This window comes from Paenibacillus sp. Y859, from assembly GCF_056786405.1.
Map to the genome: position 1 here is coordinate 1 of NZ_JBXCIZ010000001.1, position 115,343 is coordinate 115,343.

The 115,343-nt window shown below is 40.8% G+C and carries 112 protein-coding genes, 10 pseudogenes and 3 riboswitches (1 of these 125 running past the window's edge); of the genes and pseudogenes, 23 read left to right on the forward strand and 99 right to left on the reverse strand.

Annotated features, from left to right (window positions below):
* Positions 1 to 412: 412 nt before the first annotated feature.
* Both AC1TO8_RS00005 and AC1TO8_RS00010 read right to left on the reverse strand, forming a co-directional pair.
* A complete protein-coding gene (locus AC1TO8_RS00005) occupies positions 413 to 1,969 on the reverse strand; it encodes an ABC-F family ATP-binding cassette domain-containing protein (protein WP_482053589.1) in 1,557 nt (518 codons plus the stop codon).
* A 93-nt stretch (positions 1,970 to 2,062) separates the two neighbouring features.
* On the reverse strand, positions 2,063 to 3,136 hold the full coding sequence (locus AC1TO8_RS00010; RefSeq protein WP_482053590.1) for an LLM class flavin-dependent oxidoreductase: 1,074 nt from the start codon (positions 3,134 to 3,136) through the stop codon (positions 2,063 to 2,065).
* Between the two features lie 163 nt (positions 3,137 to 3,299).
* On the opposite strand from AC1TO8_RS00010, the gene AC1TO8_RS00015 reads away from it, so the two are divergent.
* Positions 3,300 to 3,941: a transmembrane-type terpene cyclase gene (locus tag AC1TO8_RS00015; RefSeq protein ID WP_482053591.1), complete on the forward strand. Its 642-nt coding sequence runs from the start codon at positions 3,300 to 3,302 to the stop codon at positions 3,939 to 3,941.
* A gap of 51 nt (positions 3,942 to 3,992) precedes the next feature.
* Here AC1TO8_RS00015 and AC1TO8_RS00020 read toward each other — a convergent pair whose 3' ends face one another.
* From AC1TO8_RS00020 to AC1TO8_RS00035, 4 genes are all read right to left on the reverse strand, one after another.
* Positions 3,993 to 5,588 (reverse strand): alkaline phosphatase family protein, encoded by a 1,596-nt coding sequence (locus AC1TO8_RS00020; RefSeq protein ID WP_482053592.1) that lies wholly within the window; start codon positions 5,586 to 5,588, stop codon positions 3,993 to 3,995.
* Positions 5,589 to 5,750: 162 nt separating this feature from the next.
* Positions 5,751 to 5,951: a CHRD domain-containing protein gene (locus AC1TO8_RS00025; protein ID WP_482053593.1), complete on the reverse strand. Its 201-nt coding sequence runs from the start codon at positions 5,949 to 5,951 to the stop codon at positions 5,751 to 5,753.
* Positions 5,952 to 6,177: 226 nt separating this feature from the next.
* Positions 6,178 to 6,918 carry a type I methionyl aminopeptidase gene (gene map / locus AC1TO8_RS00030; RefSeq protein WP_482053594.1) on the reverse strand — a complete coding sequence of 247 codons (741 nt, stop codon included), beginning with the start codon at positions 6,916 to 6,918 and terminating at the stop codon, positions 6,178 to 6,180.
* Between the two features lie 105 nt (positions 6,919 to 7,023).
* Complete coding sequence (locus AC1TO8_RS00035) at positions 7,024 to 7,320, reverse strand: ArsR/SmtB family transcription factor (protein ID WP_482053595.1); 297 nt, start codon at positions 7,318 to 7,320, stop codon at positions 7,024 to 7,026.
* A gap of 467 nt (positions 7,321 to 7,787) precedes the next feature.
* Here AC1TO8_RS00035 and AC1TO8_RS00040 point away from each other — a divergent pair, with 467 nt between their 5' ends.
* Complete coding sequence (locus tag AC1TO8_RS00040; RefSeq protein ID WP_482053596.1) at positions 7,788 to 8,060, forward strand: transposase; 273 nt, start codon at positions 7,788 to 7,790, stop codon at positions 8,058 to 8,060.
* Positions 8,061 to 8,090: 30 nt separating this feature from the next.
* Here AC1TO8_RS00040 and AC1TO8_RS00045 read toward each other — a convergent pair whose 3' ends face one another.
* From AC1TO8_RS00045 to AC1TO8_RS00060, 4 genes are all read right to left on the reverse strand, one after another.
* Positions 8,091 to 9,134 carry a phosphotransferase gene (locus tag AC1TO8_RS00045; RefSeq protein ID WP_482053597.1) on the reverse strand — a complete coding sequence of 348 codons (1,044 nt, stop codon included), beginning with the start codon at positions 9,132 to 9,134 and terminating at the stop codon, positions 8,091 to 8,093.
* Between the two features lie 388 nt (positions 9,135 to 9,522).
* Complete coding sequence (locus AC1TO8_RS00050) at positions 9,523 to 10,278, reverse strand: class I SAM-dependent methyltransferase (RefSeq protein ID WP_482053598.1); 756 nt, start codon at positions 10,276 to 10,278, stop codon at positions 9,523 to 9,525.
* A gap of 327 nt (positions 10,279 to 10,605) precedes the next feature.
* Positions 10,606 to 10,959 carry a GNAT family N-acetyltransferase gene (locus AC1TO8_RS00055; RefSeq protein ID WP_482053599.1) on the reverse strand — a complete coding sequence of 118 codons (354 nt, stop codon included), beginning with the start codon at positions 10,957 to 10,959 and terminating at the stop codon, positions 10,606 to 10,608.
* 18 nt (positions 10,960 to 10,977) lie between these two features.
* Positions 10,978 to 11,286: a hypothetical protein gene (locus tag AC1TO8_RS00060; RefSeq protein WP_482053600.1), complete on the reverse strand. Its 309-nt coding sequence runs from the start codon at positions 11,284 to 11,286 to the stop codon at positions 10,978 to 10,980.
* Positions 11,287 to 11,408: 122 nt separating this feature from the next.
* On the opposite strand from AC1TO8_RS00060, the pseudogene AC1TO8_RS00065 reads away from it, so the two are divergent.
* A pseudogene (locus tag AC1TO8_RS00065) lies at positions 11,409 to 11,546 on the forward strand (aminoglycoside phosphotransferase family protein); the annotation flags it as partial.
* Positions 11,547 to 11,618: 72 nt separating this feature from the next.
* Here AC1TO8_RS00065 and AC1TO8_RS00070 read toward each other — a convergent pair.
* Complete coding sequence (locus AC1TO8_RS00070) at positions 11,619 to 12,158, reverse strand: GNAT family N-acetyltransferase (protein WP_482053601.1); 540 nt, start codon at positions 12,156 to 12,158, stop codon at positions 11,619 to 11,621.
* 162 nt (positions 12,159 to 12,320) lie between these two features.
* Here AC1TO8_RS00070 and AC1TO8_RS00075 point away from each other — a divergent pair, with 162 nt between their 5' ends.
* Entirely contained in the window at positions 12,321 to 12,821 is a 501-nt protein-coding gene (locus AC1TO8_RS00075) for a LysR family transcriptional regulator substrate-binding protein (protein WP_482053602.1), read from the forward strand.
* Positions 12,822 to 12,992: 171 nt separating this feature from the next.
* Here the strand turns inward: AC1TO8_RS00075 and AC1TO8_RS00080 are convergent, their stop codons facing one another.
* Complete coding sequence (locus tag AC1TO8_RS00080) at positions 12,993 to 13,460, reverse strand: hypothetical protein (RefSeq protein WP_482053603.1); 468 nt, start codon at positions 13,458 to 13,460, stop codon at positions 12,993 to 12,995.
* A 685-nt stretch (positions 13,461 to 14,145) separates the two neighbouring features.
* On the opposite strand from AC1TO8_RS00080, the gene AC1TO8_RS00085 reads away from it, so the two are divergent.
* Positions 14,146 to 14,853, forward strand: a complete 708-nt coding sequence (locus AC1TO8_RS00085) for a MerR family transcriptional regulator (RefSeq protein WP_482053604.1) — start codon at positions 14,146 to 14,148, stop codon at positions 14,851 to 14,853.
* A 6-nt stretch (positions 14,854 to 14,859) separates the two neighbouring features.
* Here the strand turns inward: AC1TO8_RS00085 and maa are convergent, their stop codons facing one another.
* Together maa and AC1TO8_RS00095 are read right to left on the reverse strand one after the other, a co-directional pair.
* The gene (gene maa, locus AC1TO8_RS00090) at positions 14,860 to 15,417 is read right to left on the reverse strand and encodes a maltose O-acetyltransferase (RefSeq protein ID WP_482053605.1); all 558 of its coding nucleotides are present in this window, start codon (positions 15,415 to 15,417) and stop codon (positions 14,860 to 14,862) included.
* Between the two features lie 42 nt (positions 15,418 to 15,459).
* Positions 15,460 to 15,863, reverse strand: a pseudogene (locus tag AC1TO8_RS00095) (hypothetical protein); the annotation flags it as partial.
* Here AC1TO8_RS00095 and AC1TO8_RS00100 point away from each other — a divergent pair.
* A pseudogene (locus AC1TO8_RS00100) lies at positions 15,850 to 16,023 on the forward strand (IS1595 family transposase); the annotation flags it as partial. The pseudogenes AC1TO8_RS00095 and AC1TO8_RS00100 sit on opposite strands and share 14 nt — an antisense overlap.
* Before the next feature lie 25 nt (positions 16,024 to 16,048).
* Here AC1TO8_RS00100 and AC1TO8_RS00105 read toward each other — a convergent pair.
* Both AC1TO8_RS00105 and AC1TO8_RS00110 read right to left on the reverse strand, forming a co-directional pair.
* Positions 16,049 to 16,264, reverse strand: coding sequence for a hypothetical protein (locus tag AC1TO8_RS00105; RefSeq protein WP_482053606.1), 216 nt, complete (start codon positions 16,262 to 16,264; stop codon positions 16,049 to 16,051).
* 61 nt (positions 16,265 to 16,325) lie between these two features.
* Positions 16,326 to 17,219 carry a hypothetical protein gene (locus AC1TO8_RS00110; protein ID WP_482053607.1) on the reverse strand — a complete coding sequence of 298 codons (894 nt, stop codon included), beginning with the start codon at positions 17,217 to 17,219 and terminating at the stop codon, positions 16,326 to 16,328.
* Between the two features lie 157 nt (positions 17,220 to 17,376).
* Between AC1TO8_RS00110 and AC1TO8_RS00115 the strand changes: the two genes are divergently transcribed.
* Positions 17,377 to 18,243 (forward strand): pentapeptide repeat-containing protein, encoded by an 867-nt coding sequence (locus AC1TO8_RS00115; protein WP_482053608.1) that lies wholly within the window; start codon positions 17,377 to 17,379, stop codon positions 18,241 to 18,243.
* Positions 18,244 to 18,383: 140 nt separating this feature from the next.
* On the opposite strand, the gene AC1TO8_RS00120 is transcribed toward AC1TO8_RS00115, so the two are convergent.
* The 4 genes from AC1TO8_RS00120 to AC1TO8_RS00135 form a co-directional block, all read right to left on the reverse strand.
* Positions 18,384 to 18,623, reverse strand: a complete 240-nt coding sequence (locus tag AC1TO8_RS00120; RefSeq protein WP_482053609.1) for a DUF896 domain-containing protein — start codon at positions 18,621 to 18,623, stop codon at positions 18,384 to 18,386.
* A 52-nt stretch (positions 18,624 to 18,675) separates the two neighbouring features.
* Complete coding sequence (locus AC1TO8_RS00125; protein ID WP_482053610.1) at positions 18,676 to 19,668, reverse strand: LLM class flavin-dependent oxidoreductase; 993 nt, start codon at positions 19,666 to 19,668, stop codon at positions 18,676 to 18,678.
* A 51-nt stretch (positions 19,669 to 19,719) separates the two neighbouring features.
* Positions 19,720 to 20,202, reverse strand: a complete 483-nt coding sequence (locus AC1TO8_RS00130; protein ID WP_482053611.1) for an RrF2 family transcriptional regulator — start codon at positions 20,200 to 20,202, stop codon at positions 19,720 to 19,722.
* A gap of 542 nt (positions 20,203 to 20,744) precedes the next feature.
* Positions 20,745 to 22,154 carry a protoporphyrinogen oxidase gene (locus AC1TO8_RS00135; protein ID WP_482054452.1) on the reverse strand — a complete coding sequence of 470 codons (1,410 nt, stop codon included), beginning with the start codon at positions 22,152 to 22,154 and terminating at the stop codon, positions 20,745 to 20,747.
* 344 nt (positions 22,155 to 22,498) lie between these two features.
* On the opposite strand from AC1TO8_RS00135, the gene AC1TO8_RS00140 reads away from it, so the two are divergent.
* Positions 22,499 to 23,260, forward strand: coding sequence for a glucose 1-dehydrogenase (locus tag AC1TO8_RS00140; protein ID WP_482053612.1), 762 nt, complete (start codon positions 22,499 to 22,501; stop codon positions 23,258 to 23,260).
* Positions 23,261 to 23,402: 142 nt separating this feature from the next.
* On the opposite strand, the gene AC1TO8_RS00145 is transcribed toward AC1TO8_RS00140, so the two are convergent.
* The 21 genes from AC1TO8_RS00145 to AC1TO8_RS00245 form a co-directional block, all read right to left on the reverse strand.
* Entirely contained in the window at positions 23,403 to 24,314 is a 912-nt protein-coding gene (locus AC1TO8_RS00145; RefSeq protein WP_482053613.1) for an ROK family protein, read from the reverse strand.
* 12 nt (positions 24,315 to 24,326) lie between these two features.
* On the reverse strand, positions 24,327 to 25,001 hold the full coding sequence (locus AC1TO8_RS00150) for an N-acetylmannosamine-6-phosphate 2-epimerase (RefSeq protein WP_482053614.1): 675 nt from the start codon (positions 24,999 to 25,001) through the stop codon (positions 24,327 to 24,329).
* A gap of 61 nt (positions 25,002 to 25,062) precedes the next feature.
* A complete protein-coding gene (locus tag AC1TO8_RS00155; protein WP_482053615.1) occupies positions 25,063 to 26,637 on the reverse strand; it encodes an FAD-dependent oxidoreductase in 1,575 nt (524 codons plus the stop codon).
* Positions 26,638 to 26,652: 15 nt separating this feature from the next.
* Positions 26,653 to 28,500, reverse strand: coding sequence for a hypothetical protein (locus tag AC1TO8_RS00160; RefSeq protein ID WP_482053616.1), 1,848 nt, complete (start codon positions 28,498 to 28,500; stop codon positions 26,653 to 26,655).
* A gap of 13 nt (positions 28,501 to 28,513) precedes the next feature.
* Positions 28,514 to 29,509, reverse strand: coding sequence for a zinc-dependent alcohol dehydrogenase (locus tag AC1TO8_RS00165; protein WP_482053617.1), 996 nt, complete (start codon positions 29,507 to 29,509; stop codon positions 28,514 to 28,516).
* Between the two features lie 25 nt (positions 29,510 to 29,534).
* Entirely contained in the window at positions 29,535 to 31,787 is a 2,253-nt protein-coding gene (locus AC1TO8_RS00170) for a helix-turn-helix domain-containing protein (RefSeq protein ID WP_482053618.1), read from the reverse strand.
* A gap of 64 nt (positions 31,788 to 31,851) precedes the next feature.
* Complete coding sequence (locus tag AC1TO8_RS00175) at positions 31,852 to 32,715, reverse strand: carbohydrate ABC transporter permease (RefSeq protein ID WP_482053619.1); 864 nt, start codon at positions 32,713 to 32,715, stop codon at positions 31,852 to 31,854.
* Positions 32,709 to 33,653, reverse strand: a complete 945-nt coding sequence (locus AC1TO8_RS00180) for an ABC transporter permease (RefSeq protein ID WP_482054453.1) — start codon at positions 33,651 to 33,653, stop codon at positions 32,709 to 32,711. The genes AC1TO8_RS00175 and AC1TO8_RS00180 overlap by 7 nt, the downstream gene beginning before the upstream one ends.
* 106 nt (positions 33,654 to 33,759) lie before the next feature.
* Complete coding sequence (locus AC1TO8_RS00185; RefSeq protein WP_482053620.1) at positions 33,760 to 35,376, reverse strand: extracellular solute-binding protein; 1,617 nt, start codon at positions 35,374 to 35,376, stop codon at positions 33,760 to 33,762.
* 213 nt (positions 35,377 to 35,589) lie between these two features.
* Entirely contained in the window at positions 35,590 to 37,269 is a 1,680-nt protein-coding gene (locus AC1TO8_RS00190) for a hypothetical protein (protein WP_482053621.1), read from the reverse strand.
* Between the two features lie 42 nt (positions 37,270 to 37,311).
* Complete coding sequence (locus AC1TO8_RS00195) at positions 37,312 to 38,241, reverse strand: Gfo/Idh/MocA family protein (RefSeq protein ID WP_482053622.1); 930 nt, start codon at positions 38,239 to 38,241, stop codon at positions 37,312 to 37,314.
* A complete protein-coding gene (gene sdaAA, locus AC1TO8_RS00200) occupies positions 38,234 to 39,124 on the reverse strand; it encodes an L-serine ammonia-lyase, iron-sulfur-dependent, subunit alpha (RefSeq protein WP_482053623.1) in 891 nt (296 codons plus the stop codon). The genes AC1TO8_RS00195 and sdaAA overlap by 8 nt, the downstream gene beginning before the upstream one ends.
* A complete protein-coding gene (gene sdaAB / locus AC1TO8_RS00205; protein WP_482053624.1) occupies positions 39,121 to 39,810 on the reverse strand; it encodes an L-serine ammonia-lyase, iron-sulfur-dependent subunit beta in 690 nt (229 codons plus the stop codon). The genes sdaAA and sdaAB overlap by 4 nt, the downstream gene beginning before the upstream one ends.
* 25 nt (positions 39,811 to 39,835) lie before the next feature.
* A complete protein-coding gene (locus tag AC1TO8_RS00210; protein ID WP_482053625.1) occupies positions 39,836 to 40,903 on the reverse strand; it encodes a dihydrodipicolinate synthase family protein in 1,068 nt (355 codons plus the stop codon).
* Positions 40,903 to 41,919, reverse strand: a complete 1,017-nt coding sequence (locus tag AC1TO8_RS00215) for an NAD-dependent epimerase/dehydratase family protein (protein ID WP_482053626.1) — start codon at positions 41,917 to 41,919, stop codon at positions 40,903 to 40,905. Before AC1TO8_RS00215 ends, AC1TO8_RS00210 begins: the two co-directional genes overlap by 1 nt.
* Positions 41,920 to 42,035: 116 nt before the next feature.
* Complete coding sequence (locus tag AC1TO8_RS00220) at positions 42,036 to 43,352, reverse strand: hypothetical protein (RefSeq protein ID WP_482053627.1); 1,317 nt, start codon at positions 43,350 to 43,352, stop codon at positions 42,036 to 42,038.
* Positions 43,353 to 43,383: 31 nt separating this feature from the next.
* Entirely contained in the window at positions 43,384 to 43,593 is a 210-nt protein-coding gene (locus AC1TO8_RS00225; protein ID WP_482053628.1) for a hypothetical protein, read from the reverse strand.
* A 169-nt stretch (positions 43,594 to 43,762) separates the two neighbouring features.
* On the reverse strand, positions 43,763 to 45,241 hold the full coding sequence (locus AC1TO8_RS00230) for a DHA2 family efflux MFS transporter permease subunit (protein ID WP_482053629.1): 1,479 nt from the start codon (positions 45,239 to 45,241) through the stop codon (positions 43,763 to 43,765).
* Between the two features lie 87 nt (positions 45,242 to 45,328).
* On the reverse strand, positions 45,329 to 45,748 hold the full coding sequence (locus AC1TO8_RS00235) for a MarR family winged helix-turn-helix transcriptional regulator (protein WP_482053630.1): 420 nt from the start codon (positions 45,746 to 45,748) through the stop codon (positions 45,329 to 45,331).
* 104 nt (positions 45,749 to 45,852) lie between these two features.
* Entirely contained in the window at positions 45,853 to 46,536 is a 684-nt protein-coding gene (locus AC1TO8_RS00240) for a DNA alkylation repair protein (RefSeq protein ID WP_482053631.1), read from the reverse strand.
* A 36-nt stretch (positions 46,537 to 46,572) separates the two neighbouring features.
* Positions 46,573 to 47,115 carry a methylated-DNA--[protein]-cysteine S-methyltransferase gene (locus AC1TO8_RS00245; RefSeq protein WP_482053632.1) on the reverse strand — a complete coding sequence of 181 codons (543 nt, stop codon included), beginning with the start codon at positions 47,113 to 47,115 and terminating at the stop codon, positions 46,573 to 46,575.
* Positions 47,116 to 47,198: 83 nt separating this feature from the next.
* Between AC1TO8_RS00245 and AC1TO8_RS00250 the strand changes: the two genes are divergently transcribed.
* The gene (locus AC1TO8_RS00250) at positions 47,199 to 47,984 is read left to right on the forward strand and encodes a spermidine synthase (RefSeq protein ID WP_482053633.1); all 786 of its coding nucleotides are present in this window, start codon (positions 47,199 to 47,201) and stop codon (positions 47,982 to 47,984) included.
* Between the two features lie 99 nt (positions 47,985 to 48,083).
* Here AC1TO8_RS00250 and AC1TO8_RS00255 read toward each other — a convergent pair whose 3' ends face one another.
* Complete coding sequence (locus AC1TO8_RS00255) at positions 48,084 to 48,632, reverse strand: superoxide dismutase family protein (protein WP_482053634.1); 549 nt, start codon at positions 48,630 to 48,632, stop codon at positions 48,084 to 48,086.
* A 284-nt stretch (positions 48,633 to 48,916) separates the two neighbouring features.
* On the opposite strand from AC1TO8_RS00255, the gene AC1TO8_RS00260 reads away from it, so the two are divergent.
* The gene (locus AC1TO8_RS00260; protein WP_482053635.1) at positions 48,917 to 49,084 is read left to right on the forward strand and encodes a hypothetical protein; all 168 of its coding nucleotides are present in this window, start codon (positions 48,917 to 48,919) and stop codon (positions 49,082 to 49,084) included.
* Positions 49,085 to 49,172: 88 nt separating this feature from the next.
* On the opposite strand, the gene AC1TO8_RS00265 is transcribed toward AC1TO8_RS00260, so the two are convergent.
* From AC1TO8_RS00265 to AC1TO8_RS00290, 6 genes are all read right to left on the reverse strand, one after another.
* The gene (locus AC1TO8_RS00265; protein ID WP_482053636.1) at positions 49,173 to 49,349 is read right to left on the reverse strand and encodes a hypothetical protein; all 177 of its coding nucleotides are present in this window, start codon (positions 49,347 to 49,349) and stop codon (positions 49,173 to 49,175) included.
* Between the two features lie 9 nt (positions 49,350 to 49,358).
* Positions 49,359 to 50,150, reverse strand: coding sequence for a DUF4097 family beta strand repeat-containing protein (locus tag AC1TO8_RS00270; RefSeq protein ID WP_482053637.1), 792 nt, complete (start codon positions 50,148 to 50,150; stop codon positions 49,359 to 49,361).
* 12 nt (positions 50,151 to 50,162) lie between these two features.
* Positions 50,163 to 50,834 carry a TetR/AcrR family transcriptional regulator gene (locus AC1TO8_RS00275; protein ID WP_482053638.1) on the reverse strand — a complete coding sequence of 224 codons (672 nt, stop codon included), beginning with the start codon at positions 50,832 to 50,834 and terminating at the stop codon, positions 50,163 to 50,165.
* Between the two features lie 145 nt (positions 50,835 to 50,979).
* On the reverse strand, positions 50,980 to 51,501 hold the full coding sequence (locus tag AC1TO8_RS00280) for a nitroreductase family protein (protein ID WP_482053639.1): 522 nt from the start codon (positions 51,499 to 51,501) through the stop codon (positions 50,980 to 50,982).
* Between the two features lie 5 nt (positions 51,502 to 51,506).
* On the reverse strand, positions 51,507 to 52,589 hold the full coding sequence (locus AC1TO8_RS00285; protein ID WP_482053640.1) for an AI-2E family transporter: 1,083 nt from the start codon (positions 52,587 to 52,589) through the stop codon (positions 51,507 to 51,509).
* A 23-nt stretch (positions 52,590 to 52,612) separates the two neighbouring features.
* Positions 52,613 to 53,452, reverse strand: a complete 840-nt coding sequence (locus tag AC1TO8_RS00290) for a DegV family protein (RefSeq protein WP_482053641.1) — start codon at positions 53,450 to 53,452, stop codon at positions 52,613 to 52,615.
* Positions 53,453 to 53,622: 170 nt separating this feature from the next.
* Here AC1TO8_RS00290 and AC1TO8_RS00295 point away from each other — a divergent pair, with 170 nt between their 5' ends.
* Positions 53,623 to 53,985, forward strand: coding sequence for a DUF423 domain-containing protein (locus AC1TO8_RS00295; RefSeq protein WP_482053642.1), 363 nt, complete (start codon positions 53,623 to 53,625; stop codon positions 53,983 to 53,985).
* A 29-nt stretch (positions 53,986 to 54,014) separates the two neighbouring features.
* Here AC1TO8_RS00295 and AC1TO8_RS00300 read toward each other — a convergent pair.
* The 14 genes and pseudogenes from AC1TO8_RS00300 to AC1TO8_RS00365 form a co-directional block, all read right to left on the reverse strand.
* Positions 54,015 to 54,104: pseudogene (locus tag AC1TO8_RS00300) on the reverse strand (hypothetical protein); the annotation flags it as partial.
* A gap of 276 nt (positions 54,105 to 54,380) precedes the next feature.
* Entirely contained in the window at positions 54,381 to 54,635 is a 255-nt protein-coding gene (locus AC1TO8_RS00305; protein ID WP_482053643.1) for a hypothetical protein, read from the reverse strand.
* Between the two features lie 48 nt (positions 54,636 to 54,683).
* A pseudogene (locus AC1TO8_RS00310) lies at positions 54,684 to 55,008 on the reverse strand (CAP domain-containing protein).
* Positions 54,986 to 55,375 (reverse strand): annotated as a pseudogene (locus AC1TO8_RS00315) (phosphomethylpyrimidine synthase ThiC); the annotation flags it as partial. The pseudogenes AC1TO8_RS00315 and AC1TO8_RS00310, both read right to left, overlap by 23 nt.
* A gap of 175 nt (positions 55,376 to 55,550) precedes the next feature.
* A riboswitch (TPP riboswitch) is annotated at positions 55,551 to 55,660 on the reverse strand.
* Between the two features lie 82 nt (positions 55,661 to 55,742).
* Positions 55,743 to 58,529: an O-antigen ligase family protein gene (locus AC1TO8_RS00320; protein WP_482053644.1), complete on the reverse strand. Its 2,787-nt coding sequence runs from the start codon at positions 58,527 to 58,529 to the stop codon at positions 55,743 to 55,745.
* A gap of 212 nt (positions 58,530 to 58,741) precedes the next feature.
* A complete protein-coding gene (locus AC1TO8_RS00325) occupies positions 58,742 to 59,245 on the reverse strand; it encodes a ferritin (RefSeq protein WP_482053645.1) in 504 nt (167 codons plus the stop codon).
* A 111-nt stretch (positions 59,246 to 59,356) separates the two neighbouring features.
* Positions 59,357 to 59,836, reverse strand: a complete 480-nt coding sequence (locus tag AC1TO8_RS00330) for a heme-degrading domain-containing protein (protein ID WP_482053646.1) — start codon at positions 59,834 to 59,836, stop codon at positions 59,357 to 59,359.
* Positions 59,837 to 59,841: 5 nt separating this feature from the next.
* A complete protein-coding gene (locus AC1TO8_RS00335) occupies positions 59,842 to 60,681 on the reverse strand; it encodes a GNAT family N-acetyltransferase (RefSeq protein ID WP_482053647.1) in 840 nt (279 codons plus the stop codon).
* Between the two features lie 358 nt (positions 60,682 to 61,039).
* Positions 61,040 to 61,717 carry an ABC transporter ATP-binding protein gene (locus tag AC1TO8_RS00340; RefSeq protein ID WP_482053648.1) on the reverse strand — a complete coding sequence of 226 codons (678 nt, stop codon included), beginning with the start codon at positions 61,715 to 61,717 and terminating at the stop codon, positions 61,040 to 61,042.
* Positions 61,714 to 62,838: an ABC transporter permease gene (locus tag AC1TO8_RS00345; RefSeq protein WP_482053649.1), complete on the reverse strand. Its 1,125-nt coding sequence runs from the start codon at positions 62,836 to 62,838 to the stop codon at positions 61,714 to 61,716. Before AC1TO8_RS00345 ends, AC1TO8_RS00340 begins: the two co-directional genes overlap by 4 nt.
* A 69-nt stretch (positions 62,839 to 62,907) precedes the next feature.
* A complete protein-coding gene (locus AC1TO8_RS00350; RefSeq protein WP_482053650.1) occupies positions 62,908 to 64,284 on the reverse strand; it encodes a sensor histidine kinase in 1,377 nt (458 codons plus the stop codon).
* Positions 64,281 to 64,958 carry a response regulator transcription factor gene (locus AC1TO8_RS00355; RefSeq protein WP_482054454.1) on the reverse strand — a complete coding sequence of 226 codons (678 nt, stop codon included), beginning with the start codon at positions 64,956 to 64,958 and terminating at the stop codon, positions 64,281 to 64,283. Before AC1TO8_RS00355 ends, AC1TO8_RS00350 begins: the two co-directional genes overlap by 4 nt.
* 17 nt (positions 64,959 to 64,975) lie before the next feature.
* Complete coding sequence (locus tag AC1TO8_RS00360) at positions 64,976 to 65,725, reverse strand: M15 family metallopeptidase (protein WP_482053651.1); 750 nt, start codon at positions 65,723 to 65,725, stop codon at positions 64,976 to 64,978.
* A 203-nt stretch (positions 65,726 to 65,928) separates the two neighbouring features.
* The gene (locus tag AC1TO8_RS00365; protein WP_482054455.1) at positions 65,929 to 69,219 is read right to left on the reverse strand and encodes an endonuclease; all 3,291 of its coding nucleotides are present in this window, start codon (positions 69,217 to 69,219) and stop codon (positions 65,929 to 65,931) included.
* Positions 69,220 to 69,449: 230 nt separating this feature from the next.
* On the opposite strand from AC1TO8_RS00365, the gene AC1TO8_RS00370 reads away from it, so the two are divergent.
* Entirely contained in the window at positions 69,450 to 69,665 is a 216-nt protein-coding gene (locus AC1TO8_RS00370) for a hypothetical protein (RefSeq protein WP_482053652.1), read from the forward strand.
* Positions 69,666 to 69,764: 99 nt separating this feature from the next.
* On the opposite strand, the gene fsa is transcribed toward AC1TO8_RS00370, so the two are convergent.
* From fsa to AC1TO8_RS00385, 3 genes are all read right to left on the reverse strand, one after another.
* Positions 69,765 to 70,433: a fructose-6-phosphate aldolase gene (gene fsa / locus AC1TO8_RS00375; RefSeq protein WP_482053653.1), complete on the reverse strand. Its 669-nt coding sequence runs from the start codon at positions 70,431 to 70,433 to the stop codon at positions 69,765 to 69,767.
* A gap of 27 nt (positions 70,434 to 70,460) precedes the next feature.
* Complete coding sequence (locus AC1TO8_RS00380) at positions 70,461 to 71,894, reverse strand: DHA2 family efflux MFS transporter permease subunit (RefSeq protein WP_482054456.1); 1,434 nt, start codon at positions 71,892 to 71,894, stop codon at positions 70,461 to 70,463.
* A 418-nt stretch (positions 71,895 to 72,312) separates the two neighbouring features.
* Positions 72,313 to 74,466, reverse strand: a complete 2,154-nt coding sequence (locus AC1TO8_RS00385; RefSeq protein ID WP_482053654.1) for an alpha-galactosidase — start codon at positions 74,464 to 74,466, stop codon at positions 72,313 to 72,315.
* Positions 74,467 to 74,645: 179 nt separating this feature from the next.
* Between AC1TO8_RS00385 and AC1TO8_RS00390 the strand changes: the two genes are divergently transcribed.
* A complete protein-coding gene (locus AC1TO8_RS00390; protein ID WP_482053655.1) occupies positions 74,646 to 75,464 on the forward strand; it encodes an AraC family transcriptional regulator in 819 nt (272 codons plus the stop codon).
* Here AC1TO8_RS00390 and AC1TO8_RS00395 read toward each other — a convergent pair.
* The 4 genes and pseudogenes from AC1TO8_RS00395 to AC1TO8_RS00410 all read right to left on the reverse strand — a co-directional run.
* Positions 75,432 to 75,542, reverse strand: a pseudogene (locus AC1TO8_RS00395) (aldo/keto reductase); the annotation flags it as partial. The gene AC1TO8_RS00390 and the pseudogene AC1TO8_RS00395 overlap by 33 nt on opposite strands.
* 6 nt (positions 75,543 to 75,548) lie before the next feature.
* Positions 75,549 to 76,289, reverse strand: coding sequence for a metallophosphoesterase family protein (locus tag AC1TO8_RS00400; RefSeq protein ID WP_482053656.1), 741 nt, complete (start codon positions 76,287 to 76,289; stop codon positions 75,549 to 75,551).
* Positions 76,290 to 76,325: 36 nt separating this feature from the next.
* Positions 76,326 to 77,060 (reverse strand): DUF2785 domain-containing protein, encoded by a 735-nt coding sequence (locus AC1TO8_RS00405; protein WP_482053657.1) that lies wholly within the window; start codon positions 77,058 to 77,060, stop codon positions 76,326 to 76,328.
* A 100-nt stretch (positions 77,061 to 77,160) separates the two neighbouring features.
* Complete coding sequence (locus tag AC1TO8_RS00410; RefSeq protein WP_482053658.1) at positions 77,161 to 78,003, reverse strand: aldo/keto reductase; 843 nt, start codon at positions 78,001 to 78,003, stop codon at positions 77,161 to 77,163.
* Positions 78,004 to 78,217: 214 nt separating this feature from the next.
* Here AC1TO8_RS00410 and AC1TO8_RS00415 point away from each other — a divergent pair, with 214 nt between their 5' ends.
* Positions 78,218 to 79,054, forward strand: coding sequence for a sulfurtransferase (locus AC1TO8_RS00415; RefSeq protein WP_482053659.1), 837 nt, complete (start codon positions 78,218 to 78,220; stop codon positions 79,052 to 79,054).
* 111 nt (positions 79,055 to 79,165) lie between these two features.
* On the opposite strand, the gene AC1TO8_RS00420 is transcribed toward AC1TO8_RS00415, so the two are convergent.
* Complete coding sequence (locus AC1TO8_RS00420; RefSeq protein ID WP_482053660.1) at positions 79,166 to 80,053, reverse strand: alpha/beta fold hydrolase; 888 nt, start codon at positions 80,051 to 80,053, stop codon at positions 79,166 to 79,168.
* A 33-nt stretch (positions 80,054 to 80,086) separates the two neighbouring features.
* Complete coding sequence (locus tag AC1TO8_RS00425; protein WP_482053661.1) at positions 80,087 to 80,746, reverse strand: TetR/AcrR family transcriptional regulator; 660 nt, start codon at positions 80,744 to 80,746, stop codon at positions 80,087 to 80,089.
* Positions 80,747 to 80,946: 200 nt separating this feature from the next.
* Between AC1TO8_RS00425 and AC1TO8_RS00430 the strand changes: the two are divergent.
* Positions 80,947 to 81,087 (forward strand): annotated as a pseudogene (locus AC1TO8_RS00430) (sulfurtransferase); the annotation flags it as partial.
* A 26-nt stretch (positions 81,088 to 81,113) separates the two neighbouring features.
* On the opposite strand, the gene AC1TO8_RS00435 reads toward AC1TO8_RS00430, so the two are convergent.
* From AC1TO8_RS00435 to AC1TO8_RS00490, 12 genes are all read right to left on the reverse strand, one after another.
* Positions 81,114 to 83,390 carry a preprotein translocase subunit SecA gene (locus AC1TO8_RS00435; protein WP_482053662.1) on the reverse strand — a complete coding sequence of 759 codons (2,277 nt, stop codon included), beginning with the start codon at positions 83,388 to 83,390 and terminating at the stop codon, positions 81,114 to 81,116.
* A 41-nt stretch (positions 83,391 to 83,431) separates the two neighbouring features.
* Positions 83,432 to 84,142 (reverse strand): ABC transporter permease, encoded by a 711-nt coding sequence (locus AC1TO8_RS00440; protein WP_482053663.1) that lies wholly within the window; start codon positions 84,140 to 84,142, stop codon positions 83,432 to 83,434.
* On the reverse strand, positions 84,139 to 84,984 hold the full coding sequence (locus AC1TO8_RS00445) for an ABC transporter ATP-binding protein (protein ID WP_482053664.1): 846 nt from the start codon (positions 84,982 to 84,984) through the stop codon (positions 84,139 to 84,141). The genes AC1TO8_RS00440 and AC1TO8_RS00445 overlap by 4 nt, the downstream gene beginning before the upstream one ends.
* A 177-nt stretch (positions 84,985 to 85,161) precedes the next feature.
* On the reverse strand, positions 85,162 to 86,097 hold the full coding sequence (locus AC1TO8_RS00450; protein ID WP_482053665.1) for a LytTR family transcriptional regulator DNA-binding domain-containing protein: 936 nt from the start codon (positions 86,095 to 86,097) through the stop codon (positions 85,162 to 85,164).
* A 374-nt stretch (positions 86,098 to 86,471) separates the two neighbouring features.
* A complete protein-coding gene (locus AC1TO8_RS00455) occupies positions 86,472 to 86,657 on the reverse strand; it encodes a hypothetical protein (protein ID WP_482053666.1) in 186 nt (61 codons plus the stop codon).
* 126 nt (positions 86,658 to 86,783) lie between these two features.
* Positions 86,784 to 86,875: riboswitch (cyclic di-GMP riboswitch) on the reverse strand.
* A 34-nt stretch (positions 86,876 to 86,909) separates the two neighbouring features.
* Positions 86,910 to 87,311 (reverse strand): monovalent cation/H(+) antiporter subunit G, encoded by a 402-nt coding sequence (gene mnhG / locus AC1TO8_RS00460; protein ID WP_482054457.1) that lies wholly within the window; start codon positions 87,309 to 87,311, stop codon positions 86,910 to 86,912.
* Positions 87,286 to 87,579 (reverse strand): Na(+)/H(+) antiporter subunit F1, encoded by a 294-nt coding sequence (locus AC1TO8_RS00465; protein ID WP_482053667.1) that lies wholly within the window; start codon positions 87,577 to 87,579, stop codon positions 87,286 to 87,288. Before AC1TO8_RS00465 ends, mnhG begins: the two co-directional genes overlap by 26 nt.
* Positions 87,579 to 88,052, reverse strand: coding sequence for a Na+/H+ antiporter subunit E (locus AC1TO8_RS00470; protein WP_482053668.1), 474 nt, complete (start codon positions 88,050 to 88,052; stop codon positions 87,579 to 87,581). Before AC1TO8_RS00470 ends, AC1TO8_RS00465 begins: the two co-directional genes overlap by 1 nt.
* A 6-nt stretch (positions 88,053 to 88,058) precedes the next feature.
* Positions 88,059 to 89,537 (reverse strand): Na+/H+ antiporter subunit D, encoded by a 1,479-nt coding sequence (locus AC1TO8_RS00475; protein ID WP_482053669.1) that lies wholly within the window; start codon positions 89,535 to 89,537, stop codon positions 88,059 to 88,061.
* The gene (locus AC1TO8_RS00480; RefSeq protein ID WP_482053670.1) at positions 89,534 to 89,869 is read right to left on the reverse strand and encodes a Na(+)/H(+) antiporter subunit C; all 336 of its coding nucleotides are present in this window, start codon (positions 89,867 to 89,869) and stop codon (positions 89,534 to 89,536) included. Before AC1TO8_RS00480 ends, AC1TO8_RS00475 begins: the two co-directional genes overlap by 4 nt.
* Positions 89,869 to 92,739, reverse strand: a complete 2,871-nt coding sequence (locus AC1TO8_RS00485) for a Na+/H+ antiporter subunit A (protein ID WP_482054458.1) — start codon at positions 92,737 to 92,739, stop codon at positions 89,869 to 89,871. The genes AC1TO8_RS00480 and AC1TO8_RS00485 overlap by 1 nt, the downstream gene beginning before the upstream one ends.
* A gap of 129 nt (positions 92,740 to 92,868) precedes the next feature.
* A complete protein-coding gene (locus AC1TO8_RS00490; RefSeq protein ID WP_482053671.1) occupies positions 92,869 to 93,507 on the reverse strand; it encodes an adenine nucleotide alpha hydrolase family protein in 639 nt (212 codons plus the stop codon).
* 447 nt (positions 93,508 to 93,954) lie between these two features.
* Between AC1TO8_RS00490 and AC1TO8_RS00495 the strand changes: the two are divergent.
* The 4 genes and pseudogenes from AC1TO8_RS00495 to AC1TO8_RS00510 form a co-directional block, all read left to right on the forward strand.
* Positions 93,955 to 94,095 (forward strand): annotated as a pseudogene (locus AC1TO8_RS00495) (DUF6944 family repetitive protein); the annotation flags it as partial.
* A 417-nt stretch (positions 94,096 to 94,512) separates the two neighbouring features.
* Positions 94,513 to 94,695 carry a hypothetical protein gene (locus AC1TO8_RS00500; protein ID WP_482053672.1) on the forward strand — a complete coding sequence of 61 codons (183 nt, stop codon included), beginning with the start codon at positions 94,513 to 94,515 and terminating at the stop codon, positions 94,693 to 94,695.
* A 74-nt stretch (positions 94,696 to 94,769) separates the two neighbouring features.
* Positions 94,770 to 94,848: riboswitch (ZMP/ZTP riboswitch) on the forward strand.
* Positions 94,849 to 94,907: 59 nt separating this feature from the next.
* The gene (locus AC1TO8_RS00505) at positions 94,908 to 95,753 is read left to right on the forward strand and encodes a bifunctional 5,10-methylenetetrahydrofolate dehydrogenase/5,10-methenyltetrahydrofolate cyclohydrolase (RefSeq protein ID WP_482053673.1); all 846 of its coding nucleotides are present in this window, start codon (positions 94,908 to 94,910) and stop codon (positions 95,751 to 95,753) included.
* Between the two features lie 157 nt (positions 95,754 to 95,910).
* Positions 95,911 to 96,771: an AraC family transcriptional regulator gene (locus AC1TO8_RS00510; RefSeq protein ID WP_482053674.1), complete on the forward strand. Its 861-nt coding sequence runs from the start codon at positions 95,911 to 95,913 to the stop codon at positions 96,769 to 96,771.
* A 334-nt stretch (positions 96,772 to 97,105) separates the two neighbouring features.
* Here the strand turns inward: AC1TO8_RS00510 and AC1TO8_RS00515 are convergent, their stop codons facing one another.
* From AC1TO8_RS00515 to AC1TO8_RS00555, 9 genes are all read right to left on the reverse strand, one after another.
* Positions 97,106 to 97,888: a permease prefix domain 1-containing protein gene (locus AC1TO8_RS00515; protein ID WP_482053675.1), complete on the reverse strand. Its 783-nt coding sequence runs from the start codon at positions 97,886 to 97,888 to the stop codon at positions 97,106 to 97,108.
* Between the two features lie 6 nt (positions 97,889 to 97,894).
* Positions 97,895 to 98,221, reverse strand: a complete 327-nt coding sequence (locus AC1TO8_RS00520) for a PadR family transcriptional regulator (protein ID WP_482053676.1) — start codon at positions 98,219 to 98,221, stop codon at positions 97,895 to 97,897.
* 321 nt (positions 98,222 to 98,542) lie between these two features.
* Positions 98,543 to 99,526, reverse strand: a complete 984-nt coding sequence (locus tag AC1TO8_RS00525) for a hypothetical protein (RefSeq protein WP_482053677.1) — start codon at positions 99,524 to 99,526, stop codon at positions 98,543 to 98,545.
* Between the two features lie 20 nt (positions 99,527 to 99,546).
* Positions 99,547 to 100,539 carry a hypothetical protein gene (locus AC1TO8_RS00530; RefSeq protein ID WP_482053678.1) on the reverse strand — a complete coding sequence of 331 codons (993 nt, stop codon included), beginning with the start codon at positions 100,537 to 100,539 and terminating at the stop codon, positions 99,547 to 99,549.
* Positions 100,529 to 101,020, reverse strand: coding sequence for a WYL domain-containing protein (locus AC1TO8_RS00535; RefSeq protein WP_482053679.1), 492 nt, complete (start codon positions 101,018 to 101,020; stop codon positions 100,529 to 100,531). Before AC1TO8_RS00535 ends, AC1TO8_RS00530 begins: the two co-directional genes overlap by 11 nt.
* Entirely contained in the window at positions 101,017 to 101,454 is a 438-nt protein-coding gene (locus tag AC1TO8_RS00540; RefSeq protein WP_482053680.1) for a hypothetical protein, read from the reverse strand. The genes AC1TO8_RS00535 and AC1TO8_RS00540 overlap by 4 nt, the downstream gene beginning before the upstream one ends.
* 170 nt (positions 101,455 to 101,624) lie before the next feature.
* Complete coding sequence (locus AC1TO8_RS00545; RefSeq protein WP_482053681.1) at positions 101,625 to 101,819, reverse strand: hypothetical protein; 195 nt, start codon at positions 101,817 to 101,819, stop codon at positions 101,625 to 101,627.
* Positions 101,820 to 101,968: 149 nt separating this feature from the next.
* The gene (locus AC1TO8_RS00550) at positions 101,969 to 103,051 is read right to left on the reverse strand and encodes a Gfo/Idh/MocA family protein (RefSeq protein WP_482054459.1); all 1,083 of its coding nucleotides are present in this window, start codon (positions 103,049 to 103,051) and stop codon (positions 101,969 to 101,971) included.
* A 34-nt stretch (positions 103,052 to 103,085) separates the two neighbouring features.
* Positions 103,086 to 103,832 carry a sugar phosphate isomerase/epimerase family protein gene (locus AC1TO8_RS00555; protein ID WP_482053682.1) on the reverse strand — a complete coding sequence of 249 codons (747 nt, stop codon included), beginning with the start codon at positions 103,830 to 103,832 and terminating at the stop codon, positions 103,086 to 103,088.
* A gap of 108 nt (positions 103,833 to 103,940) precedes the next feature.
* Here AC1TO8_RS00555 and AC1TO8_RS00560 point away from each other — a divergent pair, with 108 nt between their 5' ends.
* The gene (locus tag AC1TO8_RS00560) at positions 103,941 to 104,840 is read left to right on the forward strand and encodes a helix-turn-helix domain-containing protein (RefSeq protein ID WP_482053683.1); all 900 of its coding nucleotides are present in this window, start codon (positions 103,941 to 103,943) and stop codon (positions 104,838 to 104,840) included.
* Between the two features lie 38 nt (positions 104,841 to 104,878).
* Here AC1TO8_RS00560 and AC1TO8_RS00565 read toward each other — a convergent pair whose 3' ends face one another.
* Complete coding sequence (locus tag AC1TO8_RS00565; RefSeq protein WP_482053684.1) at positions 104,879 to 106,735, reverse strand: patatin-like phospholipase family protein; 1,857 nt, start codon at positions 106,733 to 106,735, stop codon at positions 104,879 to 104,881.
* 238 nt (positions 106,736 to 106,973) lie between these two features.
* A complete protein-coding gene (locus tag AC1TO8_RS00570; RefSeq protein WP_482053685.1) occupies positions 106,974 to 107,417 on the reverse strand; it encodes an OsmC family protein in 444 nt (147 codons plus the stop codon).
* A gap of 292 nt (positions 107,418 to 107,709) precedes the next feature.
* Here AC1TO8_RS00570 and AC1TO8_RS00575 point away from each other — a divergent pair, with 292 nt between their 5' ends.
* On the forward strand, positions 107,710 to 108,183 hold the full coding sequence (locus AC1TO8_RS00575) for a hypothetical protein (protein ID WP_482053686.1): 474 nt from the start codon (positions 107,710 to 107,712) through the stop codon (positions 108,181 to 108,183).
* A gap of 270 nt (positions 108,184 to 108,453) precedes the next feature.
* Here AC1TO8_RS00575 and AC1TO8_RS00580 read toward each other — a convergent pair whose 3' ends face one another.
* Positions 108,454 to 110,025: an ABC-F family ATP-binding cassette domain-containing protein gene (locus tag AC1TO8_RS00580; protein WP_482053687.1), complete on the reverse strand. Its 1,572-nt coding sequence runs from the start codon at positions 110,023 to 110,025 to the stop codon at positions 108,454 to 108,456.
* Between the two features lie 169 nt (positions 110,026 to 110,194).
* On the opposite strand from AC1TO8_RS00580, the gene AC1TO8_RS00585 reads away from it, so the two are divergent.
* Positions 110,195 to 110,470, forward strand: coding sequence for a hypothetical protein (locus tag AC1TO8_RS00585; RefSeq protein ID WP_482053688.1), 276 nt, complete (start codon positions 110,195 to 110,197; stop codon positions 110,468 to 110,470).
* 214 nt (positions 110,471 to 110,684) lie between these two features.
* On the opposite strand, the gene AC1TO8_RS00590 is transcribed toward AC1TO8_RS00585, so the two are convergent.
* The 4 genes from AC1TO8_RS00590 to AC1TO8_RS00605 all read right to left on the reverse strand — a co-directional run bounded on the left by AC1TO8_RS00590 (position 110,685) and on the right by AC1TO8_RS00605 (position 114,482).
* Entirely contained in the window at positions 110,685 to 110,870 is a 186-nt protein-coding gene (locus AC1TO8_RS00590; RefSeq protein WP_482053689.1) for a hypothetical protein, read from the reverse strand.
* Between the two features lie 322 nt (positions 110,871 to 111,192).
* Positions 111,193 to 112,386: an MFS transporter gene (locus AC1TO8_RS00595; RefSeq protein ID WP_482053690.1), complete on the reverse strand. Its 1,194-nt coding sequence runs from the start codon at positions 112,384 to 112,386 to the stop codon at positions 111,193 to 111,195.
* 63 nt (positions 112,387 to 112,449) lie between these two features.
* Entirely contained in the window at positions 112,450 to 113,049 is a 600-nt protein-coding gene (locus AC1TO8_RS00600; RefSeq protein WP_482053691.1) for a TetR/AcrR family transcriptional regulator, read from the reverse strand.
* A 188-nt stretch (positions 113,050 to 113,237) separates the two neighbouring features.
* Positions 113,238 to 114,482: a peptidase gene (locus AC1TO8_RS00605; protein ID WP_482053692.1), complete on the reverse strand. Its 1,245-nt coding sequence runs from the start codon at positions 114,480 to 114,482 to the stop codon at positions 113,238 to 113,240.
* Between the two features lie 162 nt (positions 114,483 to 114,644).
* Here AC1TO8_RS00605 and AC1TO8_RS00610 point away from each other — a divergent pair.
* Positions 114,645 to 115,343 (forward strand): annotated as a pseudogene (locus tag AC1TO8_RS00610) (IS1595 family transposase) (its annotated part continues 54 nt past the right edge of the window); the annotation flags it as partial.

Here is a 115,343-nt window from a genome sequence, read left to right on the forward strand (position 1 = left end):
CTTATAAAGTTTTATGATTTTATCTTCTTTGTATTCGAAAATGTCAGCCGTCCTACCCTGTCCAATATGGTTCAAATTTATCCTCCTCGAACAAACTATTATTTATATGTGGTTTGGCAATATTGCGTATAACTACTAATCCACGAACTCGTTTATCCCTCTTATACAGCTGTATATACGAGTTCGCTTATCCACCCTCCACAGAGTGATAGACGAAGCTATTCATGATCACTCCATATTATACCATCTGACTGGCTTTGTAAGCAGTAAATATCTTACAGATGGATATAGTTGTAAATTTTGGTTGTTTGAGATCTTGTATGTGAAGTGTTACTAGCTTAGATATTCACGCAACAAATAAAAGCCCATGGATGCGTAACGTATTGCGTTAGCATTCCATAGGCTTTTACATTTAAAATACTTTCGTCGTCCACGATTCGCAATTCCATATGTCTGTTGCGACGTCTTGGTAGAATTCGGGTTCGTGAGAAATTAGTAGAATACTTCCTTTGTATGCTTTCAAAGCACGCTTGAGTTCTTCTTTCGCATCCACATCCAAGTGATTCGTCGGCTCATCTAGTACGAGTATATTCGATTCACGATTGATGAGCTTGCACAAACGTACTTTGGCTTTTTCTCCCCCGCTCAGAACAGCGATCTTACTCTCAATATGCTTCGTCGTTAGACCGCATTTCGCAAGCGCAGCACGTACTTCGTATTGTGTCAGGGATGGGAACGTCTCCCATATTTCCTCGATACATGTATTATAGTTACCTTCCTTCATCTCTTGCTCGAAATAGCCAACCTCTTGGTTATAACCAAGCTCTATTGAGCCAGCCAATGCGGGGATTTCACCTAAAATACTGCGTAACAAAGTCGTTTTCCCGATTCCATTCGCACCGACAAGTGCTATTTTCTGTCCACGTTCCATCTGCAGATCCAGTGGTCGAGATAATGGACTATCATAACCAATGACAAGTCCTTTTGCTTCAAATATAGTTTTCCCGGCCGTTTTTCCATCTTTGAAGTTAAATTGCGGCTTCGGTTTGTCCTTCGAAAGTTCGATGACATCCATCTTGTCGAGCTTCTTTTGTCTAGACATCGCCATATTGCGAGTGGCTACACTAGCCTTATTGCGAGCAACAAAGTCTTTCAGTTCTGAAATCTCTTGCTGTTGCCGAGTATAAGCGGATTCAAGTTGCTGTTTCCGCATCTCATACACTTGTTGGAATTGATCATAATCGCCAACATAACGAGTTAGTTTTTGATTTTCCATATGGTAGATTAGGTTAATAACACTGTTCAAGAAGGGCATATCATGTGAGATTAGAATAAAAGCATTCTCATACTCTTGAAGATAGCGTCTTAGCCATTCAATATGCTGCTCATCCAGATAGTTCGTAGGCTCATCGAGGAGTAGAATATCTGGCTTTTCTAGCAATAGCTTAGCAAGCAAAATTTTCGTACGTTGACCACCGCTAAGATCATTCACATCACGATCGAGTCCGATATCTGTAATTCCTAAACCTCGTGCCGTCTCCTGTACCTTCGCATCAATCATATAGAAATCTTGGCTTGTTAATGTATCTTGGATTGTACCTACTTCTTCAAGCAGCTTCTCCAGCTCTTCTGGTGTAACATCACCCATTCTACCATACATATCGTTCATCTCTTGCTCAAGATCGAATAAGTATTGGAATGCACCTCGTAATACATCTTGAATCGTAGACCCTTTGGTCAGATCAGCATGCTGATCGAGGTAACCGACTCGCACTCTTTTGGACCATTCTACCTTGCCTTCATCCGGTTGCAGCTTATCTGTAACAATGTTCATGAAAGTGGATTTACCTTCGCCATTCGCACCGATTAATCCGATGTGCTCGCCTTTTAGCAGGCGGAAAGAAACATCTTTGAAGATTGCACGATCTCCAAAGCCATGACTTAATCCTTCAACATTTAATATACTCATGAATAGACACCTTTTTCATATATTTTTCTCGTTATATTATAAGCATGATTAAGATAAAACTCAATGGATAAGTAAATATTCATCCTATTTAGATTAGTGGCTTGTTTCCCTCCGAACAACTGGTGCAACCTCCGTTGCCAATAATTCTATGCTCTTAGCAACTTTGTCGAAAGGAATACCTCCAATATCAAGTTGCATCATAAAGCGTTGATGTCCAAACAACTCATACTGGTGTAGAATTTTCTCAATAATTTGTTGTGGGCTACCCACAAATAAAGCAGTATCCGGACTAGCCATTTGCTCGAACTCAGCACGAGACATCTTTAACGCAGCTTTACCAAGTTGATCATCCACATATTTACGATAATTTGAATAATAAGGGTAGTACTCCTCTTTAGCTTGCTGAGTAGTTGTAGATATGTAGCCATGCCCTGTAATACCGACCTTTAGATTCATCATATCGTGGCCACTTTCTATTCCGGCTGAACGATAAGTATCCACAAGCGATTTAAATCGGATCGAGTCGCCTCCAAGGATGGCCAAAGCCATGCCAGTTCCCATTCTTCCTGCTCGTTCTGCACTTTCAAGTGTGCCACCCACACCAATCCAGATCGGTATTTGCTCTTGGAGTGGTCGAGGTGCGATTTCAACTTCACTTAGTGTGGATCGGAATTGACCCTGCCAAGATATTGTCTCATTATTATTTAATTGTTGAAATAACTCAAAATTCTCATTAAATAGTTCATTATAGTCATTTAAACTATACCCAAAGAGCGGAAAGGATTCCAGGAAAGCCCCACGACCGGCGATAATTTCAGCTCGTCCATTCGATAGCAAATCCAAAGTGGCATACTCCTCGAACAATCGTACAGGATCTACCGTGCTTAACACGGTTGTAGCGCTCGTGAGTCTAATTCTCTTCGTTATTTGGGCAATAGCAGCCAAGACCACTGATGTCGCTGACACCGCATAATCTAAACGATGATGTTCTCCGATTCCCAATACATCTAGCCCTGCCTCATCAGCCAGCTTGGACGCTTTCAGAATCTCTTGTAGTCGTTGTTGAGCACTAATGGTTTTGCCACTTCGTGGATCGGGCACGATATCTCCTAGCGTGTAAATCCCAATCTCAATACCCTTATGTTTCTTTTGTGTGATTGCGTCCATTTATGCCTTCCTCCATTTATAATAACTTCTCGTTTATTCTAATTGTAACATGCTCCTCATGATGGTCTAGATAGATTGTATGTTTCATATAAATAGACAAGCCAATATACATATTCTAAATGGCTGAAAACTTTTTTTTATGAAAAGGATGCGATTACCTCATATGACTCATCTATTACCGCTAAAAGTAGAATATCTTCTTATGTTTGGAATAGCTCTATTCTGGTCTATTGCCTATGTTCTCATTATTTATAAAGGGTTTAAGGATCAATCCTGCGGAATGCCACTAGCCGCTATATGCGCAAACATGACTTGGGAGTTTCTATTAACCTTTATTATACCGTTTCACCCGCTTCAGCAAATCGTAACCTTGGTGTGGTTCCTATTAGACTGTATCATTCTACTCCAATTTCTCTATTATTCTAAAAAGACTTATCCAAAACGTACACTTTACGTTTCTGTCTTCTCTTTAATGGTCATAGCTCTTCTATTGCAGTATGGCATGACCGTTGAATTTCATGATGCAATGGGACTTTATTCGGCCTTTGGCATCAATCTACTGATGTCCATCTTATTCATACGAATGCTATTGACTAAGGATCTGCAAGGTCAATCTCTATCTATCGCTTACTTCAAAATGATAGGCACCTTATGCGCTTCGATCCTCTGCTATTCGTTCTATCCGCATTCTCTTTTATTAACGATGATGTATATTCTAATATTTATACTAGACGTTGTGTACACCCTACTGATCTATAATAAATCAATCACAATTGTTCAAAAATCGGCTATCTACATAGAATGAATGAAAGGCGAGAAGTGTAAACTTTAATTCAATCTAGCGATAGATAGCCATTTATTGTTCCTTTGTTAGAAGCTTAAGCAGAAATAATTTCAAATCAATGATCCGCAAATATTGCGGCTTTTGATCAGTCCCACTCACGATAAGTGGAACCAGGGATTCCATTTGACCAAGAGCTCCATGACCTCCACCGCCTTTGTGCGTTGGTGAGCTTCTGTCTGCTAATTCATAACCAGCCTTTGCGGTAACTACCAAAAATTGTCCAGGGTGAGAATGTAAAGCTCCTGATAACCGTTGCAGTGCATCCGGATATTGACCATAGTTCAATGTATGATGCTGAGCGTTTATTTTCAAATCCAACACCTCTACATCTTGTTCAACCGTCCATTTCTGTTGATAAGGATCGATCAACTTTCCATTGGCTTTAAATCTGAGCTCTTTGGAGGTTTCACCTTGAATGGCGTAAATCCACTCCTTTTCTTTCCATGAAATGATATCGATGCGTGGATCAGCTTTTAATAAATAGGCAATGTCTCTAAGCTTGTCCGCTTTAAGATGATAGACATAAGCCATAGTTTCATTAACGGCAAGCACGATTTCTGTTTCGTCCGTTACTGATTCGCCCTGACGCAACACGTTATAGTCTTTTAAAATGGAAGACAATTCGATAACCGGGTTATCTTCGGCAGACAATATTGGGGTCATTCCACTATCTCCAACGATAACAAAAATCGCTTTGTTCAAAGCTTCTTCCGGTGAACCAAAGCTTTGCAATAAAGATTGAAGCTGTCTATCGACTTCCTTTACTCCGTCAAGCTCCGAAGGGCCATTCTTATGAATCTTTTGATCTAAATCAGGTAAATAAACATATAAAAAATCAGGTAATTTATTTTCATTTACTAAATAATTGGCAGTTTCAATGGCATATTGGTTATTTAATCCCATGCGATGGGTTAACCCATCAGGCAGTTTTTCAATCCCTTTAAGCGGATCAGACAATGCACCCAACGCTAAATAATCCGGTCCTTTTACAGGAATTGATTGTGGTAAAGATGTTGGACCTTGAATCCAGGGAGGAATGGATAACGTATGATCAACGGTGCCCCGGTAGATCAACCCGTTAATACTACCGGATTTCATCCCAAGTCTGCTTAAGTCTTCGTAAATAGTAGGTAGTTGTCGGTTTAAGTGCCTACCATTCAAGTTAACTAACGCATCAACTAATACCGGGTCAACTCCATGTTTGATAATCTCCATCGGTCCGGTTCCATAATTAATGAGTTTCTTTTCTTTCGTCGAATACCATGTCAAACCAGGTACACGATGACCATCTGGATATGTTCCTGTAACCAAAGAACTATCAATCGTCACAGACATGGTGGGAAAAGAACTGACTACATCCTTATAATATTGGCCATGACTCACCAATAATTGTAAGGTAGGAAGTTCGTTTTGTGCTATGCCTTTATCAATAGCTTGAGCCATTAAAGAATCGACCACCAATAGGATAACTTTCTTTGTATTTACACTGTCTATGGATTTTACTCGGACTAAATCTTGTTCTTTCTGTGCTAAATTCGACTTTTGACATCCAGAAGCTGCCATCAAAATAGAGATCAGCAGCAGAAACAAACTCATTTTTTTTCGCATGAATAAAGTTCACCAACCTATCTATCAATTTGCTTATTATGTATATGCTGTTCCATACGCTAACTTTTATACATGCTCATGCTCCCTGCTTGCCGATTACTTTATTCAGCATAGGCAAGGACTCGGCTCAGTTTATGTTCTTTTTTATGTCGATACTTTCAATTACTTGTTGATTTGTCCTCGAATTTCACCGTCTGGATGCTCTACGTTATGCACGTTAACATAAGTGTTCCCAGTTCTGATCTCCCGGATTAAATCAGAGAGAGTTTTACCTTGTAGAGGACCGACCAGATCACGGCTATTCAGAACGCCTCTCACAACACCACGTCTAACTGAAATGCCAAATTTGCTCGGACCGAACAAGAAAGCTCTAAAGATGCTGATAATTCTTCACTCCTCTCTTTTTACGATACTCTACAAAAAAAACTCATCTGCAATTTATTATTGCAAATGAGTTTTCTTCACTAACTGCCATCTAGCTCTGTATTAAAATATCGCTTGTTTCAATCATTCAAATTTAATTATTGTCCTCAAAGAATTGGTATATTGCCATCAATTCTTGTTTATTTAACTCACGAATATGTTTGAATTAAAGTGTGACAATAATCGGACCATCTTTAGTAAGGATAATCGTATGTTCCAATTGAGCTACATAGCTTTTTTTTGTAGCATAGGTCCAGCCGTCTTCTTTTTGGAATACTTCTTCTTCAAAGGTTGAGATAAATGGTTCGAATGCGATAACCATGCCTTCCTTTAATAATTCATCATCCGATGTATCATTATAGTTATAAATATGGTCAGGTGCTTCGTGTATTGCACGTCCAACGCCATGTCCTGTAAGGTTTTTGATAACAGTTAATCCATGCTGTCTCGCTGTTTGGAATACTACTTTTCCGATTCTACTTTTTTTGGAACCGGGTTTTGCTTTCTGAAGACCTGCTTCAAATGCCAGTTTAGCAACGTCGCATATTTTCGTTAATATTTCTTCTCCTTCGCCTACTACAAACGAGATTCCTGTATCTGCGAAATAACCGTTCTTGGAGCCAGAAACATCTATATTTACTAGATCCCCTTCATGAACAACCCGTTGACTCGGAATACCATGTGCCACTTCTTCATTAACACTAATGCAAGTATAGCCAGGAAAATCATATTCACCTTTTGGAGCTGAGACTGCCCCTGCTTTCTCTAACATCTCTCCAGCTATTTCATCAAGTTCTTTGGTAGTTATGCCAGGAGTTGTTCTTTGTACCAATTCGTCCCTAATGGAAGCGACAATTTTGCCAATTTCCTTCAAACCAATAAAATCTTCTTCTGTTTTTGCAATCATTTTATCCTACCTCATTATTATCTTTTATTATCAATTTCTAGAGCATGAAGAAATTATTATTGCAGTTATGCTAACACTTTTCCGAGCTGATCACCCATAATAGTTTTAGTTTGACCATTCTTTCCAGAATCCTTCGTAAAAAGATACCCAATCTTGAATTTCTTGTAGCGGAGTGGCATTCAATCGATACTTCGTTTCTCTACCAACAATTCGAGCAATGACGAGATCAGCATCTTTAAGAATAGCCAAATGCTTAGAAACTGCTGTACGACCTATCTGAAAATGAGCCGTTATCTCATGTAGAGGTAATTCTTCAACATCTGCCAATATTTGAAGTAATTGTCGCCTTGTTGGATCGGCAACAGCGTCATAAACATCTCTCACCTGATTCTTTTCGTTCAAAATCACCCCTCCACCTTTTCATTAATATTTCCTGAGATGTCATCGTTTATCAATCATAATTACGTAATAATACATCTTTTATTGTCTTTAAATTATAGGACACCAAAAGGTGTCATGTCAATTGACCTCTGCTCTTTTTTGAAATAATCATAAATCGTTTTGAGCATCATACTCAAAAGACTGGATATCAGTAAACCCAGCTACGTTCAATTCCTCAATATATCTATTTTTAAAAGTTCCATCCAGGTATGCTAGAGAACAACAGTATTTTGTTACTCGTATCAAAGAAAATGTCATGCTTGCATAGCCTCATTCGTTAAAACACTAATCCGTTAAAGACTCGAATGTAACGAAAGATATCACTTGCTACTTAGGATCATCGCAGTGTCAGTCAGAACTTCGTCACCGTGTGGTGATGTTCCAAGATAACAATCAAAATGAGATTCGTGTTGTCACCAATCTCATGCATGTATCCTGAACAAATCGCTGACATGTACAAGGCACATTGGGGCATCGAAGTGTTTTTTAGATGGATTAAGCAAAACTTAAATATTCCTGTTCTTTTTGGCACGACAAAGAATGCCGCATTTAATCAACTGTTCGCAGCACTCATGACATACGTGCTTTTAACGTGGTTATATGCAATAATACAGCGGCAGCCTGGACGTAACAATAAGTCCTGGACTGCCGCTGTATTATTATATAACTATCATTTCCATACAGACATATACTTCTTTTGATATTTGCTATCTTCTTCTATCTCTCACTCATCATTGACTCGCTGCTTCATCTGCATCAATTTCTGATAACCAATCTATACAAACAGGAATGAAATCAGCATAGTTATGAATAGCATGTATTGTTTTAATTACTTCACTCGTTCCAAGTTCTTGTTCCGTATCATCCGTACATTCCAGTCTAAGAGAGCGTCTGATATTATAAGCTAACCATGCTAGTTTTCCACTAAAACCATAGTTCAGCACATCATGTAATTGATCTGGAATCTCACCCCCATGATTCCTATAGGAACGAATTAGAGTACAGAAAGCATCTTTACTTACACTACCCTCTTCAAATCCTGACCAATTCAATGCCACATCAATCAGTTCTTGTGTTGGATTGGTAGTTCCTGCTGCTTCCCAGTCAATAATAATGGGGAGTTGATTCTCGTCCCATAACACATTCTTTTGGTCTAAATCCCTATGGCTAATAACACTATTGTTCATCAATGATTCCCCAGAGGAATTAGCTAGACCCTCCCAATGATAGAACTTACCCAGGTTATCTAATAGCAAGGATGACCACTCCAAGCTATCATGTTTTCCTTTGTGAGCATAATCATTCCAATCGACTGTTAATGTATCCAATTTTTCATCTTGCTTATCCAGCATAAGTTGAGAGAAATCAATTTTGTGCATCTTTGCAAGGATTTCCCCCATCATTTTACAGCAATCCATATCAATACTCCCAGAGGGTAATGTCTTCCCTTGAACCCATGGGAACAACAAATAATATTGACCATCCACTTCATGCATACAGCTTCCATTCGACACCATTGCCGGAAGTGCGTTAATGCCATTTTCGTACGCCATGTTTGCAACCTTTTCAGAAAAAATATAGTTGTTCATGGCCGTTTCACGTTGCATAATTTGTGGATTTAATGCTTTCACTGCATACTGATCCTTTTCTGTATTCAAATGATACATTCTATGAAGGAAACCGCCAAATACTTGTTCTGGTTCAGTCGTTAACTGCCCTAGATTGAATTTTGCACATAAATCTCCAAAATTTAATCTGTAATTCAAGTTTTCCATCGTTATATACTCCTTTCGCTAAGATTTCTTCTGATTTTTCTTTATAATGAAATTTTTGATAGTAACCATTAGAATTTCGGGTATCAGAACCACGCCTATGAATGCCAGTATAATAAACGGCCATGATGAAATGAAGATTGCGGCCCCCTGACCTTCCTTGGTACGCTCTATTAATAACCACCACGTCGGTACCGCTAAGATCCACATTAAAATGGTAGAGATAAATAAATAGCGTAGATTACCCCACAGTAAACAGAATAAAATCGTAACAATGATAGGGATAAGCCATGAATCTAACGTTTGACTTATGCTTAACATCCAGAAAATGATAACAGGATACAGGAGTGTAATTAAAATTTGAATTTTTTTATTGTTGAGAAAATCCAGTTTAATCTCTGCTCTTTTTTGAAATAATCATAAATCGTTTTGAATTTGTCTTAATTCCTTTTTCAGTTTGATTATCAGCTATAAATTGTTGGAGTGTTTCAAAATCATCATTATACTTCCCAAAGTTCGGAATAATCGGTGTGTGTTTCAGCAAGAAGACTAAATCTTCATATGTTTCAAAATATTCTGTTGCATCATATTCAAAAGACTGAATATCTGTAAATCCGGCTACTTTCAATTCCTCAATATATCTATTTTGTAATGTTCCATCCAAATTGGTATGCTGTCCTCTTCCGAATGCTTGTGCAATATTCAGCTTATCATTTTCACTTACTTGTTGAGTAAGGAATATTCCGTCTGTCATTAACACTTTTGCTACTTCTTTAGCATGAAATGGTGCGTGTCTACACGATACCACATTGAAAAAGTTCTGAGGAAAATCGAGGTTCTCAGCATCCATTTGTACAAATCGTACATTTGTTTTATTGGAACTTTCTAAATGTTGATTGGCAGTTTGGATCATTCCTAAAGAGAGATCAATTCCCACTATATGTGACACCGTATGGGCTATGGATAATAGCGTTTCCCCTCCACCTGTACCTATATCGAGCAATTGATCAGGCTGTTTACATCTTTGGGTTACTTCATTATAGAAATCCCACTGAACTCCTTCGGCTGCAACCTTTACTTTACTGAAATCCCAACCGTTTAATGGTCCGACTTCATCGTAGAATTTCTTATAATCAAATTTGCTCATATCTAATATCCACCTTTCAAATAGTTAAAATGAAAAAGCCAGGATCGATAGAGACTTTAGGTCCCTGTGTCCTGGCTTACAAAAAAGATGTGCCTGACACTTCATCTAAAGTAATCGTTCTCATAGGTCAAAAGGACAGACTTCCCCCTTAACAGCTGGTACGCGTTTTACCCAGCCCGAGAACTAGTTACTTCGAACACAGTGGAGAACCATCCCATTTCACCTCAATTGAAAGTTTCATTAACTATAATGGATAATGGGGTGGAAATACAAGGAAAATTCCGAGAATTCTCAGAGTTATATTTAGGATTCTCAATAGTATATTCGCTAGGCGTCTAATCTACCTTGTATCCGAACTGAATACTGATGCATTGCGCCCGGAAGCCCTTTCCCTCTGAAATCTGGATGGGTCATCACTGTTCCGATTTGAATCGCCTTTTTGTTCAACCCATGGATCACTACATCCATTTGGCTAACAGACACATTGGCAATGATTGCGTCATCTTTAAAAAACGAATAGCAAATATAACGATCATCCCAGAATCCTTTCTCATACCAATCTTCAAAATGGATACCGAAAACTAACGTTGCTAGTTGATTAAAACGATCTCTGTAAACTTTGTTATCTTTATAATCGTAAACTAACTCTATTCCAACCCCTATATTTTCATTAGAAAACATAAGTATTCTCCATCATTGTCACTCTTCCAGCACATCTGCGCCTAATTCACTCGCAACTTCACTCACCATGGGGATGACTGCTTTATTGGTGCCGGATACGTATATATCTCCATCATAATGCCTGAATGGGATCTGAGTATCGTTGTAGCTCCACATGAAGAAATCTCCATTGATGGACATGCTAGTAGCGCCTATGACAGTAAATACGGGTGAATAAGTAAAATCAGGTTTGGACGTGAAATACTGTTTGCACTCCTCCAAAGATATCGTTTGCGCCGAAGCACCATACTCCTGAAACTCTCTTGTAATTCGATAACGTTGACTCATTAAGATTCCTCCAATATATTAGCGTAATAAAAGGCTACCACTAGGGCAACCTTATTCATTTCATAGTTTACATCGAAAAGTATATCATTTCCCTATTTCAAATTACAGCCATATGGTTCTAAGATAAAGGAACTTGGAATCGGGCGCGTGGTTGGGCATTGTGGAAGGCTCTTATAACATATGATCAGAACGACAAAAATTCAAAAATGACATTAGATGCTAGACACACACCGAACATCATTTTGAAAGAGCGTGAATAAGCGAAACCCTCCTAATCAGCCTATTAAATCTAGGTTTTCACGAGATTGGAGGGTTTAATCTATTATAAGAACTTATTCAGAGAAAACGCTTGGATATTCAACAACTCCTGAAACATGAGCGAGTGTATTCTCTTGCAACTCTAATGCCATAAATGCTTCTTCTGGCACTTCAAAAGGTGCTTTTATTCCCCATAATGAAGCCTTTTTGAAGCCAAACTTCGGATAATAATCTGCATGTCCCAGTACAACAATAGAAGGATATCCAAGTTCTTTTGCTCTTCGTAATGCTTCAAGAATCAACATCTTTCCTATACCTTTATTTTGGTAGTTAGGTAAGACTGCAACTGGGGCAAGAGCAAGTGATTCTACACTTTGATCATCATCAACAATTTTTATTTTAGATACAAGAATATGTCCAACGATTTCTTTAGTATCATTACTAATGGCTACTAGAGATAATTCGGGGATAAATACGTCGTCTTTTCTAATTCGAGACACCAATTCATGTTCTGTTTGATCGCTAAGCTCCATATTTGATCTAGCATGCGTTACTTGTATTTTATCATATACAAACCTACGAGTCGTCAGGCTCAAAAGACTCAAAAATGGCAATTGGAATATTTCCTAGATATACCTGTGAATACACCAACAGACTTTGTTCGTGCTCAAATGCTATTGCTGATCTTGCAAATTTGGACTCCGGTCACTTACGTGTAGCTGTATTACCATCGGATCTGGATTATCGATTAACATTCTTACTCATCGATCGATATCATGAATAAAGTGTTGGACAACGAAGTTGATATTGGCGTTGGTTTAGCGATTCAAGCCGATCCCCGACTGAACCACATCCCCTTTTTTACTGAAACGTATAGTCTTTATGTGAATGAAGAACATGACTTAGCAGTGCAGGATATCATTTTTCCTGAAGATTTAACTAAGATTCCTCTAATTATGTATCCTAAGGGCTTTTATGGACGTGATTTAATTGATGATTGGTGCAAGGAGCAAGATATAACTATCCATACCATCATGGAGACGGGATCTGCTACTTCCTTGCTTCAATTGGTCAAAGAAGGCGTTGGAGCTACAATTCAACCAAGTCAATTGATTGAAAGTCTCAACTTCCCAGGTATCCGCGCCATTCCAATCAAGAACTCTCCGATTAGGGAATTGGACATATTTTATCGTAATGATAAATATTCGAGTCGAGCTGCAACAACGTTTATGAAAAGGTTGGAAGTTCTATTTCTAATTATTAGCTTATTAAACTAACGTGTCCCGTTAGCTCAACAAAACTCTTTTACTTGTGTTACGGTTCTCCGCGCTGTCTGTAACGGCAAGTTTTAAGGCCATCCTTTGCGGATGGCCTTTTCTTTAAAATATTAAACAAGCGTTTTCCGCAAAGTGGCAAAAGGTTAACCGTTGATTACGGGGCCCAGGTATTCATTTCGCAACAATCGGCACGAATATATCAGATTGATGATATCCCATTTTCTCTTTGAATATTTTGGGCGTAGTGACATGGGTCATAACGTAACGTTCTGCTTGATCATTCTCGCTTGTTGATAATTCGAAGCAACCGCTTGCCTCTACCCACGAGCGAATGGATGCTTTAGTTTCCTCAGTTGCCTCTTCCTCTGCGTCTTTTGAAGCCGCAATTGCATATAAACCCCCAGGAAAATCGACAACTTCGTATCCACCTGTATCTTCATGTCTTTCCGGCAGTGCAAAAAACCATTCCCAGTACCCTTTCTTGACGTTATACCACATAAAGTCGCGGGGTGTAATATAATGCTTGACATCGATGGATGACCACCATTGGTCGAACGTTTCGAAATCCTCCATAGCCGTTATGTTTCCTGAATTAACGACTTTTAGCGGTGGAATCTCGATTACACGGATTTTCTCCATTTTCATTGACCTCCAAGGATATATGTAGCTTCTTATACATAATATTACGATTTACGGTTGAATTAGGAACTGATATTTGTCACAAGTTGAAAAGGAGGGAAAGTAAATAGATTACATGTAATTTAACTATATTCAATCTCTTAACATTATAACTGATTCAAGTAATTCCTAGAAAATATATTATTTACGTGACCCAGTACCAACGCCCCTTTTGGGAGGGGATTTTCATTTTTCAGGAGGTATGTAAATTGAGAGTCATCAAAACGAAGCAGAAAGTGAAAGCCAATTTTGATTCGCGAAACTTTAAAACTATCCTGCCCGTTAGTTGAATAAGAAACAACATTTATATCGTGAATTTAGATAACCTAAGTGTATTATATGTTGCTGTGTTTTATATTAGATTTGCTTTAGGCAATCGAACAAGTATATTCCTATCGACTTCTGCATCCAAACTCACTCCTTATCCGATTCCTTGGGTATGTTCTTTATAACATTACCCTTTCTCGTGGAGGTTATTCTTTTACTGAATTAATCCTACAACATTCGTGCAAATGATAAGGTTTTTTGAGAATCCCCGCGAGTGAGAAGCAAAAAGTCTATCACAGTACTTTAATCTTTTTATTTAATGTTTGTTTAACACAAGCCTGTTTGGTATAGTGGAAATCTACTTAAGGGGGAACTGGAAATGGAATATTACAAGCCGATTGAGATTGCTAGAGAGCTTGGCATTAGCACAAGTGCTTTGCGACATTATGAATCATGGGGAGTCGTTCCAGCACCTGCTCGCGCTGCGAATGGTTATCGTCTGTATACAGATCTGCACTTAGCTTACTTTCGTTGCCTCCGAACAATGTTTCCTGGATTTGGTGTCGCGATCACTTGTGACGTACTTCGCCACATTCAGAACGGTGATTTGGATACCGCCTTCTGGCTCATCAACAAAGAACAATCCAATCTACAACAAGAAAAAGGGGTTGCCGATCAGACCCTTGAATTGCTACAGCATACTGAACTTCCACTCATTTCAAATAAAAAGATGAACAACCATATGACCATCGGTGAAGTCGCTCAGATAACGGATGTACAAGAGTCAGCCATTCGACATTGGGAAAAAGAAGGATTACTATCACCACAACGAAATCCTGAGAATGGATACCGTATCTTCACTCCACTACATATACGACAAATTTTACTCATTCGCACATTGCGTAGGACGGTCTATTTTTTAGAGAATATGAAAGATATTGTTCAGGCCGTAGAACATCAGAGCATTCAACAAGCCAAAAAAGTTACTGAAGAAGCGCTGTTAAGTATCCATCAGCGTAATCGTCAGCAACTTTATGGCGTTCATCAATTAATAGAGTTATGCAAAGTGGTCGAGTTAAATCGGTAGTAACGATTAATCAATCTGTTTGATGACCCTTGCAGGGTTCCCACCTACTACAACGTTATCTGGGACATCTTTTGTAACGACGGCACCGGAAGCAATCACGACATTATTACCTATCGTAACTCCAGGGTTGATGACAGCTCTCCCGCCAATCCAGACGTTATGACCAATCGTTACCGGTTTCCCGTACTCTGCACCCGATATTCTCTCTTGCGCATTCAATGGATGAGTTGCTGTATAAATATGTACACCTGGTGCAAGGAAACAATTATCACCAATTCGAATTTCACAAACATCCAAAAACACACAATCAAAATTAGCATAGAAGTTCTCGCCAACATAAATATTGTAGCCATAATCACAACGAACTGTGGGTTCGATGTATAGATTTTCTCCAGTCGAACCGAACAATTCTTTGAGTAGTTCAGTTCTTTGACTATCATCCGTTTCAAGTGTTTGATTGTATAATCTGACCAGTCTGCGAGCATTTAGTCTATCATTCACTAACACCTCATCGCCTGCATTATATAATTCACCATTCAGCATTTTCTCTTTTTCTGTTATCATTTCTCTGCAACTCCTACTGTTTCATATCATATTCTTGGTTTCTATTTGGTTGATCATTGTTTGGTTTACTTCATCGTTACAAAAAATAACTGTGTGTGGGTTTATGATCGCTGTAAACGAAACTACCAACCGACTAACAGCATCAACCTCTTCTTCCCTTTCTGTTCCGCTACTACTGTTTAAAGCTTGCAGGAAATTCTTATCATCATATTGAGGGACGAATGAAACTTCTCCTGAGAAGAACGTACTTCCCCTGACGACGTTTCCGTTGATCATAATGCCTGCACCAGGTACACCGATTGCTATCGAATGAATCTTGAGATATCGCTCAATCATATCTTCAATATGTTTCGTAAAGCTTTGAACATCATCCATAAGGACACTCGAGGTATTCCCTTGTTCTTTCACTTCCCCCAGCAATTGAATATCGTTTGGATGGAGCGATTTCAAGGGGGTGCAACTGTATATTTGGATAACTACCTTTACTGGTTCCGTTGGCTTGAACTTAGCAAGAACTTAGCATTTGAAAATAGAGTAGAACGGATGCTTATTTCGGCGTGTAGAAAATCGAACAAAGCAACTTTTGAAATGTTTAAAAGTGCATAAAAAGCGGATCCGATATAGAGAGTCGTTAATTAGTATTTTTTAATTTCCGAACAATATAACGCACTAAAATAAGCGTGATGATACATATAACACTTCCTGCAATACTAATACTAAATTCATTTTTTTGAATGGTCATAATTTTTAAGATATCAATATTAAATAAGTGACCTATTAAAGAATACATTAGGATAATTGCCATTGCTACTATATACTCGTTCTTTCTTGTATTTGTTGTCATCATTCGTTCCCCCAATCCTTTTCTATAAGTATTGTACTATAAATTTAAACGTACTTAAGACACTCTATAGTGACCAATCAAGATGATCATCATTTAATTCGATAGATATCAATTCAGGAGGTTTACGAACAATTCTTAATTCAGTTACTATCGTGCTGTTATCAATATTTCCCAAACTATAGCTTTGCAATTCCCACTTATTTTCTTTGAAATGATAATTGGATTCCAATACAGCAAGAGAATTCAGTTGCAAGTCTCCAAACCAGATTAATCTTTTCGTTGTAAAAGTATTGTTATGTAAATCAATAGATGATACTGGATCAACATTCACAGGATTCGACTGGTTTAATACATTTGAATTCAAATGTTTCAATTGATCTGCAACTAATTGTACAGTCCATCTTCGATTGTCCTGAATAGAGATCATCATGAAATCATTGCTAGATGAACGGAATGCTACTGTATAATCTAAATTTATCTCCTCTGATAATGGTGCCTCAATATACTGTCCGTTGTCTTCTACATATACATGCAGAGCATGAACTCCTAAACCTCCATTGACATGCTCATCCGTCTCCACAACAATATCTTGCTTCCCATCTCCCGTTATATCCTCGACATGAATTTGAACTGGATTCATAATATGATAGCCATTAACAACAAACTTTTGGACCAACTTGCCGCTAGAATCCCATATACCTACATATCCTGTATAATCTTGTTCAGGTATACGAGCTAAATTAATAAGTGCAATTGTCGTTCCCTTGGCGGAACCAAACAAATCTGCGTTCTTGCTTATTTTAATCTGAGCACCTTCTTCAATGGTTAATCCATCTACTAAATGGAATTTCTCTTGAGAAATGTTAGCATTCATACCCAGTATGATCACAATTACGCATCCAAGCAAAAGAGTATAAATTTTAAATCGATTCTTTTCCTTCACTAAGCGTTTCTCCATAGAAATCACCACCTCTTCCTTATCTAATAAGACGTTTGTTTGGTATAAAAGTTATAGTCTGATTGACAGAGAAAATATTCAGTACTAGTATATTAAAGTTATAGGTAAATCTACTCTTAGTACATATGTATATATTGAAATAAAGGAGGTTCTCCCATTGTCTGAGACTCACAAATATCCAGAATCCCCCTCCGATAGGAATCGCTCTAGTCTACGATCTGAATGCGAGAACTGCTTCGGCTTGTGCTGTGCCGCACTTCCGTTTGCAGCTTCAGTAGACTTCGCGATCGACAAAGACGCTGGACAGCCCTGCATCAATCTGAAATCAGACTTCCGCTGCGGCGTTCATCAAAACCTTAGGCAGATAGGTTTTCGAGGTTGCACTGTTTATGAATGCTTCGGAGCGGGACAAAAGGTTTCCCATAACACCTTCAGCGGACACGACTGGCAGCAAGCTCCAGAATCCGCCAAGCAAATGTTCGAAGTGTTTCCGATTATGCGGCAACTCCACGAGCTTCTCTGGTATCTGACCGAAGCGTTAACGTTGCAACCAGCTCATTCCATCCATGATGCGCTTAGCTTCGCGCTCGATGAGACGGAACGCCTCACTTACCTCAGCCCCGATGCTATCATGGAACTGGACGTCACAGCACATCGGGCAGATATCAATGCGCTGCTGTTAAGGACCAGCGAACTCGTGCGCTCCGAACAGAAGAATCTGCCTGGACGTAAGAAGTTCCAAGGACGAGGTTCCGATCTCATCGGGGCCAAACTTAAAGGTACCGATCTAAGAGGTGCCAGCTTGAGAGGTGCCTACCTTATTGCCGCTGACCTCAGAAACGCCGACCTAAGAGTTGCTGATCTTATTGGGGCTGATTTCCGAGATGCTGATCTCAGAGGTGCCGATCTTACTACAAGTATCTTTCTCACCCAATCCCAGCTCAACGCAGCGAAGGGCGATAACGCCACCAAATTACCACCTTCACTCACTCGTCCGACGCACTGGTCCACGATTGGGGCATAGGATAGCTACCGTCATTACCTACATGCGACGCAATATACTAGATTCGTCAACAGTCCTTATAAGAGTCCGTGCCATGCAAAAAAAGGGTCTCCCTATGAAGAGAGACCCTTTGTTTATCCATATCTGTGGATAGTAGTTAATTATATCAGCTTGCTATGATCCATTGCCTTTTCTTTCTCTATACGAACTTTATCCGGTGTAACATCATTTCCAAGTGGATCGACTACAGTTAGTCCTGTAATCGTATTGAGAACTTGTCCGCGAATTTCACGTAAATAGTCTTCACGTAATGTCTGTTGCTCCACTCGCTCACTAAGAGTCAGACCTTCTCCACGCTGTTTTCTTGCTAATTCATTAATTCGATCTAAACTTTTAATCATCTTAATCCCTCATTCTTATATATGATTTACTCTATTTCATTATCATCACTTATTATAATAGTTCACGCGCCAATAAACGATAAACTTCCAATCGTTTCTCTTGTGAATGTGGAATGCTACAAATCATAGCTTCACCAAATCCATACTGCTCTTGTTCTTCTTGTAACTTCGTTGCTATTTCTTTCACTGATCCGACAAGATGCAGTTTTCGACCTTCTTTCATTTGCATGCGATCCATTTCGGTCAACGGATACATCTGGGCTTCTTCTGGGGTTAACAATTGTTTGAACTGTCCCTTCATCATCATTAAGCGAAAAAGCTCCTGCGGTAGCGCTTCGAACTCAGCTTCTTCTTTCGTCTCAGCTGTTGTCACCATGTAAGTCACATTAATTTCAGGTTTATCCATAAATGCTGAAGGTTGAAAGTTATTTCTATAAGTATCTAGAATCTCTTTGGTCATAGCACCATTGAAGAACTGTGCAAATGAATACCCCACGCCCATCTCTGCTGCTTTCAGCGCACTACTACCGCTTGAACCTAATAGCCAAGCCTCTGGCAGAACAATTTGGGACGGTATCGCGATCGTTTTATTGTACAAGTTATCTTGTGGTACTTCATCATTGATTAACTTTAATGCAGTATCAAATTTAGTATACATGTCGTTCAACATGAGTTGTCGTCCTTCAGATAAAGCATACATCGCATTGGTATCTCCACCCGGAGCTCGACCCACACCGAAATCAATCCGACCAGGGGAAAAAGCGCTGAGTGTTTTGAACACTTCGGCAAGTTTCAATGGGGAATAATGCATCATCATAACGCCCCCAGTACCGATACGAATATTTCTAGTCTTGGCTGCCAAATGAGCGGCTGTCACTTCAGGAGCTGAACTTGCAAATGAATTTGTACCATGGTGCTCTGCCATCCACATCCGAGTGTATCCCAACTCATCTGCCAATATAGCCAGTTCTTCCGCTTTTTTCAAAGCGCCCTCTGCCGTATTTCCGATAGTAATAGGAGCTTGATCCAATACACTTAATCTCATATGGTTAACTTCCCTTCTCTAACTAATTCATCCTGGCGTTATTATTTCTTTTCACAAGACCATTTTATCGTTAACCCATGATTGTAAAGATTCCATCTTTGTTTTAAAACGGTCCTTGTAACTATCATCGAACATCGATGCAACCGTTTCTCTTTTCAGTACGGATTTCCAAGAAGTTTCAGCTTCTTCCATTAATTCAGTTAATAAGCAACATTGATCTTCATCTTGAAGTTCAAGCATATCGTTAAAAATACCACTTGCAGAATAAAGCGTCTGCTGTCCTTCAATAGCAACGTATATATCGTATATTCGAATTTCTTCAGGTTTCTTCTTTAATTTGAACCCACCTTTTACACCTGGAACGGAAGTAATCAAGTCCGCACTAACTAACTTTCTTAACAGTTTCTGAAAATATGTTGCAGAAGCTCCCAATTGTTGACTGATTGCTTCTCCAGGTAATACTGCTTTATCTGGTAGCATGTTTAACAGAAGAATGGCATACACGGATTGTTCAACGCCTGTTTTCATATGCATGAAGGTCACCTCACTTTTAAGACATAATGACACAATTCATTTCTAACATGGATAATCATTATCTTCTTTATATAGTACAATATGTTTTTACAAAAGTAAACGAATGCTTGAATGAGTTAAAACAAGTAGAAACAGGTGCATCGTCACACCAACTCATTAACAAAGCAACGACCATCTCCTAGTAAAGTGCTGGGAGACGGTCGTTGCTTCACCTTACCTTTATATTAAAGTCAGAATATTCTTCGTTATGGATATGGGCTAATATAAAAGAACGATTCCGAAGAGTCGCTTGTAAATTTCACTATCTTTTTCTTGCCGATTCAGTCCACTTAACAATCAATTACAACTTCAATCGATTTACCTTGTGCGTATTTCAGCCATGGTAAGACCGCTAGCTTTGTAGTCTGCGATACGCTTATTCCATTCTTGTGATGAAGGTGGAATGTATTTAACGCTTACTTGTCTGTTACAATTCAATCCATCCAAGCACGTAAAAAAGCCGGCTTCTGCCAGCTCTAATCATAGATCCTCGACTATAAAATCTAGTGATCAATCCCCGAATTCAAGTGAATCTTCTCAATGATAAGTTCTGCCGTCTTCTCTCCATTCGCAATACAATCTGGAATACCTACACCGTAGTAAGAACATCCAGCGAGGATGACATTAGGATAGCTCTCAGCCATCTTGTTCTCAAGAGACTCTACAATCTGATGATGTCGAATGTGATAATTCGGCATGGTGTTGTGCCATTTCATCACATCGTACGTAATAGGTTCTCCCGTAATACCAAGGCTAATCTGAATGTCTTGTAGAGCCACCTGCTGCAGTTCTTCCTCTGAAAGATTGATCAGCGTATCATAATAAGGCCCTGAACTCTTATAAAAGAGTCTAACGAGCAATCGTTGATGTTCTGATGTATGCTCCCACTTGCGGCTTGTCCACGTACAGGCATGGCATTTCACATCATCACTGTTAGCAGTAATAAATCCTGTTCCATCTGCTGGAAGTTGACTGTCAGGGATATCAAATCCTAGATACACACTAATAAGAGAGCTATTAAGTAACTCATCGAAATCTTCATTTAGATGCTCATCTTGAAGAAGTGCTTGCGCTGTAGAATGCATCGTTCCTAGCACGACCGTATCAGCATCGATAATACGTCCATTAGCAAGAGTTACACGGTATCGATCGTCGTTCTTTTCAACCCGTTCCGCTCCAATCCCCTTAATAATCTCTGTATCAGATAAATGCTGTTCCATTGAATCAATCAAAGTAGATACTCCATCCTTGAAAGACATAAACTTCTTATCGCCTTTTCCTTGGAATGTCGCCTTATTAGCTGATAAACCCTTAATAATACTTCCATATTCATTCTTATAATCGATTAAATAAGGAAGCGTTGATGCAATCGTAAGATCTTCCAATTTGCCAGAGTAGACTCCTGAGAGGACCGGAGATATTTGCTTCTCCACAAGTTCTTTACCTAGAAAAGCTTCTAGAAATTCACCGATAGAGTCATCCTTCGTGAACCTGTCATTCGGAGTGTACAAATCTTTCAGTGCTCTTACCTTTCCTTCGGCAGAGATTAGTTCTGTCTTGGCGAGAGACTCGATACTTAGAGGTATTCCAAAGACACAGTCACTCGGAATTTGTTTCAGTTCACCTTCGGTATAGATATAAGATGTACCTGTTGCGTTATATACGACTTTGTCCTGAAGACCTAGTTCTTCAATCAGGGGAGCGACATTCGTCTTACGAGTTACAATAGAATCAGCACCCGACTCCATTATGAATTCTCCCTCATGTAATGTTCTGATCTTGCCACCTAGTCGATCATTTGCTTCAATCAGTACGATGTTAACATCCAAGTTGTTATTCTTTATCGTTTTCTGTAAATAGTAAGCAGTGGACAATCCTGTTATTCCCCCGCCGATCACGACGACTGTTTTCAAAGCAATGACACCTGCCTTCGTAGTTAATTTCTGTTTCAATACAATTGAGTATATTATAGCATAGCGATTTAGCATGAGTAGCATTCAGATCGTGACATTAATCTGACAAAAAATAATCATTTAACACAACAATAGGTCAGCCGGTTCAGCTCGACTACTTTAGCCATCATACATTATACCCTCTCTGGATCATATCCGGTTCGCCTGTATATGAAATCAATTTGTTGCTTAGACTACATATTACGATAAACTGCACTAACAACGTGGTCTGTTCTTATAGTTATAAACGACATCATGTCGCCATACAACGGGAGAGCCATTTGAGACTAGAAAGGATGATAAATATGAAATTACAAGGAAAAACTGCCGTAATAACAGGTGCAGCATCTGGAATGGGTAAAGAGATGGCAGTCCTATTTGCCAGAGAAGGAGCCCAAGTTGTCGTCGCAGATATCAATGAAACAGCAATAAAATTAGTGGTTGAAGAAATCACTGCAGCTGGAGGGCAAGCCAAAGCTGTCGTTACGAACGTCACTAAGGAAGAAGAAGTAGCACGTATGATTGATACTGCAGTTCAGGGCTACGGAAAACTCGATATACTAGTAAATAATGCCGGCATAATGGATCAGATGTTAACAGCTGAGTCTGTTACGGATGAGATGTGGAACCGAGTGATGGACATTAATGTTACCGGTCCGATGAGAGCAATCCGTAAAGTGATTCCGTTGATGAAAGAACAAGGTCACGGCGTAATTATTAATACTGCCTCTATTGGTGGACTCTTCGGATCCCGGGCAGGCATTGCTTACACTGCATCGAAACATGCTGTCGTCGGTCTCACCAAGAACGTAGGATTCCAGTATGGTACATTTGGCATTCGCTGTAATGCCATTGCCCCGGGCGCTGTCGCTACAAATATTGGCGAGGGAATGACACAAGCCGATCCATATGGAATAGAGCAAGCAATGGTTGGCATGTCATTGCAACGTGGAGAAGCGGCAGATCCTCAAAAAATTGCGACGATTGCCTTGTTCTTAGCTTCTGAAGACGCCAGCTTCATCAACGGCACAGTAATCACTGCTGATGGCGGCTGGACGGCATATTAAACATAGATGCCTACTCTCCTCCAGAAACATAAGCGCAAGTAATCCTTGTAATATGTATGTTCAAGTGAGTTTCATCCCAACCCAGTATCAAATAAAACTAGAGATGAATCAATACATCTCATATCGATTCATCTCTAGTTTATTAATAACGCAACAATGGAAGTCTAGCTGCTCCAATGATACCTGCTTGATTACCTAGAATAGCTGGGGTGATAGCGATGGATTTGTGAGGAGACAAATCTAGCAGAGCTGTTTCCAGACGAGACCACCATATATCTTTGGACGTAATAAGTCCTCCGCCAATTACAATCTTGGCTGGATCAAACATATTCCACAAGGTAATGATTCCATTCGCCAAGTGTGTAACAAACAGATGAATTGCATCCATTGCACGGGAATCCCCTTGTTCGTATCTTTTCATGAGCATATGGCTATTCCAATGTGGATCGATTTCCTTCGCTATTCGACCTAGAGCTGTTCCCGAGACATATTGCTCCAAGCAGCCACTTTGTCCGCAATTACATGGGAGCCCACCAGGCACTAGAATGGTATGTCCGATCTCTCCGGCCCCTCCAAGAACACCGTGTAACATACGCCCTTCATTAACGATCGCTCCTCCAACACCTGTGCCAAGTGTAATTAAAGCAAATGTATCACATTGCTGCGCAGCGCCAACCCATGCTTCACCAATAGCCGCTACATTCACATCGTTCTCTGCATAGACGGGAATATTTGCAGACTCTGCAATTTCATCAGCCAACATGATTCCGGTCCAGCCTGGTAAATTATCAGTCGCATAGATCACCTTACCGGAGACAGGATCAATTCTTCCTGCGGAACCGACACCTATCCCGAGCACTGGTACATCAGTCTGATTGATGAAGGAAGAAACCAAGCCTTTTACATCACGCAAAAGGCCTACACTTCCCTCTTCAATCGGCGTTCTTATTCTTGACTCGCTAAGGAGTATACCCTCAGGGGAGACAAGCCCCCCTTTTATTTCCGTACCGCCTATATCTAACCCTATGAACACACCCGCTTGTTGATTGTTCATTAGCACCTTACCTCACTTTGCATCCTGTAGAGCTGATACATATTGCGCTGTAATGAACTGCGGACGCGTGATGGCAGATCCAACTACAACGAAATGCGCTCCAGATTGTAATGCTTCTCCAGCTTCTTCTGGTGTGCTAATCCCACCTTCTGCAACTGTCGGTACAGTAAGGACCTGTGAAAGTCGACTTACGAGCTCTAGATTCGGGAGCCTAGTTAGACTATAAGGGGTGTAGCCGGATAATGTTGTGGAGATGTAGTCCGCGCCCCATTCCGCAGCCATCAATCCTTCTTCATAGGTTGATATATCTGCCATAACCGGGATGCCTAGATTTTTGAGAGCAGTAATCGTCTGTTGCAGATCCACTCCATCTGGACGAGCACGATTTGTTGCATCGATCGCAACGATACTGGCCCCGGCATGATATACAGCGATAGCATCTTCTACTGTAGGCGTAATGTATACATCAAAACCGTCATAATCCTTTTTCCATAAACCGATAATCGGAAGATTTATCTCACTTCGAATAGCAGCGATATCTTCCGGACTATTAGCCCTAATTCCTACCGCCCCGCCTTCTTGGGCTGCTCTAGCCATGGCTACCATATGATGAGAACCATGTAACGGCTCATGAGATAGTGCTTGGCAAGATACAATAAGACCATTCTTCTCGATTAGACTATTCACAGACGACTCTCCCTACTTTCTTATATGGTGTGTTCAAAAGATGACTTTTTTGAACGACCTCTTATACCGCATGAATCTGTGGCCATTCTAATTCGATACCTTCAGCTACCAGATAATTTTGAAATTCCTTTAACTTCTCCTGATCGTTACGTACATCCCTCGGAGTAAGCTGTTGATCCACACAATAGGCGGCCAAATAACCAGCAGCTTCTCCAATATTCCATTCCACAGGATGAAGACGATAACAGCCGTTCGTGATATGAGTTGTGCCAATATTTTTGCAAGCTGCTAGTAAATTATTCATTCTAATCGGGATCAAGCTACCCATAGGAATCTGAAAAGGCATGCTAGATACGTCAACGTAGGTACGTAACGCTGTACTCGGATGAAGATCAATTCGATAACAGCCAACACCAACCGAATCCTCATAAAGCTCTGGTGTTCCATCTGGGCGGCAACTTGGGCTTATATGCTGCTCCAACACGGTGAACTCCGCCTTGATTCGGCGTGATTCTCTGATATACGGTTTCTTCGCCAATCCATCCAAAGTGCCGGTCACATCTGATCTCAATCGAATACCCGGGTATCCCACTTGACCGTCTGGACGAGGTGCTTCCGTCTGCATCCAATATAGTAAAGACAAACTCAGCTGACGGGCATTCTCAAGATGCTTAGCACGTTCCTCCGCAGATACGTCGATAATTGAGCCTAACCAATAATCATTTTGCGGCCAATTCACGACCGTGATGTCACTGTCAAAAGCACCTTCAATGAACTGCGTATGATCAATCAATCTTCTATATTTCCACAGAGAGAAGGATTTACCGTCTGGAAAAAAGCTATAGCGCACAGGTTCCAACGTGTGGGGAACGAGCCCCATCCAACTGAGCTGCTTATCCGGCCAGAAATCCGCTTGATATTCCCTCCAGAATTCATACTGATCAGGCTTCTGGATCGTGAAGTCCTCTCCTTCTATATGATCAATAGCGAAACACCAAGTAATCGCTTGCATATCTGAAGGATCAGGAGATCCTTGCAACGCATTCGGTTCTCCTGTCTGCGAGATAGATTCGGAGCCCGTCACATATTCCACCTTCGCTAGCGGTAGAAGATCGCCTTCTTCTGTCGCATCGAGGAAATAATCTCCGGTTAGAACTAGGGACTCTTCTGTATCTATATTACGAACCGTAACTGAACTTATTAGATCTCCATCCGTCTCTGCACTCACAGGTATAACCTTCTCGAGTAACGTGAGGTATCCGTTATGAACGTATGGAGCGATCATGTCACGTAGAACCGCAAGTGCCGCTCTTGGTTCATGAGCAATGTTACTAACGAGCGAGTTGCCAGGATTGAAATGGACCTTTGAACGTGCAGCTGGGAGTACAGGGAAATGCTGCTTATAATATTCCCTCACCCTATCACGGAACTCTCGATAGCTAGCTGTACAGCCAAACTGTTCTATCCAAGGATGTTCATCAGGCGGAACAGCCTGACTTGTTAATTGTCCGCCAATCCAATCTGTTTCTTCCGTCAATATGACGCGTTTACCCGCCTTGGCTGAAGCTAAGGCCGCTGCAACGCCTCCTGTACTTCCTCCAATCACGACAATATCTGCATGTAGATGTCTGATCATGAATTGATCCCCTTCCTAATCAAATATAGATTCATTTAATAAACCTAATAGCAATCCCGATGTCGTTATCGCATTCGTCCATCCACTTTCCATGCAATACGGCCCCCAACCCGTGTCTCCGTTATTCCCGAAATATTCACCGTTACGAAGATCGTATGCCCTCATCCAACCACCGTTATATCGACTTTCTTCACTGATCATTTGGATCTGACACATATAGTCCGACAGAGATTCATAAAGTTCACGGTGAACGTGATCACCATTAGATTTCCATAGCTCCCATACATTCATAAGTAGAAAATTATTCGTATATAATTGATCGGCAATGCCCTCTCCATTATGGATGAATACGCCTGCATCCTCTTTACCGAAACGTTCAGGATCTGGGTTATCCGTCTCCTCGATACCGCCAAGCGGACTTTGGCAAGCAAGTAAATATTCGACGATCACTTCAATACCGTTATCAATTTCACCTGAATCGTCATATCGGCTTAGGAAGCCTAATGGAAGTAGGAATCGACTAAGTCCTGATGTTCGACTATACATGAATTCGAGTTCGTCCCACTGCTTCAGTAAATATAACGAACCTTTCATGGCTACATCCAAAAATTCCTGCCGCTGCGTAACGAGATACGCCTGAATAAATGCCGCATGAGTAATACTCTGGAAATGCGGATTTTTATTCTCTAGAAGATTGGTAACCCCTTCACGACCTAATTCAATCAATTGTTCACGCTTCAGTACTTCCGGTCGCAAACCATGTTCATTTTGGGTTGCTAACAGAGCATCCGCTAATGGTAGTGCACGTTCTAGATAGGATTCATTATTCGTTTGTCTATACAAATACAATAGAACGAAACAAACCCAAGCATTATCATCCGTGAACACCTGATCTGGGTACTCTCCAGGATAGTCATACCACTTAAAGAAACCGTACGAAGGAGATTCCAATTCCATATCCTGATAGCCATGATCGAATAAATACTGGAGTATTATATCGGATGACTCCAAATAATGGTCATCTTGTTGCCATTTCCCGTATAGATACAGCATCAATGCAGTGTGCGCATGGCAATCCGGTCTTAGATCTTTAGAAATCTTCGTTGTGATCGAATGAATATTCTCATACACGCCTTCGCCACCATCGAGAGCAGGAAGGATACCGGAATTCAGGAACCAACCCATATTATTAATTACAGCCTGCCGAGGCGTTGTGGAACCAGAAGTCTCAACGACCTTCGGCCAAATCACAAAAGGTACGCCTGTTTTTTGACTTAAAGTCAATATGACATTTTCCCAAAGAAAGTAAGGTCTTAACGTCTCAGGCTTCTCATTAGAGAATAGGGAAAAAGCCGCGCAGGCTACCCTGCCAGCACCAATCCGATGGAAATGTAATCCCGGGTACACGATGGCTTGTTCATCCAAACTTATATGTGTATCTTGAAATAATCCGAAATCTAAAATCGCTTCCGTATTTATTGAAAATCCGTGAGCAACAGCACCAGACCATTCCAACAATGCCCCCTGGATGAGTTGTTCGCCTTCAAGGCTTACGCGTAGCTTTTCTACCGTACGCCGTGTCTTAGCGAAATCTTGCTTCCAACCCAGTAGGCGCGAGCTAGTAAAGTCGAAAGCTTCAATAAGCTCTGTATATAATACACCACCGCAATTAACAAAATCCCATAATTTTATTAGTGTATGTGAAGAAAGACCCGTTTCTTCATCAATTAGATTAGAACCTATTATAACAATGGCATCCCATTGATTCATTTCACACTGTTCAAGCTCCGTCATTGAGAATATCTTCGCATTCGTTGCAGGAGAGTATGACATCGAATGTACTGTAAATACAGCGATTTCCAACTTTGATCACTCCCTAGTATTTAATGAGTGTTGCTATCGTTGTCGTAGGGTTCTCGTAATTGGCATAGGCTTCTGCCGCTTGCTCTAGTGGATATATATCTGTAATCAGTGGTTTGACAGAAATACGTCCTTCCGCTAACAGACGAATATATTCTCCAATATTTCTACCTTCCGTCCAGCGTACATAACCAATTGGATAATCATGATTCTCTTGCTCGTACCCTTTATCATACCTGCCTGGACCACCCGCACGAGAGATAAGCATTTGAGCTTCTTTTCCAAACATAAGTCCTCTGGAATACTCCATCGTGATATCGCCCACGATAACAATTTTCCCACGCAGCCTAATCCATTCTAATGCTGGATTAATCAACTGTTCGCCTGGACCGCTCGCACAGAGGATAACGGCATCAGCGCCAACACCGCCTGTCACTTCTTCCAATCGTTCTACTAACTGTGACGTCTCATCATACATATGATTCAATCCTTGTTTTCTTAACATAGAAGTACGCTCGCTATTCAGATCTATACCCGACGTTCTATACGCTGAGGCATTCGAAATCTGAGCTATTATATTACCTAATATGCCTAAGCCTACAATGATCGCAGATTCGCCAAATCTAAGATCCGCAACCCGTAGCGCATGAATTGCAATGGCACCCAAGCCAGCGAATGCTGCTTCTTCTGGAGCGACATGATCAGGAACGATAGCAGTCAAATTGGTTGGTACAGCTAACCATTCCGCATGATGTACATATGGAACACCGTAACAAGCCATGCGTTGACCTATTAGAAGTTCGTCAACGCCCTCACCTACTTCTTCTACAATTCCAACCGCACTGTATCCAATAGTGACTTCTTTTTCAGAGGCCTGTCTAACATAAATCATTTCTGTTCCGGGACTGATTGCCGAATATTCCGTGCGAATAAGTACATGTCCAGATGGAAGTTGCGGTTTATCCTTTTCCGCTATCATGATTTCTCCTGATTGTGTTGCGATGTATCGCATCCTTAATTCCTCCCAACAATTCTAATTATCGTTCTGTATTTCTATAGACACTTGGGGATACACCCAAATACTTCTTAAAAGTGGTCGTGAAGGTGGAGGCATTCAGATACCCTATCTTCTCTCCTATTTCAGCGATCGTGAGGTTCGTATCTTTCAGTAATTCTCGAGCGTGCGACAATCTTACTTTATTGACATATTCAACGTAATTTACGCCAAATGTCTTTTTGAAATAACTAGAGAAATACTTCGGAGAAGTTTCCATCACTTCAGCTATGTAATCTAAGTACATATTCTCCATGTAATGAATTTCAATATATTGAGAAATAAACACAGGGTTTAATTTACTCATTTGTTCTTGTTTACTTTGTATCGCAAAGTGTCTCACCACTTCAACTAAAGCAGTCTCTACATTCTGATAATTTTGTGCATGATCAACTTTTTGATAGAAATCGCTTTCAAGTTCATACAACGCATGGAGTGTATTCCCAGAACCACCCACATATTTTAGTAAGTACAAAAAAATCGTTTTGGCAATATGCACGAACTGATGATGATGAATATTCCGATCCATATTTTCCTTCATGATTTCTTTAATCATTTGAATACATTCCGTTTCTTTCCCACCCAGTACGTAATTAGATATCTTCTCCATATCCTCGAAAGGTAAATGGATACTCCACACGTAACGTATTTCTTCTGCATCCATCACTTTAACTTTGTCGTTCACATTGCGGTAAATCGATCCGTTGATGACATCTCGATTAGCACGTCTGAAATTCTTAATCTCTGAGGTATACATCTTGCTCACGCAAGTCCATAACATATAACCCATAAACTCTTCCTTCTCAGCACGCATAACGAAAGCATTCAAACGCCTTATTAACTGACCTCGCTGTCTCGGATCATTTTCACCGATCACTGCAATAAACTGCGCATTAGCAACATAAAATACATGTCCATCAAGCGACTCTCGCTTCATACTGCTTTGTAGGTTCTCAGCGATTATTTCTACAGGTAAAGAAAATCCGTGATCGCGTTCCTTTTCGCTGACTTGAATCATTACCATAATAAAATGCTTATCTCGAAAGAAATCAAGATCATATTTTTGCAGTAAAATATCATGTTCCTTAGAGTGTGTATATTCATCTAAAGATTGCAAGAATACCCCTCTACGCAATTCTGCTTCCGCATACGAAAGCTGATTTCTATACGACTCATTCTCCGATTGGATCTTCACCACACCACTATAAATTTTACGAAAGTCATTCCCCTTGCTGGTTCCCCCACCGAGCAAGCGAAGAATATTTTTTACAGGTCGATTTAAATAGATACTTAGAAAAAAAGATAATATAATCGCAGAGATAATAGCGGATAGCATAATCAAAGAGTTGGCTTCTGCAACTGAATCTAAATTCTGAAATTGATATGGAACCTTATCAATATAAATATAATCGTTATATTCAGACTTATGGAAATTGTACTCATAATTCCCACGAGTTAAGGAAGTTTCTTGATTGGAATTGAAATAGACATCATTCAACACTTCAACAAGATCCCAATTCGGTTCCGTGCTAAGGATAACATTCTTATTTTGGTCTAATACGATTAGAGATGCACCGGGTATCATTGATTTTTGGTTCGCATGGCTCATTAATGTTGCTACATCGATAATGACCATCACGTTTTTTTTAGACATTTGGAACTTATTTCCGCCTATTAAAACCAATAGATTTTTGCTCCTTGGTTTCTTGGAATCTCCTGATGGAATCAAATAGTTTTCTGCAGGAAATACTTTTAAAGTATGCTTAGTAAGTGAATATGTTCTCCAATAATTGGCGTTGTATATCTCATGTTTATACTTGTTCTCAAACAATAAATCAAAATTAATAGTTCCCTTAGACGTGATAGCCAAGTCCGAACCCTCGTAATATACGATAACTTCCTCAATGAAATCGATCGATGAAACAAGCCCCGAAATATTATCTACCATTGTGTACACCTTACTCATATCCAAACCACCGTCTGCCGATGATCCCAAGTTGTTAAAAGGCTGCATATTATCAATAGAAGTAATAATATTATTAATAGTAGTAAAGTTATTATCAAACGATTGAACAACGGATTTCACCACTAAAGTATTGTTCTCACTAACCTTCTCATAAATGCCAGAAATAGAGTTACGATAGACGAAATAAGTGGATACAAACATAATAGAAATGACAAACAATAACGAGAAAAAAATTTGCAATACGCCCAAGTTCGTAATGAGTCGTTTCATAAGTAGTCATCTCCTACTGTTCATAATGTGTATCCACATATTTTACGTCTAACTACTTAAATCCTCAACCTTTCTCGGATCCTAACATAACCCCTTTAGCGAAATACTTCTGAGCAAATGGATATATCATTAATACGGGAATCATAGCTAGAACAATGGTAGCGTTCTTCTTCGCTTGCGGAGCCAACGCCGCCGCATCGACAAGACCAGAACCACTGCCGTCACTGAATATCAACATCCCCCTCAATACGACCTGCAATGGATACATCGTTTGATCGTTCAAATAGATCATCGGAATGAAGAAACTGTTCCAGTGTCCAATAAAGTAGAATAGTCCAATGGATGCCAATGCTGGTTTAGAAAGCGGTAACACAATATTGAATAGAATTCTAAATTCGGATGCACCATCAATCACTGCTGCTTCTCGAATTTGATCAGACATATTCTCGTAGAAACTCTTTAGAATAATAAGTTCAAATGTCCATATTGCATTCGGGAGTACCAACGCCCATACAGAATCAATTAATCCAAGCTGTTGTACAATTAGAAAGTTCGGAATGATACCCGGTTGCAGGAACATTGTGATAACAATTGCGAACATCCAAAACTTACGACCAAAGAAGTTAGGTCGGGACAATGGATATGCAGCTATTGAAGTGAAAAACAAGTTAATACAAGTTCCCAAAGCCGTATAATAGACCGTGTTAAAATAAGCTCTTGGAATTTTCTTATCTATTAGAACGTCTCTATAAGCATCGAAGTTTATCCCCTTTGGCCATAAAAACACTTTCCCCTGTATAACACTAGCTGTATCACTCAAAGATACTGCAGTAATGTAAATAATAGGGTATAGGGTTGCTATGGCTACACAAATGAGTATTACGGTGTTAAATATTCCAAAAAGGGATATTTTACGTTCTCCTACCATAGTCCTTTACCCCCTAACTTTTTACTAATTTGGTTAGCCGATAATAACATCACCATAGCGACCAACGCTTCGAACAATCCAACTGCGGCCCCATAACTGAAATTTGATTCAAGTAAACCTTTACGATATACGAAAGTTGAGAATACATCGGCTACATCGTAAGTCATCGAGTTATAAAGTAGTAATACCTTTTCATATCCTATACGCATCATGGATCCTGTTTTCAAGATGAACATGATAAGGATCGTAGGTAGAAGTCCTGGAAGCGTAATATGCCACATCATTCGGAACCGGCTTGCTCCATCTACTCTCGCTGCTTCATATAACGTCGGGCTAATTCCTGCAATTGCTGCTAAGAATATGATTGCTTCATAACCTGTATTTGTCCATATTTCGGATATTATATAAATGGGTCTGAACCAATTGGAATCAATAAGGAAGTATTTACTCTCAAATCCAAGGAAAGTAATAGCTTGATTGATTAATCCATTATTGGGAGAGAGGAAATCAATGATCATACTACTGATAATGACGACAGATAAGAAAGTCGGAAGATAACTGGCCGTTTGTATTGCTTTCTTCAATCTGAGCATTCTAACTTCATTAAGTAAAACAGCTAATATAATCGGGAATGGAAAACTGAATATTAAAGAAAAGAATCCAAGGAATAGTGTGTTCTTGAATAACATCCAAAAATCAGGACTTTCAAAAAATTTCACAAAATGCTTCAGTCCAACCCATTCACTTGCCATGATACCTGCGAATACATTGTAATCTTTAAAGGCAATAATCAAACCGTACAATGGACCGTAGCGAAAAAGTGCATAGAAAATAATACAAGGTATAAATAGTAATAATAGTTGTCTATCTCGAACAATATGTTTTATGACTCCACTGAAATATGCCTGAATTGCTTTTTTCTCTTTTTTTGGCGTCACTTCTACAATGGGGCTTTGCACGAGTCTTTCCCTCCTATCTATTATGAATGGCACCCGGACTACAACCATCCGAGTGCCGTCACAACGATGTTATTGTGACTTTTGTTTACTGTGCTGCATCAAGGCGCTTTTGAGCATCATTGAAGATTATGGCGAGTTCGGATGCACCTAATTTATCAGCGTTAACCTTCCATGCTTCCCACTGGGACTCTCCATAAGACTTATCTAGTACATATTTCGTATTGAATTCTTCAGCGGCTTTTTGAAGTGTCGTTTGCATTTCGGCAATCGTAGACGTTTCCTCATCTGTGAAATTCAGAACTGGATCTAACGGTTCGAATTTATTAGCTGATACCATCTTGTCTTGAGCTTCTTGTTCTTTCTCAGTGTAGTTGAAATAAACACTTCTTCTGTCCGGAGCAAGGTAAGCGGCTTCAAGCCATAAACCATATTTATCTTCTAATACTCCAATATCAACTAATGGAAGATCAGCCAATTCTGGATACACTGGTTTACCGTTCTCATCGAAATTAAACGTTTCTCCCTCTACACCTAATGTCATTAAGGCAGCACCAGATGGGCTTGTGAGGTAATCAAGCAATTTCAATGCTGCTTCTTTATTATCTTTGTTTGCTACTGCGATCCCAAAGTTCGTATCAATCTTCGGCAAAGTTCTAATGTTACCCGTTGGACCTACAGGATTTCCGTAACGTAAGTTATATTCAGGATTTACAGAGCTGATTTGGTTATAGAATAAATCTAAGCGGCCAATCCAGTCGTAAGTAACGAAAGACTTATCCGTTGTCATCTTAACCGTCCATGAATCTGACGTATCTGTAATAAACTCAGGATCGATTAATCCTTCGCTGTACAGTTTCTTCATGAAATCTAACATCTCTTTATTCTCTGGTTGTGTAGAAGCAAATTTCCAATCCTTTGTATTCTCATCATAATAAATGGGGTAGTTCGTTCCACCAATTCCCCATCCATAAGCCAAGTCCTTGAAAACGTTTACAGTATTTTTAGAAGCAAAAGGATACGAATCAGGGTAAAGTTCTTTCAACTTCTTAAGTGCTTGATAGAAACTTTCTGTATCTGTCCACTCTTCGATACCATTTTTATCGAAGATATCTTTTCTATACATGAAACCGTGGTTTACATCACGATTCATGTTATAGATAGGCCAAGTGTACATCTTTCCTTCCTCATTACCGTAAGATTTAATAACCCAATCATTTTCTTCTACATACAATCTTTTGAAGTTAGGTAGTTGATCCACATAATCATTAATAGCAACTACTGCATTTTGTTGACCCATTTTCTTAAGTTCAGAAGCTTTCAGACCACTGAAAATATCTGGAAGTTTACCCGAAGCAACCGTTACTCTTAGCTTGTCTTGGAAGTTCGAGGAAGAATGAGTTTGGAAATCAACGGTAATCCCTGTACGCTTTTCAATTTCTTTAGCAATCAATTTGTCATTCACTGGATTCTCACTTGCGATCATCCAGGTTACCGTTGTTGGCTTATCTACTAATGGAAGACTCAAGCCTCCGGTGTCACCGTAATCTGGAGCTACTATGGTTTCTTCTGCTGCTGGTGGCGGAGTCGTGTTGGCTGGCGTGTTATTTGTGCCAGCATTCTTACTGTTGCCCCCTCCGCAAGCAGCTAATACGGAAATCATTAGTGCTAATACGAGTGTCATACTAAGCATTTTTTTAGACATTTTATTTCCTCCCCTTTTGTTGTTATCAGGTGTGTTCCTGACAATTCATATTGTATGGATGATTATCATTTTCGTAAATAAAGCGTTTTCATTTAAGATCTAGTATCACATCTGGTAACACTTTAATTTTCTCAAGAACCAATCGTACCAAGGTTTTAACTAGGGTGGAATTTGCTAAAGTGGAGGAAATTCATAAATAGTTCATAGAAAACACTAAAGAATTCTATCCAACTTCCCTTTCCATTCATCAGCCAACTTTCCTGAAACCATCAGAAGATGGGTGAAGTATTGCTCAAAGGCAAATTTCTCTTTAAATTTCAAGGATTTCATATCAGGAACAACCGATTGTAAATAAATATTTAACTCTTCAAGAATCGGTATAACGGACTCCGTTTCATCCAACCTGGCTACATGGACATCAACTACTCTCGCAGGGAAAAGAGGAATGTTGAAATAAGAAATTCGTGCAAGTATCTCTCCTGCTTTTTCCATACATTGTCTGATGTAGGCACGTTCTACTTCAGGGCAATAACACCAATAGTCCTCCATCATTGTTGTCAATGGATCTCCCCAAGCAGACCTTGCGAAGACATAGCTATTATATCCTTGTGCCCATTTCCACGAGTACGTATCGTCAGCTTGCGGATAAGGAACGACCAGATTCACGATGGATTTGATCCCTAAGAATCGATATTGAGTCAGATCATCATATATTCTCTCAGGCATACTAGGAAAAAGATGGCTTAACATATAATGATCACTGTAATATTCGAAAATAGCTAAGTTCTTATTCCTCTTCTTCGTTCCTTCTACCCAGCTTTCTAACGCCTGATATGCCCGCTGCTCTTCTTTACGTTTACACTCGGGGAAGCCTTGACTATAATCTCTGCCCCAATAGGCGAATAGCGTATCCACTTCTGAAGAAGTGTCCATCCCTTCCTGCAACTCAAGCATATCCCAAGAAAGACCTGCATTATAAGCAATATGTTCCACTTTCACTTCAGATCCAGCCTGAGTGAAAGCCTCTTGTAAACGTTCCGTAAATCGTAAATATAGAGCCATGAAAGGGTCTCCCTTTATTTGCTCATCGGAAACTGCCGTATCCTCAGGCCATAACGAAATTCTAGTGAGCATAGGAATACTTTGGCAATACGTTAATATATCTGAGATAACCACTTGTTGCCAACTCTCATCCTCATAGTTAAGCTGCTTATATCCAGTAAATGCGGGTGCAGAACCGTCATGATTCATCCCAATTGCATGCAATCCTTCGGTGAAGAACTTCATGCTGTGACCTCCGAGAGTTAAGTTAATACCTCTTTTTTGTAACTCTGGTTGTAGTACATGCCTCAAATGCTGCCACAATGAAAAAGTTAAAAACAATTCGTTGATCTTATTTTTAGCTAACCAATCCACTACATCTATTAAGTAGCCTTCATCTTTCAGATTCTCATACACAAATCCTCTACGTTCGAATGCAGGCTGATCAATGTTAACTTCCGCGCTCTGAGACGACAATCTTGGAACGAAAACGGAAGATTCTCCAGGATAAATCCATTCCATTTGCCAATGTTTCTTACAATACTCGTAGACTGCATATAAAGTGGATCTTTCGCTTTTCCCTGTCAATATCCATTGCTGCCCATTTCGAATAATAGAGTAAGTATCGGGATCATAAGTACTGGAACCTAACGTTGTCCATGGCCACATATTTACAGATTTATCTAAGGATAATTGTTCTTCGCAGTCACTCCATGTACCGATCACCCAATGTCCAGGTTTCCCTTCTATCTCACTATCGTTATTCGTACTCTGAGATGCTGCAATTCCACATAATTCTTCGTAGGCGAAATCGAGTACATCATGATCTCTTAATTTGTGTATGTTATACATTTAGCTGTCACCTCGGCTATTTTCAGTAATGATCAACGGACCTTATTCATCCAAATTGATAATCCTTCGTTGTCGCTTACTTTCTTCCGCAGCTTCCAAAAAACGAATAATTTCAACTGTCTCAGAACATTCAATTGGAGATTCCCCCGTTTGGAAAAAGATCATAACCTGCTCTAATAAGCTGGCATAGAATGGCTTACCTCCTGCTTGAATATCTACAGTGGATATTTCCTGTTCCCTATAGATGCTCGCACCAAAGTTGCCATCTCCATCACGATTGCACCGAACCGTACCCACACGTCCGTCTTTCCAGTGACCGGTAATCAAATCGTATTGTTCATGAGTGTTGACGCTTACATGATTACATCCCGGTCCCATTATTGCATATAACATTTCGACGGAATGAATGCCATACCAGAAATAATAAGATTGTGTGGGCTCCACATTTAACGGACCATATACTTCTACTCCGGTAATGTTTGATTGATCCTTACGATCTAAATCACGTGTCAATTGTTCCGCATATCGTAAGGATGAGCAACTCATGACCGGAATTCGCAATTTATCAGCGATATTCATAATCTCACGTGCTTCCTTTGAAGTTAATGCAAGTGGCTTGTCAATAAATATCGGCTTACCGTAAGAAACAAGACGTCGAAATTGTTCAAGATGAATTCTACCATCAGCAGATTCTAACATTATAACATCACAACTAGCCGCAACTTCTTCTGGTGTTTCCATTCTCTGAACACTATACTTCTTGTTCAACGTCTCCATAAATCCTTCCACACGTGAAATGCTTAACGGGAAGTCGGGAGACCCTCCAGGGAATGCAGCAACTACTTTCCCCCCAGGGATATGATACATATCGTTCATATCATTCAATAATTGAGTAAAGGCAACGACATGCGATGTATCTGTTCCTACGATACCAATCCTTAATTCCTTCATTCCACCACACACCTTATTCATTTACATCTCCCTTCCCATAGAGTTCTTTCATAATTTTACGACCTGTAGGTGTTTGAGCTAAGCCACCTTTCGCAGTTTCCCTGTACTTCGCAGGCATATTCGTGCCTACTTCCAACATGACGCCAATGACCTCGTCGGATGGAATAACGCTTCGAATACCTGCAAGTGCCATATCCGAAGCCGTTAATGCCGTCACAGCTCCGAAGCCATTCCTTACGATACAAGGTATTTCCACCAACCCTGCTACCGGATCGCAAATGAGGCCTAGCGAATTTTTAAGCGCAAGCCCAACTGCATGTACGGCTTGCTCTGGTGTTCCGCCACGAAGTTCAGTTAAGGCTCCAGCGGCCATTCCTATCGCTGATCCTACCTCTGCCTGACATCCACCTTCTGCACCAGACACGAACGAATTGTTGGCAATGACATAACCTATCGCTCCAGCAGTGAATAACCCTTTCACTAAGACATCGTCTTCCCAACCGAATCTTTCCTGTGAACTAACGAATACACCTGGAATAATTCCACAGGATCCTGCAGTTGGTGTAGCGATAATTCGACCCATTGAGGCGTTAACTTCGGATACGGCTAACGCATAGGCTAGAGCTGTACACGCTTCTGTACCTAGGGCAGAAACATTATTGTGCATATAAGTTTGTACACGCTGTGCATCCCCACCAGTAAGACCGCTGCGTGATTTCGTATTCTCTTCTAATCCTTTGCGTACAGCTTCTTTCATGATCTGATAGTAGTCAGCCATTTGAGCTATTACGAACGATTCGCTTTTCCCCGATTCCTGAGCTTGTTCGATAATCATTAGTTGTCCAATCGACAATGACTCTACCCGACAACATTCAATCAGTTGCGCTAGATTGGAGAATCTCATATTTCAGCTCCTTTACTTGTGAGATCGATAACACAAACTTGGTTAACATTTAGTAAGCTCCTTATTTCAGCAATTACTTCAGGCTGTATCGTCTCATCACTCTCAATCACGGTCAACACATCTCCGCTCCTCGATTTGCGATCCACTTCCATAAATCCTATGTTTGTATTTGAAAGCTTGAGAATATCTGTCATCTTTGCAATCATACCGGGCTTATCGTCGTGAAATATTAATAATGTAGGGTATATCGCCGTAAATTTCACATCGAAATGGTTGACGTTTACGATTTCGACACTGCCCCCGCCAATGGAGCAGCCTGTTACTCGTGTCACTTGGTTCCCACACTGTAGAACTAACATTGCTGTATTAGGGTGAACCCCTGGTTTGGGCTTTTCCCCCGTGTGGAAGTTCACGACTACTCGAGATTCCTCGGCTAGCGTAATGGCATCTTTGATTCTATAATCATCCGTATCGTAATCTAACAGCCCCGCTACAATGGCCAGATCTGTACCATGACCACGATACGTATCGGCGAATGATCCGTAGAAATGAATGTCCGCTTTCTCAGGCAAGCTCCCTGCAATTTGCCGTGCGGTTCTTCCTAGTCGAACAGCACCTGCTGTATGGGAACTGGAAGGTCCGATCATGCTCGGACCGATAATAGAGAACACATCTTTAAATCTCACGACTGTACCCTCCTATTTAACCTAGTTAAGAAAGCCATTCCTTAAGATGTGCAGCAACAAATTCATCATCATGAAGGTGTGGGTATTGGTCGTAGACACGATCGATCTCTTCTGATTGCCCAGGAGATAACGTTTCGTTAGGATTCAGGCACCAAATGCCTTTCAATAGACCTTGTCTACGAAGCACTTCATGAATTCCGGGAATACAGCCTTCGAAATGGTGTGCAGGGTCAAAGAATGCCGCATTCGAATCTGTCACTTGGATGTTTCGTGTCAACCATTCACGTGAAATGTCATCATTATTGCGAATTCCTTTAATTTCTTCGAGTAACTCTACTGCCTTGTTTGTCCATACCGCCCAGTGACCAAGTAAACCTCCAACGATACTCTTTTCCACAGGTACTCCCTCTATTTTAAAGCGGAATGTCGTGAGCAGATCATTCACGATGTTATCGTCATTGCCGGTATATAGGGCAATTTCATCACGTCTACTGGAGTAACAAACCGCACGTGCGACGTCAATCGACTGATATCGATTGAACGGAGCCATCTTAATAGCTACAACATTCGGGATTTCCGAGAACTTCAGCCAGAAATCATAGGTAAAGATTCTTCCTCCTACAGATGGTTGCAAATAAAAGCCGATGACGGGCATCAATGCTGCAACTTCTTCCGTACGTTTGAGAATTTCTTGTTCACTCCATCCGACGAGTCCTCCCATACTTAGTAGGGCTGCATCATATCCGAGATCAAGCGCGATACGTGTCTCTGCTAACGCTTGCTCCGTCTTGCCGCATATCCCCGCTACTTTAATAAACGGATAATCAAGATTCGCCTTATCGATTTCTTCGGCCGCCATTCTAAGAACGGGTTCGAAGAGGTTATATTGCTCTTCGCGAATTTCGAATTGTGTTGAATGGACACCAACAGCAATTCCTCCAGCGCCTGAAGCCATGTAATAACGAGTTAAAGCTCGCTGATGACGTTCGTCTAACTTACGGTTCTCGTCCAATGCTAATGGATGTGCAGGAATAACAAGACCGTTATGAAGCGCTTGCATTAATTCAGATGATAAGGTTGATTTCATTGTCATTAGAATTTCCCCTTCCTTTCTTGGAAATGAGTCGGCTTATTCCAAGTCGCTCCACCAAGCTGTACCCACTCAGACATCCAATCCATAATTTGAAGTAAAGGCACTGTTGGATAGCCGAATAACTGATGCGAACGTGATGCATTATTTAATAGTGCCGTTGCTGACTCTGTCCCTTCGAATACCGCTTCTTTGCCAAGACGTTTCGCAAATTCTGTTGCAGCCCAGCGAATAGACATCGTTTCAGGTCCCGTAATGTTTACAATCGTTGGAGGGCTGGTACATTCCGTTAAGCACCGTAGAGCCATTGAGTTAGCATCCCCTTGCCAAATCACGTTAGCATAGCCTGTTGATAGATCAATCGAACGACCTTCATTAATGGCTTTAGCCAGTTCCAAAAGCACACCATAACGCATATCATTCGCATAATTCAAGCGATACATCGCCATAGGAGTTCCATTCTTATGCGAATGGTATTCGAAGATTCGTTCCCGACCAAGACAGGATTGCGCATACTCACCAATCGGTTCTGGCGCCACAGTCTCATCTGAACCTCCACTACTAACAGGAGAGAACGGATAGATGTTTCCTGAAGAGAATACAACGATACGGGAATCCTTGTACTTCTCGGCAACTCTTCCTGGTAAATAAGTATTCATCGCCCAAGTGAAGTGCTCTTTGCCAGTCGTACCAAACTTATTACCCGCCATATAAATCACATTCTCCGCGTTCGGTAACACCTTCAATTCATCATCATTCAGAAGATCACAAGATATCGTCTCGACACCTACTTCCTCCAACTCGCGTCTTGCGTCCTCATTCGAGAAACGTGAGACACCGATAACACGCTTGGATAGACCACCCTCACGGATCGCATTCACTGCCAATCTCGCTAAGCTAGGTCCCATCTTGCCCCCTACTCCTAGTAAGACAATATCACCATCAACCTTCGATAGATCTTTAATCAACGCTTCTGATGGTTCAGCTAATTTCGCCTCTAAATCCGCAACTGTTTTCATGCTTGTGTTCTCCTCCTTGTATGTTTATATCTATAGCATACTGAATATTCCTATATAAAGACACGACTTTAAGTTGTCTGTAAATAATCAGATATAAGAGGAGTTTTCCGCCTTACTTAGAGTGATTTATCATTCAAAAAAGAAAACCGAAAGATTTGTCTAGGTCTGCCTTTAGGCATCTTCTCCAAACCAGCGATCTCTACTAAACCATTGTCTATCCAAAGTAATAGTAACCGATGCGCACTTCTCACTGTCACTTCTAGAAGAGCGGCTAAATCATGAACTTTATATTCATTTTTACCGAAACGAGCCATTTGGCTTAGAAGCTTGCTAAGGTAGGCACTCGTCATTCCTGCATCCTCTGCTCTCTTAACGAGCTCTGCATCCATAGGCGATAGAACGGTCTGAACAGGGTCAGCCATCTCTAACGGTCCAATTAGTGTTTGGTCTTCCCTAACGATAAAACAAGTATTACCGCCAGCTTCCTTAGACTTACGCAGCGCTACTCTGGCATTCATACCTGCGACATTCGCCGATATTCCGAATCCCATTCCCATACTTAACGATATTCCAAATGATTTATTCACATCCTTGGCAAGAGGAATCGTCTTATATCCCCCTGTTTCCCGCTCGAAGATCCCACGGGTTGTAAAAAAGAGATACTCATCTCCACCCAATGACGTCAAATAACCATCTAACGATTCTACATATCCTAGCACCGTCCGATGGATGTCAAGCTTCAACTTCTGTACCTCATGCTCACTATTTCGTTTCATGACCAGTTTACCGAAGTCATCCACATTAATCATGCCGACAACAATCTGTGATTCCTTCCCACGTCGTGATTCCGAAGATAGAAGCGCCCGTTCCAGAGATACAATAATATCTTGTTCGGAAGGTACTAACCATTCATTCGAGACTTGTAGATTCGTCAATTGTTGTGCTACTTGTTCTACCCCAGTTAAGGCTATAGAGCAATTTCCTGATTCAGCTTGTTTTTGATGAAAAGCGACAAGATTATCAGGTGAAGAATATGCCGGACCATCATAAACAACCACTTTTGTCCCATCTAGCTCGAGATCTTGTAATGTTCGCATAACGATTGTCTCAGTAAGGGTATCCACGGATATACCTCCATCTAGTTTACCCGATTGAACAGAATGAAATAGCGCCTTAAATAAACCCGCTCCTGTTAGTGGAACATAATGTACAGGAACCGATAAGGGCACAATCTCTTTCACCTTCCGATGTGATAGAGGACCCGATAGGAGGAGGAGTTCTACGTCCTCGCTAAGTTGCTCAGCAATAAGTACAGTTTCTTCCTCGTCATTTACGATTGACATAACCGGAACGAATGTCGGAAAGGATTGAATGACACTAGCTATTTTTTCGACAACCGTTCGAGTTCCGATAATTCCAATTTTGATCTGCATGACCATATCATCCCTTTGCAAGCAAGTAAGTTTAATTCGACTTTTTCGGGTCTACTCGAACGGGTCTTTCCACCCAATTTTTGCGGTCCATTCGTCGTACACTATTTAATGGTTCTTTAGAAAATCCATCACTATCTTCAAGTGACACCGGTTGTACCGGTTTCGCTAACACTTTACTTCTGTCTACTCTCGATGCCCCACCATTATGTTTCCCTTTGTTCCACACACTGCCTTTACTCATTTGAACACTCCATTTCTAAGGTTGTAAGTACGTTCATCCGCTTCCTATTGTATACCCGTCTCTACGACTTGCACAAACATAATATTGTCCTGCCCCCCACATATCTAGTAATAGCAAAGCTACTCAAGCTAGTGGGGATACAAAACGCATTGGATATCAAAACTATTCCTTACAGAGATTCTACTAATTTCTCATTTTTCCTTCTCTTATCAAGCGCAACCGCCAATACGATCATACTAAGAAGTCCAATAACTGCAAAGATAGTTGCTGTCACGAACGAAGTATTAATACCATGAAGTAATCCATTGGCTGAAATTACATTCAACTGTTCCGATGTAGGATTAACTTGATCGGTTATCGCTATTTCTTTCGTTATAAACAGATTTGTTTGAGTTGTCATAATTGTTGTCATAACGGCAGTTCCTATTGCACCAGCAATCGATTGGAGTGTATTCTGCATAGCCGTACCATGACCTTGTAATTCAGGTCGTAATGAATTTAATCCAGCGGTCATCAGTGGCATCGTTAGAAAAGTTACCCCAAAGGAACGCACCATATAGATGACGCACATCAATACAATCCCAGTCGTATACGTTAGATTAGTATATAATGCGGTTGATATAACAAGTAAACTCACACCCATAATTCCAATCCACTTCATTCCATGACGATCATATAACTTCCCTGCAATGGGTGACATGATGGCCATAACAATACTACCTGGCAGGAGAAATAACCCAGATTCTAATGCCGTCATCCCACGACTACTTTGCAGATAGATTGGTAATAGAATCATGGTCGAGTAAATAACACCATTTACGAAGAAACTTATTATAATTGACAATGTGTACTCTAAAGACTTGAATATTTTCAAATCAATCATAGGTGTTTCCGCCGTGAGTTGACGAAATACAAATAATGTAAGTGAGATCATGCCTACCAATAAAGCACTCATGACAGGTATGCTTCCCCATCCCAGTTTACCTGCTACACCAAAACCATATAATATTCCACCGAACCCAAATGTCGATGTAATGACACTTACAATATCAAGTTTCGCCGGTCTCGGTTCAGAGACATTTTTCAGAATAAAGAAAGAAGATATTAAAGCAATGAGTGAAAATGGTAACACGGCAAAAAATACATATCGCCACGACAATTGAGTAATCAATAATCCAGACAAAGTAGGACCTACTGCCGGCGCGAACATAATGGCTACACCGACAATTCCCATTGCAGCCCCGCGCTTATCCTTTGGAAATAGTCGGAAAACGACATTAATCAACAAAGGCATCACGATACCTGCCCCGATCGCTTGTACTACACGTCCTATTAAAAGGATAACGAAGGTTGGTGCTGCTCCACAAAGTACCGTTCCCAATGAAAAAGTAATCATCGAAGTAAAAAATAACTGACGCGTCGAAAAACGATCCATTAGAAACGCTGTAACGGGAATGAAAACACCACTTACGAGCATATATAACGTAATTAACCACTGTGATGTCGAAGTCTCTACACCAAATTCCTTCGATAACGTTGGCAACGCCACATTAAGTACCGTTTGATTTAAAACTGCTGCAATGGCACCTATTAAAAGTACGGTTAAGATAGGGCCTGTTCTAAACTTATTCACTTGCTGAATTGACATAATGGTCTCCTTATTCTGCTTTGCGTTATTTTTTGCTAAATAAATGATAAATTAGATTAGCATGCTAATCTATAGGTCGTTCAGAAATCATTCATTCAAGTTATCAATCATTTGTTGTAGTAGACGTCTTAACAATAATTTCTCCTCTGGGTATACGCCATTCAACAATTTTTCTTGATGTCTGTGCCATATTTCCTGTAGAGGTTGTTCAAGCTCCCTACCTTGCTGGGTTAAGTATACACGGCTAATACGAGCATCATTTGTATCTTGCATTCTAGTAACTAGACCGTATTCTTCTAACTTTTTCAACATATTACTTAATGTCGGCGGCTCACACCCCATCCTCTCACTCAACTGGGACTGAGCAAGACCATCTTCCTGCCATAATTGATATAAGGCATGTTCCTGTCCAACGTGGATATGTAGATTTCCGAGTGAATCGGAATAACTTTTTCTCGACTTAGCACCTAACTTACTTAATAATATGCGAATTTCTTCATCTACCATCTTTTTACTCCTTCCACAAACAATTACTTAGCTTGCTAATGATATCTCCATACTAATAGAAACTACTCCGCCTGTCTAGCTATGGGAGGAGTTATACCATATCATTATTTACGTTTCATACTACGAATCATCTGTTTAGTTTCTTGATCTACTCGAAGTGACTCTGTAATCTTTTGCAGAGCTTTATTGTATGTGAAGTTATCTAGTGTATTATTTCTCAAGTAGGCCATCGTAGGTTCAGGCAGCTTCACATAACACATGGAAATCGCCCATGCCACAGCCATTTTCACATAATAACCTTCATGCTTTGGATTATCCAACCGTTTCAACACACGGATAATATAATCTTCTTCGATATAATAATCAAGAAGCATCACTACACCAAAGCGTATCTCGTACTCTTCAGTAGATGATAGATAAGATTGTAGAAACTCCCACACTTTGTCCTTGTTCGTTTTCGTGAACTTAAGTCCTGCACAGAAACTATCACATACTGACCAATTATCAATTTTAGGGACAAAAGCTGCGACATAAGACAGTTTTTCTTCTATATCTATTTCTACATAGCCGATCACCATACCTTGAAGCATGATTTCCTCGAAATATTCATTTTCGGCATGTTCCAGATAAGCACGCCAATCTCCTTTAGCTATGTTTTGAGCTAGCTTTCGAAGCTCCGGAATACGCACACCCATCACATTACTGATATGTGGAATAAGTGCTGATGAGAATTTCCGATATTTCTCTTCAGCTAGTTCTAATAATTGTTCCCTAATCGTTGTTTCCATTGGATAACTCCTTGTCCCCATTAAGTTAAGTATATGCTAGTTCGCTCTCCCTTCGAGCGTAACGCAACTACGTTCTAGCTGTAGTAGTTTGGTTTTCATATCCAATCCGCCACGATATCCGGTTAGTGAGCCATCTTTTCCAACGACTCGATGACAAGGAATAGTAACAAGTACTGGATTCGCTCCGATTGCGGTACCTACTGCACGTACAGCGGATGGCTTTTGAATCATATTCGCAATATCTACGTAGGATTGGGTCTGTCCATAAGGAATTTCACAAAGTGCATTCCATACAGCTAATTGAAATGGCGTGCCACGGAAATCAAAGGGGACTGTAAAGCGTTGAAGTTTGCCCTCGAAATACTCGATGAGTTCAGCTGCATATACTCGTAACTCCTCATCATTGCGAATCAAGTCGCTACCTGGAAATTTCTTATTCGCCCAAGAAGCTAGTTCTTCAAAAGGTTTATCTTGCGATCCGACATAACATAACCCCATCGTTGTTGCTGCAATATATATATTCCAATTCTTATGAGTTAATAGAGTCCAATACATGATTGGATTAGATTTGTCCTTCATGATCCTTCACCTCCTCTGTCTTCATTATAACCACATTCATGAACGTATGTACGTATTTTATATTATAATAGCAAGATAACGAAATGAAAAACAGAGGAAACTGGAACAGAAAGGAGATCGACCAATTGCAGACGCTATACCAAAGTTATACTGACAACCATGAATTAATAGTTTATGATACTACCGAATTATATGGTGAAAAAGGAAGTTTTCGAGTCCTACAATTCTCAAATGAAGCCATTCAAGGTGCGATGGATTTAAATCATCCAGAACGTATCATGTTCGAATACCCTAGGGCCATCATACATCTTATGGAGTTCAATGATCCATCATTCAAAGATGTATTTCTCATTGGTCACGGCATTGGGACGATTGCGAGCTATTTCTCTGGGAAGAACTTTAAGGTAGCAGAACTAGATGAGAAAGTAGTAGAGCTAAGTAAGACATACTTTGGATACAGTAAGGATAATGTGATCGTAGGGGATGGACGCTATATTCTGGAGTGTGAAGAAAGGGACGTCTATGATTATATCATCTTGGATGCTTTTACGGATAAAGGTACTCCTAGTCAATTCGTTTCTAAGGAGTTTTTTCAAATAACAGGAGACAAACTTCACTCCCATGGGTCTATCATCCTAAATCTAATGGGCAGGGCGGACAATGACAACCATATGAACGCTATCCATTCGACGCTTAGAGAGGAGTTTAATTATTCACGAGCTTTCAACTTACCAGCAGATGATGTGACAGACATACAGAATATTATTATCGTTGGCAGCCACGAACCTATTCAATTTCAAGCACGGAATATGGCAGGTTTCCATGAGATCCATCTTGAAGAAGGACATATTATTTGGGATAAAGTTTAGATTAATAGCCCATTTTGAAAGTAGACCTACAGACATTCTCCCATCTGCAGGTCTACTTTTTACTATCTTATTGGGGAACTTCTAATCAATTGGACAGCATTATTCTTGAATGACAGCACAAGCTATCCGATCCCCAGAATTACCTGATGGATCCGTTACATAATCGTCCGCCTTCTCATGAATAATAAGCGATGTTCCACCAGGCCTCAACAATGAGTTAGATACTCCCTTTGTTAGCGTGACGGATGTGCTCTCCAAATCAGCTGATACGGTTCCGTCTTCTTTCACTTGAATATTTTTTAAATCACCCGCATGATAACCCTTTGGATTGTTAAATCCATGTTGCTTAAGTTCAGGGTTCAAATGTGCCCCTGCTGATTTAAAGTCAGGCGCTTCGCATTTTCCTATTTCATGAAAATGAACGCCATGTTCGCCTGGTGTAAGATTCTTCGCTTCGATATGTAGCTGTACGCCGTCAGCCTTTTGTGTTATTACAACAGTTCCTATCCCCTCTCCCTTCGTATTCATGATGTTCGCTTTTACCTGTGTCTCTTTCTCGTTGGCGAATGCTGCCGGGATCACGATGGTGGCGACCACTAATAGAATACTAAGCACACTAAGATGGACAAATACCATATTTCTTTTCATTCGTTTATCGACCTCCTGTAGTTGGTAAGGCTCCACTATTTAGGGTAACCTATTTCCACCAAAAGAAAACATGAATCACTACAAGAGATATGTAGCAACTTAAGTCGACAATCAACAACAGTAATATAGAGGCTGTGTATAATGCCATTGTTGCGGCAAATGCCATCGCAGAGTCGTATAAAGAATAACAATACACTTTCAAACGAATGAATTTCTATTGAATAATAACAACATCTTTTCGGCAAACTGAACAATGTTGTTTTCTTTCCAAAGGAGGTGTCCATATGAGCGATTCAAATAGTAATAAACCAAGTAAATCAGAAGTTCAAACAACGAAATTAAACAAATTACCTCTTCTAGGTAAATTTGAACCGGAATTTTCTGCTGAAGAAGCTGCAGATGTGTTTGAGGAACAATGCTCCTCTCATAACAAATCGCAGAATGAAGAATAATAATACATGGTGAAAGATCGGACCCACGTAGAGTTATACCCTGAAGTATATCTAAGGGTATAACTCTTTTATATTTGATCTTAAGCTACTATTTGAAGCTGGCGTTAATAAACGCGCTCACGATAGCGCAAATTCCAAATAGGATGAACCACCAAGCCCATTTGTTTCTGGTATGTTTTTTCTTACTAACTAGCAAACCATAAATTCCTGTCAGTAATACTAGAATAGACACGCTTGTTCCTACGATCCAACCTGCGATATTCATTTGCACTCCTCATCTCTCTTCATTTTTACGTAGATAAAATTGTCCACCTCTTACTTCAACGCTATAAGCACTCCTTCCATTCTTATAGGTGTAGATATGACCCTTGGAAGTAAGCGGAAAATCACTTTTAAAACTACCTGACACCTTTTTAAACTTCAAAGTAAATCCTTCATTATCAGGAATGGTTACCGAAACATTAGTACCAGTTGATATGGACTGTATTACGCGTGGAACCACTACCGAGCGTATAGCTGTTCGTTTTCCAGTTGTTTTAGCGTATACTTCTGAAAATTCACCAGATAGTTCTACCTTCGATGCGGTGGAGTGCAGATTTAATCTCCTTATTTTTATATCTTCGCTCGTAATTTGTGAACCTATTACATTCAGTTCACATTCATCGTAATTTCCGGATGATATTGTCGCATGACTGGAAGTGAGCATTAACTTCGATGAAGTTGTGTCCACATCCTGGATAAATAAACGACAGCCCACACTATTAATGCTGAGCGAGTGTATTTTTTTCTTCGGAAGGTAAATTTCGAGGGAGGTATTATTAAAATTAAAACCGATCAGAGTATTCTTCTTTCTACCATCGATTATGCTTAGAAATCCGGAATTGAACTCAATGTGAGCAAGCTTCTTGTCAGGAAAGTTAGTATTCGTGTATTGAATGATATGGACATCGTCCGTCTCACCTTGTAGAATCCGTACTTCCCCATTTAACCAATCTAGAGATATGGAAGAAACAACTTCTTCAATATTCTGTCTACTACGAAATATCATTTCACTATTCGTAAACACTAATATTCACCCCTATTCGATTTCCATCTTATTAATTTTAAATCCTCCAATATCAGAATGACGGTCTGTAATTTTCTGAATCAGTTGATCACTTACAATATCAGCACCTAATAATCCCATCATTTTTTGAAGAAACTTTAAACGAGTGATCGTTTCGTCAAAATTTCGCTCGAACAGAATTGGGTTGATCCATATATTCACAAGAAGCATAAACACTTCCGCACATTCTATTGGATAGTCTGTCGAAATGGACCCATCTTGTTTTCCATCCATCAAAATTCGAGCAATAATTGAAGCATCATTCATCACTCCGTTTTTAATGCCTGTTACGACAAATTGAGGATTTTTAATTTGTGTACTTAAGACGCTGTCGATCGAATGCACATCGATATCTGCCACAATACTTTCCAGAATAATGATCAGCTTCTCTTTAGCGTTTGGCGCTTGCGTATTTTGAATCAGATCATGAAGTATTTCTGCTGCATATGTAAACTGCTTCTCCATCACCGCATCCAGAATATCTTCCTTAGATTTGAAGTGATGATAAATCGCACCCTTGGACATCCCAAGTTCATTAATGATGTCTTGGATACTCGTCTTCTCAAATCCCCTTTCTTTGAACAATATTGCTGATACTGATAATATGTGCTCCAATGTCCGCTCTGGATATTTATTTCTAGCCATAAAATCCCCCTCCATTTAGATACCGACCGTTGGTATCTATGTTAATGTGAAAATACTTCCATGTCAATACTTAAATCTCTGATGCATATTACAACAATGGACCTTCAGAGTTTCCTGAAGGTCCATTGTTGATGCTATATTCATCCTAATACTTTTCCAAATGTAATACTAAATCAAGTGGATACATTTCTTTCGGAGCAGGTTCTATATCTGGATAGCCTAAGCCAATAATAGCTACAACACGATGTTGTTCCGGGATTCCTAAGATTTGACGAACATAATCTTCCCGCTTAGTAGATTCTTCATGATCCTCCGAATGATAAATAGCACCCCAAGCAGCTCCCAAGTCCGATGATACCGAAGCTAACCAAAGATAACCTCCTGCAATCGAAGCATCTTGCAACCAGTATTTGCTTACGTCTGGATTCCCAATGATGACCACAGCTGCAGTAGCCTGTTCAAGCCATTTTACATAAGGTGTCGCTGTACTCAATTGTGTAAGTGTATCTTTGTTGGTCAATAGAACAAATTCTCTAGAAGGTAGGTTATTACCAGTTGGAGACAAATAAAGAGCTTTTGTAAGCTTTCCCAGTAATTCCTCTGGTAAAGGAGTATCTTTAAAGCGTGTAATCTCTCTCCGTTTGTTAATGGCTGTAAGAACGTCCATGATCACTACACCTCTTCCCAAGCTTTCTTGAAAAACCTCAAGTACACTTTAGAAACTACAATTTTGATAACGACATACATTGGAATAATAACGATGACACCTACCATTCCGAATAAATCAGCACCTGCTAATATGAGTATGATTGTCGTCAATGGATGAATATCAAGCTGTTTGCCAAAAATATAAGGTGCAATAATATTGTCCTGAACTTGTTGCGCTACCAAAATGATAATAAGCGACCATATGGCTATAGCAGGCGATTGCACTAGTCCGATAATGACGATAGGTACAGAAGAGAGTATCGCTCCTACAAAAGGAATGAAGTTCAAGATCACCGCGATGACAGTCAGTAAAAGCGCATAAGGTAGACCAATAATGAGAAATCCGATGTACATTAGAACACCTAGAGCTACATTGACAGTGACTCTTCCTACGATAAATCCACTTAGCGCATGGTCAATCTCACCCATGACTTCGTGACCATCTTCCCGAAACCGTATAGGTAAGAAACTAACCATTTTCTTTCCGAATTTCTCACCTTCTTTCAGCATATAGAACAGAAAGATCGGAAACGTGAAGAGGATAATAGCGAAATTAGAGAAGAACGAGAACAAACCTGTAATGTAATTGGTTAAGAATGTGAATCCTTTATTAAGATAGTCTGTTACTTGTGACATAAGGTCGGCATTCTCTGGAATAATGGCAGCTAGAAAACCATTCTGTTCAAGCTTTCCTAGTTGATGACCTAGAGAATTAAATAGGCTTGGTGCGTTAACAACTAAGTTCGTCAATTGAGTAACCAATGATGGCCATACACCGATTATAAATCCTACAATGCAAATGGCAATAACAACATATATGATCAGGATGGCTAGCGGACGAACAATTTTCTTGCGTTCCATTAGATCTACCAATGGACGAAGCAAATAATAAAAAAAGCCTGCCATTAAAAAAGGTACAATAATCATCATACTAAATAATGATAGTATCGGTTGGAAGACAAAATCAACAAGTGAAACCAAATAAATAATAAGCAGCACTAAGATTATTCCGATACATAATTTAATGAATTTATTCAATTTCGTCAAATGGTCTCCTCCAAATTAATCTACTAAAATGCTAACCCTATCCCGCCTTCTCCTGCATATGTACCCATTATTGGACCCATATTCGAGAATAATACTTCTTTAAAAGGATATTTCTCAAGAATCCGTTCTTTAATTTCAAGTGCTCGACTCTCACAATTACTGTGCACGATGGCTATAACGGCATTCTCATAATCATGTTGCTTCTCATCTAATCGCGATAACAGACTCGTAATTGCTTTTTGAATACCACGTGTCTTTTCCACTACTTCCACTGTACCCTCTTCGCTGATTTTGAGTAAAAGCTTGATATTAAGCATGGATGCGACCGCACCGGACAATCGATTTAGTCGTCCCCCTTTGATGACGTTCTCCAAGGTCTCCAAAGTAAAATAAGCCTTGACCTCCTGTATTTGATGAACCACTTTCTCTTTTAGATCGTGTAAACTTGTAGCAGATTCAGACCATTTTGCTGCCAAGCCAACAACTAGCGATAACCCACCCGAGAAGGTTTTAGAGTCTAACACCTCAATGCTATTACTATGCCCTTCTTCAACATACATTTCTTTAGCAATCATCGCAGCCTGGTAAGTACTACTGATATTAGAGGACATGCAAATGACCAAAATATCCGTTCCCTCTTTCACTTCTTTGAACTTTTCAAGAAAATCTTGTGGACTGGGACTAGCCGTAGTCGGCAATTCCCGAGATTCTTTCATTTTAGTGTAAAATGTTTCTGCATCCATATCCCCAGGCATACACTCATTCTGGAAATGTACTGATAAATTGACGATGGAAATATTAAACCGCTTAATATACTCTACCGGTAAGTCAGAACCGCTATCTGTAATAATCTTGATCGGCATAACAATAATTACGCTCCTTATAACCTCAATTATGATTTCCTAACATTTAACTGCAATACACTGTCATACCTTATTATATCTTTCGCATTAGAGAGAATCAATTTATCATTTATCATTAAAGAGTGATATGCTAACAATTAGCAGAATCCATTGGAAAAGAGGTCGTTTGTATGAATGTATTACTATTACTCGGCAGTATACTAATGTTTTTGGCTGTAGCCTTAGGGGCCTTTGGGGCACATGCATTAAAGAAGAAGTTATCTCCAGATCAAATGAAGGTCTACGAGACAGGGATACAATACCATATAGCTCACGCACTGGGGTTATTGGTACTTGGTCTACTTGCGGATAGTTCTGCTAACTCTTCTCTTATTGTCCTGGCAGGATGGTTCCTCTTCGCTGGAGTTATCCTATTCTCGGGTAGTCTGTACGCCTTAAGTCTCAGCGGAATAAAAAAGTTAGGGGCGATTACACCACTTGGTGGTGTAGCCTTCTTGATTGGCTGGGTCATGGTTATCATCACTGTAATCTAAGAACAAGATAAGCTTTTTCTAATGAACTCTCTACATCCGAAATAGAGATGCGCTTCTCCCAGTATCTTTCCTTCTTGCATTAGTATTCTACGTGTCTGCGGGAAACCACGGAATGGGGCCGAACTCATATGAAAGTTTGAGTAATGACTGAATTGGCTCTTCAATGTTTAAAAGCGGAAGATTACCTAGCGGACCATATGTTTTCGGTTGGGGGATTTGGGATTCCATATTACCCATATTATCATTCTCCGATTCCTATCCACCCTCACTTCTTCATTCACCAATGATATTTTCTATACGGTCAAGAAATAAACCAATGATAGCCTGTAGGCTATCATTGGTTCATGAAGTAATGGATGAAATGCAACCGTAACAATTCATCTCTATCCCTCTAATTAAACAAGCTTATTCCACCAAGGTATCATTTCATATACACATAACCCATCGTGTTCTCCAATAACCTTCATATCACTTGCTTCTTCTGCCGTATAGCTTTGCACTTTTTCAGTTGTTTCAACGTGATATGTCTTTCCTGATAAGTTTGATACAACAATATAACAATCTTCATGGCTTTGAGCATCTACCGCAAGTAAATCGGTAGGGATTCCTGTTACGACAACCACTGCATTTTGAGCTCGTTCTTCTGTCAAGATGATATTCCCCTTCTGTGCCTATTTATAATAGATCATGATTTAATATCATAGCGGTGTAAAGAAATTCTGTGTGTAATATATATGATAATCACTCGAACTAATACCAAATGCAACACCTACACCCAACGTTTCAAAAGAGGACTTAAGTATATTGCTTCGATGTCCCGAAGAATTTAGCCAACCAGAGTACGCATATATCACTTTATTATAGCCTGCTGAAATAGTTACGCAACGCCATGTCTTGGCTATGATCTCTGGCTGCGTTCGCCGCAGTGTTATTCCATTCTAGAACATTCAGCCCGTTTCGTATACGTACAACATTCGTCAGATCAAATATTTGAATAGTTTCATTTATAAATGACGCTTCCACCCTCTTTAAATTCGTTCGCTTTATTCAATAGGCCATTTCTTATGGTATCCTGTTCCTCTTGTTCCTTCTGTCTAGTTGAATCTCGAATATCATGAGAAATTCGCATGCTACAGAACTTGGGTCCACACATGGAACAGAAATGTGCCGTTTTTGCTCCTTCCGCAGGCAGTGTCTCATCATGATACTCCAGAGCTCTCTCTGGATCGAGCGACAGATGGAACTGATCACGCCAGCGGAATTCGAACCGAGCTTTAGATAGTGCATTATCACGGTCCTGTGCTCCCTTATGCCCTTTAGCTAAATCAGCAGCTTCTTTAATCCACGATAATCGATTGGGATGCAATCCAACACGAATATCTGGACGAGACCCCATTACATACACTTTTTTACTTCCTGGAAAAGCTGATAGATTAACAGATTCTTTCTTCATTTCGCTTGTCATTTCATTTCCTCCTATAAGTAAGGTGATTTGATCAAGCGGAGCAAATTCTATTCAACAAGCAGAAAAAAGACCGCCTCAGAGAAAGAGGCAGTCTTAAATAGACAAATAGAACTCCATTTCCTCCGCTGGCATTACCCAGATCAGGTTTGACGGTCGATAGTTGATCACTATCCTCTCAGCCTGGCACACCAAGCTCCCGTTACGATGTAATTGTTAGTTAATGTATAACGAAGTAACAAGATAAAGCAATACTAAATTCCCAAATGACCATCTAGATACATTCAACAACCTTTTAAAGTTTAAGCTGTAAATCCGCGATTTCATCAATCTGTGCGGCTTCCGCAGGATCAGCCGCAATCAGACGGTCATAAACGACCTGATCTGGGACACTGTTATTCTTCTTTAGTGCAGCCAAATACCAACGAGCAATTTCACGGTTTGTTGCATTGGTATAATCTTCGCTCAAACCAATCTGTAGCGTAGCTATAGCCGCTTCCAATTGTTCAGACATAAATTGTATTTTTCCTGTATTCAGTGCTACAGCCGGAGCAACCGTAAGCGACCTTCCTTGCAGTTCTTCAGAAGACAGAGTCTTCAAATATTCCAAATCCGCCAGTACGTGGCTGTAGGCCTCAAGCCCAATGTTGAAATTAGCTTGCTTGTTAACACTGTCTTTCTGTGTGTGAGCCACCTGCCCCAGATCATAAGAGCGACTGATGAGAGCGCTGTACCAGTCCATCTCCCAGAGATTCTCGCTGTTTATGATATCTGCGTAATTCTCATTGAAGCCACGCTTCAATGTAGTAGCGGCCACTACAGGTTCTCCTAACATCAGCTGTATTTTACCCGTATTCAGAGCGATGGTCGGAGTGATGGAGAACGGACGTCCCTGCATCTGCTCCGGAGGGAGTGTCTTCAAATACTCCACACCGACCACAACCTGTTCGTATGTCTCGAGCCCTGTCTTGAAATACTCCTGTTTCAGAACATCATCCTTGAGGGTATGTGCCTGGTCTCCCATCGCAAATGAGTGTCTAATCAGTGCATCGTACCAATCAATATCCCAGACGAACTTGTTGGCATTGTCACGATAGACCGCCTGAGCAAGGTCACTTTGCCCTTTAAGATCATAGTAAGCTGCTAACTGCGTCAGCAACTGCTTGTTGTAAGGCTCGTCCTCAAGGGCACGCATCAGCACATGAAAGGACTCTTCAAGGAACTGCTCGTTTTGAGTCTGCCTAAACACCTCCTGATCAAGCGAGGACAGATATATCGCGGACTCCGGATGGCTCGGGCGCTTATCCAAAGCTTTAACCATCGGTGCCTTCAACTCTTCGTAGGATTGACTAACATTAATTAGGTTATTTGCTTGCACAGCGGCATTATTCGACGTGATATAACCGATCAAGATGAACAACAGAGATACAGTGCCGATTCCTAACACTGCGAAATATCCAAAGCGTAGCCCCGTCTTATTCCAGTTCCAACGCAGTGGCTTACTGTCCATAACCACTGCCATCCCTGCCAATCCGATAAAGACCAGTATTCCCATGAAAGCATAGCTCATATTGAAGTCCAGTAGGCTATGAATCAGAATAGACAAGGCTATAATCAGATAAAAGAAACCATTACCGAAATCATCCTTATCTCTTTTTACATATCCACGAATATATTTATAAAAAATATAAATGATAAAACTCATAAATATGATAAATCCTAGAATCCCTACCTCAATCAAGTATTGTAAGAAGAAATTATGTACCTGCCGGCTAGTATATGGGTTATTCTGATATTGCTCATACAGTGAGGCCCACCCTCCTCCTCCAACACCAAGGATCGGATAATCCTTAACTACTTTTAATGCATCCTTATAAAAAGTAATCCGCTCCAACACGCTATGCTGTTGGAAGTTAATGTTCTCCAGACGTGTTCCCATGTTCGCAGGCAATATGTTTCTCATGCTTGTTCCGATAAACAGGAAAGCTATCACGCCGACCAGAGCTACCGAGCCAAGTGGAATCCATAGTCCAGTTAGCTTGCCTGATGCAAGCTGACCCAGCTTCTTGTGTAGCCATGGTGTCGCAAAACGCTGGATGACCCAGCTTAGTCCGGCTACAATCAAAGAGCCTCCAAGTAAATACCCCCAGCCCTTCAATGCGGCGGATGATGTGTAAGTGGTGTTCAGTTCAATGCCCAAATTGGTCACAGGTGCTGAAATGAGTAACGAAACGACTCCAGCAATTCCGAGCTGTACGATCCATAGTATCTGTTGCACAGGCTTCAGGAATAAGAGCAATAAAATGAATACAACTGGTAGCATGACTAGACCGCCGCGCGATAGTGTCAGCAAGATTGATACAATGATCGGGACTAACATGAACCCGTGCATCAACTGGCCAATCCATTTCTGAGAACGAACTAGCGCGAACAGGGCTACGAATAGAAAAGCCATCAGGAAGGCTGCATATGTATTCGCATATTGGAAGATCGAAGTTAGCCGCAGTCCGTTGGAGTCGATCATCACCGCTTCTATATATTTACCTTCACGCACAGTCTCAGAGAACCACCCTACGAGCGAACCTGCAAATTTCCAACTTCCAAGCCAATTCAGCAATCCGAAGGATACAATGAAATAGGCAATAGCAAGAATAGCATTCTGCATGACCATATTTAGTTGTTTTTGCTTCAGCAGATATAACGCTACAATGAATATTGTCGCATACATGCTCTGGATGAACATCATATTCATCGCCATATAATGCGATGCGGCGACAAACACCGACAGGATATAAGTGATTGGAAGCAACACTCCCGTCACAGTCACCAGATCCCGTTGTTCAGTCAATTTAAACTTGTTGAAATCTAGTCCGATCCAAACTAACAACATCAGACCACTAAGCAGAGTTGCAATATACAATGGCTTCTCGAAATCTAGCGATTGGCCATTAAACAATCCCGCCTGAAATGGAGTCCAGCCTAAAAATAAAATAATTACAAAAACCAACGCCCATACCGGGCCGGATATCTTTTCAGCATTTTTCGACGGTACCGTATTTTTACCGTATAGCGGTTTCGACATATTCGACTCTCCTTTTCTTGTAGCTACTAGAATATTCTAGCATAAATATATTGGTATAGTCTTGTTCTAAATTACTATAATGTTAAAAAAATGGATAAACCAGTCAATATATTTAAAGATTCCGACAAAAATAGCCTCCTATCCTCAATTACATTAGGGATAGGAGACTTTCTTTTTTCACACGGACTGTTTCGATAGTCTCAACTCATCTGTTATTCCGCAGGAGGCGTGAATGAACGCGTTGCGAACTCAGCGTCTAGCATGTAGAATGCGTTACTGTCTCTTTCGATACGTTTAAGCTTCTGAATAATGTTATCAAAAAGCGCCTCTTCTTCAACTTGTTCGTCAATGAACCACTTCAGAAAGTAAATCGTTGCATGTTCGCGTTCATCTGTAGCTAAATCAGCCAAGTCATAGAACCTACTGGTGTTCTGTTTCTCATGTGCATAGCCATGTTCAAAAACATCAAGCATGGAGTCATACTCATTCTTCGGTTCTGGTAATGCTTCCAATGTCGCACGTTGTCCGCGGTCATTGAGGAATTTATATATTTTCATACCATGAAATCGTTCTTCTTCGGCTTGAACCGTATAGAAATTTGCAAATCCATCCAGACTTTTACCTGAGCAATATGCAGCCATAGCGAGATAGACATGAGCCGAATAAAATTCAAAATTCATCTGTTTATTTAGAGCTTCCACTAATCCGTCTTTCATTGAACAAGTCACCTCTGCTTCTTATTAGTTTGTGATCATTGAACATATCGTAAGGAATAGCTCCCCCTTGCTTACCTATCGTAACATGCTAACGTGGTTACATTCAATTCTTTACTCTCCAATTTGAGACAAGTGACGACGTAATGCAGAGATCAGGAGATCATGATCTTCTTGGTCTGGTAATCCAGAGACGGTAATCGTACCCACCTGACCTTCTCCTATGACAAATAGCGGAAAACCTCCCCCAGCCCCGACATAATCAGCAAAAGGTAACTCATCACGTTTCTCTAACGTGGTACCCTCGTACTGTAGTTGAAGAGCAACATGCCATGAACTGGAGCCGAAATGGTTCACCACGTTATTCTTCCTCCTTATCCAATCCTCATTCTCAGCAACCGTTCCTTCCATTGCGTGCAAGAACAAGCGTTGTCCCGCCCGCGTAATATCAACGGTTATACGCTTCCCTGTTTGCCTCGCTTCTTCCACGATCATAAGTCCTAATTGTAATGCCGTATCATTCGTAAATGTCGTGAATTGGAGTTCCTGTTCTTCTTTCTCCATCTGCGCTATACGCTGTTGAATAGTTATCATATTTATTAGTCATCTCCTTGTAAAATAATGTTGTTGTGAGGTACCCAAATCGCTCTTGTCCATGCCATTTGCAACCCGATGCGTTCCATATTATGTTGACTGGTACTCCCGAAGCTTGCTTGTGCCACAACGAGGTCACAGTTCGCTTGATTAGCTACGTACATCCGTTTATGTAATAGCGCTGTGTGTAATCCTTGTTGTCTATATTGAGGAACCGTTGTTGCCAAAGTCAAGGAAGCCGTCTGATTATTCAGGTGCATGACTGCCACTGCGGCAGGTATATCATTCAAATAGGCCAAATAAATCTTCCAGCCCGGTCTACTCAGTAAACCTATATTATTATTCACAAAATAAGGTTTGTCAGCAATAGACATGCCTGAGCCAATACAATGTATCTCAGCATACTGATCGAATTCCTGTTCATTAACAACTTCTATGATCCTAATATCCGAAGGAAGAGTGGGCAAATCACTACTAGGCAACCCATAAAGAACGGAATGAAATCCCCTTTGATATAAACCAAGCTCCGCACATTTATGTAATAACTGCGGACTGCAGTGATGTGGATCCACTTCTAGTTGAAAGTTCCTCCCTCTGACACGATAGAATTCAATTATTTCTTCCAAGTAGTCGATATCCACTGCTGTTATTCCTTTAACTGCATTAAATAACCCCCACGGCATTGTCCTAATATAGGATACTGTGGCCTGACCAAATCTCTTGATTTCAACGCCTTCCGGATTACCCTCTCGTTCACCAATAGATTTAATTCTAGATGTAAAGAAATCGATCTCAGATTGTTGTAATCTTGAGGCTAATCCTTCGTTAATTATGGGAAGTTTCATCTTAACCACTCCTTCCTTACACCCCTTTACTATTACCTATGTTCTACTTCAGATAAACGCCTTACATCGCTCTTTTGTGGAAGGGTTCATATAGTGAAGAATTATACGTTGCTGATGCTAGTGATACATTGTTTCGCTAGCAGATATGAGCTGCATCACCATCATCATTAATCACATTCCGCCTTCACCATGCACTATTAAGTGCAAAAAGTACACTTAGATTTGGTCAATCCCCTTTAACAATAACTTTAGCTGCATCGGCGATTATGAAATTGATTCATGTGAAACTTTTACTTTCTTATATTTCAAAGAAAGCCTCAACATTCGAGGCTTTCTTCTCCTAACTATAAACCATACTTTATTTCTCCACAAGAATACCATCTTGCAAAAAGAGTACACGATCGCACCATTCTAGCATTCGCTCATCATGCGTAACCATAACAGCCGCTTTGCCATCTCTCTTTACTTCTTCCGCCAACATTTGGACGACTTCCTTACCTCGATTGAAATCAAGGCTTGCCGTAGGCTCATCTGCGAAGATAATGGCCGGATTGTTCATCCATGCTCGTGCAATCGCTACACGTTGCTTCTCACCACCAGATAGCTTCTCAGGATAATGACTTCTACGTTCCCATATGCCTAGCCGTTTCAGTAAATAGGATGAACGCTTCTTTGCCTCACTTGAGCCTAGTTTCGCAATTTTACCCACGTATAGTAACTGTTCCTCCACCCTCATGTAAGGAATGAGCTGCGCATTTTGAAACATAAACCCTATTTTATCCAATCTGAACTGTGTGAGTTGCGCTTTATCTTTCGATACAAGAGACTCACCATCGATGAGTATTTCTCCACTAGTCGGACTTAGAAGAGCTCCCGCTGTTGACAGAAATGTACTTTTACCAGAACCAGATGGTCCAAGAATAGCAACAAATTCCCCTTCATTCACTTGAAGATTTAAATTGTTCAATACGGACAGCGTGGAATCTCCATCACCATAGGTTTTCGTTACTTGTGTCATTAGTAATTTTTCCGTCATGCTCCAACCCTCCCAATCGCTTCTAACGCATCAACTTTAGCTACCTTCATTACTGAAATAAGTGATCCTATCAACGACATTCCTACAAATAAACAACTGGTCAGAACCATCGTAGGCATACTTAATCGGAAGGGCATAGATTCGGGTAGAACCATCTTCATTCCGCTTATCAGAATAAGACTGACACCAAGACTTACAACAGATAACATTAACACTTGTCCAAGAACACTCCGTGCTAGGTAAGTCGTCTTCGTTCCCATTGCCTTGAGGATTCCGAACTGACTCGTCTTTTGAATCGTAATCACATAAAAGAAGACAGCTAGTACGACTGCAGCAATCGCGAATAAGAAGACAATCATCATCATTAGTGATCCCTGTTCCTCTGCATAACCAGGAATGCTCGCAATCGCTTCTTTTTGCGTAATGACATCTGCGCCTACAAGTTTATCTTGTAAACTACTCGCTTGATCTGTTGTTGCATGAATGGCAATCACGTTGAATAGTTGAGCTTCCACATCCACAGCGTCACCTGCTGATCCAGCACCTAAGGTCATCTCATTCCATTCCTGCTGATTCACATAGATGACGGGAGTGTGACTGTACGAGTTATCTTCAACAAAACCCGCTACGTTCCATGTCAGCCCTGTCTGAGTATCTCGAATTTCACTTCCAATCTTTATTCCAGATTCCCCTAGCTTCCGATCTACAATGACCTGACCTAACGTATCATTGGTGATCGCTTCTCCTTGCACGACCGACGGTGCTATTGGACCGTCCATATCGACTGCAAAGAATGTTATATCAGCCTTCATATCAAGTTCTATCGCCGTAATCGTACTCATCTGAATACTCAATGGCGTTGCATTATCATTTCCTACAACGGAACGAACATCTTGCAAATGTGATTCATCTAGCTGGGAACGTCTAAATTTATGTTCAGCGTCATCCTGAACGACATAGTAATTCGTCGGCATATTTTCAATCGCTGATATGTTCGCGTATGCCAACCCCTTTGCTAGGCCTGTTACGAACAGGACCAAAAAAGAGACCAATAACATAATAACGACAATCAGTGCGTATCTAGCTTTCGAATGTCGTAACTCTCTTAGTGCTAAAAACATAGTATCACTCCTTCTAATCTGTATAGACTCAGTTTAGAAGATGAATATGAACGGAGAATGAATAACAAATTACAAGTAAGGAAGGCTGACCGTGAATGTCGTTCCTTGCCCTATTCTACTTGAGACCTCAATCGTTCCTTTATGTGAATGAATAATCTTCTGAACAATCGAAAGCCCTAGACCCGTACTATGCGTTTCTCGAGTGCGTGCACGATCTACTTTGTAGAACCTATCAAATATCATTGGGAGTTCCTCAGCAGCTATTCCTTCACCAGTATCAGATACACTGATGATGCAATAGTCACCTTCCACTTTTGCAGAAATAGTCACCGTCCCACCTTCAGCTGTATATTTAATAGCATTTGATATTAGATTCATCCACACTTGATATAGCATGTTTGCATCACCATGAATGGTCATATCCGGTAAGGATAAACGAAGTGCCAATTGTTTATCCGTCAGCTTCCACTCCATCATTTGAATGACTTGCCGAAGTTGAGAGCGAAGATTGATCGATTTCATTTGTAGCGCATGATCGTCATAATCCAACGTAGATAAAGTAAGTAATTGTTTACTGAGCATGGACAGACGCTGGCTTTCCTCTTCTATGATGGAAAGATAATGATGACGTTGCTCATCAGAGAGCGAAGTTTCCTTAAGCGTATGTGCAAACCCCTGTATTGAGGTCAGCGGGGATTCAATTTCATGAGATACATTGGCGACAAATTCCTGTCTCGAGCGATTCGTCCGCTCTAATTCTTGACTCATCGTCATGAAGTGTGTCGCTAATTGACCGATCTCGTCCCGACGCCACGTATTCAGTTTAATATCAAACTGACCTTTTACAATACTTTTGGTGGCTATCGTAAGTCGCGATATAGGTCTAACAATATGAAGTGACGTAATGAAGACAAACCCCAAGCATAACAACAGCGTAACCCCAATGAAAACACCAATGAAGATACGAAATTCACCAAATTGAATCTGTGCATCTGGACGTAGAAATAACGCATAACGTTGATCATTTATTTGGAGTGGCACACCTATACTATTTCGTAATTCATTATCAAAAAAACCGGTAATAAACAGCTCACCCGGAAACTCAGCAACGCCATGGTAGACTTCGCCGTTCAGAACCCATTGCAAATCTTCATCTTTTAAATCCATTTTTTTGAAGGATCTGCCATACAGCTTCTCTTCCCCCTCATCATCTCTCAAATATACTTTGTATCCTAATGAAGCTACGCTCTCTAGATAATCATCAAGCGTCTCTGGATGAGATTCATTAAATTGTTGTATTTGAAGAGCCATTTCTGTTAACTTCGCATCATTTAAAGACTTAAGTTTAATTTGATAATACATATTCGTTGCCAGAAATCCGAGAACACTACTCACGATAATAACCGAACAAAAAATGAGACACATTCGTACATACAATGACTTCATGAGGTGATAACCTCCAACTTATAACCTATTCCTCGAACTGTTCGAATCATAAAGTCATTCTGATAATCCAGAAATCTCTCGCGTAGTCGCTTAATATGAACATCTACGGTCCGTTCGTCTCCTTCATAATCCGTCCCCCACACGAGCTCAATCAATTCACTACGAGAGAATAAGCGTCCCGGATATTGAGCTAATTGTGCTAGTAACTCGAATTCTTTCACTGGTAACAGTAATGTGTCTTCTCCAAATGTAATTTCATAATTTTTTCGGTCAATCATCAGTCGATTCAAACGAATCATGTCTTGTGAAGCTACTGAATACCGACGAAATAACGCTGTAATCCGAAAAAGTAACTCTTCTGGTTCAAACGGTTTCGTCACATAATCATCTGTACCTTTTAAATAACCTTGTTCCTTGTCACTCAACTGTTGGAGCGCTGTCAGTAATATAATCGGGATATCATAGGTTTCACGTATGTACTCACACAGTTCTAGACCATCCACATTCGGCATCATGACATCTACGATCGCCAGATCTACCGTTGTTTCCTTCATCTTCTCTATCGCTTCTCTACCATCGCTTACTTCTATCACTTGATATCCTTCTCGTGTCAGAACATGTCTCAATAACGTGCGAATATTCGGATCATCATCTGCGACTAATAGCTTTCTCATCATTTCACTCTCCTGTATCATTCCACATCGAAATCGAAATATTGTTTGGGAAAAGGCTCATTAATCAATGTATAATGCCACCATTCCTTACTATAAGCCTTAAAGCCATATTTGATCATCGTGTTCTTAAGTAAATTTCGGTTAGCTGTCTGCTGCTTGTTTATAAGCTTCGTACCATGCATCGATATATCTCCGAAGAAATCATAGGTACTTCCCATATCCACTACTTTGCCCGTTGACTTGTGCACTAACGTTAAATCTACAGTGCTACCTCTCGTATGCCCTGATTTCGTAGAGATGAAGCCAAGCTTAAATAAATTACGCTTATCCAGTAGCGGATAATATTGTTTCTTCATCTTTATATCCTTGGAATCCTGTGACCATCTCACGAAATGATTGACCGCTTTCTGTGGTCGATAAGTATCAAGAATGAGAAGTTCATAACCCTTCTTACCAAGCTCATCGCTCACTTTCTTTAAAGCTGTTGCCCCTTTAAGCGACATAATAGCATGGGGTGCTTTGTAGCCATCTATTCGCTCACCTATAAAATTATTATTACTATAATACCTTAGGTCATATCGTGCAGTAGGAATCATTTCATCTAAATAGACGAAGCCTTTCGATAAAGCGTTCTTCTTCACGATCTTGTTCTGTTCAACTGTGTGCGACTGAGCGCTTATTAGCTGTTCCAAACTTGAGGAAGTTATGAATAAGGTTACTACCACAGCCCCTGCTAAGATCTTCAACCCCCGACGAAATAGTCTCATAACATGCGGACCTCCTATAGATTATGCCCGTTTCTCCCCAATTCGGGATCGATGATTAATGTATAGATCATTTATCTCCGTCATTACGATACCTTTCTATTATAACTAGAAATGGTTACAGAGTTAAACCAGTCTGCACGTTTAGACACCAATAAAGCCCCAGTAGTCATGAATCATGACCACCGAGGCTTATTAGTTTAATCTTATTTCATAACATGAATAGTGATAACTTCACTCGAAGTTATTCCCGAAGCATTAATGAGTTCGCTACGGTATTCATATTTACCTGGTGCTCTACTGGATAATTCCGTCATAGCATACTGGGCAGTAGGTGTATTCTCCAGAAGATTCTTCGTATCCACTAATTGATCATTCTCGTACAGTCTATACTCCGAACCGTTCGTTCCCCACCACAAATTCATAGTCAGTTTGTAATTTCCATCTCCATCCCAATTATCATGCGACAATACAGCTTTATCGGGAGAAGCATTGGATACAGTCACGTTCAGTTGGTTACTTGTGGAAGTTCCGTTCTCATTAATCAATTCAGCAGTATATGTGTATATCCCGTTGGTTTTACCTGTGATATCCGTCTTTACAGTTTGTGCGCCTGGCGAAGCATCGCTTAGAATTTGTGTGTTGATCAGAACCCCATTCTCATATAATTTGAATTCAGTTCCATTGTTTCCCCACCATAAATTCATAGTTACAGTGTAACTTCCCCCCTTAAGTCCTGTAAGATGTCCGCTATTATCGGATATAAAAGGCTTACCAGGGACACCAGTTGCTAATGACTGATTTACTGTAAAATGAATGCTGTCCTCCGCTTGATTGCCAGCTAAATCAAGAACGATGTATTGTATTGTATGCACGCCAGCACCGAGATCTTCCGATTTCACTAATTCACCGCTATTGATCTCATTGCCATCTAATAGAAGCTTTTGCGTTGATATGCCAGATAATGAATCCGTACTATGGAGATCAAATTTCAACACTTCACCTAACTTCACATTTGAAACAGCTTGACCTGATTGAGTCACATTTACTGAAGGAACTGTTTTGTCTATATTCACTTGGATGGATCGTCCAGGCTCAGTCATGCCAGTAGATGATGAGGAATAATATTGAATGGTATGAATACCTTCGGTTTGAATGATACGTGGTGCTGTGTAAATGACTTCTTCCTCATCATTCATGCTATATTTCGTTGAAATGATTTCATCCACATTCCCTGATGCTACAAATGTAAGTGTTACATCATTATTATACCAATCATTCACATTCGGTGATGGGGATGTGGAAGCTGTTGTGACAGGGATAACCGGTTCAGCAGAACTTGCAAAATCACCAATACCTCTTGGCTTTAATTGGTATACACCTTTGAATATTGCCGATACACCTTGTACATCAATAACTTGTCCCTCTTGATAGGGGAAATCCGCTAAGTTCATACCTGTGCGTGTGTCCACTCTTACATGGGTACTTACAGACCCTTTGACTGCATCGAATTCAAAAGATCCTGTTGGAGCTGCCGTGGTAATATTACGAATGGTCACGTCTTGAAGTTCGACAAGTTGCCCTTGGTTCGCGTCATTCACGTTCGACACTAGTGCGGGAATTGGAAGAGTAGCTGTCCCTTTCCTTTCAATTGAAATGGGATCAATAAGTTCGAGTTCCGTGTTAAATACGGTGAGAGGTGCTGTTATTCTCACCATATCGCCTTGATGAAATCCGCTTATACTTTGATACACATAGATGCCTGCTGTTTCATCCTGAATATAGAATGCCTGGCCTCCAAATGCTCCTGGTTCAGTTGTGATAACACCTTCAATTGACACCACTGTGCCTATTTCTTTGCTACGGGCTTCCGCTACCGTAATTTGATCGGGAACCGGATTCCCTTCTTCTGGTAATGGCTCTGCCGGAACATTCGCAATTTGAACTGCTGATGTGATTAGATTGTTTCCATTTTGTCTAAGTCTAAGATTAGCAGATCCCGATGTTCCAGGTTTTAATTGGACCGTTAAATCTTTATAAGCTTTGCCCATGCTATTGGAGGTCAAGCTAAATGTCGTACTATAACCATACGAAGTAGGCCAAGTGCCATCCTCATTCTGAACCTTAGCTACTTGCGTTCCACCCGTCAAATATATACCTGCACCGAATCCAGTAACTGTCGAATTCGCAGGCAAATGATCAGCTACGACTCGAATTTGGAAATTCTGTGCATTAGGAAGTGCCGCTTGATGTACAAAGCTGTACGTCGCATTTGCGCTAGCTGTTTGTCCACCATACGAACCTGCCTTGAAAGTAGAACGATCCCACCATTTATAACCCGCTGCTGGTGCAGACCAAGGTTCCGCTTGAGGTTCTGTTGATGTTTCTGGGGTTTCTATTGGAAGTAGGACCGTCGCCTGATCAAGTTGAAGATTACTCACTTGTTCAAGGCTGGTGTAGCTTTCTTTCTCAGACAACCAATTTATCATATTAACTAGTAATATCCCGTCATCTTGTTCTTTAAAACCATCATAGGTCGTTTTCTTCGTGCCTGTTTCTTCACGTAAATATTTAGGGGTAGCATCCTCAACAGGAGAAGAATCCCCAATAAATGCTGCTTTTCCAGCACCAACTTTGGATATAGCCACATAAGGGCCTTCAGCAATACCACCGCCATTATACACGCCTTGATCTACAGCATTATTCCAAGCTTCATTTGTGTTTGGGAGATACACGATTCCCTTAGCCTTCGTTGGATCTATGATTGCAAGTGTCGATCCTGCGTGCATAGCAACTGTCGATACACCTTCTGTAATTCCAAATGCTTGGTCAGGTGTAACGATGTGATTCGCAGTAATATTACCCAAGGCATTATATCGAAAACGAACACCGAAATTCGATCCTAGCCAGTCAGTATTAACCACATCTTGCATAGCTTCGGAATTCCGCTCTTCTGTGCTCATTCCCTGTGCAGGATCTGTCCAAGCGCCACGACGATAACCGTTCATCGACTCTGATCCGTCCCAACGGTTCTTGTTACGGTCTGCGTTATAGTGATCTCCAATGAAGAATATACTTTTCCCGTTGTTTACATATTGCTCCATTGCTGCTTGTTCGCTTTGCTTGAATGGAATATTCGCTTCAGCAATAACAAATACATCATAGTCTTTTAAGTCGTTGTAGGTAATCGGAGTGGTCTTACGAAGTTCTTTTACATCATAACCCTCGTTTGCTAGTGCATTCCCGAAATCCGAGAAGGCTCCATCAATAACCCAGTCTGCTGCTCCAGCTGTTTGACCATGTGTGTTATCGAATAGAATCTTCTTACCCGCATTTTCATTAACTACTTTGGCTTGGATGTAAGGTGCTGGATCTGTTGGTCCTTCTGCCAATACGGTTGAAATCTCCTGGCCCATTCCAACATGAAGCGATAATACCAACGATAATGCAATGGTCGACTTCATAAATCTAGCCTTGAATCCGGCAAACTTTCTCATCATATCCCTCCAAATGTAATAGACTAGTACAACGACTTCAGTCTAGCATTCGTTTATTACTAATGATGATGACATTTGTTAAATACAGGTAATCTCTTCCGTTTTTTATGAAGAGGAATTTCTAATTCGTTCAGCAGCACCTACTTGGAGAGACATAATACAGAAATACTGGAATATGTCTATTACATTTGTGATAGAATAATTATAATCTAATTCGGGGTGGTGTTCAGTTGCCTTACTCATTTCTGTATATTCTTATAGCCGTTGTTGCTTTAATTGGTGGTGTTGGTACTTTCATGGTAGGTTATTCTAAGGCAAACCAACAAGCAAGCTCTGAATATTCTCAAAAAACAAAAAGAAATATAACAAGCCTTTCCCTCTTTTACGTTATTGTAACGATCGCTTCCATTGTAGCTTTTCTGTTGTACTTATATCTGAAGGATTAACAACGCCATGTAAACAGATGTACATGACAAATCACACAACAAAGAACCTGACGAATCAATGATCGTTAGGTTCTTTGTTGTGCTAACTCAAGTATCTTCTTAGTTCTTTGGAGTATTCACCCAGTCTGCTGCAAATTTCTCCATCCCTTGATCTGTAAGAGGATGTTTCGTTAGTTGTTCAATAACACTATATGGAACAGTCGCGATATGAGCACCCGCCATAGCTACACGAGTTACGTGATCCGGGTGACGTACAGATGCAGCAATGATTTGTGCTTCCAAATTGTGAATACGGAACAATTCAGCAATCTTAGCTACCAATAAAACGCCGTCTTCAGATATATCATCCAAGCGCCCCAAGAAAGGAGATACATAAGTAGCACCCGCACGAGCTGCTAGAAGAGCTTGATTCACAGTAAATACTAGGGTCACGTTCGTTTTAACACCTTTTTTTGTTAGGTAACGACAAGTTTCAAGACCGGCAATATTCATTGGAACTTTGATCGTAATGTTCTTGTCTCCACCATTGATCTTAATCAATTCATTGGCTTCAGCAATCATCTCTTCAGCAGTTAGAGCGTTAGGTGTTACTTCTGCTGATACAGATTCAACGTCAGGTACTAATTTCAAGATTTCTTCAATACGATCTTCAAACTTTACGCCTTCTTTGGCTACTAGAGATGGATTAGTTGTAACTCCAGATAAAACACCGATTTTATGTGCTTTTTTTATATCCTCTACATTTGCTGTATCGATAAAGAACTTCATGAACATTGACCTCCTAGTATTGTTTAATTACTTCTGAATCATAACACGTTTGATAAAGAAAGAAACAATTAGACCTATAATAGCGACAATCATAGCGAAGATGAACGCACCTTGCACCCCTTGGGTGAATGCTGGTAGCATATTTAATGGATCATCAGGATTACTTACGCTACTCATATAACTTTTCTGACCTGCGGCCATAATACTAACAGCAAGAGCTGTACCGATTGCACCAGCTACCTGTTGCAATGTATTCATAATTGCCGTGCCATCAGGATAGAGTTCTCGAGGAAGTTGATTGATTCCGTTCGTCTGAGATGGCATCATAATCATAGAAACTCCTATCATTAGTGCGCTATGCAACACAACGACAAAAGCGATCGTTGAGGTTGCTGAGATGCTTGAGAAGAACCACAATGTAACACTTACGATGGCTAGACCAGGAATCACCAGCCACTTTGGACCATATTTATCGAATAACCGTCCCATGATGGGTGACATAATCCCGTTGATAATTCCCCCAGGTAGAAGGATTAGACCTGCTTTGAACGCAGAGTACCCTAGACCCGATATCAAATACATCGGAAGAATCAACATGGAAGACAAAATAATCATCATACAAAGAAAAATCATTAATACCCCTATAGAGAACATAGGGAATCTAAATGCACGTAGGTTAATCATCGGCTGCTTCATCTTCATTTGACGAATACCAAATAACAGAAGCGCAAGTACTCCCACAGCGATCGTAATAATCACCTTCGGACTAGCCCACCCCGCACTTTCGCCTGCACTACTGAAGCCGAAGACAATGCCACCGAAACCAATAGATGACAAAAGAATCGATAATACATCAATTTTAGGTTTCGTAATCTTCGTTACATTTTGCATAAATACAATTCCAAAGATAAGCGCAAATATAAGAACTGGCAAAGCCAACCAAAAGATCCAGTGCCAGCTTAAATTCTCAATTAAAAGTCCTGCAATGGTCGGGCCGATCGCTGGCGCAACCATAATAACGAGACCAATCATCCCCATGGCCGCGCCACGCTTCTCAACCGGAATAATGATCAGTATGGTATTGAACATTAGTGGCAATAACAATCCAGTCCCAATCGCTTGTACAACTCTTGCCATAAGCAAGATCTCAAATGATGGAGCTAACGCTGCTATTAATGTACCAATAATAGAGAAACAAAGTGATGTAATGAACAGTTGTCTTGTTGTAAACCATTGAAGTAATAGACCTGATACTGGAACAAGTATACCTAGCGTTAGCAGGTAACCTGTCGTTAACCATTGTGCCGTTGATGGCGTAATACTAAGTATTTGCATTAAGTCACTCAAAGCGACGTTTAATGCGGTCTCACTGAACATCCCAATGAATCCACTAACTAATAATGCGATTAATATAGGTAGTGCTCTAATTGGTTTTTTGTCTGTCTTTGTTGTTCCTTGCATAGTTGCTTCCAAACTTCCCATCCTCCTAATAATCTTGCTCTATATCTATTGTTTTGGTTCGAAAAACTTATATTACCCCAACTTTAACCGTCTTAATAAAATCTGATACGTACTTCGATGATGTTACAAGCGGTTTCCACAATCGTTTCGCGTGAATTCGACTTCCCTGACATCTCCTCCCCCCTTTCTCATTTATAACAAATGGTCTAGATAATATAAGCATAGAAGTAGAACTAGAGTCAATCCTTTATTAATTCAAATTTTATATAATAAATCAAATTTTGCACCTAGAAGTCAACCTGACTCCTAGAACCAGTAACAATACATTTATTTAACATGTCCATGACACTACATCAAACAACCCACCTTAGCCTCAAGGTGGGTTGTTTCTTTCTTTACTTACTTACTTAGATTGCGACTATTTCTTCGCTTTCAAATGAAAACATACACTTTCGAAATCACCTTGTAAAGAGGGGATTGGCAAACCGCTATGCATCAGTCTGTCACCGCCATAGGCTATTTCATCTTCTCCAATAGTGTAATCCAGATTAGGTTGTAATCCCTTTAAATTCAATTTGCGCAGTGGAGCATTCGGTTCAGCAAGAACCTGGAAGTAAAAGACCAACGCCTCTTGCTTATCCTCCGACACGAACATCCAAGAGGTTACATTGCCTTCAAAAGGACTCTTCAAGCGAAATAAATCCCCTTGTTGCACTAATGAACGGATTTCCTTGTATCGAGCTACTTGATCTTTAGCAATCACCTTCTCATCTTCTGAGAACGTCGTTAAGTCCATCTCATAACCGAAATTACCGGACATCGCTACATCTCCACGTGTAACTAGTGATACGACCCGATGCATTTGGTGGTTAGGAACATCAGAAATATGAGCCCCCATCGTACTTGCGGGGTAAACCATACTTGTGCCGTATTGTATTTTCAATCGTTCAATCGCATCCGTGTTATCGCTAGTCCAAGTCTGTGGCATGTAATGAAGCATTCCTGGATCGAAGCGACCACCACCACTTGAGCAACTCTCAAACAAAATATGAGGGAATTGTTGCGTTAACTTCTCAAGTAATCCATACAGTCCTAGCATATAACGATGTGCCGTTTCTTTCTGTCTATTCGCAGCATTCGTAGCTGAACCCACTTCCGTCATGTTGCGATTCATATCCCATTTCACGTAGGAGATCGGTACCGTTGAGAATATCCCGCTCAATGATTCGTATAAATACTCGCAGACTTCAGCTCTAGATAAATCCAAAATTAACTGTGTGCGTACTTCTGTCCGTCGTCTTCCTTCTACATGAATGCACCAATCAGGATGCTTACGATACAGATCACTGTCTGGAGATACCATCTCTGGTTCGAACCACAATCCGAATTGAAGCCCTTTATCGTTCACTCTTTTGGCCAAATCAGATAGACCTTGAGGAAGCTTATTCCGATTTTCCACCCAATCGCCCAAAGACGTTGTATCATCGTTTCTTCTTCCAAACCAACCATCATCTAGAACGAACAATTCTATACCAAGTTCTGCCCCAGATGCAGCAATGGATTCAATCTTCTCTGCGTTGAAATCGAAATAAGTAGCCTCCCAGTTGTTTACAAGAATAGGTCTTTCTTGATCACGATGAATCCCCCTACATAGACGCGTCCGATATAATCGATGATATGTACGCGACATCCCACCTAATCCTTCTGAGGAGTAGACCATGATAACCTCAGGAGTCTGGAAAGACTGTCCAGCTTCAAGCAACCATTCGAAATCGAAAGGATTCATACCCATGGATACCCGAGTCGTGAATAATTGATCCACTTCTGCCTCTGCCACGAAATTACCACTGTATACTAAGCTGAATCCGAATACTTCACCTTGATCTTCATCCGCATTAGGACGAGCTAGAGCCATGAATGGGTTAAATTGGGCGCTACTCGCTCCTCTCCTACTCTCAATGGTTGTCACTCCTATATCAAGAACTCTTCTCTTCACATGTGCCTCTCGCGCCCAACCGCCAGATAAATAGATCATTTCATAGTCATAATCATTGAAATCGACACTAGCACTTAGCGCTCGCTCCAGTGCGACAGATTTAGAACTACCATTAATAAATGTAACCGAGCGGCTCATAGCATTATGCTCTTCGAACACAGTATAATTTAAATACACCGTCAGTCCAGAATATGAATCTAGCATCTCAATCCGTAGCGTCTGTGATTCCTTATCTGACTCGACATACGTTGCAGGGAGTCCTTCCAGCTTCGGTTTTCCTTCTGTAATGGTATGAGATTGATATACGAGTTCTGTAATCCGACTGCCATCTTCAAGACGTACTTGATAGGCGGGGTTTCTGAAATCCCCTGTTCCATACTGCGGATATTCCTGCGGTAACCGATCTATTGAAGCGGAGCTTGGATAATGATGTAATTGATCTAGATTGCCTTCATTCCGTAACTTCTTCCCCCAATATACATGGAGTGGAAATCCGTTCTTCACTTGAATAATGTAACTCATATCTTTCGATTGAAGATGAAATATTTGCTCGTCTGCTTGATATGTAATAGTCATATAGGTACTCCCTTTCTTCTCGTTCATATTAGATATAGAAATTCAGTAACATTGGCTTTATCATAACCTTAGCAACCTTCATCGTAAATGGAACAACACTACATTAATATGGCATAAAGCTAGATTCTTATGTTACTATAGAATGTAATCTTTCAATCGGACAAGGGAGGGGTTATACCGTGATAGAATTTCTCGCTCGAAATTTGCAACATACCGATTTGCATCTCAATCAATATGGCATAGAACAATGCACATCGGGGCATTATCATGGGCCAGCAGTTCGGGATCATTACCTAATTCACTATTTACTTGAGGGTTCAGGAACCTTCATCGTGGGAGATCACACGTATACACTACATAAAGGGGAAGGGTTTCTCATCTGCCCTGGAATCGTTACTTATTATGAGGCAGATCGGGATAATCCTTGGATGTACGGCTGGGTTGGATTTCATGGATTGCAAGCTGAATCCTATTTGGCGCAAGCGGGACTAACTGCGGAACATCCTACATTTCGCTATGATCGAGATCATAAATTGATTGAATACATAGAGTCTATGACCGTTACCACAGAGATGAATACTGCCAAAGTGATGAAATTAACGGGGATACTGTATATGATTCTTGCTCTCTTAGTCGAATGTGCACCAGACGAATCTCACATGATGAGTAAAGAAAATGGAAAAGAAGTCTATGTCAGGAAAGTCATTGATTTCATCGAAATGAATTACTCTAGAAAATTTACGATTGCACAAATTGCTTCTTTTGTGGGGCTCGATCGAAGCTATCTCTGCTCTATTTTTAAAGAGTATATTCATTCAAGCATTCAGGAGTATTTAATACATTATCGTATGAATAAAGCTTGTGAGCTCATGAGGAATAAGCAACTATCTATAGGCGATGTATCTCGCTCTGTTGGGTACGACGATCCATTACTCTTCTCCAAAATGTTCAAAAAAGTGAAAGGATCATCGCCCAAAGAGTATCGAAACGGAATGTGAACCCACTCTTAGATTCTCATTCAGTCCATCGATCTGCTGCATATCTTCTGCTGATAGTTCGAAGTTAAATACGTCTGCAGGTGGTTACTTCAATACATCGGACATCCCTCTGTACACTCCTGTTCTGAGCTCTCTCTTATATTCATCAAGATGGGGCATATCCGTCTCCATCGCTTGTCGAATGGCTAGTTCAATATCATAAGGCACTCTAATAAACTGAATATTAAATGGAGCTATTGCTGTACTATGCATTTCGCCTTCCATGATGACATAAGATGCTTGCGTCATATCGAGCGGGTTCCCTACACTTCCGACATTTATTAATGTTTTCCCATTAAGATGCTGCATATAGGCATTGTGAATATCTCCGTAGGCTACGACATCTGCTATCTTCTCTTGCATGCAACGATCAGAACTCTCGAATAATGATTCCCTTAGTTCTTGATCGTCCCAAGGTTGGACTCGTTCATATAGGCTTCTAGGGGAGGCATGGAATAATCTTATGAATTTCCCGCTCATCACAAACTCAATAGAGAATGGAAGTTGATTTAAATATTGAAGGCGTTCTTCTCCCAGTATAGCTTGATGCCAATGTACAACGTCTAATTCACTTTCCTTTGAAATAAAATCATCCCAATTACCACTGACGACTTGTTCGCAATGGGTTCTGACTGTATCGACAACAAGGTTCGAACTGGGCCCTTTACCAATCAAATCGCCTAGACAATATATGCTTGTGATATTACGTTGCGCAATGTCTTTCAATACAGCTTCTAAAGCTGGCATATTGCCGTGTATATCAGAAATGATTGCAATTTGCTTCACGATGCCATCTCCATTCTTAGTTTCATATGTTACTTTTCATCCTTTTTCCGCCTCTAGATTCTGAAGTGTTGCTATAACGCTACCTATAAAAGGTGACCTTTGTTGATCTAATAACCTGAAATACAAACTTCTTAACAAACACTTAATATTCATATTTCGAATATTATCTTCTGATTGCTTTCCTATCTGTTGCGCTTCACTGAAACTATGAATCCAAGCGTTAATATCATGAACTTCAAGTAGTTCTCGATTGAAAATGCTTATGATAGCAGTAACCATCCGTTCATCTTCTTCATTAAAATATAAATTGTTACTTACAAGAGTTTTTGATTTCATTGCATTTAAAAGTTCAATCAGGTCTACCTTTTCCATAAAAGGAGAATGCGCCATATCTTCAATTGCATCCGATACATGGGCTACAGCATGTGCCCAACCTTTGCCTTCTATATAGCCTCTAACATCTTGCTCAAGATAAGTGTATTTTATCAGACTATTCTTTATCAACATGACATCGTTTCTCAATAAAAAGGATTGTCTTCTGTCTACCCCCATAATTAGTGGAATGATGAGAACTGAGAATGATCGTGTAAACACGGAATCTGTATCTTTCTCCCCAATCCTATAAAATAGGTGTTGTTCATCCAGACTAATATGTAAAAGTTCACTTAATTGTTCTTCGGTAAAAAAGCTATGATTTATCCAATGAGCAAACGTTGAATATATAAGGTTATCGCGTAATTCAGGATCAATATCTCCAATATAATTCATCATTTCTAATCTATGAATAGAGCATTCCTGAACATACGTAAGTGTACAATAAAGGATGACCGTTCTCACTTGATAACAGTCATCCTTTATTATGTTAGCTTGATTAGAAATTAAAGTTGTCTGGATCCGAACCTACTCTTAGATTCTCATTCAGTCCATCGATCTGCTGCATATCTTCTGAAGAAAGTTCAAAATCAAATATATCTGCGTTCTCAATAATACGATGCTCCGTAGTAGATTTAGGTATCGTAACAAAACCATTCTGTAGATCCCAACGCAAGATAACTTGAGCAACCGATTTTCCATGTTGATCCGCTATCCCTTGTAATGTGGAGTTATTCAATAGTTTACCTTGCATCAGTGGAGACCATGCTTCCAATTGAATACCGTGTTCCTTACAGAATGCACGTAATTCGAGTTGAGCTAGACGAGGATGATACTCAACTTGATTGATCATCGGCTTCATTTGAGCATCTTGCATGAGATCATTCAGATGATGCACTTGGAAGTTGCTTACTCCAATGGCACGTACACGTCCATCATTATATAATTTTTCTAATGCTCTCCAGGTGTCTTTGTATTTCCCTTTCACTGGCCAATGCACAAGATATAGATCTAATTTTTCTAATCCTAATTTTGACATCGTCACTTCAAAAGCAGCTAATGTGGATTCATATCCTTGTTCAGAATTCCATACTTTAGACGTAATAAATAGATCATCTCGTGATAGTCCCGTTTCCTCCAAGGCTTCACGTATCGCTTGACCTACACCCTCTTCGTTATTGTATGCAGCCGCTGTATCAATACTACGATAGCCATGCTTAATCGCTATTTTAACTGCTTGAATGACTTCATCACCTTCTTGTGCTTTAAACACACCTAGACCGAACCATGGCATCTTTACTCCATTGGAAAGTGTCGTTGTCGCTTGTAAGTTAGTAATCATAAGATTTAACCTCCTAAAATTATTATAGCTATACTCCAGTTAAGGCTTCGTCAAAACTACTTCGAAAGCATCAACTAGTATTTAGACTCCTATTTATATTACACTTAAATGAGTGAACATGCTCAATGTCTGCTAAGATTGACCATATTAACGTGTTCAAAAAGTGGCTTTTTGAACCATCTCTAACAATAACATTATAAGGTGGTGTACAATATTGACTTCTATCATTTCGAAACAGTGGTTACTTGCACGCTTGTATGAACCAGATCTTGTCATTGTTGATTGCCGATTTGTCATGGGTTATCCTAAAGCAGGACGTATGGCATATGAGGAAGAACATATTCCTGGAGCAGTATACTTCGATCTAGATATAGATCTCGCAAGTCAAGTATCAGATCATGGGGGTAGACATCCCCTACCGGATATGGAGGGATTCAGAAGAACTCTTGAACGTGTAGGAATTAATAACGATACACGTATTGTAGTCTACGACGATCAAGGGGGTGCCATGGCATCTCGTCTCTGGTGGCTCCTTCAATACATCGGACATTCCTCTACTTATATTATGAATGAAGGATTCACGAATTGGAAACAGTCTAGTTATCCTCTTAGTGATAAGCAACCTATTCGAATACCTCAATCCTTCACCCCACATATTCAACATGATATGGTTGTAACTATGGAATATGTCAGGAAGGCATCGGTTGACCATACCTCTCTCCTCATCGATTCCAGAGAACCTAACCGCTATCTGGGTATCGAGGAACCTATTGATTCCGTTGCAGGTCACATCCCAAGTGCGATCAATCTATTCTGGAAGGAACTTCTTAATGATAACGGTCAATGGAAATCAACTATCGAGCTACACGAACATTTCAAAGATATTCCTAAAGATCAAGATATCATTGTATACTGTGGATCGGGTGTTACAGCTTGCCCCAATATCCTCGCACTTTCAGAAGCTGGATATACAAGAGTGAAGCTATATGCGGGCAGCTGGAGTGATTGGATTTCGTACGCGGACAATCCGATTGTTGTGGGGTACAAGTAGGAGCAAAGAAACCCCCTGAGACGAGCGTTGTGAGTACATCGCCACTTGAAGTAAAAGTACCGGGCGATGTATTCGGCGCGGGTCTATCAACAAGAGTTCAACTTATATAGATCATGGCTTACGCCCCAGAAAATCAAGCATTAATGTGTTCACTATTTCCGGTTTTTCTAATGGAAGCCCATGCCCCGTATGGGGAATAACGGTGGCTTCAATACCGTGTATAACCTTTCTAGCTCGATTAACAGCTTGCTCAACATCATACTGGATGTCCTGATCTCCAATAAGCAGTAATACAGGGACGGTGATTTGCTCCAATTCATCATCCTTTATGTAAGAAACGAATAACTTTGTTCGCGGAAGCGCATTTTGCATGGCGACTATGAACTGATCCTTGATAGTCTGATTAATGACGTTTCCCTTACCAGTCATATAGTCCATAAGTTTGTTAATCCTTGTTGTTGTCGGCATCATTCCCGCAAGCAAACTTCGGATAAAGAAACCTTTACTTTGCGGCTGCAGGCTTGCACCAGGGCCAATGGCAATTATCTTTCGAATGCGTGAGGATAAGCGGGTAGCAAGAACCAAAGCAATGAATCCACCATAAGAATGCCCACAGACATGTGCCTTATCTACATTAAGTCCATCCAGCATCTCAGTGAACCAAGTTGCACAATCCGCTTTGTTTTTGATAGGGCGGAACGAACTGCTCTTGTTAATATCACCCGGAAAATCAATCGCGTATACCCGGTATTGTCCGCTTAGCGCATTAATATTGTCCAACCATACCGTTGAACTGAATCCAAAGCCATGTAGTAGTACTAATGGTTCGGCATCTTCAGGGCCCGCAACAAGTACATGTATGAGACCAAAAGAGGTGGGTATATATACAGACTCAATGGGTACCTTCCATAATCGGAGTGTATCATCATAAGCTTTCATGACAAGATCAGGGTTTCCACCCTTCCTATAAACCGAAATCACACGTTCTTCCCCATTCATCCAGTGATCCTCTCCTTTTATCATTGTTTCTCATTACTTGACTCGAACCATACTTAGAAAAAAATGAATATGAGCCAGCATCATTTGCTCGACATCTGTCGTCCCCTGTCCATCCAACCTTCTTAAAACATATATGTTGGCCATTTGGAGCAGAGGATGTTGATAACTAACTGAAAGCATCCTAGGATCGTGCGGTTGAATTTGCTTCAATGCAATATATTTTTCAAATACTATCGCCATACAATTACAAATGCCATTAACAATATCGTTCAAGTATATCGCTCTGGCTTCCTTGTCCCTAACTTGTTCCAAATAGATAATTCGCCATATCTTTTCCATCTTTGGATTTTGAATATGCTCTAAGAAGTTCTGAAAACCTTGTGTCAAAAACACATCTATATTCATAGAAGATACAATGGCATCCAGACTATCCAGTGGTGGTATGATTTTAGCTATGTCCATTCGAAAATTGTAATAAATCGTTTCTAATATCACTGCCTTACTTTTAAAATGATTGTACAAAGAACTTTCCTTTATGCCCACCTCCCTAGTAATATCTCTAATCGAGACAGCGTTATAGCCACTTTGAGAGAAGAGATCTATGGCAACATGGAGAACAGAATTTTTATTGTGATTATGGATCACAACTCCGCTGGTATCTAGAAATGACCCTATTTCATGAATGGTTTCCATATCGTAATATCCCCTTTCATAAAATTAATGTTTGTTCAATTACTTTGTATTATAACTAACGAGTGTTCGTTAGTAAAGATTAATTTTATTTGTCCTCATCGATAAATAGAGTGGAAAATGGAGAAAGTTATTCGAAGAAGTACTTAAGTGATACTCTACTATCCTTCAAATTGACAAACAGTTTGCGGGAATGAACAAGAATCTACTACTGCTCCAGCGTAACTACCTGTCCAAACGTGCTTGCGCTGAATAAAGCTAGATTTAAGAATGTGAAGTTGTATGCGGGTAGCTGGAGTGATTGGATTAGCTACTCTGGCAATCCCAGCGACATGGGTGACGAAGATGAGCGGGAAGAAGCTACGCTGCATCAATATTTTGACAGCTTGAATATCGGTCTCGCAATCGTGCGAAGCCAATAAGCAAATACAGTGGTTGTGGTCCATGAGCTGCGCTTATTCTGGATGTATTGATCATTGATAATATAAGTTCGAGTGGAAGCAGTGCCCTTCAAACCGAACTTTTCCCACTCCGCCGGATCATTCGAACCTCCAAGCCTTACAAGCATCTTCGTCGACTCACTATTGATTTTAGCCGGAATTTGCTCGTATGCTTGGGTGATTTGCGCATGAAATTCGTCGATCGGATTGCGGCTAGCAAGGCTCTCCAAGTGGATGCCTTCGCGAAGGTAAGAAACGTATGCCAGATGGTCAGCCCAGAACTGGTCGATATAAAAAAGCCGTACCCGCTGCTCCGAAGGGCTCATCGGCTTCTCACCTTTCAAAATTTCGAGCCGCTCCTCGTAGAGAATTCGCCTCTGATCCTCCATCATATCCGAATAAGCGTTCAGCTCCTGGCGGATATCGAAGTTTTGGCCCATAATAATGCGCTGAATTTGCGCGATTTTGCTGCGGAGCACTGAATCTTCGAGAGCCTCAACCTGCCTAAGATTGCGGATCGCTTTATTGATGCCGAACCGAAGCATCAACTCGTCCTCCAAGCTTACGAAAAATACGGAAGCTCCAGGGTCGCCTTGGCGGCCAGAACGCCCGCGCAGTTGGTCGTCGATCCGCACGCTTTCGTTTACATGCGTACCAATCACGTACAAGCCTCCCAGCTTGGCGACAACTTCTGCTTGCGTGGGGTTGCCACCGCCGAGCCGAATGTCGACGCCGCGTCCCGCCATATTCGTAGACACCGTCACGGCGCCGATTTCTCCTGCTCTTGCGATGACCTTGGCTTCTTCTGCGTCGTTTTTCGCATTCAGAACATGGCAGGGTACGCCGGCAACTGTTAGCGCCTCCGCCAGCATGTCAGACTCCTCGACGCTCGACGTACCAATAAGAATCGGCCGTCCCATCGCATGGACGGACGAGATTTCGTGTACAAGTGCCTTAAGTTTGGCTTCTTTATGGGTATATATCTGATGCGGATGATCAATCCGTATGTTTGGCCGGTTCGGCGGGATTTGCACGACCTGCAGCACATAAATATCTTCGAAATCCATTGCGGAAGTCTGCGCGGTAGCCGTCATTCCGCAAATCTTCGGATACAGGCTAATGAAGTGTTGAAGGGTAATCGTCCCGAGAATTTTACCGCCGGCTTTCGACTCCAGCCCTTCTTTGGCCGCAAGCGCGGCTTGCAGCCCGTCCGGCAAATGCCTGTTCTCCGCCACACGACCGGTATATTCGTCGATCAGCTCGATATTACCGTCACGTACGATGTAATCGACATTTTTTTTCAATAACAATTCCGTATGTAGCGCGCAATTTAACGACATTAACAAATGACTATTATGACTTTCGTACAAATTGCCGCATCCCAGTAGCGATTCCGCTTTCACAGAGCCCGCTTCATTCAAATAAACGTTCCGCTGAAACTCGTCGAAATCGTAATGCTCTACTTGCTGTAGCTGCCGAGCCACTTCTGCGAATCGACTGCCGTCATTGCTGGAAGAGCCCGACTCTCCGCTGATGACCAGCGGCACCCGCGCTTCGTCGAGAAGCAAAGAATCCGCCTCGTCGACGATGACGTAGTGGAAAGGACGATGTACGGTATCGGCTTCGCTTAGTGCGATCGTGTCGCGTAAATAATCGAATCCCGCTTCTTTTGCCGTAACATAGGTTATATCCTTGGCGTACGCTTCCCGTTTCTCGAACAGGCTCATGCCCGATTGTACCGAGTTTACCGTTAACCCGAGGAAACGATAGATCGGGCCCATCCACTCCGCATCTCGATTTGCCAAATAATCGTTAAAAGTCAGCACATGAACGCCTTCGCCGGTCAGCGCATTTAGATAAGCAGGCATAACAGCTGAGAGGGTTTTTCCTTCACCGGTATGCTGCTCGATTAAAAATCTCTCGTGTAGAGCGATGGCAGCCATGATTTGGACATCGTAGGGCTGTAATCCGAGCTTTCTCTTCGCTGCCTCGCAGACTAACGCATAAGCATCGACAAGCAACTCATCCAAAGGCGTACCCGATTTTGCTTCTTTTTGAAGCCGGAGGGAATCCGCTTGAAGCTGTTGATCGTCCCATGTCTCCAAATTTCGTTTCCTGATGAGCTCCGCTTTGTCCTGGTAGACTTTCAGCTTATTCTGGGTATCGCGGTCTTTGAATTTTTGCATCAACTTGATAGCTATATTCATAGTAATTTGATCTCCCCTCGGTAGATATACTCGATTCTATCTTACTCGTCCTTTAACCGTCGTTGATACAAAATAACAGACACAATCGTTAATACAACGGTCCATGCCAAAATAATGAGGAGGGGTTTTAATACATCTCCCGTCGTAAAGCCTGTATTGCTTAGACCCAGCAAATGCACAAGCTGACTGCTTGGCATGTAATCCAGCACTTTGAAGATCGGATAATCCTTCACTAGTAACGCTCCCCATGGTGCCCCAGTGAATACGAACGTCACAGGAAGTATAGATAATGATGCATCAAGTAACGTCTTGGAGAATAAACCACATATCGTCCCGGCTGCTGTGTATAGAATAATCGAAAGAATGATTGCTGCCACAAACGCCCATATACTAGCTGGCTCATAGCCAAATGTAAACGTTGCAATAGCCAGAACAACAGCAGACATTACAAAGACAAAAGTACTTTTACCGATTAAAACATCCATGCTCGTGGCCGGAGTCATCATTAATGATCGTAAAGTGTTACGCTCCTTTTCTTCCGCAATCAAGCATGCTTGTGCGAAACATGTTAGTAACACAAACGAAATATTAAGAACTAAACCGAAAGCTCCAGGCAAAGACGGGCCTACACCTCGAAAAAGAAGTGCAAAGATAATTGGAAAAATCAACATAATGGAGACCGCATAATTGCGTGAAAACTCTTTATAATCCTTCACAAATATCGCTCGAGCACGTTTTAATGAGATACTCATAGTAACTCACTTCCTGTCATTTTAATAAAGATATCACCTAGACTTGGCTCTTTCGTTGCTAATCTATCAATTAATCCTTGCTTCATCCAATCAGCTATTTGATCAGCCGTTTCCTCATCGATCGGAAGCTCGTAGGCTTCCCCATTGATTAACTCAACACAAACTACGTTTTCCCGATGCTGTTTTTTTAGTTCCCTTGGTGAGCCGATGGTTTGAATTTGTCCTTGATACAAAATCGCTACGCGGTTACATATCGATTCTGCCTCAGCCATATCATGCGTAGTTAAAAAAATCGTTGTCCCGTTCTCATTTAAGTAGCGTAAGCCTTTATGTATATGAGCTGAGTTTACTGGATCTAAAGCCGAAGTAGGTTCATCTAAAAATAATAATTCTGGCTCATGGATAATCGCGCATGCCAATAGGACACGCTGTCGCATCCCTTTCGATAAGAGATTGACTTTCTTTTTGCGCTCTCCGCTTAAGTTTACAAACTGCAACACCTTATCAATCGAAGATCTAGGAAGGTCATATAATTGGCGATACAGCTCTAGATTTTCCTCAATCGATAATCTCTCATATAGACCACTGTTATCCGTCAAAATTCCAAAGCGCATCTTCTGTGCAGACTGCTGCATCATCTCCGCTGGCTGGTTAAATACACTTGCCTGTCCACTTGTCGGATTTAATTGCGCCGTTAAAATCTTGATTAATGTTGTTTTTCCTGAACCACTCGGACCTAGAAAACCAAAGATTTCTCCTTTCAGAATTGAAAAAGACACATCTGCTAACGCATCCTTATGTCCGAATCTCTTTCGAATACGTTCTACTTGAATAACATCCATTAACACCACTTCCTTAGAGTTGATTGCTTAAGTATATAAAGATTGCATGGTTCCAGCCATCAAAACCCGCCGAAATGTAGCTATTATCACCTGAATGGTACCACGAATGCTTGATTAGTTCGACATTACTCCGGAAATGGCATATGCTTACGAAGTTATTTTTGCTTCGCAAATATTTTAAATGTTAAGAAGTGCTTTTAATTCATGCAATTTGGAACGAGATAACGGAACCACGGCATCTTGAGCTGTATTTAACCGCAAGCTGTAGCTATTCTTCGTCCATGTAATAATCTCTCTTACTTTTTGCAGATTAACGATGTAGGATCGATGACACCTAAAAAAACCAAAATTTAATAATCTCTGCTCAAGCTCGGTTAGCGTCAAAGCACAGTCATAATTTTCCCCGCCCACATGAACAAGGATCGAACCCTCTACACTTTCTATAAAATCAATTTCAGGCGGATTAAATAAAATCACTTTGTCATTTCGTTTGGTAGAGATCTTCTGCAAGGTGATATTGGCCTCATCTTGTTTCTGCACTTCCTGCTTGTCCTCTTCGGAGTCCAGAATATCCAATGGATGAAATCCGGACTCGTTCAAACGGTAAATTGCATCACAGGAAATCAGGGCATCCTCTAAATTCGAAGTTAAAATTAATACTTGCTTTTCTTTCAAAAGGTCATCCAGAATCCGTCTAAATTGACGACGATCTTGCTCTTCTAAGTAAAAATAGGGTTCCTCCAGTACAAGTGTAGGCTGATGCGCAAAAAAGACACGCAGCAATGTCACATACATCCTTTTCGATGAGCTTAGATCCTTGACTTTTACCTTCCTCTCTTCTTTTAAAGCAAAATAATCCATTAACAAAGCGACACGCTCATTCCTCTCCGTTACTTTGCTTAGAAAGGTTATGAGCTCTTCTACCGTTAAACGCATATACTCGCCTTGCTGAGCCCGAAATAAATAATATTGGGAATAATCAACTAATTGATTCATTAAAAGCTGCTTTCGCTTCAAGTCCGTTATAATGCCAATCGATTGGTTCGATGTCATATTTAATTCGATCTTCGGTAGAAATAATTCCCCATCATAATACATTGGTTGAAATTGCATACCGTCCTCCTGATCAGTGCCGCTATAGGATATATATAACACTTATAATGTTGGGGTAATTTTTTGTCAGTTTATATTGAAAAATATAACGGCATGTCTTCTCTAAGTCATATCAGTATATATAAGACCTGGTGATTTCTCTGCTGCTTGGGCGTAGAATTCATACAAGTACTGGAGTGCAGTTCCCAACCCACCACGGACTGTCACCTACTCGTTTTAATAGAATCAGACGCGGCTATACTTCCATATTGTCAGACCATAAACCAGAAATTGGCCCAATCCCAACTTGCCCACGCCCTTTGATCTGTACATCCTTTCTGTACACCATAGGGATATATATATATTTTTTTGGGGGCACTCTGGGCGGATAGCCCCTAATCCTCTAGTTCATCCAACTTTGCTTCCAGTTCAGCCAGATGTCGCTTTGCTTGGTTCAATATTTCCTTAAGCTCTGCGGCTTCTGCTCGTTTTATTTCTTTTTTGACGGCCTTAATCTGTTGTTCCAGATAGAGAATATCGGATTCATTTCCTGAGTTGTTCCAGATCTGTGAATAAGTCATAGCCAGCCTCCTTTTTTCTCTACACATGGGTTTCAAGTCTACGATTCAAGTAAAATCTGGTTTCCACTTATCCAGATTAATCGATGCTGCTCTTGGAGTCTAGCTAATAAACAAAAACCAAACCACATGAACATCCCCGCTGTCATGCCGCATGTCATGCGATTTAGACCGGTAGCTTTGCGTCTTCCGTCTTTCCAACGGATATGAAAAAAGCCCGCATCCGCGGGCTTTCTGTTCTAAATTTATGATGTATCACTGTTCTTGAGGTTCAATCACTTCAGGTGTTACTGTCCGAATCCGTTGTTTCTCTAACTCCTCTTTCAGATCATCTTGGCCACTGTGTTTCCATAACGGAACACCGGAGCGATACGCCGCTCTGCCAGTCAGGTGGGAAGATAAAGGCGCAGTAACAAATACGAAAAGAATACCTATCAGTAGCTTAGTGCTAACATGATCGAGAAAAAATAAAAAGTAGAGAAACACGCCACTGAGAACACATAGCACACCGAGACTAGCACTTTTGGCAGAGGCATGTAACCTCAGATATATATCGGGTAGCCGAATCAGTCCATAAGCGCTAATTGCACTAAGGAGTGCGCCGAACAGAATCAACAACACCAACAGCAGTTCACCAGCTATCTTGATCATTTCCATGTTCAAGTACGACCCCCCTTTCGATATATCTAGCAAGGGCTGTCGTTCCAATAAAGGAAAGAATACCTATCAGCAAAATAATTTCGGTAAAGGCCTGCGTTTGTAGTAAGACAGAGAGAACAGCTACCATTGCTATCATATTAATTCCAATCGCATCCAGAGCAGCGACCCGGTCGGATAAAGAAGGTCCCTTCACCAAACGCCAGGCACATACACCAATGGCTAGTGATATGATCGTAAGTGATACTATAAGAATGAAATGGATCATTAGCGAGTCACCTCCAATATCGCACGTTCAAGGGTATCACGGATATTCGCTTTATACTGTGCAGGGTCATCAACATCCATCGCATGAATGAACAATGTCCGCTTATTATCCGACAACTCAAGCACTACCGATCCAGGAATAAGACAGATAAACGTGCTCAACGCTGCCACTTCCCAATCGGAAGTTAACTCTGTAGTATATTCCAGTATAGTTGGGTGAATATTAAGCCTCGGTCTTAGTATGACTTTCACTACTACATAACTAGAAACGACCAGATCCCGTAGTAGCATAAGAGTAAGTTTAATAAGCGCCCACACTTTTTCAAGATACAATCTGGACCAGAAACGCCGCATCCCGAGAAGTACGAGAATACCTAGCAGGAAACCAATGACGAAGCGAGACCCGGTCCAGTCATTGTGCAGGGACATCCATAGAAAAGCTATCATGAAATTCAATAATAATTGAAAAGCCATATTCATCTACTCCTTCATGACAGCGTTAATGTATAGTGCTGGATCAGCCAATACGGCTCCGGCTTGACCGACATATCCGTTTACCTTCTCAGCACCTACACCCAGCAGAATCACTATAACGAATAAGACAGCTGCCGGTGCCATCATAGCTTTATAACGAAGAGGCCGGACTTGCTCCTCCCCCTTTTCGCCCCCCCAGAATACCTGCTGGAATACCTTGATCAGGGAGTAGAGCACAATCAAGCTGGATGCCAGCGCGATCAGAGAAAGAACAACGTGATCCTCCCCGAGGCCACTTCGTACCATCATCACTTTTCCGGCAAAACCGCTGAGCGGTGGTACACCAACGAGCGCCAGAGTCAATATAAAAAACATCCAGCCAGTCCAAGGGTAACGGCGAATCAAACCACCCATATCCCTTAAGCGTTCGGTACCTGCCGCAGAGATAATTAAACCACCCAGAAAGAACAGCAATGCTTTGGCTACCATGTCATGCATTAAATAAAACACTACACCATTCAATGCATCCTGAGTAGCGATGGAAATACCAAAGGCAATAAAACCGACGCTGATGATGATATTATAATTAAAAACTCGACTAAGATCGTTGTAGGCCATCGCACCGATTGCGCCAAGAACCATCGTTGCTCCGGCCATCCAACCAATCAGTGTATGAGTCAGTTCAAGATTGTGAATGAAAATGAGTGTAAAAGTACGCGTAATTGCATACAACCCAACCTTGGTCAGCAATGCGCCAAACAATGCTCTGACGGCCAAAGGCGGCGCACTGTAGGAGTCTGGTAGCCAGAAAAAGAGGAGTAGCCCCGCTTTGATCGAGAATACAAGCAGTAGCAGCACCGCAATGACGTTCAGTACGCCCCCCTGCCCTGTCTCTGCCACACGTATGGCTAGATGAGCCATGTTCAATGTTCCAGTTGCTCCATATAAATAAGCGATTGTTGCCACAAACAAGCTTGAGGAAATCACGTTGATTAAAATGTACTTTAAGGTTTCCCGCAGTTGAACCTTGGTACCGCCGAGCACAATCATCGCGTAAGAGGCTACCAGTAGCACCTCGAAGCATACAAACAAGTTAAAAAGGTCACCGGTAAGAAAGGAGCCAAATACGCCGGTCAACAGAAAATGGAAAAACGTATAATAGTAGAAGCGTTCCCGTTCTTCGCCGATACTCGCGAAGGAAAAAAACAGGCAAGCCCCACCAACAACGGATGTGGTCAGCACGAGCAACGCCGAAAACATGTCGGCAACAAAAACGATGCCATAAGGCGGAAGCCAACCGCCCATATATAAGGTCTGAATGCCATCCTTACTCACTTGGTACACAATGAGCCCGGAAACAGCAATATTCAAAAATACACTGATTGCGCTGATGATACGTTGCAATCTAATTCGTTCTTTCAGAAAAATCAGTATAACTGCCGTAATGGCCGGAATCAGCAGAGGCAGCACTAACATGTTGTTCATTGTCTCTCCTCCTTGATTCCTTCCACATCATCCGTACCCGTCGAGCGGTAAGCCCGGTAAGCCAGAACAATGAAGAAAGCGGTAACCCCAAAGCTTATAACAATGGAGGTCAAGATGAGCGCCTGAGGCAAAGGATCGACATAGGCCTCTGCTTCCTCTCCAAGCAACGGTGCGGATCCAGTCTTGAGACCCGCCATTGTCAGCAGCAGCAAATGAACACCATGCGTTAGCAAAGTAGTTCCTAAAAGGATGCGCAGCAAGCTTTTGGAAAGAACTTGATAAACACCGACGCTAAACAATACACCGATCGCCAGAGCTATAAGGAGTTCCATTAATCATCCCTCCCGATCGTAAGTATAATATTCATGGTGACACCAATGACGGCGAGATATACGCCAAGATCGAATAACATCGCTGTCGTAAGTTCCGTTTTCCCAAAGAGAGGTAGGTAGAAATAACCAAATGCCTGAGTGAGAAATGGAGCACCGAACAAAAACGAACCAAGCCCTGTAAGAAAAGCAATCGAAACACCAATCGCTATTAGCTTACGATAATTGATAGGCAATACCCTCTCAATCATGTCCATCCCAAAAGTAATTCCCAGTATTACTAGCGCAGCGGAAGCCATTAATGCCCCGATAAATCCGCCTCCTGGATTGTTATGACCGGCAAAAAACAGGTAAAGCGAAAATATAAGAATGACAACGAATGCCACTTTGGCTACCGATTCCAGCAGCACATCGTTACCACGAGAATAACGTGGCTTATTATTATTAATTGCTCTCTTCAGCGGGGCGGGTGCTTCACCCGTCTCCGTCTCCAACTTCAACTTGATTATGGAATAAATAGCAAGCGAAGCAAGACCAAGCACAGTAATTTCAAACATAGTATCAAAACCGCGGAAATCAACGAGTAAAACATTTACAATGTTGTTACCGCCGCCTAGCACATAGCTATTCTCCACGTAATAATTCGAGATGGATTCAAACGGGCTGCTGCCTAGAGCAGCAAGTGCAACCAGTGTCATCGTTACACCGAATCCGATGGAAATGAGTAGTTTCGGCAAGCGTGCCCGAATTTTTAACGATTCTTTCTTCAGCTTCGGCAAATGTCGGAAACAAAGCAGGTACAATGCGACGGAAACCACTTCGACAATCATCTGCGTAAGCGCAAGATCAGGCGCTCGGAACAGAACAAAAAGCAAGGTAACCATATAACCTACCATTCCCGTTAACAGAATCGCTGTTATTCTGGAGTGTACAAACGGGATCACCAAGGCACCCACCAGCATAACTATAACAACAACAACTTCAAAGAACGAAATTGAGGCATATTGACTCATTCCAAAACTGATTCCATCTGTGTACAGCATTGTTCCGCCAAGCGCAACAATCAGGAAAGTGAAAATGTACATTAAATAATGACGCATGGAACCCGTCATATAAGTCCCAGTCAACCCTCTGGACAACTTTTCAATCAGCCGGATTCCTCCATCATAGACTTGATTTAAAGTGTATCCTCCGCCCCATTCTTTATATACAAGATTCCAGCGACCATAGATTCGGTAAACGATTATTCCGAAGACCACGACACCCATAGTCATAAATATCTCAGGTGTCCAGCCGTGCCAGAAATGAATGTTCACATTAAAGGGTTCTACTGCCTGTATGACAGGGTGAATTGCATTCATTGCAGGGATAATGATCGTATTGGACAACACGTTCGGAAAAAATCCAATTAAAATGGATAGAAGCGCTAGCAGGCATGGTGCCAACAAAAGGCCAATCGGCGCCTCATGTGCTTTTATATCCAGTTTCTCAGGCTGATATTTACCAAAGAAGGTCTGAAATATCAATATTATACAGTACGAAAAGGTACACACGCTGGCAATCCAGGCTACAATCGGAAAGAGCGTAAATAACGAAGGTATAGAAAGTATATCCAGCTGTCTAATATTCAGCACAGCCGTGAAAAACATCTCCTTACTCAAAAAACCGGAAAATGGAGGTAAACCCGCCATGGAGAAACTGCCGATCATTGCTATCGTGAAGGTAACCGGCATAAAGGAAATTAGCCCCCCCAACTTGCGCAGGTCACGGGTACCCGTTCCATGATCGACTATACCAACCATCATAAACAAGGAACCTTTAAATATCGCATGGTTAATAAGATGAAAGATAGCTGCCGTTGTTGCAGCGGTATAGAAAACTGACTCTTCACCTGTATAAAAAGCGGCGGCAGAACCTAGTCCAAGCAATCCCATAATCAGTCCAAGCTGACTGATCGTTGAATAGGCTAACAGAGCCTTTAGATCCGTCTGCTTCATCGCCTGGATTGAACCATAGATCAAGGTGATCAAACCGACGATTGAGACAATCCAGAACCACTCATGTTGCCCTGCAAACACTGGGCTGAAACGGGCTACCAGATATAGACCAGCCTTAACCATCGTTGCCGAATGAAGATAAGCGCTGACTGGTGTAGGTGCTTCCATAGCATCTGGCAACCAAATATGGAATGGGAACTGGGCTGATTTGGTGAAGGCACCCAGCAGAATCAGCAACATTGCCGGAATAAACAGCGTCTGTCCACTAATATCCGCACCCATACTCCAAATTTCGCGAATGCTGAAAGTGCCTGTCATCACGTAGAGCATCAGGAAGCCAGCGAACATCGCTAGACCGCCGAATACGGTAATCAGCATAGATTTCTGTGCACCATAACGAGACTTCTGCCTCCGATGCCAGAAACCGATCAGCAGAAACGACGAAACGCTTGTCAATTCCCAGAAACCGTAGAATACCATCATGTTATCCGAGAGCACAACACCAAGCATCGCTCCCATAAATAACATCAGATAAATATAAAAAGGGGTTAATTCTTCTTTGCGCTTGTCTAGATAATAAATAGAATAGATGATTACAAGACTACCCATTCCAGTAATTAACAACGCGAACAGTAAACTTAATCCATCTAGATGGAAAACCAGATTAATTCCGAGTGAAGGAATCCATGAGATGGTTTCATACCCCAAATCCCCTCCCTTAATAAGCGGAATCCGGGTCAAGAAATAAACGAACAGAACGAGTGGACCGAGAAAAACAAGCCAACCTCTGTGTAGGTTGGGTGCCCTCTTTCTTAAAAGCGCTACTACTAAGGCCAGTAGAAAAGGGACAAGTATGATTATATGCAGCAAAGGCAAGCCTCCCTTTCCATGTAAACAACTCAATTTGTGAACATTAGTACTTACTTTTTCACCAAAATCCAAAAAACATATGGATCTAGAGAGGCCTTAAGTAATAGGTCCTCTTCTAGATATATATACACCCGATTATAAAGACTCAGTCAATGTACCATCATAAATATTCAAATATCTTACCTTTCCATCTTCTTGCTCAATTCTGAATAAACCACTCTCAAATTCTGTATGCAGCTCGTGAAAAAACTTCCCTTTAAGCGAATACTCTCCTTTAGGTTCCTCACTGAGCTGATATTCATCCCCTTCTTTGACCAGATAGGAGATAACGCCTTCCTCATGTGTTTCTTCAAGCCCGGCGCTCATCCGTTGAACAGCCACTACATGCAGGTCGATCAAATTCATTTTGCCAATAAGTTCATTGACGAAATTACGTTTTGTAAGCTCCTGCCATCGCGTCTGGGCAGATTGTCCAATTATAATCTGTGTAACTTCCTTGTCTTCAGCAGCTTTTACAATAACATCTGTTGTTTTTCGGCCTTCGCGTTTCTGGACCATAAACTCCGCGCCAACTTCCTCAGCAAGACGTTTCCAGACCCTCATATACATTTCTTTGCTCTCATTATATTCATCGCTGTCCGAACTATCCACGTTTAATATAAACAATGGCGCTCCTATCAATCCAGACAACCGGACACCACGCTGGATTAAACGCTCCCCATGTGGACCATAATGAACACAAACCATAATTTTTTCATTGTGAATGACCTTCATCCTCCTGTAACATGGCCAAGAAATACAAAAGGAGCCCTTTGGTGTTAGGCCCCTTACGTATTCCTAAAACCGATAAGTATACTTAATTATATCTATCCTTATATTCTTTGTAAAGTTTACTGGTTCGGTTAATATCCATAAAAAACTTTACGAGTTCATAGTCAGTCAGGAACTCAGGCAGAATCGGCAAAGAATAGACATACCCGATTTCCTGCTCACTCAACTCCCGAACATGCCCATTGTCTTCCAAACGTAATAGGAGACAGTTCAGTTTCATTTCAATAAGAGCAGTCATTCTTTATTCAAGTGATTAAGAGAATATCCACACCAAAATGAAACAATAGTCGTATATTGAAACAATCCTTATTTTTAGTAGTATAAAGAGAGGGGACGATCTTACTGGCCAAGCAAATAAGCATTGAAGAGCAGCTAGCCGCCTTTGCTTGGCTGCAAGCTCTAGGAACCAATCTTGCAGCTCTCGGTCAGACCAAAAGTCTGTCCAAAAACAAGCAGCATCAGGCAGAAGCTCAAAAACTGTCCATTATTGGAAATGCAATGCAATCCATATCTAATGCGGCACAGGCAGAATTGACCGCAGAGCTTCGGAGGACCGCGTCTAATAAAGAGTCTAATGATTTAACGGTTGCAGGCAACTGGCTTCAATCCCTAGGAAATGCGTTACAAGTTATTGCAGGAGTTAACGACAGTGCAAACAGTGACGGGAACGGGAACAGGAACAGGAACGCAAACAGAAGCAAAGACAGACATTCCTCAAAGACCAAGAGGTGATTAACTCATCTTCACGAGCATACTCTGGTCTTTTTTATTTCGTTAAAGTTTCAAGACCCGCCTGTTAAATAACGTGCAGTATGTTCACGCGGGTATGCTCCTCAAACGGCTCCTGTCCTATAACTACTATACGATGCCTTATGCGTTGAAACTAACCGATTCGATCTCCGTTCCCGGTTGCATGTTGCTACGGAGCACGCAATACTTTCCATAAAATTGGAAGGTCATAAGACAGTGACTCATGAGGTACATGCTCAGGAATGGCGTGAGAGCTTGCTTATGGAGAATATCAATATACCAAGCGGCAAAGTTCGAATGATCATTCGTGTCCTTCAGAGTCAAGTAGATTTTGATTGGATTGGATTGAATTTTCCTTTAATGAATAAAATGATCAACTAAAACTAGTAGGCAACACTCAGCCGTTGAAAATCCATTGAAGATTTTGTCTTCCTCTGTTATGATTACGTCATAAATTGACTATGTGTAACTGGCGGAACATGGGTAACCATGAGGGAGCACATGGATAACTGGCCGTACGCCTGGGCGAAGGTAAGGGGAGATTGTTCCCCTTGCCTCTTTATGTTTCTATCAAACTAAAAGGTGATGATGAGATGACAGCAACAACATTAATCTTGGATGGAAATCAAGTCGCAACTAGAATTAAGGAATCTTTAGTAGGAAGAATCAATCGTCTGTCTGAAAAAGGTATTGTCCCATGCTTGGCGACCATATTAGTCGGTGATGACCCGTCATCAGCAACCTATGTAAAAATGAAGAGTAACGCTTGTAAGCGTCTTGGGATTCAATCCATTCGTGTTGATCTCCCCAAAAATACCTCGACGGATGAATTAATTGAAGTTATTAATAAACTGAATGCAGATACTAATGTACATGGAATATTGTTACAACATCCCGTTCCGAATCAAATCGATGAAAGAGCAACATTTGAAGCCATAAGTATTGATAAGGATGTAGATGGGGTAACCACTTTAGGATTTGCCCAGAATGCCTTTGGTTTCGCTAACTTCCCTTCTTGTACACCAGCAGCAATCATTGCCATTTGTGAATATTACAATATACCTATTGAAGGTAAACACGCTGTTGTGATTGGGAGAAGTCCTATCCTTGGAAAGCCTGTATCTCTCATGCTGTTAAACAACAATGCAACAGTAACCGTATGCCATTCCAAAACAACTAATTTAGCAGATTTGGTTCGTTTAGGTGATATTGTTGTGGCAGCGGTTGGTAAGCCCCAATTTGCTCAAGGGGATTGGATAAAACCAGGTGCTGTTGTATTGGATGCTGGTTACAATGAGGGTAATATTGGGGATATTGATTATGATAATTGTCTAAAAAATGCCTCCGCGATTACTCCGGTTCCAGCAGGTGTCGGACCAGTAACAATAGCTACATTACTAAAACATACTGTTGAAGCCGCAGAGAAATTAGTTCAATAGATCACTAGCCCATAAGGTGTACGGGACAGCCAATTCCTTAGCTAAGACTCAAGCATTGATTATTATAATACCGATGTTCCCTGTCTTTTAATAGCATGGAATAACAGGAACATTGAACGTCAGCATGATAGGATGAAATCAAGAGGAGATGGCAAACATGGAATGGCTTATCCGAATGAAGGAAGCTCTAGATTATATGGAGAGCAGGATGGAGGAACCCTTTAATATTGATGATATCGCAAAAGTTGCTTACTCCTCCCCTTTCCACTTCCAGCGCATGTTCCACATGCTGACCGGAGTATCGGTTGCAGACTATATTCGCAGACGTAGATTGACGTTGGCGGCACAGGAACTGGCAGTGTCTAAAGTTAAAGTGCTAGATGTAGCTCTGAAATACGGATATGAGTCTCCTGAATCTTTTGCCAAGGCGTTCCGCAAGGCACATGGTATTGCACCTTCTTCAGCGCGAGAGCCAGGGATACAGCTTAAAGCCTTCCCCCGCCTCTCCTTCCATCTATCATTGAAGGGAGATAAGGAAATGGAATACAGAATCGTGGAAAAAGAAGAATTTATCGTTATCGGCAAGTCCACTGAGGTTTCAACGAGAATGGGTGAGAATACTAAGGTAATCCCCCTCCTCTGGAAGGAAGCAAACGAAGATGGAACCTCAGATAAGCTTGCTGAAATTGGTGTAAACAAGGATTTACTTGGTATCTGCACAGGGATGGATTATACCAAAGAAACATTTGCTTATTGGATCGCCGTAGAAGGAAACCTTGAAACTGACCTGCAAGGTTATGCATCCACTGTTATCCCTGCTGCGAACTGGGCTGTATTCACATCAGTAGGACCTATGCCACACGCCATTCAGACGGTGTGGGAACGGATATTCCAAGAATGGTTCCCTGGAACAGGTTACGAGCATGCAGGTAGCCCCGAGTTTGAACTATACCTGCCGGGTAATCCGAGTGCTGAGGATTATCGCTGTGAAGTGTGGGTTCCAATTAAGAAAAAGTAAAACGTATTTTAATAGGAAATGGCAGGTCAAGGGTTTATCCTAGGCCTGCCATTTCCTATTATTCGGTCTATTACAGATGCAAGCAAATCTTGCTTCCTTTGAACCCTGTATCGTCAACTGGAATTCCACCAAGTTGCTAGTCTACAAAAAGCTTTTTTCTTTTAATAATATTGTAAGCTGAAGAAAATACCCCTAATAAAATGCCCGTAATCGGGAACACAATCCAGTTCATGCGCCATTGATAGAACACGAATCCCATGATTAGGAAGATACAAACGGCAATGGGCCAAATGATAGAGGAAACCGCCCAAATCACTCTAATCTCCTCTTTCTTTTACTTCGAGTATTCACCGGTTTTCAAAAGCATATCAAAGCTCTCCCAAATGGCGCTGTAATAGATGAACAAGAAGACGGCGATGGCAACGACACTAAGCATGATAACGACACCATACGAAGATGCATTACCTTCAAAAGCCGAGGTCAAAAAAATAAAAACCGGGGATAACACACACAAACATACTCCAACAATGAGAGATAATGTATAGGATGAGGAAAAAGCTTCTTTCTTTTGAACAATAAGTGCTCTTAGCTGGTAAGACAGATCAAATTCATCCTGCAAATGCTTATACTTCTCCATAAGACTACTGCTATAAATAAAGATTCCAATGGCTGGAGTAATGAGTAAAAACATCGCAATCACACCATACAATCCCGCGTTATCTTCCGACAGTTTCCACCCTAGCAGACCATCTTCGAATAATGTAGTAATTAGAATCAATAAAGCTGGTCCAATGATACATAAAGCAACGCCAATACCATTCAGCAGACCGGATTTCTTTTTAGCTACCAAGAATCCTTCTGCTTGTTGCTCTGTTAGGAGGGGAAGAGTCTCTACCTCATCAGTCTGTATGATTCCGAGCTCGCTGATTAATTCATCTATGTTGCCAAACTCTGAAATAACGATACCTACAGCCTCATTTTCTGATTTCCCTTCATTTTTAAACTCATAATACTTATCCTCCATACTAGAGAGCATATCCTGTTTCAATTTGAGCATTTGGGGAATTCTTGGTAAGGCAGCAAACATATTGTCCAAGTAACTAATAATCGTTTCCATGGTTTGTCACTTCTCCCTAATAAATTTATTGATGACCTCTTTCGTTACTTCCCACTCCTCACATTTCTCATGGTAGTAATTCAGACCGTCTGGAGTTATCTGATAATAGGTACGTCTCTTTCCAAAGGTCTCGTCTTTATAAAAAGAATGAATATAACCATTCTTCTCAAGCCGTGCGAATGCAGAATAGAGTGTAGTTTCTTTCATCACATATTTCTCTTCTGACATCTTTTTTATATTCTTAGATATTTCATAACCGTAAGACTCCACATCTAATAACATATACAGGATAATGGTATCGTTATATCCTCGAATAACATCACTGCTGATCAAATAATCAACCTCCTTTACTGCATCTGTCGTACTATACCTGTCGTAGTAAAAATACTATAACATATTTACTACGACAGATAAAGTAATTTATCAAGAAATAGGCTCAATCCTACAATCCATGGAAGTGACTTATTACCTATAACAGCAAACTACTTATGGTGCTACACATAATTAGCCTTACGATCGTATTCAATAAAGCCGATGGGAAAAGGCAAGAGGAGATCGATCCCCTTGCCTCTTTATGTTTCTATCTAATCAAAACAACTAATTTAGCAGATATCGTTTCATTAGCTTAATAACTATATCCTCCGCTGCCTTCTATTAACGCAGTCCAATATCGTGAAAGCGGTTAGTGATCGGTTCACGCAGTAACATCTGGATTGACTGAATCGCAGAGGTCTCAGCCATTTTAGCATCAAGGAATAATTCAATTAGTTTGTTTATTTGCAAATGAGTAAGGGGACGAGTCGTATTCAACTCAAATACATCGATTTTCTTTATAATCTCATCGTAGATCGCAGCTAGTGTAATATAATGTACTGCTACTATTTTCAAGGCTGGCCAATAATTGCAGGCCTCCTCTGTATACCTTGCGGCATCCCTTTTGTCTGCGGCATATATATTAAATGTTGTATATGCCCCCTCGGCATCGTAGTCGCCAGAGCGCAATGCCTCCACAATGGCGTCGTAAGCTTTCAACCCGCAGGCATATTCGGACTCAGGAAGCATTAGATCATGAGTCTCCCCTTTGAAGACCGCTTGGATAAAAGATTCCTTAATCACCTGAAGCATATCTATTTCCAATTGATCTTCGTAAACTTGGTAGTACCAATAAGGAGAATGGTTCTGGCCCAATTCACCGAAGGGTATTTCCTTATATTCGATTGTCTGACCATCCGTATAGTAAAAAACCTCCTCGTTGTCATTGTATCCGTTAACAATAACGAATTGGTCTTTCCATAGAACAGCGCCCGTTCCACGATCAATAGCATTTTTTATATCCGTGATGGCATGTTGCTGATAGAGGGGAAACGTTGGTGCAAAATTAAATCCGGCACTCTGTGAAGCTGTAATCCCGACAAGATCAGCTGCAACGAAATGCTCAGCCATCCAATTGTAAGCTGTGGCTGAGTCCATATGTAGCTTTCGATTCACAGAAAAACGAAAGCATGCAGCCGTCATCCCAGATAACATATACTTCGGTAAGGAAAACCAGCCCTTCCCCGACAAAATACCATACATGGCATCCGTAAATGAATAGGATTCCGGACTTAATCGGAGTGTATGTACAATAACTTGTTTCATTCCCTGATTTCTCTCCTTCCTCACCTAGCAGAATGTGCCCCCCACCTTGGTAGGATAGATCGTTTGCGATCAGGGTAGCGCCCTGATATGATTCTAATGAGTCCCATCGCCCTTTCTTCCAACGCCAGCGCTTTTTCAAACGTAGCGCATAAAGACGGAAGCCGATGTTCAGCCAGTTGTTTTTTACCGTGAATTAATGGCAGTGAGGTCGCAAACTCCTCTGTCACCATGCTCACAAGTTCAGCATAAATGCTGCGAATTTCATCCAATCCAGGTACGTAGCTCTTAACCTCTTGCAAATAATCTTTAATTTCAGTCCGTGCTATTAGGTACGAATCCAAAATATATACTGCGCCGGAGCTGTCATAACCCCCTTGCTCAAAGGCTCGTATAAGAAAGCGATAGGCGTGCCGCCCTGAAGCGATACTCTGATCAGGTAATGTTTTATAAGGCGTCTCCCACTCATACAACGCAAGTCTTAGTGATTCCAGAACAGCGTCCTGTATAGCGATGTCCACCTTGTCTCCAAATATCTGACCATACCAGAATGGCGTCATATTTATTCCGAAATTATCGTATAGTACAATTCGATTTTCCTCAGACCATCCGTCCTGCACATAAAAGACACGATCGTCATCGTCATAACCGTTGATGACACCAAATTCCGGAATCCAGTAAACTCCACCCACACCAAGATCTATACTTTGCTTCATCCATTGGACCGCCTCCTTTTGATAGGTTTCAAATGAGCTATGTCTTGTTCTCCCACCATCATAGACTGTATATATTCCTAAATTATCGATTGCTGGAGCATGCTCAGTCCCCCACTGCCCGTATGCTGTGACTGACATGGGAAGAAGCTTCTCATGAACCGAAAATTTGAACGCCATACCGCTAAGTCCAGACAGCAAAAATTTAGGTCCATCGAACCGATTAGCCGCTGTCAGAATCGCATATATAGCATCTGTAAATGATTTAGATTCCCGCCTCATATGTATATCCTTAAGTATCATTAGAGCCTCCCTGTTCATCTAGCAATTCCAATATCCCTTTGCATCTGTTGCGTATTTGCTCTCGAAGCCACTTGGGGGATATAATCTGGCGCCACTCTAAGGTGAGTAGATGCCCAAGAAACGCATCTGAGTCAAAGAACTCTACCTCAAATACGTCTTCAGTTGAAGCACATACTTTATAGCCATACCATGTGGAGCCTTGTGGTGGGACGGCTAATGAAATGCGGGCCTTAAAAGGCTTCATCTGATGCGTTCGTCCCTCCTGCTGTTGCCCCTGTGGATCCTCATTACCACTTTCAAACTGCCGCTCTGTCAGATTCAAATGAATAATATCTGACAATCGAAAGGTTTGGAGGCGTCCCTGTCCTTCAACACAGGCAATGACATGATCGTCATCATAATGACGAGACATCTTTGAAGGACAAATATACAATTCCTGCTGTCCACTTGCCTGGTCTTGATAGATAATACGTACGATCAAGCGGGCTCTGATGGCTTGGTCCAACAGTTCAATATACTGCATTCGACGAGTATCCACTTCAAATACGGGTAAATATGCTCATTATTCAACTCTTGGTTATCCGTAAAACGCTCAAGCAGACTGCCAATCCGCCGAATCTTATGACCATTCTCATAATTGTAATGGCTATAACGATAAGCTAAATATTTCAGGACTCTTTTTTCTTCTTCAGTTATATATAAATGGGGTAATATAAAGCTATCATCTTCATAGCAGTATCCACGTTGTTTAGCTATATATTGCAACGGAGCACGAAGTGATGCGCCTAAATACTCGATATCCCGTTGCGCTTGTCGCTTTGATATTTCGAAATGTTCTGCCAAATGATTACTGTTTGGATAACTTCCCGCCCTGATTCGCTGATCAAACCACTGAATACGATGCATATGGCTCAAGAGAACATTCTCCCCTTTTTGTTATTAGCTCAATTAGAGTTCACACTTTGGCTTTAGTAATATCTCATGCTATCTTCCAGTATAGGGTAAATCACTTAATTGAAACAAGGATGCCTAGTTGTACCTAAATGCATAATGCATGAGGATAACTGGCACCCTTGAGTATTATTTCACTTCGTCGATGCGATAGCATCTACTTTGGTCTGTGGCGCCTTATCACAACGCTTACACACCTTAACACCTGTCCCATCAGTTTTTGTTCTAGGATAGAGCAGCTTAATTCTCGTGCTCTGGCAGATCGGGCATGTACCTCGGCCTCGTGATGGTAAGCTCCAGAGCGCATGTCCTCGTTTGGTCTTCGCCATAATTATGTTCCTCATTTCAGCAATTTGAATGTTACTACTGAATTATAGAACAACTGGTACGACATAAAATGTCGTATTAATTTATTGCTTGTGCGTTATACTATTTTCAATTCATCCAAACGAACGGAGCGATGCTAGCGACTAGTCCATTAATCAAAATATACTGTTTTTCCAGTCCGTGCCGATTCATAAATCGCCTCAAGTACTTCGGTAACAACTAACGCCTGCTCTGGCTTAACCATTGGCTCAGTGTCATTGATGATACTTTCGAGCCACAATCTGCATTCTCTACCTGCTTGGCTCTCGGTTTTCCCATCGAAATAAGCAACTCCACCTGCATTTAGCTCAGGTTTTTTCGTATACAAATGACCCAAATCTTCTCCATTTATCCGCAGACCATCTTTCATATCTGCTCCACCTTCAGTACCGCATAGTGTAGCCTGTGCTTCGCCCACATCTAACGTATTCAACGCCCAGCTCGCTTCAAGCGTAACGGTTGCTCCATTCTCCATCGTAATAAATCCGAAAGCAGAATCCTCTACTGTAAATAATGCTGGGTCCCAAGGTCCAAATGCATTGGCTGCATCTTTCTTGCTACCCAACTTGTGATATACATTCCCCTTAACACTCTTCACTTTGTAATTATCCATTAACCATAACGTCAGATCCAGCGCATGAGTTCCGATATCGATCAACGGTCCTCCGCCCTGCTCATCTTCATTTAAGAATACGCCCCATGTTGGCACAGCACGTCTACGAATCGCATGGGCTTTAGCGTAATAAATTTCACCTAATTCTCCTCTTTCACAGACCTTTTTAAGTAATAAGGAGTCTGGGCGATAGCGGTTGTCGTAACCTATTGACAGCTTTTTGCCCGTACGTTTAGCAGCTTCAAGCATTAATCTCGCTTCGGCAGCTGTCTTAGCCATAGGCTTCTCACACAACACATGCTTTCCTGCTTCTAATGCGTCAACCGTAATGAAGGAATGTGATTTGTTCGGCGTACAAACGTGAATCACATCGATACTAGTATCCTTCAACAACTCTTTGTAATCCGAATATATTTGTGCACTCTCAAGATCAAATTTCTTTGCCGTCTCTATTGCACGTTCTTCGATGATGTCGCACAAAGCTACTATTTCCGCATTGGACTGTTCAACTAGATTAGGGATGTGCTTACCATTTGCAATTCCACCACAACCAATAATCGCTATTTTTAGTTTTTTAGTTATATTTTGTGTCATGTCATAAATCTCCTTTAATAAGTTATAGAATTCCTCTTAAATATTGTAAGCTCATCTCAATACTTTGCAGTTGCGGAAGATCGAACTCTTCTTGCTCTACCGTATACCAATCCACATGATATTGCTTCGCTGCAGCAGTAATCTTATTGAAATCCATGATTCCTGAACCAATCTCAATATTCCGCTTATCTTCTTCACTCTTCATATCTTTAATATGCAGAATTCTACAACGTTCCTTGTATTTATGAATAAAGTCTATTGATTGTAGACCCGTATGTTCTACCCAGTATGTATCCAATTCCACAAATAAAAGATCTGATTGTGTATGATTCACCAGTAGATCCAGCCCGTATTCTCCCTCATATTTATTAAATTCAAAATCGTGATTATGGTAACCAAATCGTATTCCATTCTCTTTACAGCGTTCACCAATACGATTGAACCGTTCAGCCGTTCTCTTATATGCATCCGCACTATCACGCATCTCTTCTGGAAGACCCGGACAAATGATATACGGGCTCTCAATCTCTAGCGAATACTCTATCGTTTGTTCCAGATTCTCTTCAAGATCAGAAATGCCAATGTGGCTACCTGCGGCCTGTAATCCTAAATCATCCAACGCTTTTCTCAAATCTTTAGCAGAAGTACCGAAGTATCCAGCGAATTCCACCCCGTCGTAACCCATTCTAGCTACCTTGTCTAGTGTGCCAAGAAAATCTACATTCGTTAATTCTTTAATTGAATACAGTTGCAATGCGATCTTATTCATATCTTTACACTCCTTTCTTGTTACCAATAAAGTTACCAAACTTAGTATAAAAGTAATACAATGAAGCTATCGAGAAGTATTAAATATTTGTCATTGGAGTGCATTGTTATGTCTGAAGCCTACTTTGAATCCAACCGCTCTCCCGTAGGAACAATCCAATATCCTTATGAATGCATGATTCATTACAGTGTCGGGAGCCGCTGTATCGTAAATCCTCACTGGCATGTGTATATTGAAATTTTATATTTCTTATCTGGACAGGCGAAAGTATTCCTTGGTGGAGAATCCCATGTCCTAACTAAAGGAGATCTCATCCTTATTCATTCGCATGAGACACATTCTATTCATTCCATGGACGTGGAAGAGGTCTCATATATCGTGATCAAGTTTGATCCTGAGATTCTATACTCCACCTCAAGAACCATTTTTGAATCCAAATATGTGCTACCTTTCACCATGGCGAAATCGACCAATCAACGAGTGTTCACTGAACAAGAGATTACAGGCAGTCCCATCCCTTCTCTCGTTACAGAAATCTATGAAGAGTACACTACGCGAAACTATGGATTCGAACTTGCTGTACGGACATTAATATGTAGAGTATTTCTATGGTTTTTGCGCAAGTCGCAGGACACTCAACCGAATTGGGATATTGCGCATTCACTGAAACAAATTGATTTCCAAATGTTGCAACATGTGTTCGAATATATTGATGACCATTACATGGAAGATATCAATGCAAATACCGCTGCCAGTATGTGTAACCTGAGTTACAGTTACTTCTCACGAAAGTTCAAAGCGATTATGGGCAAGACATTCACGAACTACTTGAACTACATTCGAATTACAGAAGCTGAAAAGTTACTCCTGACGAGCGATTTAAGTATGACGGAAATTGCTTTGGAAGTTGGATTCTCCAATTCAAGCTATTTCATTCAACAATTTAAGCAATATAAAAACATTTCACCTAATCAATTTCGTAAAAAGAGTACTCAAGAAAATTCATAATCCAAGGTAAAAAAAAGAAAAGCTTAATCTAATGTCGATTACATTAGATTAAGCTTATTTTTAATACGTATGATAGCATCTCTTGATACTAATTCCCCAGCAGCTATACAAATTTCCGAATCTTTGAAGCCAATCTGATTGTATCCGAGGTCAGGACGCAACACGATATCTGCAAGCTGCAATTCCTCCTTCACCATCTTTGCACTCATCATGTCGATGGTGTTCATGAGTGAATCCACAAAATGTCTTGCAGTTCCTTTAACGAATGACTCCGCACACACATTCACAGCAATGACGATATCTGCACCCATGCTTTTCACTAGTGCCGCTGGTACTGGATGGACAACCGCTCCATCCATAAGTGTCTTGCCCTGATAGTGCACAGGGCGCATAATAGCAGGGATTGCTGTACTTGCACTGATCGCATGGGCAAGTGATCCTTCCCGCATAATATGTGCCTCTCCTGTCGAGGTATCTGAAGCTACAGCAGCAAAGGGGATAGGCAAATCCTCAATAAGCTTCTTACCTAGATACTGTTCGATAAATCCAATCATCGGTGTATTATGTACGAACGAGCGTTTCGGTAAGGTTGGGCGGACTAATTGACCCCAGCGAATTGTCGAAAGAACACGAACACAGTCTTCCACAGGCATTCCGGCTGCATACGCGCCACCAACTAATGATCCAACACTCGTGCCTGCAATCATATCAATAGGTATGCCCTCTTCCTCCAACACTCGTAATACTCCAAGATGTGCCATTCCTCTAATAGATCCACTACCTAGCGCTAATCCAATCGTCGGTCGATCTCCGGCTTTACGTGCTCGACCAAAGCGCAAATGATTGCTATAGATCATGCGACCCTGACTTAAGATATAGGCTTCTTTCACAATCCCTTGTAACTCCTCCACATTATTAGTTAAGTATGGAAAAAGACTAAGTAGACGTAGTGCATCTTGCGAAATCGTCGTTTCAACATCCTCAGCCCCTTCCTTTTTTACAAAGTATTGTGCTAATAAGGGGATATCCTCCAACCTTTCGCGAAGTGGTGGTACTGATAGCGTTGTTATGTTGGGTAAACTTATCGGCTGTGTAGCAATGATAACGATTCGAGTCTGAACATCCGTTTCTAGCATTTGTGTCAGAATAGGAGTAGGTAATGGTTCGACTTGTTCAACAACAATCGTACCGCCTTTAGCCGCACGGACTCTCGCATCCCAAGTAAGTAAGTCGAAATCTTGCCCGTTTATCGTAAGAATAGGATAATGACCTTGTGTCGTTAAGAAATGGAGTTTTCTAGCTACACTTCTCTTGCCTGTTCCCGCTTCACCTATAATAACAACATGCTCTTGCCTCGTAGACAGACGTTCTATATTCTCTAGTAACTCTTGCATAGCTGGACTCGTCCCGATGAGCTCACCATATCGTTCTTGTTCCTCTGTTTCATGCTGCTTCAAAATAAACAGACTCTTCGTATGCTCCTCCAACACACGCTCGTTGGAGTTCTGAATTCTCTTGATCATAGCTTCAATAATCTGCTTCCGGAAATCAACGTTTTTATCCATTAATAGCAACATGCCTGTACGAGAAACGCTTATCGTATGAACATCATTAACCGCTTCTACATAGGCACTGACGGGATCCCCGGTCAAACAAGACATCTCTCCAAAAAAGTGTCCTCGTTGCAGTATAGCTAATTCAACTTTCTTTTCATGCTGAATAAATACTCTCACTTGACCTGATACGATAATATGGACGTGCTCGCTAATCTCACCCTGCTCCATGATAAGTTGATCGGACAAATAGTGTTGTTCCTCTATTTCCAGGTTCAACTGCTGTAGTTCTTCGGCGGATAGTTGATCCATCAACGGGTATGACTGATAGGGATGTAGCAATCAAATTCCTCCTTTATATATGTATGTTTGTAATGCGCTTTCACACTTTTCTTACTAGGTTCCTCTAATCACTATATTCTACAGGTTCTTTACATCATTTCAAACCCCTTCATGCGATATAGTTCCAGATATCTTCCACTCGCAACAATGACCGGGTCCCTCCTTTTCTGGAGAAATCCCGGTCTTGTGATCTGTATTTTAGAGGTTGTTCAAATAGTCGACTTTTTGAACACACACTTTAATTCTCGATAATGATTCTGTCTAACTTCAGATTAACCGGATGTGCGAGTGAGTCTCCAACGGGGCACTTACTCTCTAAAAATCGCACGAATTCCTCAACCTTTTCTTTAGGTGAATCGGTTTTGATTCGGAATGTATATCGGATATCAGAGTAACCAGGACGGACATCAGATTTATTGAAAAATCCATCGAGATCAAGGTCACCTTCAACATCCACGCTGAATCCATCTAGCTTAACATCAAACTTTGGCGCATAGATTCTTGCAACTATAGACTGACAAGCTCCTAGGGAGGCAAGTAGCACTTCGACTGGATTCATTCCAGTATCTGTTCCGCCCAAGCTCTTTGGCTCGTCAATAGTTAACTCGAAATCTCTAGAAGTAGCTTTAACTTGAACTCCATCTTGTAACTGTGCAGTTGCCTTGAAAGTTTGAATAGCCATTGTATAATCCCCTTTAATTATGTAGTTCGTTGCCAGTGCGCAACATTTAAACCAACTAACTTAATGGGTATTATATGAATAATATTCAATATTGTCAATACTTATTGAAGTGATTGTTATTTTCTGTGATACCGTAATTAAAGGATTTTCCACGTACATCACGAATTATACTCATTTATGATGAATGAAAAGTTAAAGACCAACGGGCATTCACGGTCGAATTGTCGAATATTTCGAAAAACTTGCTGATTCCATATCCTATATTGATGATGAGACTTTCAGTGAAGATGGCGTGCCGATTATTGCATTTGAAACGGGCATAATTAAATCAGGATATAATTTACTTGCTTTAAAAGCAGTACTTCGTTTGATTTCAGAAAATGCGTTTGAATCTTTGAATAAAACAGAAAACTTTATTGCGTTTGCAGCCACTGGGGATGATTATATCGATTATAGTATCGTTATGCGTAAGTCAATCGATCCCGCATTATTCTATGAGATTTTTCCGGATATTCGAGAGAAGGATACCCAATCTAGTGAGGAAATGAAAAAAAACCAGCGTTTGTCAGTCAATGAATACTTAGATTATTGGTCCGATGCTGTCCATAGTGATTATAGATTAGAAACACCTTTTACTTTTGATAAATCAGAAATTGAGGTCTTTCTACAAATGGAACATTTCGGAAATGCCTTGGCTCAGGAATGTATAGAAAGATTGAAGAAATTGATTACTACATTGAGGCATTACATTTTTCCGGTAAACTGACTGAAAAGCAAAAAGAAGATTGTTCTACTATCGCCGATCGAATGAACAGAAAACCGGATGATATTTTTAATGAGATATCAGAAGAGCTGAGGTTTTTTGCTAAGCAATGATAGTTTAGAAAATTATAAATATAGATAATCACTTCGTGATACAACTAAGGTCAGAATCATTTTTCTATTATGATTCTGACCTTAGTTACCATTATTAATTATAGTATAGAATCAACATCACTCTATATCTCATTTCATGTCCATACATTATCTCACTCGCTTATACACTCTGCTCACTTACACCCAAATTAGGGTCGAAGACTAGCATCTTTGTCGCAATTTTATCGATGAAGAATCGATCATGGCTAACCGTAACTACAGCACCAGGGAAATGAATCAGTGCTTGTTCCATGACCTGTATGCTTGTCAGATCAAGATGATTGGTCGGCTCGTCCAATATAATGACAGCAGCTCCCGAGAGTAAGCATTTAGCGAGTGCTACCCTGGCCTGTTGTCCACCGGACAGATTGCCAATGACTTTACTCAGATCCATTTCCGAGAATTGCAACATCGATAGAAATTTATTCACTTTTTTCCTTGTAGCATTTAAACCAAGTCCAGAAATATTGACCGCATGGCTAACGGTATCCTTCAGATCAAGCTCATCCCACATCCTGTTGAAATAAGCGTAGCTAACGCCCCTCTCCCAAATGACCTCGCCTGCTTCTGGTTGTTCTTGGCCCGTAAGCACTTTAATAAGGGTAGACTTCCCGCTCCCATTGGGACCGACGATGGCTATCCGATCTTCCTTCTGAATATCGAAACTGATATTCTGGAATATGGATCGATCGTCATACGACTGTCCGATTCCCTTCACTTGGCATAGATTGTCTGGGAAACGTAGGTTTTCATAAATATCGGTGATAAGCACGTTCACGGGATGAGGCTCAACCCGCTTCTTCATATCAGCCAACTTTCGTGAAAGTCGGTCTTTTGAGGTTTTCTTGTTCGCACGGCTATCAATGACTTCGGACTCCATGATGAGAAGTTCTTCCTCCCATTCGAACTGGCGATCCAATACTTTCTTACGCATCTTCTTCTTCCGTATGTAATCAGTATAATTACCTTCGTATTCTTGAAAATGATAATTCTCAATTTCAATCGTTCGCGTAACGACTCTATCGATAAATTGCCGATCATGAGACACCAGAATCATCGCTCCATTGAAGCGGTTTAACCACTGCTCTAGCCACACGAGACCTTCCAGATCCAAAAAATTCGTTGGCTCATCGAGCAATACAACATCAGGAAACTCAATTAAGATTTTGGCGAGCGCGGCACGATTTCTCCAACCTCCAGATAACTCATCAACGGGCTGATTCCGCGATCTATCATCGAAACCTAACTTGGTTAGAACCGTATCGATCTCGATGGATATATTCCAACCATCCAAATGCTCCATTTGTTCAAAAAGCTCTGCTTGCCGCTCTAATAGTCCATCCATCTGGGCATCATCGGTTACTTGGCCTAGCTTCTCCCCTAATTCTTGGAGTTCCTGCTCTATAAGTCCAACCTGCTCGAAGCATAATTCTAACTCTTGCTGAACAGACAACCCCCCACTAAGTTCCGAGAATTGAGAGAAGTAACTGATCTTAACCTGCGGGTCTACCTCTACTTTTCCAGACGTTGGTTCTTCTTTACCCATAATCAGCTTGAAAATAGTCGATTTACCCGCACCATTTCGTCCGATTAGACCAATCCGTTCCCCTTTGCTTACACGAAAATAAATATCGCGAAAAATCAGTGTATCCTCATATTTCTTAGTTACATTCTCCATACGAATAACGCTCAAATCTATCACTCCTTAGCGCAATTATAACACTAGAACGCTATTCACATAGCAATGATCGAATATATTTTCCAGGTACTGCAACAAAACCAATCTCTTCTCCGTCTCCTAAGTAGGAGGTGTTCATTATGGATAGGTTTGTCATAATTTCACTGATCATGGAATTTCCATTATGAGTGCAGCGCGTATTTTTTACTTCTCTATTAAAGACAGTACAGGTAAGCAAGTTAATACTTTTGGTATGCATGAGGTGGGGATTGTTCGTGATATACAAGGGAAAGACATAATTACTGAGCATTATAAATATAAACTTAACAAGCCTGGGTTATATGTAGCCTCTGCGATTGCCAAAATTACGACAGGTGAAGGTGAGAACACGAAAGACTATGAGATTGAAACAAATCATATAAGTTTTGAGGTTATCCGTACAACTACCGAGGAACAATAGATGAATAATGACGGAAGCAGCGACTCTCCGTCTTCCAATGCATATAGAAGAGCCCAGTTTCCGAGAAACTGAGCTCTTTTCGTTACGGAACCTTTACAACGAATGGAACTGTAAACACTTTACCATTTCGTTGGAATTGTCCCCAAATGCGAAAGAATTCATATGGTGGAGAAGTGTACGTTTCCGATAGTTGCAAAAGTACACTTAGAATTGCTCAATCAACTTTCAGACTAACTATAGTTGCATAGAGTACATCTAGATTACTGGAATCCTCGCTTTCCACCGCTTTCGCCGCTTTTAAGTGTAGATTTACAACTAATTCACTCATTCCCGACTTTTCCCGATAATTAAATGTACCATATGCATCTATTCTAGCCTCACCTTCACTACCTTCATGCACGAAGTCTTATTTGTATTCTACCGTCGTCAAAAACCACTCGCTCTATATCTATTCCACTGAATGACATCCGAAATTTTAGATCTTTCATCGAATTCTGATGGTATTTAGTGCGTGTCGTGTCATATTAAGGCATCAGTTTCAGCGAAAATATAAGGAATCGAGTATCAAGAATCAATCTCATAATTACGCAACCCGATATAACTGTATCGGCGATTATGAAATTAATTCAAGTGAAGCTTATGCTTTCTTATATTTCAAAAAGACGCTCATCAATGAGCGTCTCCAAGATCAGTTATCACTTGTTTAATTCAGTCTTCATAATTTAACTTGCAGGTTCAACGATCTGACCTCTTTTTGCTCTCAAGGATAAGAAGAAACATAACACTAAAATGATAGCTGCAGATATATAAGGATAATTAATATCAATGTCAAATAAAAATCCTGCAACGATAGGTCCAGCAATGTTCCCCAGACTTGTGTAGGCTGAGTTCAGACCTGCAACATACCCTTGCTGATGTGGGGCCACCTTAGACATCTGAGTACTGATGGCGGGACGTAATACATCCATCGCTAAGAATACAATAAAAGTGACTGCAAGAATCAACCAGTATTTGTGTACAAAAAGAGTTAGAAATATGAATACACCCGCCATGATCAGACTAAAAGAGATGACATTCCTCTCTCCAAACTTGTTCAATATCCATCCGAATATCGTTGCTTGCACAACAGCACCGGCTATAGACCCGAACGTAATAATATAAGCAATATCTTTCGGTGTAAAACCGAATTTATGATCGACAAACAAACCAAATACCGTCTCATAATTCGCTAGACCAAAAGAAGATACAAACACGATGATCAGACTTAAAAAGTAAGGCTCACGGTATGAACGCAGTAGCTGAACCGTTAGACTTTGCTTCACAACGGGCTTACGAGCTTTACGTTTCTCTGATGGTAATGACTCAGGTAGAATCAATGCGGTAATTATTGCCGCTATCCCCCCTGCTATCGCCGCTGCGTAAAAGGGCACACGAATACCATATTCGGCTAGAATTCCCCCGATCCCTGGACCGATGATGAATCCCGTAGTGATCGCCGCTGTAATGAACCCCATACCTTTAGCTCTCTCTTCGGAAGAGGTAACATCTGCCGTATAGGCCATGACTGAAGGCATGATGAGTGCAGCACCAATCCCCCCTAGAAATCTAGCTGCAAAAAGTAGATACGTCGTACTAACAGCTCCAAAGAGTCCCTCACCGAGTGCAAAAACAACCATCCCTGCAACAATAATCTTTTTCCGCCCCATAGAATCCGACAATCTTCCAGCTAACGGTGAGAACAACAATTGCGTTAGTGAAAAAGCCGCAACTAGCATTCCTACAGTACTTCCGCTTATATGAAGTTCCGTCATGTAAGTAGGCATGATTGGAACAACAAGACCTATTCCTGTAAAGACCAGAAATATATTAAACATTAGGAGCAATAATGCTCCTCTATTTCTTAATAATAATGACATAAAAAATCCCCCGAAATACCCATTCTTCTGGATGTAATGTAGTGTAAATCTATTTAATCAGAATCAGATGGGGTCTTTTGCAATCCCGTACAGGAACACTTTAATGGCTAAATGATATAAAGCGAGTACTTCCTTCGGGTTTGATTTTCGAGACATCTGACTGAGCCCTACTGTTAAACTTTCAAAAATAATGGAAAGGCTCTCCACATCATTTGGCTTGAATTCACCATCATCAATACCTTGTTGTATTAACTTTTGATAGAATTTAAGATGCCCCGTCACCATCTCAGCTATTCGTTCTTCAACATCGCTTGCCTTTTCCTCATTATTGAAAAATTCATTCGCAGCTTTGGTCAGTGGATGGTTTAAATCTTCAAGAACCATTTGCTCAGCAACCCCGTACATCTTATCTGTCGTTGTTTTGTAAAGTGACTCCTTTTCTCTCCATTGTTGCTCCCATTCCTGATCCCATTCATTAAGTAAATAAAGAAACAATCCTTCTTTACTTTTAAAATGATAATAAATATTTCCCTTACTACTACCTGTTGCACCTACGATATCTTCAATGGAAGTTGCCTTGTAGCCCTTTTGAACAAACAGTCCTCTAGCAGCGTCCGCCACTCTCTTTTTGGTATTTTCGCTTTGCAACTGCTTCTTGTTCATATACTTCCACTCCGATTCAATGTATTATTTATCAAATTGACATCGACTTATACTGAACATTCATTCAGTATAGTAACATGAATAGGAGTCACTTTCAAGAATAACGATAAATGAATCCATGAATGAAAAATACAGCCGATCTCAATTGAGATCGGCTGCTTTGACTTGATACAGTTACAATCACACTATTATAATTTAGGTGCTACAACACTTTCATCATGGGTAATAACTACGATTTCTGCATTCGTGATGCCTGGAAGTGATTTGGTCATCATTGAGGAATGGTAAGCTAAAACTTTCATACCTGCTTTCAATTCTGCTGTTCCCCCGAACAGGGAGATCACCTTCGTATCTTCAGTAATATTCAGAATGACATCGTTATAAGGTGATTGACCAGTAGCTGATTTTACATATACTTGATCTTCTACAATATCATCCGATGCAACGATTGTACCCTCAACTTTATTTGTTGCTGTTGCTTTCACAACAATTTTCTCCGCATGTGTCTGAGCTGGGAAGATCATTGTCATTACTTCACCGTAATATGCATCAACACGAACATCAGCTTTCAAGGCATCTAGCGTTAAAGATTTGCCGTCTTCATCGACGATTTCAGTCTTCTCGTCTGCTGTTAGAATGACATAATTAATACCGCCTTGCTCCATCGGGCTCCCAATAACAGTGAACTTGTTATCTGCTACATTAGTAATGATACCGTCTGTGCCTGGATTCGTTTCTTGTACTAATTCTTCAATAGTCGTGTTTACTACGACATAGCTCGTTGTTGATTGAGGTGGAAGGCTCATTGTAACGGCTGGACCGTAGAATGCTTTGACACTCATCCCTTTTTGGATTTCACTTGCTTTGATCACTTTTCCATTCTGGTCTATGATCTGAGTTTTATCAGCAAAGTGTAATACAATCGTATCCTTCAATGAAGAATAGATATTTTCACCAGTTACAACAATGCCACTTTCTGTGATTTCAGTTACCGTACCGTTAATCCCAGTAAAACTTTCATCTTGAACTACAAGTGTTAGTGCTGCTCCACGAGCTGGAATACTTTTCGTCAACATAGGACCGTAGAATGCTTTAACAACCTTTTGCTCATCTATGATCGTTTTCAATGGAACTCTCTTTCCTTTGGAATCTACAATTTTAGTATCTTTAGTGATAGATAATACGATTTCGCTTTGATCCGTCGTAGCAAGACCGCGGCCTGTTACTGTAATGAATTTACCTGTTTTATCATTCACAAAATCCGTGATTTGCCCCATTGTCCCTAAGAGCACTCTCTCTTGCTTCTGAATGAGTTCTTGTCCATCTTTAGTAGATACCGATGTAGTGTCTTGTGCACTTACGGCCAACGGCATAACTGCCATCGCTAGAATAGTTGCTGTCGTCAATACTTTGAACATGTTTTTATTTGTCATCTCTAATTCCTCCAATAGTTTGTCATAGTTCTAGACGGTGTAACTCTTAAAATGTTGCAGAAACAACAAAACTTAAGGTTACTAATATGGACACTCCAAATCTATAAGTAAGTAAGGAATAACTTCTTTTTCAGAAGCGCTATACTTTTCGCTTATACTTAAGTCCGATTGGGTAAATATCCAACAATTGTTGATGGCGAAGAAGTTAAAAAACAACGCTATCGCTGTAAAGCTTGTAAAAAGACATTTACTGACCTCACAAATACAGTTCTTTATCGAACTCGTCACCTTAATCACTGGATTAAATTTGTTGAGTGCATGATAGAAGGGTACTCCCTTCGTAAGTCCGCCGATTTAATTGGAAACATAACTCACGGCACACTATTTTATTGGAGACACAAGCTTTTGTCCTCGTTAAAACAAATCAAAATACCAAATTTTGAAGGTATCGTTGAAATGGACGAGACCTATTTCTTGTACTCAGAAAAAGGATAAAGAAAAATCAAAGATAGAAATCCTCGCAAACGTGGTGGTTCAGCACAAAAGCGTGGTATAAGCAATGAACAAGTATGTGTATTGGTCGCGAGGGACCGTGACAAGATGACTGTTTCGCAGGTATTGGGGATGGGAAGATTAACAAAAGAACAATTGGATAAAGCTATCGGTCATAAACTTTCAAGTGAGAATATATTATGTACCGATTCTTGGCGTGCCTTTAAGATTAAGGCGTGGATACAACGATTTAACAGTGTTGCTACTAAGTATCTTAACAATTACCTTGCTTGGTATCAGGTATTAGATAGCATTCAACATCAAAGAAATGAAGTTACTATGAACGACTTGATTATTAGAGGGAATTTG

Bases quoted from the DNA above. Each gene is read 5' to 3' on its own strand.
- AC1TO8_RS00005 (WP_482053589.1), bottom strand. From the start codon at position 1,969: ATGAGTATATTAAATGTTGAAGGATTAAGTCATGGCTTTGGAGATCGT.
- AC1TO8_RS00010 (WP_482053590.1), bottom strand. From the start codon at position 3,136: ATGGACGCAATCACACAAAAGAAACATAAGGGTATTGAGATTGGGATT.
- AC1TO8_RS00015 (WP_482053591.1), top strand. From the start codon at position 3,300: ATGACTCATCTATTACCGCTAAAAGTAGAATATCTTCTTATGTTTGGA.
- AC1TO8_RS00020 (WP_482053592.1), bottom strand. From the start codon at position 5,588: ATGCGAAAAAAAATGAGTTTGTTTCTGCTGCTGATCTCTATTTTGATG.
- map (WP_482053594.1), bottom strand. From the start codon at position 6,918: ATGATTGCAAAAACAGAAGAAGATTTTATTGGTTTGAAGGAAATTGGC.
- AC1TO8_RS00040 (WP_482053596.1), top strand. From the start codon at position 7,788: ATGTATCCTGAACAAATCGCTGACATGTACAAGGCACATTGGGGCATC.
- AC1TO8_RS00045 (WP_482053597.1), bottom strand. From the start codon at position 9,134: ATGGAAAACTTGAATTACAGATTAAATTTTGGAGATTTATGTGCAAAA.
- AC1TO8_RS00050 (WP_482053598.1), bottom strand. From the start codon at position 10,278: ATGAGCAAATTTGATTATAAGAAATTCTACGATGAAGTCGGACCATTA.
- AC1TO8_RS00055 (WP_482053599.1), bottom strand. From the start codon at position 10,959: ATGTTTTCTAATGAAAATATAGGGGTTGGAATAGAGTTAGTTTACGAT.
- AC1TO8_RS00060 (WP_482053600.1), bottom strand. From the start codon at position 11,286: ATGAGTCAACGTTATCGAATTACAAGAGAGTTTCAGGAGTATGGTGCT.
- AC1TO8_RS00075 (WP_482053602.1), top strand. From the start codon at position 12,321: ATGAATAAAGTGTTGGACAACGAAGTTGATATTGGCGTTGGTTTAGCG.
- AC1TO8_RS00080 (WP_482053603.1), bottom strand. From the start codon at position 13,460: ATGGAGAAAATCCGTGTAATCGAGATTCCACCGCTAAAAGTCGTTAAT.
- AC1TO8_RS00085 (WP_482053604.1), top strand. From the start codon at position 14,146: ATGGAATATTACAAGCCGATTGAGATTGCTAGAGAGCTTGGCATTAGC.
- maa (WP_482053605.1), bottom strand. From the start codon at position 15,417: ATGATAACAGAAAAAGAGAAAATGCTGAATGGTGAATTATATAATGCA.
- AC1TO8_RS00105 (WP_482053606.1), bottom strand. From the start codon at position 16,264: ATGATGACAACAAATACAAGAAAGAACGAGTATATAGTAGCAATGGCA.
- AC1TO8_RS00110 (WP_482053607.1), bottom strand. From the start codon at position 17,219: ATGGAGAAACGCTTAGTGAAGGAAAAGAATCGATTTAAAATTTATACT.
- AC1TO8_RS00120 (WP_482053609.1), bottom strand. From the start codon at position 18,623: ATGATTAAAAGTTTAGATCGAATTAATGAATTAGCAAGAAAACAGCGT.
- AC1TO8_RS00125 (WP_482053610.1), bottom strand. From the start codon at position 19,668: ATGAGATTAAGTGTATTGGATCAAGCTCCTATTACTATCGGAAATACG.
- AC1TO8_RS00130 (WP_482053611.1), bottom strand. From the start codon at position 20,202: ATGCATATGAAAACAGGCGTTGAACAATCCGTGTATGCCATTCTTCTG.
- AC1TO8_RS00140 (WP_482053612.1), top strand. From the start codon at position 22,499: ATGAAATTACAAGGAAAAACTGCCGTAATAACAGGTGCAGCATCTGGA.
- AC1TO8_RS00145 (WP_482053613.1), bottom strand. From the start codon at position 24,314: ATGAACAATCAACAAGCGGGTGTGTTCATAGGGTTAGATATAGGCGGT.
- AC1TO8_RS00155 (WP_482053615.1), bottom strand. From the start codon at position 26,637: ATGATCAGACATCTACATGCAGATATTGTCGTGATTGGAGGAAGTACA.
- AC1TO8_RS00165 (WP_482053617.1), bottom strand. From the start codon at position 29,509: ATGCGATACATCGCAACACAATCAGGAGAAATCATGATAGCGGAAAAG.
- AC1TO8_RS00170 (WP_482053618.1), bottom strand. From the start codon at position 31,787: ATGAAACGACTCATTACGAACTTGGGCGTATTGCAAATTTTTTTCTCG.
- AC1TO8_RS00175 (WP_482053619.1), bottom strand. From the start codon at position 32,715: ATGGTAGGAGAACGTAAAATATCCCTTTTTGGAATATTTAACACCGTA.
- AC1TO8_RS00185 (WP_482053620.1), bottom strand. From the start codon at position 35,376: ATGTCTAAAAAAATGCTTAGTATGACACTCGTATTAGCACTAATGATT.
- AC1TO8_RS00190 (WP_482053621.1), bottom strand. From the start codon at position 37,269: ATGTATAACATACACAAATTAAGAGATCATGATGTACTCGATTTCGCC.
- AC1TO8_RS00195 (WP_482053622.1), bottom strand. From the start codon at position 38,241: ATGAATAAGGTGTGTGGTGGAATGAAGGAATTAAGGATTGGTATCGTA.
- sdaAA (WP_482053623.1), bottom strand. From the start codon at position 39,124: ATGAGATTCTCCAATCTAGCGCAACTGATTGAATGTTGTCGGGTAGAG.
- AC1TO8_RS00210 (WP_482053625.1), bottom strand. From the start codon at position 40,903: ATGACAATGAAATCAACCTTATCATCTGAATTAATGCAAGCGCTTCAT.
- AC1TO8_RS00215 (WP_482053626.1), bottom strand. From the start codon at position 41,919: ATGAAAACAGTTGCGGATTTAGAGGCGAAATTAGCTGAACCATCAGAA.
- AC1TO8_RS00220 (WP_482053627.1), bottom strand. From the start codon at position 43,352: ATGCAGATCAAAATTGGAATTATCGGAACTCGAACGGTTGTCGAAAAA.
- AC1TO8_RS00225 (WP_482053628.1), bottom strand. From the start codon at position 43,593: ATGAGTAAAGGCAGTGTGTGGAACAAAGGGAAACATAATGGTGGGGCA.
- AC1TO8_RS00230 (WP_482053629.1), bottom strand. From the start codon at position 45,241: ATGTCAATTCAGCAAGTGAATAAGTTTAGAACAGGCCCTATCTTAACC.
- AC1TO8_RS00235 (WP_482053630.1), bottom strand. From the start codon at position 45,748: ATGGTAGATGAAGAAATTCGCATATTATTAAGTAAGTTAGGTGCTAAG.
- AC1TO8_RS00240 (WP_482053631.1), bottom strand. From the start codon at position 46,536: ATGGAAACAACGATTAGGGAACAATTATTAGAACTAGCTGAAGAGAAA.
- AC1TO8_RS00245 (WP_482053632.1), bottom strand. From the start codon at position 47,115: ATGAAGGACAAATCTAATCCAATCATGTATTGGACTCTATTAACTCAT.
- AC1TO8_RS00250 (WP_482053633.1), top strand. From the start codon at position 47,199: ATGAAAAACAGAGGAAACTGGAACAGAAAGGAGATCGACCAATTGCAG.
- AC1TO8_RS00255 (WP_482053634.1), bottom strand. From the start codon at position 48,632: ATGAAAAGAAATATGGTATTTGTCCATCTTAGTGTGCTTAGTATTCTA.
- AC1TO8_RS00260 (WP_482053635.1), top strand. From the start codon at position 48,917: ATGAGCGATTCAAATAGTAATAAACCAAGTAAATCAGAAGTTCAAACA.
- AC1TO8_RS00265 (WP_482053636.1), bottom strand. From the start codon at position 49,349: ATGAATATCGCAGGTTGGATCGTAGGAACAAGCGTGTCTATTCTAGTA.
- AC1TO8_RS00275 (WP_482053638.1), bottom strand. From the start codon at position 50,834: ATGGCTAGAAATAAATATCCAGAGCGGACATTGGAGCACATATTATCA.
- AC1TO8_RS00280 (WP_482053639.1), bottom strand. From the start codon at position 51,501: ATGGACGTTCTTACAGCCATTAACAAACGGAGAGAGATTACACGCTTT.
- AC1TO8_RS00290 (WP_482053641.1), bottom strand. From the start codon at position 53,452: ATGCCGATCAAGATTATTACAGATAGCGGTTCTGACTTACCGGTAGAG.
- AC1TO8_RS00295 (WP_482053642.1), top strand. From the start codon at position 53,623: ATGAATGTATTACTATTACTCGGCAGTATACTAATGTTTTTGGCTGTA.
- AC1TO8_RS00320 (WP_482053644.1), bottom strand. From the start codon at position 58,529: ATGTCGAAACCGCTATACGGTAAAAATACGGTACCGTCGAAAAATGCT.
- AC1TO8_RS00325 (WP_482053645.1), bottom strand. From the start codon at position 59,245: ATGAAAGACGGATTAGTGGAAGCTCTAAATAAACAGATGAATTTTGAA.
- AC1TO8_RS00330 (WP_482053646.1), bottom strand. From the start codon at position 59,836: ATGATAACTATTCAACAGCGTATAGCGCAGATGGAGAAAGAAGAACAG.
- AC1TO8_RS00335 (WP_482053647.1), bottom strand. From the start codon at position 60,681: ATGAAACTTCCCATAATTAACGAAGGATTAGCCTCAAGATTACAACAA.
- AC1TO8_RS00340 (WP_482053648.1), bottom strand. From the start codon at position 61,717: ATGACGGAAAAATTACTAATGACACAAGTAACGAAAACCTATGGTGAT.
- AC1TO8_RS00345 (WP_482053649.1), bottom strand. From the start codon at position 62,838: ATGTTTTTAGCACTAAGAGAGTTACGACATTCGAAAGCTAGATACGCA.
- AC1TO8_RS00350 (WP_482053650.1), bottom strand. From the start codon at position 64,284: ATGAAGTCATTGTATGTACGAATGTGTCTCATTTTTTGTTCGGTTATT.
- AC1TO8_RS00355 (WP_482054454.1), bottom strand. From the start codon at position 64,958: ATGAGAAAGCTATTAGTCGCAGATGATGATCCGAATATTCGCACGTTA.
- AC1TO8_RS00360 (WP_482053651.1), bottom strand. From the start codon at position 65,725: ATGAGACTATTTCGTCGGGGGTTGAAGATCTTAGCAGGGGCTGTGGTA.
- AC1TO8_RS00365 (WP_482054455.1), bottom strand. From the start codon at position 69,219: ATGAGAAAGTTTGCCGGATTCAAGGCTAGATTTATGAAGTCGACCATT.
- fsa (WP_482053653.1), bottom strand. From the start codon at position 70,433: ATGAAGTTCTTTATCGATACAGCAAATGTAGAGGATATAAAAAAAGCA.
- AC1TO8_RS00380 (WP_482054456.1), bottom strand. From the start codon at position 71,894: ATGCAAGGAACAACAAAGACAGACAAAAAACCAATTAGAGCACTACCT.
- AC1TO8_RS00385 (WP_482053654.1), bottom strand. From the start codon at position 74,466: ATGACTATTACATATCAAGCAGACGAGCAAATATTTCATCTTCAATCG.
- AC1TO8_RS00405 (WP_482053657.1), bottom strand. From the start codon at position 77,060: ATGATGAATTATATTGGAGATATTGATCCTGAATTACGCGATAACCTT.
- AC1TO8_RS00410 (WP_482053658.1), bottom strand. From the start codon at position 78,003: ATGATTACTAACTTACAAGCGACAACGACACTTTCCAATGGAGTAAAG.
- AC1TO8_RS00420 (WP_482053660.1), bottom strand. From the start codon at position 80,053: ATGAATGGGGAAGAACGTGTGATTTCGGTTTATAGGAAGGGTGGAAAC.
- AC1TO8_RS00425 (WP_482053661.1), bottom strand. From the start codon at position 80,746: ATGGAAACCATTCATGAAATAGGGTCATTTCTAGATACCAGCGGAGTT.
- AC1TO8_RS00435 (WP_482053662.1), bottom strand. From the start codon at position 83,390: ATGAATATAGCTATCAAGTTGATGCAAAAATTCAAAGACCGCGATACC.
- AC1TO8_RS00440 (WP_482053663.1), bottom strand. From the start codon at position 84,142: ATGAGTATCTCATTAAAACGTGCTCGAGCGATATTTGTGAAGGATTAT.
- AC1TO8_RS00445 (WP_482053664.1), bottom strand. From the start codon at position 84,984: ATGGATGTTATTCAAGTAGAACGTATTCGAAAGAGATTCGGACATAAG.
- AC1TO8_RS00450 (WP_482053665.1), bottom strand. From the start codon at position 86,097: ATGCAATTTCAACCAATGTATTATGATGGGGAATTATTTCTACCGAAG.
- AC1TO8_RS00455 (WP_482053666.1), bottom strand. From the start codon at position 86,657: ATGACTTATTCACAGATCTGGAACAACTCAGGAAATGAATCCGATATT.
- mnhG (WP_482054457.1), bottom strand. From the start codon at position 87,311: ATGGAAATGATCAAGATAGCTGGTGAACTGCTGTTGGTGTTGTTGATT.
- AC1TO8_RS00465 (WP_482053667.1), bottom strand. From the start codon at position 87,579: ATGATCCATTTCATTCTTATAGTATCACTTACGATCATATCACTAGCC.
- AC1TO8_RS00470 (WP_482053668.1), bottom strand. From the start codon at position 88,052: ATGGCTTTTCAATTATTATTGAATTTCATGATAGCTTTTCTATGGATG.
- AC1TO8_RS00475 (WP_482053669.1), bottom strand. From the start codon at position 89,537: ATGAACAACATGTTAGTGCTGCCTCTGCTGATTCCGGCCATTACGGCA.
- AC1TO8_RS00480 (WP_482053670.1), bottom strand. From the start codon at position 89,869: ATGGAACTCCTTATAGCTCTGGCGATCGGTGTATTGTTTAGCGTCGGT.
- AC1TO8_RS00490 (WP_482053671.1), bottom strand. From the start codon at position 93,507: ATGAAGGTCATTCACAATGAAAAAATTATGGTTTGTGTTCATTATGGT.
- AC1TO8_RS00505 (WP_482053673.1), top strand. From the start codon at position 94,908: ATGACAGCAACAACATTAATCTTGGATGGAAATCAAGTCGCAACTAGA.
- AC1TO8_RS00510 (WP_482053674.1), top strand. From the start codon at position 95,911: ATGGAATGGCTTATCCGAATGAAGGAAGCTCTAGATTATATGGAGAGC.
- AC1TO8_RS00515 (WP_482053675.1), bottom strand. From the start codon at position 97,888: ATGGAAACGATTATTAGTTACTTGGACAATATGTTTGCTGCCTTACCA.
- AC1TO8_RS00525 (WP_482053677.1), bottom strand. From the start codon at position 99,526: ATGAAACAAGTTATTGTACATACACTCCGATTAAGTCCGGAATCCTAT.
- AC1TO8_RS00530 (WP_482053678.1), bottom strand. From the start codon at position 100,539: ATGATACTTAAGGATATACATATGAGGCGGGAATCTAAATCATTTACA.
- AC1TO8_RS00545 (WP_482053681.1), bottom strand. From the start codon at position 101,819: ATGGCGAAGACCAAACGAGGACATGCGCTCTGGAGCTTACCATCACGA.
- AC1TO8_RS00555 (WP_482053682.1), bottom strand. From the start codon at position 103,832: ATGAATAAGATCGCATTGCAACTGTATTCAATTAAAGAATTAACGAAT.
- AC1TO8_RS00560 (WP_482053683.1), top strand. From the start codon at position 103,941: ATGTCTGAAGCCTACTTTGAATCCAACCGCTCTCCCGTAGGAACAATC.
- AC1TO8_RS00570 (WP_482053685.1), bottom strand. From the start codon at position 107,417: ATGGCTATTCAAACTTTCAAGGCAACTGCACAGTTACAAGATGGAGTT.
- AC1TO8_RS00585 (WP_482053688.1), top strand. From the start codon at position 110,195: ATGAGTGCAGCGCGTATTTTTTACTTCTCTATTAAAGACAGTACAGGT.
- AC1TO8_RS00595 (WP_482053690.1), bottom strand. From the start codon at position 112,386: ATGTCATTATTATTAAGAAATAGAGGAGCATTATTGCTCCTAATGTTT.
- AC1TO8_RS00600 (WP_482053691.1), bottom strand. From the start codon at position 113,049: ATGAACAAGAAGCAGTTGCAAAGCGAAAATACCAAAAAGAGAGTGGCG.
- AC1TO8_RS00605 (WP_482053692.1), bottom strand. From the start codon at position 114,482: ATGACAAATAAAAACATGTTCAAAGTATTGACGACAGCAACTATTCTA.